The organism is Sellimonas sp., assembly GCF_047234585.1.
GTDB lineage: Bacteria > Bacillota > Clostridia > Lachnospirales > Lachnospiraceae > Sellimonas > Sellimonas caecigallum.
The window spans coordinates 1-112,710 of sequence record NZ_JBKSWG010000006.1; the positions used below are offsets into that span (position 1 = coordinate 1).

Genomic DNA, 112,710 nt, shown 5'->3' on the forward strand with positions numbered 1-112,710 from the left:
ATATTGAATTTTCAAGGTGCGAAGCCCATTTAAGGTATGGGAAGTCTTAGTTATTTATATGATGCCAGGGGCAAAATACATTTGCCTCTGGTATGCGCTCCAAGAGGATACGCAGGCAATACCAAAATGGTTGTGACCTTGGTATCATATTAAACACAATTGAATCAAAGGTCAAGTAACAGCAATCAAAACGTAGAAAAAGGGGACAAAAATGAAGAATGACGATATATTTTTAAAAGAACTCGTGACGAGGGAAATGGAAAAAGAAGCAGAAAAAATAAAAAATAAAATCGAAAAAGACGAGAGCCTCGACGATATAGAGGTACCGGACGATTTCGAAGACAGAATTATGGAGAAAGCACAGGAACTTCAGAAGGAAAAGGAAACTTTTGCAAATCTGTCCAAGGCGGATCAGGAAGCATTGATGCTGGGGAGAGAGCTGCAGCTGCGCCGGGAAGAAAAAGAGACAGAAGAATTTGCGGAAGAACTTGTACCGGATTTGGATCACGAGTTGCCCGCAGCCGTCGGGGCGGAAGAGTTTACAGAGACTGCGCTCAACACAGAAACCGGAAGTTCCGATTCAACAAAATCAAAGCGGAAAGTACGCAGATGGAGACGGAAGACGATGGTGGGGCTTGCCGCTGCACTTGTGGCAGCTCTGGGAGTCGGCGTGACCACATTTGGCGATAAAGGGTATGTGGCGGAAAGAGTGAATCGTCTGTTAGGTGGAAGACAAAGTACAAATATTACGAGCCAGAGTTCTGATGACAAGAAGGTAACAAAACAGGAAGAAATTGATGAAGAAAAAGTGTATCAGAAGATAAAAGACGAGTTCGGATTTGATGCGGTAAGGATGGATTACAAGCCGCCAAAAATGAAAATGGTTGATTCTACGATAGATAAATCTCTTTTGTCGGCAGATATTTATTATGAATACCAAGGGCAAGTCATATCCTACAGTATTATTCCACCGTTTCAAAATTTTTCCTACGGATATGATGTGGAAGATCCAATCGTGGAGGAATATGAAAAGGAGGTAAACGATATAAAAATTCAGGTTACGGAATATCGGATAGAAGAGTCAGGGCAGATGGAGTATTCCGCGAAATTTCAATATGAAGATGTCGAATACATCCTGATTGGGGTAATAGAAAAAGCGGAATTTGAAAAAATTTTGGAGAATTTACATTTTTTTTAAAAAAAGCGAAAGATTTTCGAAGGTCGTGCGTCTATATAATATAAGGAGATGAGAACATGAGAAAAAAAGTAGAAAAGATGGTATCCTTCTTACTTGCCATGACATTGATTTTGGGTCTTAGCCTCAGTGTATCGGGGCAGAAGGTAAAAGCGGCTGAAGAGCTCCAGGAGGAAGTTGGATACACCGATATTCAGACAAGAGGAATTTACCTCCAGAGTGGATCGTCTAAAATCAGCCAACCTGGCGCTGGAAAAATCACGGTAGGCGGAACTACAAGGGCACAAAAAGTTGTTGACACGGTCAGCATCAATGTAAATGTAGAAAGAAAAGTGAACGGAACATGGGAACAATATACATCCTGGACTGTCACAAAACACGATACTATCTCCGTGACGACCAGCAAGACGCTCTCCGTTCCAAAGGGCTATTACTACCGGGTAAAGAGCGTGCACTACGCGAATTCGGATGTCAGCAGTTCAGCAACAGGTGGCTTATACGTTTAATAACTATCCCCACTATCTTATTTAGACTTGAAGTTATGATCCTTATTGGATAGCGGGAGAGTTATTGCGGGCACTGTTCCACATACAAGCATACATAAAAAAGTCGGGAGTCTTTTTTGGTATCACATTATCCTTTAATCCTTAAGCAAGCAACCCGGAATTCTGTAATGTAGAAAGCAGAACTTCCTATGTGGAACAGTGGCTGCAATAGCTCTTCCGTTCATTTCTTACCCGGCATTCGTCGGTCGGTTTTCATGATATAGGGAACATTTTGTTTCCTATATCATAGAGTCTCTTTGGGAAAAGGGGAAGATAGAGGAAAGTAAGAATAGAGAAGAAAACGGCAGGTTTCAGTGGAAAAAGAAACCTGCCGTTTTTTTATTATTGCGCGGATGCAAGACTTGCCTGAATCGCTTTTGCAAGCTGATCCGGGCAGGATGTGTTTTTTATGCCGCATGTAATTCCGGATAGACGCTGGAGAGCTTCCTGAGCATTCATGCTTTCCACAAGACTTGAGATGCCTTTCAGATTTCCGTTGCATCCGCCGGTAAACTGGACATCGTGGATACAGTTGTTGTCATCAAGTGTAAATTCAATGAGCCTGGAGCATACTCCGGTTGGCCTGTACTGCATATTGATTCCTCCGTTTCTTGTTTCTTTGAGTAGTGTTTGAGTTGGAAGAACGGTATTTCATGAGATTCGCGGATCGTTCCGAAAGTCTCGTGTGTTGGCTTCCTTCCGCGAAAAGTATAGCAGACAGAAGACGGGAAATCCATATTTTTGCGCAGATTCCCATAGCTTTTTCTTATAACATTTATAGCATTTCTTATAGAGGGAAAGGCGGAAAATTTTCATTTTGTTCTGGCTTTGCGCGTGACAGCTTGATACAATAAACAGGAAAGAGAAAAGCAAAAAACAAACAGGGAAGAGAAAGGCAGGAGAGAAGCATGTTAGGAATCATTGGTGCAATGGAAGAAGAAGTTGCGGAGTTAAAAAGAAGAATGGAGATAGAAGAAGTAAGTGAAGCAGCGTCCATGTCCTTTTATCGTGGGAAGCTGGAGGGCAAAGATGTGGTCGTCGTCAGGAGCGGGATCGGCAAGGTTAACGCGGCAGTGTGCGCACAGATCCTGATTGACCGCTTTCATGTGGATACGTTGATCAATACAGGAATCGCAGGCTCTCTGGATGCGCAGATTGATATCGGAGATATGGTCATTTCTACTGATGCGGTAGAGCATGATATGGATGCGTCTGCTTTCGGAGATCCGGTGGGACAGATTCCTCAGATGGATACGTTTTCTTTCCCGGCGGATGAGAAGCTTGTAAAACTTGCAAAAGAGGTCAACGAGAGAATCAATCCGGACATTCATACATGGACCGGGCGTATCGTGAGCGGGGACCAGTTTGTGGCATCCAGCCAGGTAAAGGAGAGGTTGATTGCTCTTTTTGGGGCCAAGTGTACGGAAATGGAAGGTGCAGCGATTGCCCACACTGCTTATCTGAACAAAATTTCGTGCGTCATCATTCGGGCCATTTCGGACAAAGCTGACAACAGTGCGGAGATGGATTATCCGGCTTTCGAAGAGCTCGCAATCCGCCACAGTGTAAGGCTTGTCTGTGCATTGGCGGCTGAGATGTAGGGAGGACAGGCGTGGAAAATCGGCAAAATGTGGCTGATTCTGAGCTTGGGATAAAAAAGATGTAGAACGGTTAGGGAGCCTTTTTCCGTGAATTTCAGTTATACTGAACGTATCAATGAAAACGGAGGAGGCTCTTTTTATGGTAAACGCAGTGTGGGAGTATGGCATTTTATTTTATGTCATCGGAGTAATGTGTATTCTTGGAGTGTTCAGCAAACTGATCGTACAGTTTACACTCCGAAGACTTGTACGGGAAGCAGGCAGGATGGGAAAAAGTCTGCATCCGCTGATGAAACTTGTGAGAGCAAAGTTTGAACACACGTGTATGATAAGTGACAAGGTGCAGAATGTACGGGCTTTTGTGGATAAATATATGTTTGAGTACAAGGTGCTGGGGATAAAGCTCCACAGTTGGCGGCAGATCGAGAAAGCATCGGCATGGGCTAGCCTCATTATCGGCGGTATTGGAGCTGCCAGAGGATATTTTGAGAATGCTGGCCTTGAGACTATCGGCCAGTATGCCGTCGCAGGAGCTGCGGGGGCGGTGCTGCTGTTTGCCCTGAGAATGGTCACGGATGAAGGGTATCAGCTGGAAGCAGCGAAAAATTACATGGTTGATTTCCTGGAAAATACATATGCCCGCAGGTATGAAAGGATCAATCAGCGACAGGAGCAGGAGACAGCAGAGGAAAAGAGTGTGGGAGAAGAGCTGCAGGCAGTGAAAGAGGCAGTGGAAGAAGAGCTGCCGAAGGAAGAAATTTTTGCTGATCCGCAGCCTGAGATTGTGCTCGAAGAAACTGTGCAGGAACATCCGAAAATGAAGTACACAAAAAAGCAGCAGAAGGGACGTCAAAAAGAAGTACAAAAAGAAACACAGAAAGAAGAAGTCGAATCGGAACTGATCAGTCTTATGAAAGAGGAAGAAAAGAAGCAGGAAAAAACAAAGCAGTCGGAGGAAAAAAAGAGAGACGAACAGATGATCAGAGAGATCCTTGCGGAGTTTTTAGCTTGATTAATAGAGTGCCTTTTGCTAGAATGTAACCAGAGAAATCCAGCAGAAACTGGAAAAATAGAAAGGAATGATAACGATGGCAAAGGTAACGTTCGACTATTCAAAAGCAGCTCCGTTCATCAAAGATCATGAAATGGAGTCTATGAAAGACATTGTACTGGCGGCGAAGGACAAGCTGCTGGCACGAACAGGGGCAGGAAATGACTTCCTCGGATGGATCGATCTTCCGGTGGATTATGATAAAGAAGAATTTGCCCGCATTCAGAAAGCGGCAGAGAAGATCCAGGGAGACTCGGATGTCCTTCTCGTAATCGGGATCGGAGGATCTTACCTCGGAGCAAGAGCTGCGATCGAATTTTTAAGACACAGCTTTTACAACATGGTTTCCAAGGAAATCCGCAAAGCACCGGAAATCTATTATGTGGGAAACAGTATCAGCAGTACATACCTGAAAGATTTGATCGATGTGATCGGAGACAGAGATTTCTCTGTAAATATTATTTCCAAATCTGGTACGACGACAGAACCTGCGATCGCATTCCGCATTTTCAAAGAAATGCTGGAAAAGAAATATGGTAAAGAAGAGGCTGCAAAGAGAATCTACGCTACAACAGACAAAGCAAGAGGAGCACTGAAAAACCTGGCTACGGAAGAAGGGTATGAATCCTTCGTAGTTCCGGATGATGTGGGAGGCCGTTTCTCCGTACTGACAGCAGTCGGTCTTCTGCCGATCGCAGCCAGCGGTGCGGACATCACAAAGCTGATGGAAGGCGCTGCATCCGGAAGAAAGGCTGCCATGGAACTTGCATTCGAAGAAAACGATGCTCTCAAATATGCGGCAGTGAGAAATATTCTCCATACAAAAGGAAAAGCAGTGGAAGTGCTGGCAAACTACGAACCAAGTCTTCACTATGTTTCCGAATGGTGGAAACAGCTCTACGGGGAAAGCGAAGGAAAAGACCAGAAGGGTATCTTCCCGGCATCTGTAGATCTTACGACAGACCTTCATTCTATGGGACAGTTCATCCAGGACGGAAGCCGTATCATGTTTGAGACTGTCATGAACGTGGAGAAATCAAGAGAAGAAGTCATCATCGGAGAGGAACCGGTGGATCTGGACGGACTGAACTATCTTGCAGGACAGACAGTTGACTTTGTAAACAAGAGCGCCATGAACGGTACAGTGCTTGCGCATACAGACGGAAATGTGCCAAACCTGATGATAAACATTCCGGAGCAGAGCGAATTTTATCTCGGAGAACTGTTCTACTTCTTCGAATTTGCCTGTGGTGTAAGCGGATACATTTTGGGCGTCAATCCGTTCAACCAGCCAGGTGTGGAAGCATATAAGAAAAATATGTTTGCACTTCTTGGAAAACCGGGATATGAAAAAGAGCGCGAAGAACTGATGAAGAGATTATAAATCAAAGATATTGATCGAGCAGCAGGGCTGTGCAGAATGCACGGCCCTGTTTTTTCCTTAGGAAAATCCTCTGTACTCCCTGCGTAATAAAAAGCCATACGGGCGGGATGCACACGCGCAAAAACGGGATTTTAGGTAGGCTTACCACTTTATTCTGTATAGGAACTTATAAAAAAATATGTAGAAAACCTGACGGATTTTATAGTAAATATTCACAAAAAAATATGCTTTTTTATAGGAAGATTGTGAAAACGAATATTGACTTTTCAAGTACCGAGGAGTAAAGTAAGCTGGAAATGAAAATAAGAGAAAAGGAGGGAGCGAGACGGGTAATTTAGCAGAGAAGCTGACAGAAGAACTGAACTGTAAAGTCGTGTTCACGATACCGGTCGGAAAAGGACTTCCGATCTACGAATCCGTCGTCGTGACATGGATCGTTATGGCAGTTCTCGTATTGCTTTCCATGATTTTAGTGCGGAACCTGAAGGTAGAAAATCCGGGGAAAAAGCAGCTTGCACTTGAGTCCGGGTATTTATTTTTCCGCAATTTCTTTTACAACCTGTTAGGGGAACACGGAGCGCGCTATATTCCTTATATGATCACGGTTATCCTTTACATCGGACTTGCCAATATCATGGGAGTATTCGGTTTTGTCCCGCCAACGAAGGATATGGGCGTGACGATCGCGCTTTCGCTGATGAGTATTTTCCTCATAGAGTACGCAGGAATCAGGCACAAAGGGACGAAAGGGTGGATCAAAGCATTTGCCCAGCCGGTTGCCGTGATGCTGCCCATCAATATTCTGGAGATATTCATCCGGCCATTATCGCTGTGTATGCGGCTTTTTGGAAATGTGCTGGGTTCCTATGTGGTAATGAAGCTGATCGAGATCATTTGTCCGATTTTGCTTCCTATACCGTTCAATCTATATTTTGATTTTTTTGACGGATTCATTCAGGCATATGTGTTTGTATTTTTGACATCACTATTTATCAACGAAGCGGTTGAGTAAACATTATTCGAAACAAGAAGGAGGAAACAAACTATGACATCATTAATCGCAATCGGAGCAGCAATTGCTGTTTTCACAGGTATTGGAGCAGGTATTGGAATCGGACTTGCTACAGGAAAGGCTGCTGAGTCCATCGCAAGACAGCCGGAGGCAGAAGGAAAAATCAGAAGTACACTGCTTTTGGGATGTGCCCTTGCCGAGGCAACAGCGATCTACGGTTTTGTTATCGGTTTGCTGATCATTATCTTATTAGGCTAACAGAAAGGCAGGTAGAGGCAGATGCTGACATTAAGTCCGATTACGATCATCGGGACGATCATAAATCTGCTTGTTCTGTATTTTTTGCTGCAGCATTTCTTATTTAAGCCGATTCAGAAGATCATGGATAAACGCGAAGAGATCATAAAAGGGCAGCTTCAGGATGCCGAGGAGCAGAAAAAGTCCGCCTATCAGCTGAGGACGCAGTATGAACAGGCTCTGTCCCAGGCGAAAGAGGAGTCCGGCCAGATCGTTGAGAGGGCCAGGACAGAAGCGGCGCTCCAGGCAGATGCCATCGTGCAGAATGCAAATACAGAGGCAGTCCAGATCGTCGAGAAGGCAAGAAAGACAGTCGAGCTTGAGCGTGAACAGGCAATGCAGGAGATGAAAGCACAGGTTGCAGACATTGCCCTTGCAGCGGCTTCTAAAATTATGGGAGATAAGAACAGCAGCGAGAAAGATTTGGCACTTTATGACCGATTTTTAGAAGAAGCAGGTGATTCCGATGACACAAACAGCTAGAAATTATGCGAAAGCATTATATGAACTGAACGTGGATGCGGAATCCATAAAAACGACAGAGGATATCCTGGAAGAAGTAAAGGAGCTTCGCGAAAGTCTTGCGAACCCAATCGTTTCTTTCCGGGTAAAAGAAAAGATCATAGATCGCGTGTTCCCGAAGGGAACCGCTAATTTTTTGAAAGTAGTCTGCAGGAATCAGAAGGCCGACATTCTTCTGGATATTTTTGAGGCGTACCATGATGCCGAAAGAAAGGCGAGAGGAGTGCTGAGGGCAAATCTGATCTACGTGACAGCACCGACCAAGGAGCAGGAGGAAAAGATCAAAGCGTTCCTCTGTAAGACATACCACGTGAAAAGTGCAGAGCTTTCCATGAAAGAGGATAAAAGCCTCATCGGAGGATTTATCCTTCAGGCAGAAAACAGGGAATTCGACTGGAGTCTTCGCGGACGTTTCCAGTCTTTATCCCAGGCTTTAAAACATTAATGCGGAGGTGACGTAATTGAGTACGATCAATTCAGACGAAATAATCTCCATTTTGAAAGAAGAAATTCAAAATTATGACGAAATCAGCAAAGATAAAGAAGTCGGGACGGTCGTAAGCGTTGGGGACGGTATCGCAAATATCTATGGTATCGATCACGCAGCATACGGCGAGATCGTGACATTCGAAAATGGGCTCAAAGGGATGGTCCAGGATATCCGTCAGAACAGTATCGGATGTATCCTTTTTGGCGACGACCGGGAGATCAAGGAAGGGACGAAAGTATTCCGTACCGGAAAAAGCGCTGGCGTACCGGCAGGAGAAGGCTTTATCGGCCGTGTTGTGAATGCCCTGGGCGCGCCGATCGACGGCAAAGGGGAAATACCGTGCGATGAATACAGACCGGTGGAATATCCGGCGCCGTCCATTGTGGACAGAAAGTCTGTCAGTGTTCCTATGGAGACAGGAATCCTTTCAATCGACTCCATGTTCCCGATCGGGCGCGGACAGCGTGAGCTGATTATCGGGGACCGGCAGACAGGAAAGACTTCCATTGCCATCGATACGATTTTGAACCAGAAAGGAAAAGATGTCATCTGTATCTATGTAGCTATCGGACAGAAGGCGTCTACTGTGGCGAAACTGGTTTCCACTCTTGACAAATATGGAGCTTTAGAGTATACAACAGTATTTTCAGCGACAGCAAGCGACTGTGCGCCGCTTCAGTACATTGTGCCGTATGCGGGAACAGCCCTTGCCGAATATTTTATGTATAGAGGAAAAGATGTCCTGATCGTCTATGACGACCTGTCCAAGCATGCGGTAGCTTACCGTGCTCTTTCCCTTCTTCTGGAGAGACCGCCTGGACGTGAGGCATATCCGGGGGACGTATTCTATCTGCATTCCAGACTTCTGGAGCGTTCCAGCCGTCTGAGCGACGAGGCAGGAGGAGGTTCTATCACAGCGCTTCCGATCATTGAGACGCAGGCAGGGGATGTATCCGCTTATATTCCGACCAATGTCATTTCCATTACAGACGGACAGATTTTCCTGGAGAGCGATTTGTTCTTCTCCGGTATGCGCCCGGCTGTCAATGTAGGGCTTTCCGTATCCCGTGTCGGCGGTGCAGCACAGACTAAGGCAATGAAAAAAGCATCCGGAAGCATCCGTATCGATCTGGCACAGTACAGGGAAATGCAGGTGTTTACCCAGTTCTCATCAGACCTTGACGAGTCTACAAAGGCACAGCTTGAATACGGAAGCTGTCTGATGGAACTTCTCAAACAGCCGCTGTGCAGCCCGTTGTCCCTGCATGAGCAGGTTATTACCTTGTGTGTGGCGACCAACAAGAAGATGGTCGGCATCCCGCTCAAGGAAATAAAGAAATACCAGAAAGAGATTCTCGAGTATTTTGACAGTGTTTATCCGGAGATCGGACGAGAGATCGAAGAGAAGAAAGTCCTCACAGAGGAGCTTACAGAAAAGATTTTGAAAGCGGCAGAAGAATTCAGAGATAAGAGCAGGTGTTAGTATGGCAAGTGCAAAAGAAATACAGGCACGAATGAAAAGCATTCGGGATACAATGAAGATCACAAATGCGATGTATATGATTTCTTCCTCCAAGATGAAACGTGCGAAGAGAGTGCTTGCAGATACAGAGCCGTATTTCTACAATCTGCAGAGTACGATCTCACGTATCCTCCGCCATATGCCGGATGTGGAACATGTCTTTTTTGATACGAGGCCGCAGATCCCGGAAGAAGAGCGAAAGATCGGCTGTATCGTCGTGACGGCGGACAAAGGACTTGCAGGAGCCTACAATCACAATGTCATCAAGATGACGGAAGATGGCATCATCAACGCAAAGGGACATCCGAAGCTGTATGTGCTGGGAATCGTGGGACAGCAGTATTTCCGAAAAAAGAACGTCGATATGGATGAGCAGTTCCATTATACCGTCCAGAAACCGACGATGCACCGGGCAAGGGTCATTGCCAGGGAGATGGTAGAAGAGTTTGTGAACGGGCACCTTGACGAGGTGGATATCATTTTTACGGAAATGGTCAGCGCGATCTCTATGGAGACGAAGCGCGTGCAGATCCTTCCGTTGAAAAAGTCACAGTTTTCCAATATGAAAATACCGGTGGACGTGCAGCAGGAGGTTATCCGGATGGTGCCGTCCACGGAGGCTGTCCTGGATCAGATCGTGCCAAACTATGTAACAGGCTATATTTACGGATGTCTGGTAGAGTCTTATGCCAGTGAGAATAATGCGAGAATGACAGCGATGCAGTCTTCGACAGACAACGCGAAAGAAATGCTCCGTGAGTTGTCGATTCAGTACAACCGTGCAAGGCAGGCTGCCATCACACAGGAGATCACGGAAGTAATCAGCGGTGCGAAAGCACAAAAAAGGAAGTGATGACGATGAATAAAGGAAAGATTGTACAGGTCATGGGACCTGTTGTAGATGTAATATTTGAAAACGGGGAACTTCCAAAAATCAAAGATGCTTTAGTTGTGGAAAATAATGGGAAAAAGTGTGTGATGGAAGTATCACAGCATATAGGAAATGATACGGTCCGCTGTATCATGCTTTCCGCCAGCGAAGGCCTCTACCGTGATATGGAAGTTGTCGCTACCGGAGCAGGCATCAAAGTTCCGGTAGGAGATAAGACGCTTGGCCGTCTGTTCAACGTCCTCGGAGAGACAGTGGACAACGGCGAATCACTGGAAGGCGAGGAACACTGGGAGATTCACAGAGATCCGCCGACCTTCGAAGAGCAGAGCCCGGTAGTGGAGATACTGGAGACCGGAATCAAGGTCATCGACCTTCTGGCTCCGTACGCAAAGGGTGGAAAGATCGGTCTTTTTGGCGGCGCCGGTGTTGGAAAAACGGTGCTGATCCAGGAGTTGATCCAGAATATTGCCACAGAACACGGTGGATATTCCATCTTTACCGGTGTAGGAGAGCGTTCCCGTGAAGGAAATGACCTCTGGACAGAGATGAAAGAGTCTGGAGTATTGAATAAGACAGCCCTTGTGTTTGGGCAGATGAATGAGCCGCCTGGATCACGTATGCGTGTGGCTGAGACTGGACTTACGATGGCGGAATATTTCCGCGATAAAGAGCATCAGGACGTGCTTCTTTTTATCGACAATATTTTCCGTTTCGTGCAGGCAGGATCTGAGGTGTCCGCGCTTCTTGGACGTATGCCGTCCGCGGTTGGATATCAGCCGACACTGGCTACAGAGATGGGGGCACTTCAGGAGAGGATCGCTTCCACGAAGAATGGATCTGTCACATCCGTGCAGGCAGTCTACGTGCCGGCCGACGACCTGACCGACCCGGCTCCGGCCACAACATTCGCTCATCTGGATGCACAGACGGTCCTTTCCAGAAAGATTGTGGAACAGGGGATCTACCCGGCTGTGGATCCGTTGGAATCCAGCTCCCGTATCCTCGAGGCCGACGTGGTAGGCGAAGAGCACTATGAGGTGGCACGAAAAGTACAGGAAATCCTCCAGAAATATAAAGAACTGCAGGATATCATCGCGATCCTCGGTATGGAAGAGCTTTCCGAAGAAGATAAGAATATTGTGTACCGTGCAAGAAAGATCCAGAAATTCTTATCTCAGCCATTCCATGTGGCGGAGAATTTCACAGGGATTCCAGGAAAGTATGTTCCGCTGAAAGAGACGATCCGTGGATTTAAGATGATCGTGGACGGCGAGATGGACGAATACCCGGAAAATGCATTTTTCAATGTCGGAACGATCGAGGACGTCATTGAGAAAGCGAAAGCCGAAGCGGCAGAACAGTAAAGGGGTGCGTATATGGGCCAGAGTACATTTGGACTGGAAATCTACGCCAGCGACCGTCAGTTTTATACAGGAAGAGGGAAAAGCATCACGATCCCTGTGGACGACGGCGAGATGCAGATCCTTCCTCATCACGAAGATATGATCGCTGCGATCATACCAGGCGAGATGAGATTTACGGACGCGGAAGGTCTGGAGGTAGACGTGGCGGTAAGCGCCGGATTTGTGGAAGTGCTTAACAATCGTGTGAAAGTGTTCGCACTTACGGTAGAGCGACCGGAGGAGATCGATATCCGGCGAGCAGAGGAGGCAAGGGAGAGAGCGGAAGAACAGCTCCGTCAGAAAAAGAGCCTCCAGGAGTACAATGCCAACCAGATGGCGCTTGCAAGAGCGATGTCACGACTGAGAGTAACACACAGAAGAGATATATAATATTAAGATACAAAAGGTGCATCTTCAATTTGAGGATGCACTTTTATTGTGTGCAGCAAATGAGTGTGTTACACTGAGAGAAGAAAAAGGTGGCTGAGAAAAAGAGAAATGCGGCCGGAAATATATGGATCATAAGGTAACAATAAATAGGAAGAAAGGAAAACAGTATGAAGAAAGAAGAGCTGAAAAAACTGATCGACACGGCGGCGGGAAGGATCCCGGCGGATGTTGTCATAAAAAACTGTAAGATTGTAAATGTATTCTCAGGTACGATCACTGAGGGGGATATTGCCCTCTGCGGAGGACAGATCGCAGGGATCGGGGAGTATGAAGGCAAAGAAACGGTAGATGCCCAAGGCCGCTATGCGGTTCCTGGATTTATAGACAGCCATATCCACATTGAATCTTCCTATGTAAGTCCGGAAGAGATCGGCCGCCTTCTTGTGCCGCATGGGGCGACGACTATCATCGCAGATCCACATGAGATTGTCAACGTATGCGGAATCAAAGGGTTGGACTACATGATGGAAGCGGCAGAAGGAACGAAACTTGACATCAAATATGTCCTTCCGTCCTGTGTGCCGGCCACACCGTTCGAACATGCGGGGGCAGTCATCGGCGCGCCGGAAATGGAAGAGCCGATCCGCAGGGACGAAATACTGGGACTCGGGGAATTCATGAATTTTCCGGGGGTGATCCAGGCGGACGACGCCGTGCTTGAGAAGATTTTGACAGCAAAGCGGGTCGGAAAGATCATCGACGGACATGGACCTGGAATCACTGGGAAGGAGCTGAATGCCTATGCTTCCGCGCGAATCCTGGCAGATCATGAATGCTCCACAGTAGAAGAGATGAAAGAACGTCTGGAACGGGGGATGTATATTCTGCTGCGCCAAGGATCAGCCTGCCACAATCTTCGGACGCTGCTCAAAGGAGTCACGCGGGAGAACGAAAGAAGATGTCTTCTCTGTTCAGATGACCGCCAGCCAAAGACAATCCTTCAGGAAGGACACTTGGACAATCATCTGAAGATCTGTGTGGAAGAAGGGCTCGATCCGGTAAGTGCCATCCGGATGGCCACCCTCAATGCGGCTGAATGCTTCCGGCTTTACGACAGAGGTGCCATCGCTCCGGGATACCGTGCGGACATCGTCCTTTTGGATGACCTGAAAGAATTCCGCGTGGACAGAGTCTGGATCGATGGGGAACTCACGGCCCAGGAAGGGAAGTATTTGCCGGAAGTACACAGACACGATATCGCTTCGGTAAAAAGAAGTGTGGTTGTCAAAGATTTCAGCAGGGAAAAACTGAAGATGCATCTTTCTTCGGACCATGTACATGTCATCGAAATCCTTCCGGGCGGGGTTGTGACGAAAAAGACGACGGCAAAGATCACTCTCGACCAAGAGGGAGAATTCGTGTGGAATCCAGACGAAGACATCGTGAAGGTGGCCGTGGTAGAAAGACACCAGGGAACTGGAAACGTAGCCTGCGGATTCCTGAAAGGGTACGGGATAAAAGAAGGGGCAGTCGCTCTTTCCATCGCCCACGATTCCCACAATATCATTGCAGTTGGAGTCAATGATGAGGAGATGGAATATGCTGTCCGTAGTCTGATCGCTCAGGATGGAGGAATCGTGCTTGTGAAGGAAGGGAAAGTGATCGAGAGTATGCCGATGCCGATTGCAGGACTTATGAGTGACCGAAGCGGAGAGTGGGTAGATGAAAAGCTGACCGCGATTCATGAGAAAGCTTATACGGAGCTTGGAATCTGTGGGGAAGTGGAGCCGGTAATGACACTTTGCTTTATGTCACTCCCTGTGATACCGGAACTGAAACTGACGGATATGGGACTCTTTGATGTGAATGCATTTTCCTTTATACCGGTGGAAGCATAATGATAACATCTAAAATTAAATCGCCCCTTTTGCTTAGCAACTGGGGCGATTTTTTGCATCAATATGGCAGTTTCTATCTTTTTGTGATCCGTGCCACGAAGGCGGATATGATCCGTTCGGCATACTGGGACAGAGAATAACGGCGCTGCTTTAAAAGCCAGTCGTATGTAAGTCCTCTCTCAAGAATGGTATAGTATTCTGTCAGCTCGTTGGGCGAGAGCTCGCTCTGGAAACAGCCGGACTCCAGCCCCTCTTTGATGATCGACAGGACGATCTGATAATATTTTCGATCCGGGTTGATGATAGGACGTCCATATTCGGTCATGACTTCCAGGCCGTAAAGGCAAGGCAGGAGGGTCACAAAGCGGGACGTCTCCAGTCCTTTCATAACATATTGGCTGAAACGCAGAAGCTTTTGATCCGGGGAAATATCCGACGGTACATTATCCAGCCAGTCTTCGTATGTGCTGTCATAGTGGGACGCAAGCTGGAAGAGGAGTTCCTCTTTCCCGCGGAAATGATGGTAAAAAGCCCCTCGGGAAGTACCGGACTCTTCAATAATCTGATTGATAGTCGTGTTTGCATAGCCCTGATCCAGAAAAAGTTTCCAGGAAGCATCTAGTATTTTTGTGCGAGCACTTGTCTCTTTTTTCTTATAGTAAGCCATAACTTTCCCTCGATTTGTATATTATTACTAAATATTATAGCGGAAACAGGCAGAAATGTACAACTCTTTTTTGTTATAAAGTTGTCACTCTTCTTGACAGTAAAATTTCAGCGTGATAAACTTTAGAAAAATAGGAATGCAGTACGGATTTTAGTATCCGAATTTCAGCATTTCAAGAGGAGCAGATATGGAAAAATTGCAAATCAAAGAGAACATGGGAAAAGAGGAAATGAGATATGCCGTCGAAGCGGCCCGTTTGCTTGGATTCCAGACAGAAGCGGCTGTTTTTCCCGTCACATGTACTGAGGGAGGCATTTTGTCACCACAGAATGAAGACGAGCTGCAAGAGCTGTGGGCGCTGTCGGAAAAAGGCGCACCGGAGGGGTATTTGCAGGCGAAAGGCAATCCGGAGCCGATGTTTGATCTGGAGTTTCGGGAACAAACGGGGTTGGAGTACATATTCAGCAAAGGGCCGTTTTTGAAAGACGAGGACTTTGACTTTCTGCCGGACAAACTAGATGTGAAGCTTGTTCTGCCGGATAACGCGGATCATTTTCTTGTAGCTTCAGCGTGCAATATCGCTTTTCGGCTCGGCATGGAGACGACCGGATATGAGGGAGATATTGTGGCAGAAGAAGGATACAAGGGAAATGCCTTTGTGTTTGAGAACGCGGCAAAGACAGAGATGGTCTTGGAAGAGTCTGAGAAGGCAGTAAGAGTCATTGTACGTGGACAGGGACAGGAACTTCTGGATTTTACGGCCTATATCTGTGAACATTTCCCTTCAGTAGCGGGATTCCAAAATTGGCGGGATGTCCTGATGAATATGACGGATGATTTTATTTTGCGCGGAGCGGACGGACAGCTTGCAGCGTTGGATGCCTGCGGGGAAGAGGATGAGGAAAATACATTTACTGTATATGGATCGCCTGAGATCACAGAACAGCAGAAAAGCGGTTTCCCACGGGCAGTCTTTGAGAATTATAAAGCGGGCAGGCAGGTATACGAAAAGACATACACACTTCCTTGGGAAGTAGAAACATTCGAAAGAATCCTGGAGGAAGAACTTTATCCGAAACTTAGAAACGGGGATCGGATCCGGATTCAGGGAGCGGTAAGTGAAGACTTGGAAGTCCGGGAGAAACTGAAGGCAAAAATACAAGAAAAAGTAAAGGAAAAAGGAGCAGAGACGGAAAATCTTGACATCTTTTGTGCATATAAGCAGGGATTTTCCTGGCTGGATGAAAAGATCATCCCGTCTGTGCGCAGCTCGAAACCGGATAAGATTGAAATCTTCTTTAAGCCGTTTCTGCCAAAAGGACAGAAAGAGTGGCTGGACGAAAATGGAGCTACACCATCGTACCACAACCTAAAGGCAGACAATCCGGACAAATGGTACGATCTGCCGATCCGTTACTTGCAGGAGCTGTATCCTATCGAGGATGTGCTCGTGAGGGAGCTTGGCCTTTCGAGGGATGATGTTGTCTTCCTTCCGTACGAAGGGGAGGAGGATATTACCTACCGCTGCAAAGTGTACTGTGGAGATGAGATTTGCCTTGAAGAGACCTACCGGGCTTGGTATTCAGAGCGGCCATATATGGACGAGTATCCGCAGATGGGAAAGGTACATCCTTCCACAGGATATATTACTGTCTCCATCAATGGGGAGGAGAGCCTTTCCCGCAGAGTTCGGACAGACCTGGAGGAAATCTGGGATACGTATCAGGCGGAAGTCCTTCCAGACTGCAGAAAATATATAGAAGAAAAATATGACGGAAAGATAACCGAGGACCTGCAGCCGTTTTTCCAGGAACTTCTTCTGGATGTGACGGTAAGCGAACCGGACTACCGGGTTGGATGCAGGGAAGACTTGATTTCTTCTCTGGACGCACTGCATGAAGATATGTACTTTGCAGGCAGCGATTATTTTAAGAACTACGGGGTACAGAATATCAATGTTATGCTGGACGCACCGGGGCTTATCCTTCCGGCTATCCACAAAAAAGAAGGCCCGCCCGTATTTCGCGTTGTGCTTTCGGAAAAACTTACGGAGAAACCTTGTATTGTCCGCAATGATGAAATCCTCTGCGGTCAAAGAGAACGGGGCGAAGTTTCTGCATGGATCACGAGAATTGCATGGGAAGACAGCAGGCCGCTGGTAGAAATACAGACTGGCTGCGTGGCAGACGCACTGCTTGCTTCTTATGCCAACCTTCTCCAAAAGGGAATCTTGCATCTTTCTGAAGAGCTTACCTATACAGGAAAGATCGTCTTTGTTTCCGAAAACGGCAGCAAGTATGAGTCGAGCATCCGGGGAAAGAAGAAGTGTTCCAAGGAGAAGCGGATCGAGGATATCGATCTGCACGAAAAAGAGCTGATCGGTTACGACATGTACCGTTCCATCATCGAGGAACTGAAGGAAGTGCCGGGTATCGAAGTATTTCGGACGGCTCGTTCCTATACAGGAAGAGAACTTTATGCCATCTGGATCCGACCGGACAAAGAAGGATATATCTCAATGACGAAGCGGCTTACACTGCATCCGAGCGAGATAATCAATGCAAGACATCATGCCAATGAAGTGTCAAGCACGAACGCGTCTTTCATCCTTCTTAGGAAGCTGCTTACAAAAGAAGAATATAAAGAACTTCCGGAAAAGCTGAATCTCATCCTTGTGCCGATGGAAAATGTGGATGGGGCGGCTATCCATTACGAGCTGCAGAAAGAGCATCCGTTCTGGAAATTCCATGTAGCGCGGTTTAATTCCCTCGGGAAGGAATTTTTCTCCGATCACTTCCGGAAAGACACGATCCACAGCGAGGCCATGGGACTTAGCCGGCTGTATGAACGGTATGTGCCGGATATGATCGTGGATAACCACGGAGTGCCAAGCCATGAGTGGGAGCAGCAGTTTTCCGGCTATACGTCTCCGTCTTACAAGGGATTCTGGCTTCCGAGATCGCTTCTTTATGGATACTTCTGGTACGTAACAGACGAAGCGTACAAAGATAACTATCCGGTCAACAAAGAGATGGAAGACGTGATCGCCGATGAGATCGCAAAAGACGGGGAGATGACGGCGCTCAATAAAGAATGGAGCAAACAGTTTGAAAAATACGCCCATGCCTGGATGCCAAAACTTTTCCCGGCAGATTATTATAAAAATATGATCAACTACTGGATCCCATACAAAGCGGATCCGGGACACAAATATCCGTCTATCCGATTCCCTTGGATCACGACGGTGTCCTACACCAGTGAGGTGGCGGACGAGACGGCACAGGGAGATTACCTGAACCTTTGCGCCAGAGCACATGTGGCTCACGATGAGGCGACGCTTCGGATGCTGATGTGTGCAAAGACGCCGACAGAATGCAGTTTCGACTGTATGGGAGGAAGGACTTTAGCCAGATACAAAAGGAGACGCCCGATGATCATACGGTAGTATCAGGCTGAAAAATAAATTTATATTATCCAAAGGAGGAAAATCTATGGAACTTTTAAAATTAATCGGAGTTTTGATCGTTATCGTGGGATTTGCGCTCAAACTCGATTCGATTCTCATCATCTTTCTCGCGATAATTTCTACCGCGTTGGTAGGAGGCCTCGGTATCGATGGCCTTCTGGAAACACTGGGAACTACCTTCGTAGCGAATCGATCGATGGCGATCTTTATTATGATTCTTCTTGTAACAGGAGTATTGGAACGAAACGGCCTGAGAGAAGCGGCGGCCGCTCTTATGCGCAAAGTAAAAGGCGCCACAGCAGGAAAGCTGGTATGCGCTTACGGTATCCTGAGAGGATTCTTCGGTGCATTTAACGTAGGATTCGGAGGGGTCGCAGGATTTGTACGTCCGGTACTTCTTCCGATGGCAGAAGGTGCGATCAAAAACTCCGGAAATGAGCCGGATGAACAGCACATGGAAGATGTAAAAGGGATGTCTTCCGCTATGGAAAATATCACATGGTTCTTCTTCCAGGTACTGTTTGTAGGAGGATCAGGAGGAATCCTTGTACAGACGACACTGGCGTCACTTGGGTATGAAGTAGAGCTTGTGGAATTGGCTGCAGCAGAAATTCCGATTGCTCTTATCGCCCTTGTAGTGGCAAGTGTTTACTTTATCCTGAGAGACAGAAAACTTGTTAAGAAATATTATGGATCCGCCGGATCCAAGCCGGCAAAAGGCAACAAGAAATAGAGGGAGGACGACAGAATGGATTTGAAATTTATACAGATCAGTGCGACCCTTGGAAACAATCTGCTGGAAGCAGTATGGGTCATCATCGGATTGATCACAATATATGCAGGGATCAAAAATCTTCTCGATAAAGAGAATCCGGCAAGATACGGGACGGCTATTTTCTGGTGCTCTTTTGGTATCGTGTGTGCGTTTGGTACATGGCTTCCGGCGAAAGTATCCGGACTTCTTGTCATTATCATGTGTATCCCGCCGATCCTTAAGCGCGTAAAATCCGGAAAAGAAAGTGGACCGACGAAGGAATATACACAGAAACAATACAGCAAAATAGGGATGAAGATCTTTATCCCGGCGCTGACAGTTGCAATCTGCTCTTTGCTGTTTGCGTTGTTTACAAATATCAGTTCCATGGTGGGAGTCACAGTCGGCGTCATCATCTCCATGATCATCCTGAGAGCATACTCTTCAGACAATAAGCCGGCTGTATTTCTCAATGACTCCGAAAGATTTCTTTCCATGATGGGACCTCTTTGTATGCTGCCTCAGCTTCTGGGCGCCCTGGGCGGTGTTTTCACTGCGGCTGGAGTAGGAGAAGTGATTGCAGGTCTTGTGGAAAATGTCGTTCCGAAAGGAAATGTCAACGTAGGGATCATAGTCTTTGCTATCGGTATGGCATTGTTTACAATGGTTATGGGAAATGCATTCGCGGCTATCACGGTCATGACAGTCGGAATCGGAGGACCTTTCGTCCTGGCATACGGAGCAGATCCGATCGTTGTCGGAATGCTGGCGCTGACATGCGGTTACTGTGGTACACTGTGCACACCGATGGCAGCCAACTTCAACATCGTACCGGTGGCTATCCTGAATATGAAGGATCGCTGGGGTGTAATCAAAAATCAGGTTGTTGTTGCCGGTATCATGCTTGTAGTACAGATCTGCTATATGATCATCTTTAAGTAAAAGCGGGTACGTACAGAAGGACGGACAATATGGCACAGAAAATGGAACGGGGAGCAAAGATCATCATCCGGGAATGGGTCAGGATAAAACCGTGGGACAGGCTTCTCATTGTGACAAGCAAAGAGCATTTGAACGAGGCGAGAGAACTGAGGAAGCAGGCTTTCGGCCATGCGTATTCGGTAAATACTTTGATCGTGGAAAATAAGGGCAGACATGTAGGCGTCTTCTTTGATGAGAATGAGGATATTTTTGACCCTTATACTGCCATTATCGCGGCCACCGAGTATTCTCTTGTAACGACAAAGGCAGCCAAAAAGGCTATCCAGAAGAAGAAGAAATTTCTTTCGCTTCCCCTTTCCACAAATGACGGACGGTCCATGCTGGAATATGATTTCCTCATGATGGATACAAAGAAGAGCCGGCTGATGGCGAAAGTAATCATGAAATATCTGAAAAATTCCAGCAAAATCCGTGTGACGACAGCTGCGGGCACGGATCTGCAGATGGAAAAAAGAGGACGAAAACCGGGATTTTTCAATGGAGTCCTTAAAGATGGAAAAGGCTATTCATCCGCCAGTATCGAGGTCTACGTACCGATCGAGGAGACAAAGACAGAAGGGATCATGGTGCTGGATGGATCCCTTGGATATATCGGACGGGCCAAAGAACCGACCCGGATTGAATTCCGGAAAGGCAGGATCGTTGAGATAGAGAACACTCCTACCGGAATACGGCTCAAAGAGTATATGGAAGGATACCGGGACAGCCGGATCTATATCGGCGGAGAGCTGGGGATCGGATTGAATTCTTACTCCAAATGTCTCGGGAACTGCTATATCGAAGATGAGTCGGCTTATGGGACGTTCCATATCGGTGTCGGGCGCAATATCGCACTTGGAGGAGTGCAGAATGCAAAAGGGCATTTTGATCTTGTCTGTATGGATCCGGATATTTATACGGATAACCGGATGATCATGCAGGAAGGAAAGATTATTTTGCCGGAACCAAATGTATATTAAGAGAGGTGCAGAATATGAAAGTATTAATAACAGGATTTGATCCATTTGGAGGAGAAAAAGTGAATCCGGCTTTTGAAGCAGTGAAGCTTCTCCCGGATACGATCGCAGGGGCTGAGATCATCAAACTCGAGATCCCGACCGTATTTACAAGAAGTGCAGTTGTGGTAGAAGAGGCCATCAAAGAGCATCAGCCGGATATTGTTATCAATGTCGGACAGGCAGGCGGACGTTCCTGCATGACAGTGGAAAAAGTGGCCATCAACCTGGCAGAAGCAAGAATTCCGGACAACGACGGAGAGCAGCCGTTTGACCAGCCGCTCAGAGAAGACGGAGAAACAGCGTATTTCGCAACGATCCCGGTAAAAGCTATGGTAGAAAATATGAGAAACCATGGAATCCCGGCACACATCTCCTACACAGCCGGAACATACGTATGCAACAGCATCATGTACAACGTGCTGTATCTCATCGATAAAAAATACAATGGCATCCGTGCCGGATTTATCCACGTGCCGTTTGAGGGCGGACAGGTTGTGGAAAAACCGAACGGAACACCGTTTATGTCATTGGAAATGATCGCAAAAGGTCTTGAATACGGAATCGAGGCGGCAGTGACAAACGAGACTGATGTGGCAAAAGCAATGGGCGAGACACACTAGACGGACGGCGCGGCTTACAGACGAATCGTTGATAAAAAGGCAGAAGATTTATCCTTTGAAGGGTAAGGCTTCTGCCTTTATCTTGTGTAAAATATACAAATGGAACCATCGGCGCCCCGGCTGTTTAGAACTAGTACAATGGAGCTGGACAGATGACAGGAAAAAAGTATAAATTTCAGAAGAAAGTTCAAATGAATCAAAAAGAAAAAAGTACAAATCAAAAATAAGTGAAAACTCCCGCGAAAATTATCCTACTAAAAAAAGATGGAAAAATGTTAAAGTAGAACCATCAAGATAAGTGAGAAATCAAGGAGGAGAAACATGAAAAAGAAAAGAGTTCTGGCATTATTGCTGGCAAGTGTGATGACATTGGGACTTGCAGCCTGCGGAAGTTCAGATGATTCCAAAAAGGAAAGCAAGAAGGACGACAACAAACTGACGATCTGGGCTTGGGATGAAGCGTTCAATATCAAGGCTGCAAACGTGGCGGCTGATATGTACAAAGAAGATCACTCCGATGCAGAGATCGAAGTAGTGACAATGGCACAGGATGACATCGTAGCGAAGCTGAATACAAGTCTTTCTTCTCAGTCCTATGACGGTCTTCCGGACATCGTACTGATCGAAGATTACAGAATTCAGGGATACCTGAACGCGTATGAAGATGAATTCGCAGATCTTTCCGACATCGCAAAACCGGAAGATTTTGCAGCATACAAGACAGGGGTTAACCAGAAAGACGGAAAAATGTATGGAATTCCGTTTGACAGCGGTGTAGCGGCAGTCTTCTACAGAACGGATTATATAGAACAGGCCGGATACACAAAGGAAGACATGCAGAATCTGACATGGGACAAATACATTGAGATCGGAAAAGCAGTAAAAGAAAAGACAGGAAAAGCGATGCTCACATTGGATCCGAGCGATATCGGACAGATCCGTATGATGATGCAGAGCGCAGGAACATGGTATACAGATGAAGACGGCAAGGTAAATATCGCCGGCAACCAGGGATTAAAAGATGCTATCAATACATACAAAAAACTTGTGGATGCAGGAATCACAGAGACTGTTTCCGACTGGGATCAGTTTGTAGGAGCATTTAACAGCGGAGATGTTGCAACTGTTCCGACAGGATGCTGGATTTCCCCATCTGTTCTTGGCGCGGAAGACCAGAGCGGAAAATGGGCGATCGTTCCGTTCCCGAAAATGGCAGAAAATGCAGATTCCGTCAATGCATCATCCATCGGCGGCGGCGGATGGTATGTCCTTAAAAATGTAGGAAACGAAGATCTTGCAAAAGATTTCCTGAAAGAAACATTTGCATCCAATGTAGATCTGATGAATCAGCTTGCAACAGATATCAATCTTGTTAGTACACTGAAAGCAGCAAGCTCTGCTGAAAACTACAGCAAAGGCGTGGAATTCTACGGCGGACAGGAAATTTTCAAAGATTTTGCAGCATGGACAAACGAGGTTCCGACTGTCAACTACGGAGAGAACACATACGAAATCGAAGATCTGATGACAGAAGTTGTTCAGGCAATTTTGGGTGGCGCTGATATAGATAAGACATTGGAAGAATATCAGACACAGATTGAATCTGTAGTTGCCAATTAAGCAATACGGTCACAATAGCCATTTGCTTCGGGATAAAGAGGTAAATGGCTATTATTATGCAAAAAAGGAGGGAGACTTGTGGCAGATATGACAAAGAAAAAAGATATGAGTCCCAAATTGAACCGGACAGGATGGATTTTTGTCCTCCCAAGTATTATACTGATTGTAGCTTTTGTATTTTATCCAATGGTACAGGCGCTTATTACTTCTTTTCAGTCCGGAGCAGGAAATAATCTGTCGTTCAGCGGGCTCAGCAATTACAAGAGGCTTTTGACGGACACGACATTCAGAAAGGCATTGTCCAACACGGTATTATATCTGGTGGTGCAGGTGCCGATCATGATCTTGCTTGCTCTGGCAATCTCATCGATGCTCAATAACAAACGGCTGAAATTCAAAGGTCTTTTCAGGACAGCGATTTTTCTTCCGTGCGTGACATCACTTGTAGCTTACTCTATCGTATTCAAGAGTCTGTTTGCGACAGACGGGTTTGTAAACGCGATGCTTGTCAAGCTGAATATCATCGCGGAACCAATTTCCTGGATCACAGATCCGGTGTGGGCAAAAGTTTTGATCATCGTGGCGATCACATGGAGATGGACGGGATATAACATGGTCTTTTATCTTTCCGGACTTCAGGGAATAGATGATTCCATTTACGAAGCGGCAGAGATTGACGGGGCAGGGGCGTTCCAGAAATTTAAAAGCATTACGCTCCCGATGCTCAAACCGATCATCCTTTTTACAACGATCAATTCCACGATCGGTACGCTGCAGCTTTTCGACGAACCGATGAACATTACCCAGGGAGGACCTGCGAATGCAACGATCACGATCTCACAGTACATTTACAATATCCTCTTTAAGTATTCATCCGATTTTGGATATGCGGCGGCAGTATCCTATGTTGTAGTGATCATGATCGTCGTATTATCCTTTATCCAGTTGAAAGTAGGTGACAAGAATGAGTAGAAAAATAGGGAATGTGTTTCAATATATCTTTTTGACCATCGCATCTGTTGTGTCCGTCTTTCCGATTTTCTGGATGGTCATTGCATCTACGAATAAGTCGGTGGATATCACGAAAGGGACACTTTTGCCGGGAGGTTATTTTATGGAGAATCTGAAGACCCTTTTGAATTCAGATCTTCAGTATATGAATGCGTTTAAGAATTCTCTGCTTATCGCGGTAATTACGACAGCGCTTGCGATGATCGTTTCTTCGGCGGCAGGATATGCATTTGTCATCTACAAATCCAAAGGACGTGAGCGCGTGTTTACGATCGTACTGCTGTCCATGATGGTTCCGTTTGCGGCCCTGATGGTCCCGCTGTTCCGACTGTTCAGCAAATTTCAGCATATGGGACCTCTGAAAGTGATCGCTTTGAATACGCCGATGGCGGTTATCATCATTGCCATCGCTACGGCATTCTTGATTTTCTTCTTCCGCCAGAATACCCAGAGTTTTCCGAAAGAACTGGTAGAGGCGGCAAGGATCGACGGGCTTGGTGAATTTGGCATATTTTTCAAAGTATTCATGCCGACAAACAAATCGGTGTATGCGGCTGCAATCGTCGTGACATTTATGACAAGCTGGAACAATTACCTCTGGCCGTTGATCGCACTGCAGTCTCCGGAAAAGAGAACACTTCCGCTTGTTCTGGCAGCGATGGGATCGTCCTACACGCCGGATTATGGTATGATGATGGTAGCAGTCGTTATCGCGACGATTCCGATGGCAGTGTTATTCTTTATCATGCAGAAACAGTTTGTGGCAGGTATGACGGGATCAGTCAAAGGTTAAGGATTCATAGAAAGGAGCAGACAGCATAGATGGAAAAAGTAAGAGAATATACCCTTGCATGGTTGGAGGATCCGGAAGTTTTTGAAGTAAACAGAGAAGAGGCACACTCAGACCATTTGTTTTATGAAAAAGAGGAGGAGACTGCATTTGGCAGGGAAATGCCGCTTAGGCAAAGCCTGAACGGAATATGGAAGTTTGCCTATGCTGTCTGCCCGGATGAAAGACAGGAAAGATTTTACGAAGACGGATACCCGATTGATCGTTTTGGAGAGATAGAGGTTCCGGGACATATTCAGATGCAGGGATATGACAGATGCCAGTATATCAATACGATGTATCCGTGGGATGGGCAGGAAGAACTGCGCCCGCCGCACATATCCCGGGAATATAACCCTGTGGGCAGTTATGTCAAGGAATTCTATGTAAATCAAGGGCTTAGAGGGAAACGGACTTACGTGTCCTTTCAGGGAGTGGAGACAGCATTTTATGTATGGCTGAACGGGACATTTCTCGGGTATTCGGAAGACAGTTTTACACCGGCTGAATTTGAGGTAACAGAGCTTTTAAGAGACGGAGTAAACCGACTTTGTGTGGAAGTCTATAAGAGGAGCAGTGCAAGCTGGCTGGAAGATCAGGATTTCTGGAGGTTTTCGGGGATTTTCCGTGATGTGTATCTGTATGCTGTGCCGATGATCCATGTGAGAGATCTGTTTTTCAGAGGGACGCTGGATGAAAGTTACAGGGATGGCCGTTTCGCTCTCTGTGCAAAGATGACAGGTAAGCTTCATGGGACGGTGGAACTGCGCCTGGAAGATAGAGATGGACAGATTGTCTGTTCAGAACGAAAAGAAGTGCAGGATACCGTAGAGTGGAGCGGGGAGATTCCGCATGTCCACAGCTGGAGCGGAGAGGATCCGTATCTGTATGATTTGTACCTGTATGTTTACGGGGAAGATGGCACTTTGAGGGAAATTGTAAAAGAAGAAGTGGGATTCCGGACATTTGAGATGAAAGACGGAATCATGTGTCTGAATGGGAAACGCCTGATATTCAGAGGAGTAAACAGGCATGAATTCAGTATGACAAAAGGCCGTGCCGTAGGAGAAGAGGAGATGCTCTGGGATATCCGTTTTATGAAACGGCATAATATCAACGCAGTCCGGACGTCCCATTATCCGAATCAGACACTCTGGTACCGTCTGTGCGACAGGTACGGAATCTATCTAATCGATGAGACAAACCTGGAAAGTCATGGATCATGGCAGAAGATGGGAGCGGTAGAACCTTCCTGGAATGTGCCGGGATCTCTTCCGGAGTGGCAGGAGTGTGTCCTTGACAGAGCGAAATCCATGTTCGAAAGAGACAAAAATCATCCTTCCATCCTCATATGGTCATGCGGAAATGAATCCTATGCAGGGGAAGATATTTTGAACATGGCAGAGTTTTTCCGAAAGGCCGATCCGACGAGACTTGTACATTACGAAGGCGTATTCTGGAACAGGGAGTTTGATCAGACGAGCGATATGGAGAGCAGAATGTACGCGAAACCGGCTGATATAGAGGAGTATCTGAAAAATGATCCGGCAAAACCGTATATCAGTTGTGAATATATGCATGCCATGGGCAATTCCTGCGGCGGAATGCATCTGTACACAGAACTGGAAGACCGGTATGAGAAGTACCAGGGAGGATTTATCTGGGACTACATCGATCAGTCCGTCCTGCATATCAACGATCAGGGAGAAAAAGTGCTCACATATGGAGGAGATCATGATGACCGGGCGACAGATTATGAATTCTGCGGAAACGGGATTGTGTTTGCGGACAGAAAAGAAACGCCGAAGGCACAGGAAGTCAAGGCCCTCTATGCTCCGATCCGCCTTAAAGTTTCAAAAAAAGGCGTCCTCATCGAAAACAGGAATTGTTTTGTAGGAACGGAACAATACCATTTTATCTGCCGCGTTCTGAGAGACGGAGAAGAGACTTTCCGCACAGTCATTAAGGCTGACGTTCCGCCTCTTGGGGAGGGATTTGCTGCGATTTCTTTCCCGGAGCCGGACAGAGACGGAGAGTATGTATATGAAGTGTCTGCAAGGCTTTCTGAGAGGACGCTATGGGCAGAGGAAGGATTCGAGATTGCATTTGGGCAGGCCGCAGAGCGGAAGATAGAGAATGCGGAGACTCCAGAAAATACTGGCCGGACATCCGGCAGAGGAAAACTGGAAGTCGTGCACGGAGATGTAAATATCGGTGTCAAAGGAGAGCGTTTCCATGTGATGTTCTCTATGAGTGAAGGAGGGATTGCATCCCTTTGCTATGATGGGGTAGAATATATTACAAGAACTCCGAAGCTCACATTCTGGAGAGCGTCCACTGACAATGACCGAGGAGCCGGTTATGGATATGACAGAGCTGTGTGGATGACAGCAGGTATGTTTGCGAAGAAGGCAGAGTGTGAGACGGAAGAGACAGACGATGGCATTCGCGTGAAGTTTTTCTGGAAACTTCCGGAGCCATTGGGAGTAAAAGTATCCGTTACGTACACTGTATCAGAAGACGGAACGATACGGACCGAGCTCTTCTATCCGGGCGTGGAAGGAGCAGCAGAACTTCCGGCGTTTGGAATGGAATTCCGGCTGAAAGAGCGGTACAGCGGATTCCGCTATTACGGTCTTGGACCGGAGGAAAACTATATAGACCGGAAAGAAGGAGCAAGACTGGGGATTTTCCAGAGTACGGCAGCCGAAAATATGACGCCGTACCTGATGCCTCAGGAATGCGGAAACCGCACGGGAACGAGATGGCTGGAAGTATCCGACGGACAGGGAAGGGGACTTCGCTTCCAGGCGGAAGACAGACCGTTTGAAAGCAGTGTTCTCCCGTACAGCTCCTACGAAATTGAACAGGCAGTCCACCAGGAAGAACTTCCGAACATTCACTACACATGGGTAAGGATTCTGGCCTGCCAGATGGGTGTCGGAGGGGACGACAGCTGGGGTGCACCGGTACATAGTCAATACCTGCTTCCATCCGAACAGGAACAGCGGATCGCATTTACAATAAAGAACATGTCCAGGTAAAAGGGACAGATGAAGTAAGAAAACTGTCGGAAACATACAATGATATGGTCGATGAACTGGATTCTTATATCCACAGCCTCATCCAGGTAGAAAAGGACAAGAGGGCTGCGTAAATCCATACACTTCAGATGCAGATCAATCCGCATTATATTTACAATACCCTTGCAAGTATAAAATGGCTCATCTGGCAGGGAGATACACAAAAGACCACGGGCGTCATTGACGCTTTCATCGCGCTCTTAAGGAATACCATCAGCAATACGGATGAATTTGTAACTGTAGAACAGGAAATCCAGAATTTAAAGAACTATGTCCTGATCAACCAGGCAAGATACGGAGATTCTGTCAGTGCCGAGTTTTACGTGACGCCGCAGTGCAGCAGCTATAGAGTGCCGAAACTGATCTTGCAGCCTTTTGTGGAAAATGCATTTTTCCACGGTTTTGCAGATGGAAGGCGCGGGAAGATCCAGGTTTTTGTAAAAGAGGAAGGCGACTGCCTGCGGTTTGAGATTAGGGACGATGGGATAGGGATCAAGACAGAACGGCTCATGGAACTGAAAAATGGAAACGCCTCGAAAACGGAGCATTTTACCGGGATCGGTGTGGGAAATGTGGATCAGAGGATCAAACTGATCTACGGAGAAGATTACGGAATCCACATATCCAGCGAAGAAGGAAAGGGGACGACAGTGACATTGACGCTGAAAAAAAAGATATAGAAAAGGGGCTGTAAATAGCCCCTTTAAAACTGTGTATATACAAATTTCGGCGCTGTGGACAGGTTGGCGTGAATCAGATACAAGTACAGTATCATGATGAGAACAAAGAAGATCACTGTCCAGGCGATGAACTCAAAGTGTTTTGTCTGTTTTATTTTTCTGATAAAATCTGTAAATACTTTCATTGATCATTACCCATCCTTTCTTTCCGATATGGACACCGTCTTCAAAGAAATATTTTGTGTATTCCTGATCGGCGAAATCAGCAAGCTCGGCACCATATTTTTTTGCAACCTGGCGGATTTTTTCATAGTAGATCTGCCGCTCTTTTTTTGGGAATCCGGTGTAGTCGTACCAATATCCGTTGACCGGGAGGCTTACGAGCAGGGGCCGTATGCCGAGATCCTGGCAGACATGAAGGAAACATTCCAGGTCTGCATATTCCGGGGAAGTGCTGTAGCTTCCATTGACGCTCTGATTTTTCTTTGCCTTTAAAAAAGGACGAATGAACAGGCGGTAGGAGGAGTCATCCATGAAGAACGGATTTCCTGAGTTTTCTTTTTCGCCGTCTTTGCCGGCCTGGTCCATAAGTGCCTGAAAATCTGGTTCCCGTTCCGAAGAAGAAAGAGAAGCATTCTTTTTGATACCGTCCCTTGCCATACGGATGGCGACGGACTGAAGTTCTTTTTCTTTCAGAAAACTTGTATACAACCTGTAGTTGAGCCGTTCGGAAAAGGAAGCATTCCCTGAGAGAACTTTTTCATAGAGTTCAGTACGTTCAAGGGCAGGAGGATCTGCCTTCAGGAGGGTTTTCACACGTTCTATGATATAGGTTTTTGTAGTCTTGCTCAAATTCGGATTTTGCAGCATGCCGATATAGTGTGTCTCCGAAAAACGTGAGGAAAATGGCTCTGGAAGCACGCCATCTGACCGGAACCACTGAGGCGAGATGAAAAGTACAGCCTCTTTTGTCGGAAGGTCATTTCCGATGGAAGCAAGAGTCAGCGCATGGCTTAAGGACTGATAGTAGCCGGCGCCGATCAGCATCATATTGAATTTATTTCCCGCAAACATATTCCCTGGATGATAAGGAGTCTTGCGTCCATGCTGGAATTCTGATGATCCGAACACTGCCACGGTATCTGCGTTGATATTTTTGGTAAGCGCCTCCCGGGCCACAAATTTTTTCTCGATGGCCCAGAATGAAAAGGCATTGTTGTTTACTGTAATGCGGCTTTCAGCATAGAAATGCATCCCGGCAGCAGATACGAGAAAGAGTACAAGGGCTGTAAGAAAAGCCGTCAGTTTTTTCATAACGATGCCCTTTCTTCCAGGTAAGCGATCAGTTTATTTGGGGTGCTGATGACATGGCGGTCCACTTCAGAAGGGGCGATGATGACACCGAGTTCATCTTCGATGTCTGCCAGCAGCTCAGCAAAGCCCAGAGAGTCCATCAGATCTGTCTCAAAGAGATCGATGTCCGGGTTCGTCCTCACGATATTATCCTCACAGATTGTTTCCAGAATTTTGAATACAGTTTCTTTCATAGTATACATCTCCTTTTTTATTTTCTTTATAAATGTCTAAAAGCCGAGAAGCCACAGAAGCTTTCCGTCAAATATATAGAAGCCCAGCATCACGAGCTGAAGCGTGATGAACCAGGAAGCAAAGCGATACCAGCGCTTGCTTTTGTGTGTTTTGTAAAAGGCTGATTTTTTCTGCCAGCGTTCTGTCACGGCAAGAAGCGCCCCATGGTACAGCCCGTATAAGATGTAGGAAGGCGTCAATCCGTGCCACAGTCCCATAACAAACATGTTTACAAGAAATCCGGCCGAAGCGGCATTCAGCCTGTTCTGAAACCGTTTTTTACGGATCGACTGGATCATAAACCGGGAAAAAAGAAAGTCCCGGAACCAGTGGGAAAGGGTAATGTGCCACCTGTCCCAAAACTCCTTGATATCTATGCTGAGAAATGGGCGGCGGAAGTTCTCCGGTGTCCGGATACCAAGAATATAACTGGTTCCTATAGCCATCAGGCTGTAACCGGCAAAATCAAAAAACAGGTAAAAGCCATAACAGTACGCATATGCGATCACGTAGTACCAATCTTTTGCTCCGTTTACCATACCCATTCCCTGGTAGAAAAAGGAAGCGATCACAAGTTTATATATAAGGCCGAGCAGGATTTTATAAATCCCTGTCCCGGCAAGTTCCATATACTCTTCCCGCGTGTATACCGTATTCCAGTCGGAAAGAAATCGGCGGCTGCGATCAATAGGGCCGGAGCTAAGCGATGGGAAGAAAAGAAGAAAGGCCGTAAACTCCAGCACAGATATCGACTCTATAACACCATCGTAGGCTTCGATGATGATCTGGACGCACCTGAAAGTAAGATAAGAGATTCCAAGGAAGCCAAAGAGGTCCATATCAAGGAACAAAGCCAGCTTACTTACGATAAGAGGGAGGATGGAGAGCGCAAGTGCGAGCCGGTACATCCACACTATACGCCCTTTTATCCGCCGCAGATGCAGGTAACCCATGACGATGGCGACCTGGATCACATAGTATGCGGCCAGATAAAGAGCCTGAGTCGGTTTGTTAAAAAAGACAAGACCGATGAACAGGTATGTCGCAGCGGTGGAATACCATTTCAAAGGCTTCCCGGCCATACCGATCAGTATTGCGGGGAGAAGGATCACTGCCAGCGTGGAAAAAAACGGATATCCTTCATAGAATGTCATGACAGCATACCTCTCAGTTTCTTCCTGTCCGCTTTCCCGTTCGCCGTCATCGGGATACGGTCAAGGAAAAGGATTTTTTTCGGGATCATGTAGTCCGGCAGAAACTGTCTGAGCTGATTTTTTATATTCTGCACAGTATCCGCCTCGTTTTCCGGCCGGCTACGAAGTACTGCAAATGCGGCAATACTTTTGACTTTCCCGTTTCTTATACATGGCACAGCCACGGCGTTTTCAATATCCGGAAGATTTCTCAGGTTGCTCTCGATATCTTCCAGTTCGATCCGGTAGCCATTCAGTTTTACTTGCAGATCGATCCTCCCGCAGTAGTAGAGAAGACCATTTTTCAGATATCCTTCATCCCCTGTCCGGTATCCTCGAAAAGACTGTCCGTCCTTTTCTGTGCAGAAAAAAGCTTTTTCAGTCAGAGACGGCTGTTTGTAATATCCGGTGCTGACCGTGTCCCCGATGAGGATGATCTCCCCTTTTTCTCCTTCCGGCACTGGTTTTCCATTTTCATCATGAATCTCAATCCACGTCCCAGGTCTGGCATATCCGACAGGAAGCGGCGATTCGGACGCGTTTCGTTCAGGTGTGACAGGAATCTCTGTGACAGCTACCGTGGACTCAGTCGGACCGTAAGTGTTCATGATGACACTGTTTGGGAAACGGGCCTGAAGACGTGCGGCTGTCCGATTTGTCAGAGTCTCTCCGCAGAAGAGGAACACATCCAGATTCGGAAGAAGATCTGAAGAAAAGGACGGATCAGCCAGACAAACATCTGCAAAAGAAGGAGTAGAAACCCAGACGGAAGCCTGGGACTCTTTCAGAGCAGGAATGAGCCTTCCAAAATCCTCCTGCGTCTTCTTTGAAAGCGTGTACAGTGTACCTCCGCAGGCCAGACACGTATACAAGTCCATGACGGATAAATCAAAAGAAAAAGGTGCCTGGTTCAGGAATATCTGTCCCTGCTTTTTTTCAGCAGCATTTCCAAGAGTCACAGACCAATCGAGATAATTGTTCAGACAGTTGGACGAAATCTGTACCCCTTTCGGAGTTCCGGTACTTCCGGATGTGAAGATCATGTAAAAAGTCTCGTCTCCGGAAACTGGACGCAGGCTTTCGCTCAGTTTCGGTCCTTCCGCGGATGATATTGTTTTTTGTATCTCTTCTTTTGTGAAAATCCGAAGCGATGCGGACGACAAAGCTTCTGGAGGAAACGGCTCACACGAGAGAATCAACGGTGCATCAACCGCTTCCAATATGGATTTGACTCTTGCAGGCGGCACAGAGATATCGACAGGGCAATATCCGCGTCCTGATTTTACGCATGCCAGAAAGGCGATCAGCATCTCCGGGCTTTTATGTCCGTATACAGGCACGGGAGTTTTGTCCGCTCCGCAAAGATTCTGCAAGGTATATGCAAGACGGGTGGAAGCGGCATCAAGCTCTCCGTAGCTGATGGAGCCTTCCTCTGTATGCATGGCGGCGCGCTCCGGAAACAGGAGCGCTGTCATTTGTATTTGTTCTAAAATATTCATATACTTTTTCCTCCAGCTTGTATTAGCTTGTATTGTTGTTGCGTGGTTACTTGTATGATAAAAAAAGTCCGGAAAAAGTCAATACAGTTTTGAGAACAGTAAAAAAACATTCATGTAATCTTAATAATCTTCATTTACTTTTCGCCTTTTTTTGATATAATGATTGCATTGAATGGAGGTACAAAACATGTTGTCAAATCAGGTACTGCAAAGAGCTGTCTCGGAGATGGAGGCGATTGCCGGGGGAGCATGCTCAGTATGGTCCCTTGACGGATACCGGATCGTACTGTCCGGTTCCGAGAGTGAGGGAACAGCAGAAAGGGTAAAAAGATTTCTGAAAGATGTAAAAGAAGACTCGGAGCCGGGAATGGAAGAAATCCGGACAGGATACGCGCTTTTTGCCGTGTTCGACGAGGAGAAACCGGCTTATATTCTGAGCCTGGAAAATATGAGCGGAGAGAAAGCCGAGATTGTTGGACGTCTTGGAGTAAAAGAATTGGAGAGTCTTATCCGCGCTTACAAGGAAAAAGTGGATAAAAACCGTTTTCTTCAAAATCTGCTTCTGGATAACATGCTCTTGGTGGATGTATTTAACCAGGCAAAAAAACTGCATATTGAAAATGATCAGAAGAGGGTCATTTATCTGATCGAGGCGAACGCCAGTGATAATCAGTTCCTGCTGGAGGTGCTCAAAGGCATGTATGCATCAGGTATGAAGGATTTTGTGACTGCGGTGGATGAAGGAAGCGTCATCCTTATCAAGGCGCTTGAAGAGACAGAAGGATACAGAGAAGTGTATGAGAAAGCCAGGGCTCTCGTGGACACAGTATCCGCGGAGGCGATGGTAAACGTCCGCGTTGCATATGGCACGATCATCCATGAACTCAAAGACGTCTCCAAGTCTTACAAAGAAGCAGGAATGGCAATGGATGTAGGAAAAATTTTCTACGCAGAGAAGACGATCCTTGCGTACAACGAGCTTGGTATCGGAAGACTCATTCACCAGATTCCGGTTTCCCTGTGTGAAATGTTCTTAAAAGAAGTGTTCGGGGACAAAGACGTGGAGCAGTTTGAGGAAGAGACGCTGTCTACTGTTTTCAAATTTTTTGAGAACAGCCTGAACATATCTGAGACGGCTCGACAGCTTTACATCCACAGAAATACCCTTGTCTACCGCCTTGAGAAAATCCAGAAGATGACGGGGCTTGATGTCCGGGTGTTCGAGGATGCACTGACATTTAAGATTGCGATGATGGTATCGGAACATATGAAATATATGAAGCAGTAAGCATCGGAGACAGGCAGTTTTGCTTGTCTCTGTTAGTTTAATGTGTTAAAATATTGGCGATAGCGGCAGCTGAATAAAGAGAAGGAGGCCAGGTACATGATAAAATTATATGAAAACGGCGTTTATCTGCTGAATGGGACAGAGATCATAGAAGACGGACCAGATGTCAGGGAGAGACTGAAAGCCCTGACGGGAAGAGAAATCAAAAAGGAACAGGCGGCAGAGGAGACGATCGCATACCGCATACTGAAAAGCCATAATGTCTCCGACGATATGGAGAATCTGAATATAAAGTTTGATAAACTTACGAGTCATGACATCACGTTTGTCGGCATTATCCAGACTGCCAGAGCGTCCGGACTTGAGAAATTTCCGGTACCGTATGTCCTTACAAACTGTCACAACAGCCTCTGTGCGGTGGGCGGGACGATCAATGAGGATGACCATATGTTTGGCCTGACCTGTGCGAAGAAGTACGGCGGAGTCTATGTGCCGCCGCACCAGGCAGTGATCCACCAGTTTGCGAGGGAGATGCTGGCAGGGGCCGGAAAGATGATCCTCGGATCGGACAGCCATACCCGTTACGGTGCCCTTGGAACGATGGCCATGGGAGAAGGGGGACCGGAACTTGTAAAACAGCTTTTGAACAAAACATACGATATTCGTATGCCGGGTGTTATCGGAGTGTATCTGACCGGAGAGCCGGTAAAAGGCGTCGGCCCGCAGGATGTAGCTCTGGCGATCATCAAGGCTGTATTCAAAAACGGCTATGTGAACAATAAAGTGATGGAATTTGTAGGACCTGGGGTAGCAAGTTTAAGCGCAGACTTCCGTATCGGAATTGATGTGATGACGACAGAGACAACCTGCCTTTCCTCTATCTGGAAGACCGACGAGGTAATACGTGAATTTTATCAGATTCACGGAAGAGAAGAAGAATATAAAGAGTTGAATCCGGGCGAAGCAGCGTACTATGACGGTCTGGTATATGTGGATCTGAGTGCGGTACGCCCGATGATCGCGATGCCGTTTCATCCGAGCAATGCCTACACGATCGAGGAAGTCAACGCCAATCTGAAAGATATCCTTCACGATGTGGAAGAAAAAGCAAAGGTAAGTCTGGACGGCGCTGTGCCGTTCTCTCTACAGGATAAGATCCGAAACGGACGGCTGTATGTGGAGCAGGGGATCATTGCCGGATGCGCCGGCGGAGGATTTGAAAATATCTGTGCAGCCGCAGATATCATCCGGGGGAAAAATATCGGAGCGGATGAATTTACATTCAGCGTCTATCCAGCCAGCACACCAGTGTATATGGAGCTTGTGAAAAACGGGGCTGTGGCAGATCTGATGGCAGCAGGCACTATCGTGAAGACAGCGTTTTGCGGACCGTGCTTCGGAGCAGGAGACACACCGGCAAACAATGCATTCAGTATCCGCCATACGACGAGAAATTTCCCGAACAGAGAAGGATCAAAACTCCAGAGCGGCCAGATCGCATCGGTGGCGTTGATGGATGCGCGGTCCATCGCGGCCACGGCGGCAAACAAAGGCTACTTGACACCGGCCACGGAACTGGATGTAGAGTACACAAATCCGACCTATCATTTTGACCGCACCATTTATGCCAACCGTGTATTTGACAGCAAAGGGAAAGCAGATCCGGATGTGAAAATCCATTTTGGACCAAATATCAAAGACTGGCCGTCTATGTCAGCCCTTCCGGAAAATCTGCTCATAAAAGTGGTATCCGAGATTCATGATCCGGTCACAACGACGGATGAGCTGATCCCGTCCGGGGAGACGTCTTCCTACCGGTCCAATCCGCTTGGACTTGCAGAATTTGCACTCTCAAGAAAAGATCCGGCATATGTCGGACGCGCAAAAGAAGTACAGAAGGCGCAGAAGGCCATCGAAGAAGGCAAATGTCCGCTGGAAGTGGCAGATGAGCTCAAAGAAGTCATGGAAAAGATCCACACACGTTTCCCTCAGACTGGAGAAGGAAATCTTGGCATCGGAAGCACGATCTTTGCTGTGAAACCGGGGGATGGATCCGCCAGAGAACAGGCAGCCTCCTGCCAGAAAGTGCTGGGCGGCTGGGCAAACATTGCGAACGAGTACGCCACAAAGCGTTACCGTTCCAACCTGATCAACTGGGGAATGCTGCCGTTCCTCACAAAAGAAGATCACACGGCGCTGCCGTTTGAAAACGGAGATTACATGTTTGTGCCGGAGATCAGAAAAGCGGTGGAAGAAAAACAAAGTGAGATCAAAGCGTATGTTGTGCGAGATGAACTGAAAGAAATGAGTCTGTATCTTGGAGAACTGACAGATACAGAGAGAGAGATCATCCTCAAAGGATGTCTCATCAACTATTACAGAGGTTAAGAAAAACCGGGCGGCTCCGTGAAAGAGCTTGCCCGGTTTTTTGATAATTCTCTGTCTATTCCACTCCATTGAAGCAATACGTACAAAGCTTGCAGGAGTCGATTCCGATGGATTCGATCAGGTCGTCCAGACGGTGGTAACGAAGACTTGTGAAATTCTGGAGACGGCAGATCTCATCCAGCATCTTCTGATACCGGTCGCTGTTTGGATCTGCATACTCTGCAAGAACTTCCTCGGAAGCATCGCCCTCCCAATCTTTGATGATTCTTCTTGTGATCAGATCCAGTTCGGACTTTGATCTGGAGAAGTTCAGGTATTTGCATCCATACAGAAGCGGAGGGCAGGCCGGCCGCACATGGACCTCTTTGGCGCCGCTCTGATACAGGAACTCTGTTGTTTCGCGCAGCTGTGTTCCCCTGACGATGGAGTCGTCGATGAGAAGAAGCTTCCGATCTTCGATGAGAGCTTGTACAGGGATCAGTTTCATACGTGCGATCAGATTTCTCTGGCTCTGTGTCGTAGGCATGAAAGAACGAGGCCATGTCGGAGTGTATTTGATAAATGGGCGGGCGTATGGGATGCCGGATTCGTTGGCATATCCAATGGCATGGGCCACACCGGAGTCCGGAACACCAGCCACAATATCCGGATGTACCGTTCCGGCGTCTCTTTTGGCAAGAAGACTTCCGCATTTGTAACGCATCTCCTCCACATTGACTCCTTCATAGGCAGAAGTCGGGTACCCATAGTATACCCAGAGGAAAGAACAAATCTTCATCTTTTCATAAGGTGCGCCTACGGTCTCCACGCTCTCCGGAGTCATGTAGACGATCTCTCCAGGTCCCAGTTCTTTATAATCCACATACCCGAGATTGATATATGCAAAACTTTCAAAGGACACACAATAGGCGTCATCTTTGCGGCCGACAACTACCGGGGTACGCCCGTAACGATCACGTGCAGCATAGATTCCTTCTTTTGTCATAAGAAGAAGCGTCATAGAACCGTCCACGATGGACTGGACGTAACGGATACCCTCTACAAAAGAATCTTTTTTACAGATCAGCGATGCGATCAGTTCCGTGGCATTGATCTGTCCGCTGCTCATCTCCTGGAAATGAGAATGTCCATCCTTGTAGATCGTTTTAAGCAGTGCATCCTGATTATTGATTTTTCCGACTGTCGTGATGGCAAAACTTCCAAGATGAGACTGGATCAGAAGTGGCTGCGGTTCATAATCGGATATACAGCCGATTCCCAGATTTCCTTTTAATTCTTCCAGATCCTTGTCAAATTTGGTACGGAACGGGGAATTTTCGATATTGTGGATGGATCGGCTGAAACCGTTCTCCCCATGTGTCGCCATTCCGCCTCTTCTAGTACCAAGATGTGAGTGGTAGTCTACTCCATAAAATAAATCGATGATACATTCATTTTTAGAAGCAACGCCAAAAAATCCGCCCATAATGTGTAAATCTCCTTTCACAACTATACAGTATGTCAATATATAAATGATACTTATTAAGTTTAGCACGGATGTGCCTGTAAATGAAGATAGAAATTAAAAATAGAAAATTGAATAATTAAAAAGAATAATTCAGAAAAATAAAACAATTAAAAATAAAAATTTAAATAAAAATAAAAAATATCGAAGAATAGTATTGACAAATAGAAGGCGGAATGCTATAGTATAGCTATCCAAAAAGAAAAGAACTTGACGAGAAAGAGTTCTTTCAAAAACTTATAAGTTGTTTCGCTTATAAGCAAATTGGAAATATCAGGATGAGGAGGGCTTGAACCATTGGACACAGCAGAACTTAAAACTCAATATGTAAGTGGTATTACAGATGAAGGTTCCCATGATGAAAGCCTTTATCAATAAATCGGAATCCAGTAAATAGTTGAGTTTATAGAAAGAAAATATCGGAGATGTAGTTTAAACTGGAAATTAGATTTTACAAAATCTGTAAAGCATATTGAGGAAGATACCACAGCAGTCAGTAGTTCAAAGAATTTAGAAGATGTGTAAAGAAACATCGCCTAAGATCAAAATCTATATTGGCCGATTATAATATATTTAATTGAAAAAACAAGAAAGATTGAGTACGCGGATATCATTTAGGGGAGGAAGCGAAAGGCAGAACCCATAGAAACGAAAAAGAATATTTCTTTTAGTAAATAATATATCGGCAGAATATCCGGAAGTTAATTAGATTATCTATATATAAAAGGGAATATAAGAATTTTGATATCAAAGATTACATTATCGGAAAATGAATCGGAGACTTTGAGTTATAGTTCGTATATAAAAAGAAAAAGGCTTTTGGGAACCGGAAATCGAAAAGAAAGATTCCTCCGGTAAAGGGAAAAAATATGATATTAAAATTGAATAGGTAACAGCCATTATAATTTATAAAAATTGTAATGGCTGTTTTTTTATTGACAAATTTTATAAATTTTCCGAATTACAAAAATTATCAATTTGATGCACGGAAATTCCTATGGCATAATATTTTTGCAAATGACCAGTTTTCCTGTAATTAAGATGGAATGTGTGAAATAAGGAGTACATGTGATGGGAATTAACAAAGATTCAAACAAAAAGAAAAGTGCGGGCACCACAAACCTTGCGCAGTTGACACGACAGCAGCTTCGGGATCTAGAAACAAAAGAAAAGACAGTCGGACAAAAAGTGCTGGATGGGATCATCATGGTATTTCCAGTAGTCTGCGGTATAATTGCGATTCTTGAGTATCTAATAGTCCCAAATGGAAGCAGCAATGACAATCCCAATACTTACTTGGGAGCATTGATAGTATTTCTCTGTGCGTACATTTGCTATGGGCTTATTGCACTGATAAATAAGTTCAGAGGAAGTAAACTTGTTCTAGAAAAGTTCCGTTACAGAGCGCCGCTGTTTTCAGCATTGTTTCTGCTGTTGGCAGGGTACGATTATTTGACATTAAAGACAGGGATATTTACTCAACCTTTTGTTCCGTGTATGAACGCAATTCTTAATATTGCCTGGATCGACCGTGCATATCTGATAGAATCCACACTTCACACATTGCGACTTTTATTCCTGGGATATTTTATAGGGGTTTTTCTTGGTCTTATTACCGGGATAACATGCGGATATTCCAGGAAAGTGCGTTATTGGATAGATCCGATCATCAAATTTCTCGGTCCGATCCCAACGTCAACATGGATTCCGATTATTATGGTTATCGCGACATCTCTTTTTGGCGGTGCAGTGTTTATTATCGCTTTGGGCTCCTGGTTTGCAGTAACGGTAGCTTCTATGACTGGAATTTCTAATGTGGATAAAGATTTTTTTGAAGCGGCTAGGACGCTGGGGGCAAAGGAGAGGCAGCTCGTGTTTCGCGTTGCAATCCCGCATGCGATGCCTTCCATCCTGCAGGGATGTACACAGGCCATGAGTTCAGCTTGTACTGCGATCATGATCGCGGAAATGATGGGAGTAAAGGCTGGGCTCGGATGGTATATGACATGGGCAAAATCGTGGTCAAGCTATGATAAGATGTTTGCGGCTCTGTTTGTGATCTGTATCATTTTCACAGTTGTGACAAAGATTCTTGATTTAATCAAACGCCGTGTATTACGTTGGCAGAATGGAGTTGTAAAATAATGGCAAAAAAAAAGAAAGTTACATTAAAACTGGATCATGTGTCCAAAAGTTTTGCAAAAATAGAAAATGATGAAGTTACGCATGCGCTTAATGAAATCGATCTTACAATGGAAAGCGGAGAGTTTATCAGTCTTGTAGGGCCATCTGGCTGCGGAAAATCTACAATTTTGCGCCTTGTAGCGGGACTGATCGCACCGACTACCGGAAAGGTTACTGTGGATGGCAAGGAAATCGTGGAACCATCTCCGGAAAGAGGGATGGTTTTTCAAAAGCCAACGCTTTTTCCGTGGCTTACAGTAAAGGATAACATTGCTTTTAGCCTGAAAATGCAGGGGAAACTGAGGGGAAATGAGGAGAAAGTAGAGACAATGCTCAAAGTTATCGGACTTGAGAATTTCCGGGATGATTATCCGGGACAGTTATCAGGGGGAATGGCGCAGAGAGTGGCTCTTGTCCGCTCTTTGATTAATGAACCAGATATCCTCCTGCTGGATGAGCCTTTGGGAGCACTAGATGCCTTTACACGTATGAATATGCAGGATGAGATTCTGAAAATCTGGCAGGAAAAGGGGCAGCTTGCCATCATGGTCACACACGATGTGGACGAAGCTATCTATATGGGAACCCGTGTGATTGTCATGGATGCCAATCCGGGGCGTGTTGTAGCGAATATCAAAATATCGGAAAAGTATCCGAGAGATCGGTCATCGGAGACATTTGTTCGATATCGAAATGAAATATTGAACAGGCTGCACTTTGGAGGGAACAGAGCAGACTGATTTCATGACGTTTCTGGAAACCAGGAATGAAATATATTCCGGTTTTGGAATAAATATTTTAGGAAAATAAAGGAGAAAAGAAAATGAAACTGAAAAAAGTTGCGGCAGTTGCGATGGTTGCTGTGTTAGCATTTTCCATGGCTGCATGTGGACAGAATGACAGCAAAGACAAGGCTGCATCCGGGAAAACAACAGAGAGCAAAAATGTGGAGCGTCCGGAAGCAGTGCCGGAGGAAGATTGGGAAGCTATGAAAAAAGAACCAGCTTTCGGCACAGAGCTTCAATATCTGTTTAATGGGGGAGCATGTGTATCTGCAAAATATCTGGCAGAACAGCTTGGATATTATGAAGAGTACGGAATCAATGCGACTTATGTTCAAGGTGGATCTGTTGTGGAGACAGTAGGAACAGGAAAGTGTATGTGGGGAACTGATCATATTGCAACAATGCTCGTTCCTGTAACGAACGGGGTAAAAATGACATTCGTCTGCGGAGCACATATTGGATGTAAATCTATTTATGTCCCGGCAGACAGTGACATTAAGACAGTACAAGATCTGAAAGGAAAAAGGATCGCTATTCACGATGGTCCGGGAAATTCTGATCAGAACATCAGTTATCGGCTGCTGGATGAGTACGGTATTGATCCGACTACAGAGGTGGAATTTCCGAATATCGAGGACAATGCTGCGACAGTGGCAGCGATGGAAAATGGTGAAGTGGATGCATCTATCTTCTCAGATTATTTTGTGATGGCAAATTACAAAGATAAGATGAGAAGCATCTGTTCCATCACATATAGCCCAGAGTTTCAGGATGAAGCATGTTGCGTGACAGCCATGAACACTGAATTCCTCAAAAAGAACCCGGTTCATGCCAAATATATAGTAAAAGCGATCAAACGCGCTGGAGAATATGCGCGACTTCAGTCAGAAGAGGCGGTACAGCTCATGTATGATACAGATAAAATGACAGGCGAAAAAGAAGTACAGCAGGAATTCTGGGATTCTCTTCATTTCGGGTTGTCTGATGCCTTCACTGAACAGGCGCTCCATGAAATTGCAGAAGATTATCTGCGTCTTGGAATTATTGAGAAAAAAGATCTGACAGTAGAAGAAATTATGGATATGGCATGGACAGAGGTGTGTCCGGATGCAGAGATGGAAGGTCTTACAGTAGGTGATCCGGTAGAACCGGAAAATCCAGTTCTTCCGATCAAACAAAAAGGAGAATAGACAATCAAAAAACGATAAAAGGAGAAAGAATCTGTGTGCTGCTTGACGGGAGCTGGCATGCAGATTTTTTCTGTTTTCAAAACGACGCTGTAAATATAAAAATTTAATAAATTTGTAATATTTGAGAAAAAAACGAGGCCATTATTTTGACATTGAAAGTCTGGTATGGTACACTAAGAAAATAAAAAGTATGCCTTTTTGGCCAGAAGGAAATGTAAATAATTAATAGAGGTGAGTGACGTTGGATAAATACGAATACCGTGAAAAGACGGAACAGATGATGAAATACGTCGAAGCAAAGTCTTATAGGGAAGCGAAAGAGATCGCAGACACGATTGATTGGAGAAGAGTGAAGAATGCTCCCACTCTGTGTACGGTAAGTGAGATTTATGAGTGTAACGCAGACTTTGAAAAGAGCAGAGAGATCCTGTTTATTGCCTACGACAGAAGTCCGGGGAGCAGAAAAATCGTATATCGGCTCGGGACTCTCGCACTTCGTCTTGGGGAGACAGATGAAGCGATGGACTGTTATGAAGAGTTTGTGCGGATTGCACCGAAGGATCCGAATCAGTACATACTAAAATATAAAATTCAGAAAGAACAGGGGGCTCCGATAGAGGAGCAGATCAAGACCCTTGAAGAATTTAAGAAAGCTGAGTATATTGAAAAATGGGCGTATGAGCTGGCTGAGCTGTATGACCGCGCAGGTATGGCGGAAGAATGTATGGAAGAGTGCGATGACCTGATATTGTGGTTCAGCGAAGGCGTTTACGTTCAGAAAGCGATGGAGCTGAAGATGAAACACAAGCCGCTCACACCGCAGCAGCAGGGGAAATATGACAGGGCAGAAGAAAAGCGGGAAGAAAGCGTGCAGGAGCAGAAGGAAGACTGGACGGAAACCATTTTGAAAGCAGCAGATACGACAGAAACGCTGGAAGATGCTTTTTGGCTTGGTATGGCAGTTGCCAGCAAAAAGCCAATAGATGAAGTGAAGAAATTGGCGGGAAAAGGAGAAGAGGACGTGTACGAGACAGGTCGGCTGAAAATTGAAGAGATTCTTCAGCAATGGGAAGAAAAACAGCGCAGAAATGCAGAGATAATTGAAGAGAAAAGAAGAGAGGCAGAGCAGAAAGCTGCAGAAGAGAAGCAGAAAGTTTCTGGTAATACAGAAAAGATTCTTTCAGATGACATTCAGAAACTGCTCGCAGAAATGGAAAGCGAAGACGAGAAAAACGGTGTCACAGCAGAACCGGAGGATGAAGTTTCTCAGCTGTCTGAAGTGTTGAAAGAAGAGTCAGACGAAGATGAAATGGCTGAAGAACAAGCGAAGGTAGAGGAAACGGCTGAAGAATCAGGTGAAACTGCGGAGGAAGAGGAAGAGTCCGAAGAAGAGTATTCAGAAGAAGAGTACGACGAAGAAGAATATCCGGAAGAGGAATACGTTGAAGAAGAGTATCCGGAAGAGGAGTACGACGAAGAAGAATATCCAGAAGAGGAGTACGACGAAGAAGAGTATCCGGAAGAGGAGTACGACGAAGAAGAGTATCCGGAAGAGGAATACGACGAAGAAGAATATCCAGAAGAGGAGTACGACGAAGAAGAGTATTCGGAAGAGGAATACGACGAAGAAGAATATCCGGAAGAGGAGTACGACGAAGAGCAGAATGAAGAGGAAGATATCTTCGCGAAAGTGCCGGAGACAGAGGAAGTGCTTGAAATTGAAGAGCCAGATGAGGAAGATGCTACATCTTCATCTCCGGGCGGCGTGTCTTTCGATACCGGATTTGTCGTGCAGGGAAGATATGATCTGAGCGCCACAAGTGAGATCGGGCTCAAAGCAGGGCTTACAGAAGAACAGAAAAAATTGTTTTCCTACTTTGTACCGATCAGGGGAATGAGTGAGCAGATCGTGCATGTACTGGAACAGGATAAGACATGTAAAAAGAGATATGGGACATCACGTACCGGCAATATCCTTGTGATAGGACATAAAGGATCCGGAAAAACGGTGCTTGCAGTGGATCTTGTCAAAGCGATACAAAAGCAGAGAAAAATGAAACAGGGAAAGGTTGCGATCATTACAGGAGATGCGCTGAACCAGAAAAATCTGGAAGCCATCATCCAGAAACTTCAGGGCGGAGCTCTGATCATTGAGAAAGCATGTAAGATGAATAAGAAGACGCTGTCCCATCTGAGCAGTCTTATGGAAGAACAGACTGGAGAAATGCTTTTTATACTGGAAGAAGAGAGACGTCCTCTTGAAAAAATGCTTTCTGCAAATCCGGACTTTAAACGGAAATTTACATCCCGTGTAGAACTTCCTATTTTCATCAACGATGAACTTGTTACATTTGGACAGACCTACGCCAAAGAAAACGGTTATACTATCGACGAGATGGGAATTCTGGCATTGTACAGCAGGATTGACGTGATGCAGAAGGAGGATCATTTCGTTACAGTTGCGGAAGTTAAGGAAATCATGGATGAAGCCATTGCACATTCTCAGAAGGCAAATGTGAAACACCTGATGAAGAGAGTGTTCAGAAAGAGTACGGATGAATCAGATCGGATCATTCTGAAAGAAGATGATTTCAAATAAGATAATCGACAAAACTTGTGAAAAATGACGAAAAGAGTTTTAACAAAATGAAAAACTTTGTTAAAACTCTTTCTTTTTGATAAAGCCTCAAGTATAATAAACGTATGACTTTAGATATGAGAAGGTGAAATCATGGCGAGGACAAAAAAGAAAAAAGTATATGAAATAGGCGAATTGGATCAGTACTTGTTCGGTCAGGGAACGCATTATGATTTATATAAAAAAATGGGCTCTCATCTGGTTGTGGATGGAAAGAAAAAGGGAGTTTATTTTGCGGTGTGGGCCCCGAATGCAAAGGCAGTTTCTGTCGTGGGAGATTTTAATGGATGGGACAGAGACAAGCACCCGATGGAGCGGGAAGAACCTCTCGGTATCTATACATGTTTTATCAAAGACATGAAGGAAGGAGAGCTGTACAAGTACTGCATAGAGACGCAGAAGGGAGAGCTTCTCTACAAAGCAGATCCTTTTGCAAATTATGCGGAAGTGCGTCCGGGTACGGCGTCCAGAGTGCATGATATATCCGGGATCAAGTGGACGGACAGCGTGTGGATGGAAGCGCGCAAGAATTGGAATATAGACGAGTCTCCGATGTCTATATATGAGGCTCATATCGGTTCCTGGAAGCAGCATCCGGGCGAAGAGGAAGAACGTTTCTACAATTACCGGGAGTTTGCGAGGGAAGCGGTAAAATATATGAAAGAGATGGGATATACCCATATCGAGCTGATCGGGATCGCGGAACACCCGTTTGACGGATCCTGGGGCTATCAGGTAACCGGATATTTTGCTCCGACATCCAGATACGGTACACCGGAAGATTTTGCGTACATGATCAACTATTTCCACCGCAATAAGATCGGTGTTATTTTGGACTGGGTACCGGCGCATTTTCCAAGAGATGCACATGGGCTTGCAGATTTTGACGGTACAGCAGTATACGAATACGCGGATCCGAGGAAAGGAGAACACCCGGATTGGGGAACAAAGATTTTTGACTATGGTAAGGCGGAAGTAAAGAACTTCCTTATCAGCAATGCATTGTTCTGGACGGAAACCTTCCATGTGGACGGGCTTCGTGTGGATGCAGTGGCATCGATGCTGTACCTGGATTACGGCAAGCAGAATGGACAGTGGGTGCCGAATAAATACGGAGGAAATCAGAACCTGGAGGCCATCGAATTCTTTAAGCACCTCAATTCTGTAGTATTGGGCAGAAACCCTGGCGCCCTTATGATTGCAGAAGAGTCTACAGCCTGGCCGAAAGTAACCGGAAATCCGGAGGACGACGGGCTTGGATTCAGCTTGAAATGGAATATGGGCTGGATGCATGATTTCCTGGAATATATGAAACTGGATCCATATTTCCGGAAAGAGCACCACAATCAGATGACATTTGCCATGACTTATGCGTACAGTGAAAAATACATACTTGTTCTTTCTCACGATGAAGTGGTCCATTTGAAGTGTTCTATGCTCAACAAGATGCCAGGACTTGGATTTGATAAATATGCAAATCTGAAGGTTGGTTATGCATTTATGATGGGCCATCCGGGAAAGAAGCTTTTGTTTATGGGTCAGGATTTCGCTCAGCTTCGGGAGTGGAGCGAGGAAAGGGAGCTTGACTGGTATCTCCTTGCGGAACCGGAGCACCAGGCGGTTCAGGCTTTTATGCGGGATCTTTTGAAATTATACCGGAAAAATAAGGCGATGTATGAACAGGATACGAATGGATATGGATTTGAGTGGGTCAATGCAAACGACGGATACAGAAGTATTTTCAGTTTTATACGTCATTCCAAATATAATAAAAAGAATCTGCTTTTCGTCTGCAATTTTACACCGATGGAGTGGGCGGACTACCGGGTAGGAGTTCCGAGAAGGAAGCAGTATAAACTGATTCTGAACAGTGATGATAAGCAGTATGGAGGAAAAGGAGAAGAGAGACCTCTTGTCTATAAAGCGATCAAGCAGGAATGTGACGGAAGACCATATTCTTTCGCGTACAAACTGCCTCCGTACGGAGTAGCCGTATTTGAATTTTAAAAGTGCAGGGAGCGCACAGAAAAGTGTGCTCCTTCTTTTTATGATTTTGCAATAATAATGAAGGAGAAGACGATGAAGAACTACCAAATCACAGAGTGGTGCAGCCATTTTATCAGACAGCAGGTAAAAGAAGGGGATTTCTGTATCGACGCCACAGTCGGGAATGGAAACGACACGGTGCTGTTGTGCGAACTGGCAGGAAGTAAAGGGAAAGTAGCCGGTTTCGATATACAGGAAAAAGCTGTTGAGGAGACGAGGACAAGGTTAAAAGAGTGGGGTCTGGATTCAGGAGCCAAACTTTTCTGCTGCGGGCATGAACGGATGGAAGAATGCCTGAGATCAGATCCGGACTGCGCCAAGATGACGGAACGAGCAGAAGACGGATATGGGAAAGTATCGTGTATTGTTTTTAATTTCGGTTATCTGCCGGGAGGCGACCACAAGATTGCCACAAAGGCGGAGAGCAGCGTGGAAGCAATCCGCCAGGGGCTTACTCTTCTTGAGAAAAACGGCATGATGAGTCTTTGCATTTACAGCGGAGGAGACAGCGGATTTGAGGAGCGGGATCGGATTTTGGCCTATCTGAAAGGGCTTGACAGCAGGAAATATCTCGTTATAATGAGTTCATATTACAATCGTCCAAATAACCCGCCAATCCCGGCGATGATCATTCGGCTTTGAGATGGCGGAGAAGGGGATTAAGACAGGAGGATAATAGACATGGAGATTTTTGTGGGACTGCTGCTCCCTTTTCTCGGCACAGCACTTGGGGCGGGGTGTGTGTTCTTTTTGAAGGGACAGATCAAGCCTTTGGTACAGAAGACACTGCTTGGATTTGCATCCGGAGTTATGGTGGCAGCTTCGGTATGGTCCCTTCTCATTCCGGCTATGGATATGTCGGAGGGTATGGGGAAACTGGCCTTCATTCCTGCGGCTGTGGGACTGCTTTTAGGGGTTGCGTTTCTGCTTTTGCTTGACAGGGCCATTCCACATCTTCACATAGGCGCAGAGAAAGCGGAGGGGCCGAAGTGTGCTCTGAAGAAGACGACGATGCTGGTGCTCGCAGTCACGTTACATAACATTCCGGAAGGGATGGCAGTAGGGGTAGTGTTCGCAGGAATGCTGTCTGGTACGGAGACGATGACGGCGGCAGGAGCTTTTGCGCTGGCGCTTGGTATCGCGATACAAAACTTCCCGGAAGGAGCGATCATCTCCCTTCCGCTGAAAAGTGAAGGAACAGGGAAGGGGAAAGCCTTTTTCTACGGAATGCTCTCCGGGGCGGTGGAGCCGGTCGGTGCATTTGTTACGATCATGCTTGCGCGTTTTATTACACCGGTGCTGCCTTATCTGCTTGCGTTCGCGGCGGGGGCGATGATTTATGTCGTTGTGGAAGAACTGATCCCGGAGGCAAGCGAAGGAGAACACAGCAATATCGGAACGATCGGCTTTGCAGCCGGATTTGTCTTGATGATGATACTTGACGTGGCGCTGGGATAAAGCGGAAAAGAGATAAAGGAGAGAGAAATGAGACTTCGAAACATACCAAGAGCAGGGGAGACACTGGCCTCCCATGATTATGTGATAAAAGAAGAAAGAAAATGGAAAGGCTGTTGGAAAGAGGTGTTTGGAAATGACCATCCTGTGCGTATCGAAATCGGCATGGGGAAGGGGCAGTTTCTGATGACGCTGGCTTTACAGAATCCAGAGATCAACTATATCGGGATAGAGCGGTATTCCAGTGTTCTTCTTCGTGCAGTAGAACGCCTGGACGCTATGGAGGAGCAACCGGATAACATCCGATTCATCTGTATGGATGCGGCTGAGATCGAGGAGGTATTTGGGCCGGAAGAAGTGGACCGTATTTATCTCAATTTTTCTGACCCGTGGCCGAAGGCGCGGCACGCCAAGCGCAGACTGACCTCCACAGCCTACTGGCCAAGATATGACAAGATACTGAAAAAGGACGGCGTTGTGGAATTCAAAACGGACAATCAGGGATTGTTTTCCTTTTCATTGGAACAGGCAGAGGAGGCCGGATGGAAAATTTTATCCAGTACATTTGACCTGCACAACAATGAAGAGATGAATAAAGGCAACGTCATGACAGAGTACGAAGAGAAATTTTCGCAAAAAGGCAATCCAATCTGCAAACTGATCGCTTCCAGAGAGTAGTGACATGAAAGAGGGCTTCTGCATAGAATGTTAAAGAGACACTCTGAAAGAAGGGATGGCATGGGGAGAAGGGGCAGGAAAAAAATCTGTTGGAAATGTGGATGTTTCTGCTATGACAACCGATGGTGGAATCAGAAGATCAGGATTATTGTGGAATCCTGCGAAGAATTGCACCGGATTTTGAATCCCCACTGCAATTCCTGCAGAAAAGAAAAGGACTGCGGGAAATAGGAGACAGCCCTGTACCGAGAGAACGCGGTATGGGGCATCTGCCATGCCAAATGAAAAAAATAAAAAAAATATAAAAATTTGCTTGCATTTTTGAAAAATATGTAATATAATACTTCTTGCGTTAAGCAATAATTAAAACTTCACAGCGCACGCGCGATTAGCTCAGTTGGTAGAGCACCTGACTCTTAATCAGGGTGTCCAGGGTTCGAGCCCCTGATCGCGCATTTAGAAATCACTGTTTTTGGAGACTATAAAGCTCCGGGGGCGGTGGTTTTTTTGATGTCCGGAAAATTTTGGAGAGAAATGATCTCTGGATAATAGCCAATGTGTAGTATGGATATCTGTTTAAAAGGAAATAAAATAGATAAGGGAGAATAGAGGAAAAAGCGGGTTTTGTATTTTTTTCTATACAATCGGTAGGGATTTTGGCAAAGTGCAGTATTGTTCGTAAAATAGTACAGGAAACCGCATTGACACGGTTTTCACAAATCAGCTATAATAGCCCCAAGAAACGGTTATCGTTTTACGCTATAGGGTTTAATTTTGAAGGAGGATTATCGCATGAGAAAAGAATGGGAATCTTTTCGAGGAGGAATCTGGGAAAAAGAAATCAATGTAAGAGATTTCATCCAAAAAAACTATACGCCGTATGAAGGAGACGACAGTTTCCTCGTAGGGCCGACAGAAGATACAAAAGCTTTGTGGGCGCAGGTAATGGATTTATCTGAACAGGAACGCGCAAAAGGCGGAGTCCTGGATATGGACACAAAGATTATTTCCACTATCACTTCCCATGGACCGGGATATCTTGACAAAGCTAAGGAAAAAATCGTAGGGTTCCAGACGGACAAGCCGTTTAAGCGTTCCCTGCAGCCTTACGGAGGTATCCGTATGGCAATGAAAGCATGTGAAGAAAACGGATATCATGTGGATCCGGCAATCGTGGAATTCTTCACAAAACACAGAAAAACACATAACGACGGTGTGTTTGATGCTTATACTCCGGAAATGCGCGCATGCCGTTCCAGCCATATCATCACAGGGCTTCCGGATGCATACGGACGCGGACGTATCATCGGCGACTACAGAAGAGTTGCGCTGTATGGTGTAGACAGACTGATCGAAGACAAGCAGCATCAGAAAGATTCAACGAGAACGATCATGTATTCTGATGTTACAAGAGAAAGGGAAGAACTTTCTGAACAGATCAAAGCGTTAAAAGAATTAAAAGAACTTGGTCAGATTTACGGATTTGATATTTCCAGACCGGCCGAAAACGTACAGGAAGCGATCCAGTGGCTGTATTTCGGATATCTCGCTGCTATCAAAGAACAGAACGGTGCGGCAATGTCTCTTGGACGTACTTCCACATTTATCGATATCTATGCAGAACGTGACCTGAAGAATGGTACATTCACAGAAGAACAGATTCAGGAATTCGTTGACCATTTCATCATGAAGCTTCGTCTTGTGAAATTTGCAAGAACTCCGGAATACAATGCGCTGTTCTCCGGAGACCCGACATGGGTAACAGAATCCATCGGTGGTATGGGAATCGACGGGCGTCCGATGGTAACAAAGATGTCTTATCGTTACCTGCACACACTGCAGAACCTCGGCACAGCGCCGGAACCGAACCTGACAGTTCTCTGGTCCACAAGACTTCCGGAAAACTTCAAGCGTTTCTGTGCAAAGACATCTATCGAGTCTTCATCCATTCAGTATGAGAATGACGACCTGATGAGAGTGACACACGGAGATGACTATGCGATCGCATGCTGCGTATCCTCCATGCGTGTAGGTAAGGAGATGCAGTTCTTCGGAGCACGTGCAAACCTTGCAAAGTGTCTCCTTTATGCGATCAACGGCGGTGTGGATGAAATCTCCAAGAAACAGGTTGGACCGAAGTACCGTCCGATCACATCCGAATACCTTGATTACGATGAAGTTATGGACAAGTTCAAAGATATGATGAAGTGGCTTGCTCAGGTATATGTAAATGCTCTGAATATCATTCACTACATGCATGACAAGTACTGCTACGAAAGAATCCAGATGGCGCTTCATGATAAGAAGGTAACACGCTGGTTCGCGACAGGTATCGCAGGACTTTCCGTAGTGGCAGACTCCCTGTCCGCGATCAAGTACGCAAAGGTAAAGACGGTCCGCGATGAAAACGGAATTGTTGTGGATTATCAGGTAGAAGGAGATTTCCCGAAATACGGAAACGATGATGACCGTGCAGATGAGATCGCTTACGATATCGTTCATCAGTTCATGGCTTATGTAAAAGGAAACCACACATACCGTGGAGGTATCCCGACAACATCTATTCTTACAATCACATCAAACGTTGTGTATGGTAAGAATACAGGTTCTACACCGGATGGAAGAAAGGGTGGAGAACCGTTCGCACCGGGAGCAAACCCGATGCACCACAGAGACAGCCATGGTGCAGTAGCATCTTTAAGCTCTGTGTCCAAACTGCCATTCAAAGATGCACAGGATGGTATTTCCAATACATTCTCCATCATTCCGGGAGCACTTGGAAAAGATGATGCAATTCTTTTTGACGACATCGCATTTGAACTGGAACCGGACTGCGCATGCTGTGAACCGAATGCGTCTTTAGATAGTGAAGAATAGATCGATTAAAGGAGGACGACAATATGAAAATCAGTGAAGCTCAGATTGATAACCTTGTAGGATTGCTGGATGGATACGCTGAAAAGGGCGGACACCATTTAAATGTCAATGTGTTTACAAAAGAAACGCTTCTGGATGCTCAGGCTCATCCGGAAAAATATCCGCAGCTTACTGTACGTGTATCCGGATATGCAGTAAACTTCAATAAGCTGACAAAAGAGCAGCAGGACGAGGTTATTTCCAGAACATTCCATGATGAAATGTAATCCAGAAGAACAAAAGGGATATATCCATTCGACAGAGAGTTTCGGGACCGTGGACGGTCCCGGAATTCGTTTTGTCATATTTTTTCAGGGCTGTCCGCTGCGGTGCAAATACTGCCACAATCCGGATACCTGGCAGCCGAACCAGGGAAATAAGATGACAGTGGGCGAGCTTTTGGAATTGTATCAACACAACGAACGGTTCTATCAAAAAGGCGGGATTACCGCTACCGGTGGAGAACCGCTCATGCAGCTTGCGTTTCTCACTGCACTTTTTACAGAAGCAAAGAAGCGGGGGATCCATACATGTCTTGACACTTCCGGTATTGTATATACGAAATCAAAAAGGGAAGAGTTTGAAAAACTGTTCGCAGTGACAGATCTGGTGCTCTTGGATGTAAAGCACAGTGATCCAAAAGGTCATAAGGAGTTAACCGGGCAGGATCAGGAGCCGGTGCTTGCGTTTGCAAAAGCGCTGGAAGAGGCCAGGGTTCCGATGATCGTAAGGCATGTCATCGTTCCGGGAATCACGGACGGGAAAGAAGAGCTTGCGGCCCTTGGACATTTGATCGGAAAATTCCGTAATTTGAAAGGACTGGAAGTGCTTCCGTATCACACCATGGGAGAGAAGAAATACGAACAGCTCGGCATTCCGTATCCACTTCGCGGAGTGGAAGCCATGGACAAAAAAGAGGCGGGCAAAGCCAGAGAACTATTGCTGAAGATCATCATGGAAGAACGGAAAAACATGATGAACAAAAGATAGAAATAGAAGAGGAAGCAAAAGAAAAAGCAGGAGCAAATTTCCTGCTTTTTTCTATATGTTTCATATGGGAAAGTGGCCCGTTATTCGATATGGTTGGTCTCCTCTGCCAACAACTTGGACAAAATCTCAAATGTTTCCTCTTCTGAGTAGAACAGATCGTCGTCCAGATTTTCACAGAAATCGGAGAAGGCAAAGAGAAGGCTCGGTTCTGTGATATCCAGGCAGATAAGCTGACCGGATTCGGCGGAAGGGAACAGAAGGTAGCCGCAGCGCTGGTTGATGTACATGAACAGCTCGTTGTCGATGTTGCCGATATTTTTTCTCAGGAGTTTCAAATATTTTCCCGGACAGAGCCGCAGAAACCGTTTCACGAGAAGGATGCGGTCGGAAGGTTCGATGGCCCGGTAAATACTTTCCGGGTATTCCGGTATACGGCCTGTTTTCAGAAAGCGTCGTATCCCATCCAAAGAAAAGATGAAGTAAAGAGGCGATTCCTCCAACGTTTTTCGGATCCTGTGGATGTGGGAAGTGACTAAATCGATGGTCGCATCCCGATTCGGGAGCTCCTTCAGGATGTAACGCTCCAGAAAATGATCTGGAATACTGTATGTAAGGCACGGAATCATCTGCAGGCTGAAGGTATGGTCAGGTACCGGTGTGAGATTGCGGAAGTACTGTATCTGAGAGGTAACATCTTCCATCCGGACAGCCAGAGAGGAGACCTTTTTCAGATACCCTTCATAGAGTTCTCTGAAGAAAGAAAGCATTTCCGGCGTCTTCATTATGATACCTGACTGCATGTCTCTTGCCAGCAAGAAAACGTGTGTGGACGTAAGGATCAGGTAAGGGAATAAAAGCAGCTCCCCAGTACTGTCCAGCAATGTGCCGTAATAGTAGTAAACATTGTAAAGACAGGCGCAGGAGTAGAGAGGAAGAATCTGTTTTAGACAAAAAAGATTATAGTTCTGCTTGTCTGGACCGATTTTCTCACTATTGTTAAAGCAGATGATGTGATCCATCTTAAGCGTCGGATTTCTGTAAGCTATGGAAGCCAGAAGTTCCGTCAAAAACGGGGAATCCGGCTGAATCAGAAGACGGATATGTGCATCCTGCCGACGAGACTCCAGAAAAAGAATGTGAAAGAGCAGGTGGCGGATCTCATTCTTCCCGGTCACGGCTATCGTGTCTGTGGAGTCCGAAAGACAAGGGAGCGGCTGCGGTGGCAGCAGATGCTCTGGTTCGGAGTACTTTTCAAAATTTTCGAAAAGCTCCAGCACTGCTTTTCGCCGAAAATAATTGTCATATCCTTCGGTAGAAATTTTGTAGGCCTCTACAAAGTCCTCTTTTTCCTGTGGGGTCAGACGCAAGTATTCTGCCATGCCAAGAACAGGCTCCGCGGAAGCAGGGATACGGGAGCCTTTGATGATCTTGTACATAAAGGAACGTTCCAGACCGCAATATTGCGCCATATCGTTTGGTTTTACGGATTTTGCGGCAATATGCCGACTGAGTATATCTGAAAAAATGCTCATAAGATTCTCCTTTGTAAATGATATTCTCCATTATAATGAAAGGCTGACCAAAAAGCTATTGAATAATTATGAAAATTTTTTGTCCACTTTTATGTCCACATGAGAAAAGCTATAGATAAATAGGGGAAGAAATGATAAAATATATTTCGTCAAGGGAATGAGAGTGGGAGATAGTGATAATTGAAGAAATATCACATCAAACGACACAAGTTGAGAAATTTGTGGTATGATGAAAAACGAATCTGCAGGGGTTCGTTTTTTTCTTTTGTTGTAAAAAATTTAATATGATAGGAGATATGAGACATGGAAAATACAAAGATCACAATAAGAAATGCAAGACAAGAGGAAGGGGAGGAGCTTGCGCAGATCGAGACTGCATGTTTCCCGACAGGGGAAGCTGCAAAAGAAAAAGATATTCTGGAAAGACTCAGTGCTTTTCCGGAAAAGTTTTTTGTGGCGGAAGAAGACGGGAAACTGGTGGGATTTATCAACGGAGCAGTCACAGATGAGCCGTGCCTGCCGGATGAGATGTACCATGATATCAGCCTGCACAATCCGCAAGGAGCGTACCAGACGGTGTTTGGGCTGGATGTGCTGCCTGAGTACCGGTGCAGAGGAATTGCAGGAATGCTCCTGGAAAAGATGATTGCAGCTGCTAAGGAAGAAGGGAAAAAAGGGGTTGTGCTTACCTGCAAAGACCATTTAATCCATTATTACGAAAAGTTCGGATTTGTGCATTATGGAAAGGCAGATTCCACACACGGGGGAGCCGAGTGGAATGATATGAAGCTTTACTTTTAGACATTTTCTTTGACGCATTTTTTTCCTATGCTATAATGAAGATAAGCGACGCCGTCTAAACGGATAACTGGGAGGGAAATAATATGATCTATACGTGGGCTGCGGATACTGCTCCGCTTCTTGATGAGAACAGATACCGCGCATATTTTGAACAGGCGCCCTCCTGGAGACAGGAGAAGGCAAAGAAGATGCGCTTCCCGGAAGACCGGGCACTTAGTATCGGTGCGTGGATGCTGTATGAAAAAGCAAAAAAGGAGAGCGGACTTTCCGGGGAAAATATCTTCAATCTTTCCCATTCCGGGCATTTTGTCTTGTGCTCCATAGGGGAAGATGCATCCCGGAAAACAGGGTGTGATGTGGAGATGACCGGGGTGTTCCGCCCGAATGTGGCCAGGCGTTTTTTTTGCCCAAGTGAGTGGGAATATATCGATGGCCGGGAGAGCGAAGAGGAGAAGAGAGATGCTTTTTTTCGTTATTGGGTCTTAAAAGAAAGCTTTATGAAAGCCACAAGACTGGGAATGAGGCTTGCGATGAACGCGTTTGAGATCGCGGTCTGGCAGGGGGGAGAGCCAAGGCTTATAAGGCAGCCGGAAGAAATCGGGGGAATCTTTCATTTCCGGGAATACGATATGAGAGAACAGGGATTTCAGGCTGCGGTATGTTCGGAGGATCAGGATATTGCTGTGGAACTTGGTTGGATTACACTGTAAACCAGATGACAGAAGAGAAGGGGTAGAATGAAGAAAGAGACAAAGGATACGATCCGGATGATGCATTTGCTTATTCTCCGAAAAATAAGGAGAATGAAAAGTCCCATCAAGACAATAGCGGTCATGTGTGCGGTCGCTTTGCTGACAGGACTGTTTAGCGGTGCGGCACTTGGGCGTATGAACGAAAGAAAAAAGGCACAGGAGACAATACAAAAAGAAGTAAAGAGCAAAGAGAAGATACAAGAAGAGCTGGATGCAGCCAAAGGGCAGCTGGAAGCACACGATGAGGACACACGTCCGTGGTATCTCATGCTGGTAAATCAGTCCCACCCCATGGAGGAAGGATATGTGCCGGAGCTTGCGGATATCGATTCCAGCCATCAGGTAGATGCGCGGATTCTGGAACCGCTTCAGAAGATGCTTTCCGATGCGGAGAAGGCAGGTCATAAACTGTATGTATGCTCAGCTTACCGTTCTGTGGAACGGCAGAAGGAACTTTTCAATGAATCCATGGTGGACTACGTAAACCAGGGGATGTCATATTATGAGGCAGCCGTCGAGACAGCTAAATCCATTGCATGGCCCGGGGAGAGTGAGCATGCGACAGGGCTTGCGATGGACATTGTCTCTGCCAACTATGCAATGCTGGATGAGAAGCAGGGAGAAACAAAAGAGCAGCAGTGGCTGATGGAACACTGTTATGATTATGGATTCATTTTGCGTTATCCGAAAGATAAGATGGAAAATACGGGGATTATTTACGAACCATGGCATTACCGCTATGTCGGCGTAGAGGATGCAAAGAAGATACAGGAGATGGGAGTGACTCTGGAAGAATATCTGAATGAAGAATATTAAAACAAGTAGGGAAAATCCCGGCACGGCAGGGATTTTGCCGGGCGAGGGAAAGGGAGGCTGAGAATTTGGATCTGACGTTCGGGGAACAGGTAAAAATCATTTTGAGCCGTAAAAATATGACAATCAAGGAGCTGGCTGAGCTGTTTGAGGAAGAGACGGGAAAAAAGATGTCCAGACAGAATATGACGCAGCGTCTTGGACGAGATAATTTTCAGGAGAAGGATATGCGCATCATTGCAAAGATACTCGGATGCCGCTTCCGGCTGAACATCCTGGATGACAACCGTGCGAAAACGGCCGCAAAGGAGAGACGCCGGCCTGAGGAGGAAACCAGACAGGTACGCCGGGAGAGTCCGGCACGTACGCCAAAGGAGACAGTGCGCGTAAAAAGCGAAGAAGAGAAAGAACGGGATATCACGGTAGGCGAGATCATGGACATGATGGAAAAGATACCGCAGTCGGCACAAAGAAAATACGCGCCTGACAGAAGGCAAAAGGAAACAGTCCCGCAGATCGATTACAGCGAACCGGAAGATCTCGAAAGAGGGGAACTCAACCCAGCCACGGGACATGAGTATGAATCCAACATGGTGCGCAAACATCCGTCCCGCATCGGGTTTGTTCAGGTGTATGACCGGAGCGAACACGGCTGGACAGATATGACAGAATGGGCATTTCTCGGCTTCCAGGAGCGGAAGAAGGCGCTGCTTGGCAAGGAGTATGAGCCGCCGATCTATCTGGATTAGATAATGTCAGGGATGCAGGAGGTGTGCGAGTATGGAATGGAGTCAGTTGTTATCGCCAAAAAGGGTAAGAACAGATCAGGTACATAGGGAGAAGAAAAAGACAGATCTGCGGAGCAGTTTTGAAAAGGATTATCACAGGATCATCGGAAGTGCATCGTTTCGGAGACTTCAGGACAAGACGCAGGTATTTCCGCTGGATAAAAGTGATTTTGTCAGGACACGGCTTACCCATTCTTTGGAGGTATCATCCTTCGGGAAATCTCTGGGACAGAATATCGGAGAATATATTTTGACCTTTCACAAGGATCCGGCGTTTACCTTGCAGATGAAGGAAGATATCTGCAATATCCTCCTCTGTGCAGGATTGATCCACGACATCGGGAATCCGCCGTTTGGACATTTCGGGGAGACTGCCATCCGGGAATGGTTTGAGGAAAATCTTGGGAAGCTTACTTTTCATGGCGATCCTATCGAAAAGGTGCTCAATCGGCAGATGCTTGCTGATTTATGTCATTTTGAGGGAAATGCCCAGGCATTTCGACTTGTGACCAAACTTCATTATCTGGTAGATGAGAAAGGGATGAATCTGACATATGCCCTTTTAAATACTATTGTAAAGTACCCGGTAAACTCTTTGGCCATAGAACCAGAGGGAGCAGATATCCGGCGGAAAAAGATTGGGTTTTACTATGCCGATGAAAAGCTGTTCAGGGAGATCAGCCAGGAGACGGGAGCGGGAGAGTATCGCCATCCACTCACGTTTATTCTCGAAGCGGCGGATGATATTGCCTATCGGACTGCGGATATTGAAGATGCGTTCATCAAAGGATTTCTTCCATTCAGTGCCATTCTCGGGGAGATAAAAAAGATTGATACAGGGGAAGTGTTCCAGGCCTTTGAAAAGCTGGAAAGTCTGTATGAAAAGGCTGTAAGCAGAGGCGAGGAGGAGCCGGAGACGTACGCTTTAAAAAACTGGATCGTGCGTATTCAGTCATTTCTGATCGCATGTGCGACAGAAGGATTTACGGAAAACTATGAGTCTATTATGCAGGGCACTTACCAAAAGGATCTGTTTGCCGGAACAAATGCCCAGGAACTGATGGAAGTGCTTGGATATCTTGCAGAAAAATATGTTTTTACGACAGACACGATCTACAAGATGGAGGTGGCGGAATCCCGTATCCTGACATTTTTGATGGAGAAGTTTATCGCAGCGGCGATCAAGTATGATGATCCGAAACAGAAGATGGATTCCATTGACAGGCGGATGATCGCTTTTGTCTCGGAAAATTACAGAAAAGCATATCACAGACAGGCGGAAGGCAAGAGTGAGGCGGAGAAACTTTATCTCAGGCTTTTGCTTGTCACGGATTATATCTGCGGCATGACAGACAGCTATGCAAAACGGCTGTACCAGGAGCTGACAGCAAGAATATAAAAGAGGCGGAGCCTGTACCGGGAAATGGAATTTCCGTGTACAGGTTCTTTTTTTGTAGGGACGGGCATAGATTGAGGTAAAAAGAAACAGGCGGTAAGAGTTGAAACGTTTTATCTGTTATCTTTATGAATATCAGAATGGAAAACCGGTAAGAAATGTGGGGTTTTCAAAAGTGGAGGCAGAAGAAGAGACGTGTGCAGTAAGCATACACGGAAAAGGATGGGGAGCCGATACACCGAAAGAACTGGGGCTGTATCTCTTTTATGAAGAAGATGGACACTGCTACGGAATGTACCAGGGGATGCTGGGAAATATCAGCCCGGCGCTTAATTACCGGCTCATCTACCGGCCGGAAGATACCGGTGGAAAGGAGCGTTTTCAAAAAGTGGGGGGATTCATTCTCTGTCATGGGCGCACGCCGAGATACGCTGCCATATGGTCGGACACACCGGTGGACATCAGCCGTATGGAAGAACCGCCCAGGGGAGAGGATGAAAAGCAGGAGAGAAACCGGGATGGTCTTCACCAAGAGAATGTGACACTGGAGAAGGCGGAGGAAGAAACAGAGGAAATAGAAGAAAAGACGGGGAGAGAAGCAGAGAGTATAGAAGACAGCGCAGTAGAAGAAATGCAGAGCATAGAAAACAACGAGGAAGAGGAGGAAGAACCAAGGGGGAAAGAAGCAGAGCTCATAGAACTGAAGGGAGACCAGGTGGAGGCTGCCGGCAGAGAGGAGGATTTTATAGAGACGGGCCGATTTCAGTGTCAAAAAATCAAAAGGCAGGACATCTCCAAACTGGTGCGGAGGGAATGGCATTTGGCCAACAACAGCTTTCTCCTCCACGGATATTATAATTATCATCATCTTGCTTTTATCCAGGAGGATGTAGATCTGTATCTCGGCGTACCCGGCATGTACTGTGAAAAGGAAAGGAGGGCGGCGCAGGCATTCGGATTTCCGAGGTTTGTCAGATACGAAGACGATATGATGACACTTTCCGATGCCGAGAAAGAAGAATGCCCGGATTTCGGGTATTGGTGTCGACAGGTACATCAAATTAGGGTATAATCAGTCTGGAGAAAAGAGGCAGGTAAAGAAAAATGGGAAGAAAACTTTCAAAAGAAGAAAAAGAAGAATTACAAAGAAAACAGGAAGAAGCCCAGAGAAAACTGGATGAAAAATACATGAAAGAAGCCATCCGCCAGGCAAAGAAAGCCTATGCGATCCGAGAAGTTCCAATCGGATGCGTGATCGTGTACGACGGAAAGATCATCGGCCGGGGGTACAACAGGAGAACCATTGACAAAAATACGCTGGCCCACGCGGAGCTTCAGGCTATCCGGAAGGCCAGCAAAAAAATGGATGACTGGAGGCTTGAGGACTGCACGATGTATGTGACGCTGGAACCTTGCCAGATGTGTTCCGGCGCTCTTGTGCAGTCCCGCATAAAGAGAGTCGTAGTAGGATGCATGAATCCGAAAGCGGGGTGTGCAGGATCTGTCATGAATCTTCTTCAGGTGCCTGAGTTTAACCATCAGGTAGAGCTTACAACCGGCGTTTTGGAAGAACAATGCAGCTCCATGTTGAAACAATTTTTTAGAGAATTAAGGCAAAAAAAATAGAGCAGTCATCTGCTCTTTTTTGTGCGTTGTGCGTCGAACGCATCTCCCAAGCGTTACTTTGGCAGTAAACTCAACCCAGGCACCCTCACGGCACACGGGAGATTCCGCTTAGTGCTGCTTCGTTCCCGACCTGACACGGTTCACGGAGTCCAGTTGCGTGAGACCCAAATATCAACGCCACTTACCAAAGGCAGCCTCACAAGAATACGCCCTCGGCACAACATCACCCCTACTGTAGCGGATTGTAGGTACAGGGTACCGCTAACACCCCGGCTGCACGATTCATAAGTTTAGCGTGTTTTCGGGAAAATGTCAATGAATTTTGGGAAAATCGAGAAAGAAACGAAAAAGAAAAGGAGAAACACTTATGAAAACCATTCTTGCGGCCATTAATGCAAAATATATCCACTCCAACCTTGCTGTCTATTCTCTGAGAGCTTACGCAGAAGAATACTTAAGCCAGACGGAAATTGCAGAATATACAATCAACCAGGAGATTGGAGAAATCCTCATGGATCTGTATGAGAGAAAGCCGGATATTCTCTGTTTTTCCTGCTATATCTGGAATCTGGACTATGTGGAAAGAATTGTAAGGGAGATTCATAAGGTTCTTCCGGATACGATCTTATGGCTTGGGGGACCGGAAGTTTCGTATGATGCAGAGGAAGTTTTAATCCGTCTGCCGGAAGTAAGCGGTGTTATGAAAGGAGAAGGAGAGGAGACGTTCCGTGAACTTCTGGACTGCTATTATAAAGGGACAGCAGACGTGGAGGAAATCAATGGAGTGACTGTGCGGACAAAGAATGGGGATATCCGTGAAAATCCGTGGCGGGAAATCATGGATCTGAGCAAGGTTCCGTTCGTCTACGGAGATATGAGTCTCTTTGCGCACAAGATCATCTATTATGAGACAAGCAGGGGCTGCCCGTTTCGCTGCAGTTACTGTCTGTCTTCGATAGACAAGTGCCTTCGTTTTCGAGATTTGGACCTTGTAAAAAAAGAGCTTCAGTTTTTCCTGGACCAGAAAGTGGAACAGGTTAAATTTGTGGATCGGACGTTTAACTGCCGCCACGATCACGCGGTGGCTATCTGGCGCTATATATTGGAGCATGACAATCAGATTACAAATTTTCACTTTGAAATATCGGCAGACCTTTTAAACGATGAGGAGATCGAACTTATCGGAAAGATGCGTCCAGGTTTGATCCAGCTGGAAATCGGAGTTCAGTCGACAAACCCGAATACGATACGGGAGATAAAAAGGACAATGGATTTTGGCAAGCTGAAAGAGAAGGTAATGAAGATCGAGGCGGGGGGAAATGTCCACCAGCATCTGGATCTGATCGCCGGGCTTCCGTGCGAAGATTACGAGAGTTTCGGGAAATCATTCAATGATGTGTACAGCCTTTTCCCAGAACAGCTTCAGCTTGGATTTCTGAAAGTGCTGAAAGGTTCTTATATGTATGAGCATCGTCTGGAATACGGGCTTTTATACCAGAGCAGGCCGCCGTATGAAGTTCTGGCTACCAAGTGGCTTCCGTACGGGGATGTGATCCGGCTCAAGAAGATCGAGGAGATGGTGGAGGTTTATTATAACAGCGGGCAGTTTGCCCATACGATACGCTCTCTCGCAAGGGAGTGGGAGACGCCGTTTGCCTTTTTCGAAGACCTGGCCGGATTTTACGATGCAGAAGGGCTGTTCGGCCGAAACTATACAAGAATCGCCAGATATGAACTGCTTTTGGAGTTTATGCAAAAGCAAAGGATACAAAAAGAAACATATTTTCGTGAGCTTTTGATCTACGACTTGTACCTGAGAGAGAATGTAAAGAGCAGACCTGGATTTGCCGGGGAAGAAACGGTCTCGAAGGAAGAGAAAAAGGATTTTTATGACAGAGAGGAGAAAGAACCGAAGTATCTGACTGCCTACAGAGGGTACGACAGCCGAAAGATGAGGAAGCTGACTCATGTGGAGCGCTTTTCCTTCCATGTAGCGGAAGATGGCAAAGCGGGGGAGACAGTCCTCCTTTTTGATTACCAGAACAGAAATCCGCTGAATTATGAAGCATCTGTGTACGAGATCATCCTGTGAAATAAGGAAGGTTCTGCGAAGACGAGGAATGTTTCTTGCAAAATCCGGGTAAAGAGTATAAAATAAAAGGCAAAGTTTCGGTAAAGAGAGGTTAACAGATGAATCTGCATAGCAAAAAGTCAAAAAGAATCATAGCGATCGTTGTCCTTCTGGTCATCATCGCAATGGTGGTGACATCCGTAATCCCTTACCTGATATAGAAAAGTACGGGGAGGAATAGTATGGGTTTTACAGGCAAAAAGAAGAGAAAGACACAAAGGAGAATGACTGCAGCGCAGAAAAGGAAGCTCATGTTGTTGACAGGGCTTGTCTTTGTATGCGCTCTTTTTGTAGTCGGGATCTTCTATTCGTCTGTATACCGGTATGTACATAAGATGCGGCCGGGACAGATAGAGGAGAATGTCTATGTCCAGGGTGTGGACATGTCTGGTCTGACGAAGGCACAGGCAAAGAAGAAACTGAAGCAGAATTGGGAAGCGGTGCAGAACACTCATCTGATTCTGCATGACGGGGAAAAAGAGGCCTCTGTCACAGTAAAACAGATGGGGATCCGGCAGGGAGATGTCGATGAGGCCATCGAGAAAGCTGCCGAGTACGCAAAAAGAGGCGGGCTTTTCCACAGGTACCGAAAGATCCGGGCAGCAAAGAAAGAGAAAGTGGAGTACGATGTCAGCTATAAGATTGATGAAGAGCAGATAGAAGATCTTCTCGAAGAGAAGACAAAGGACTTTTATGAGGAGGCCGAGGATGCCGGGATCACAAGAGTGGGAGGCGTGTTCCAGATTACGGAAGAGAAAAGCGGAGAGACGATCGATATAGATGCAGTCATGAAAGAGCTTGAGGATAAACTTCCTTCGCTCCTTCTGGGAGAAGAGACAAGGATCAACGTATCGGCAAAAAAAGATGAGCCAAAAGTGACGAAGACAGATCTGGAGAGCATAGAGGACAGGATAGGAGAGTTTGCCACAGAGACACAGGAAGAGGACAGATCGATTCTTTCCAGGACAGCAGAGCTTTTGAACGGGCAAGTCATCCTTACAGAAAAAGAAATTTCTGTCCAGAAGATCTTAGCGCCCCTTTTGGAGGTGTATGAAGAGGAGAACCAGGAGGAGAAGGCAGAAACAGACATAGACTGTCCGGAAGCATTTTCACAGGCGGCGTCCACCCTTTATATGGCTGTACTGGATGCGGAGCTTGAAGTGACAAAGAGAGAACCCCTTGATCATGAGGCGGCGTACACAAAGCCTGCAATGGATGCGGCCCTTGATACTCAGAGAGATCTGCAGATCAAAAATACGCTGGACTCTCCGGTCTATATAGAAGTCTTTATCGATCAAAACGAGCAGTTTGTGTGTCGTATATACGGAACAAGGACAAGGGAAAAGACGACGGAGATTTCTTTCGAAAGCGAGATCCTGGAAGAGCACGATCCGGAGACGGAATATGTGGCGGACGAAGAAATAGATGCAGGAAAGATGAAAAAAGAGTCCGACGGCAGCAGGATGATCAGAGCCAAGCTGTGGAAGATCGTGGAAGAAGAAGGGGAAGAAGTTTCAAAAGATGAAATCAACGAGACGACGTACAAAGGAGAGAACCAAAAGATTCTTGTAGGTACAAAATCCGAAGATGAGGAGACAGTGGAAAAGCTTGAGAAAGCAGTAGAATCCCAGGATGAAAAAGAGATCGAAGAAACGATAAAGGAAATCAATGGAGAAGAATAGCGTATGAGAAAAGGAATTCTGACAGATACTGCTTATCAGCGGTTTATTTACAAAAAACTCAATCAGAAGAGTTCGCAGTTTCCGTATCATGTGTGGGAAAAGTGCGTCCGTTTTCCGGCGGAGGACAATACGGAACTGGTCTCTTCCGAAATCATGCTCACAGGAGTAAGAGAAGATATCTGCGTATATGCCGCGGCCAGGGCGCTGAATGCAGTCGCCGCAGAGGGCGGATGCCCGTTTGGGGTAAGGGTGTCCGTCCTCGTGCCGGAAACTGCCGATGAGCCGTATCTGGAACGAATGGTAAAGAGTCTGGATACTGTGGCCATGGAGCAGGGATTTGAGGTGTTGAACGTTTGTGTGAACGTACAGCCGGGATGTAGAGAGAATATTGTCCATGTGACCGCATATGGGAAGAGCTGCGGATACGGAAAAGGAAAGGAAGAAGGGAAGGCGGCAGACTACAGAGGGAAAGATATAGTCATAGTAAATCCGATCGCCCTGGAAGGGAGTTTAAGGATTCTGGAAGAGAGACGGGAGGAACTGGAAGAGCGGTTTATTCCGGTCTTTCTGGATCGTCTCCTGGAAGAAAAACACAGACTGTTTGCCTTAGATATCATAAAGCTGGCAGAAAGCTTTCAGCCGGCGTACATCAAACCGGTCACGGACGGAGGTGTGTTCGGTGCATTGTGGGAACTTTCAGAGACGTCCGGCACCGGTTATGAGGCAGATATGAAAAAATTTCCGATCCGACAAGAAACAGTGGAGATATGCGAACATTTCCGCCTGAATCCATATCAGATGGCATCGGGAGGTTGTATCCTTCTCGTGATGGATAACGGGGAGGGATTTGTCAGACTGTGCCAAGAGAAAGGCGCAGAGGCAGCTGTTGCTGGAAAAATGAAAGCGGGAAGGAACAAGATCATCGTAAATGGGGAGGAGAGCCGCTGCACAGACAGGCCGGCTGAAGATGAACTGTTCCGTATGTATAAAGGAGGAGTACACGATGAACATGAGAACTGAGATTTTGCGCTACATGGAAAAAAACAGCAGGGTAAATCTGGAGGAGCTTGCAGTCCTGCTGGGAACGGACGAAGTGACGATCGCAAACGAGATCGCGCAGATGGAGAAAGAAAAGATTATTTGCGGATATCACACACTGATCGATTGGGATAAGACGGGAGAAGAATCTGTCACTGCCCTGATCGAAGTACGTGTGACGCCTCAGAGAGATAAGGGATTTGACCGGATTGCGGAGCGCATTTACAATTTCCCGGAAGTAAATTCTGTTTATCTGATTTCCGGAGCGTACGATTTTTTGATCATCCTGGAAGGCAAGACATTGAAAGAGATTTCCAGATTTGTCTCCGAGAAGCTGGCTCCGATTGATTCTGTCATGACGACAGCCACCCACTTCATTCTGAAAAAATATAAGGACCACGGAACAATTCTCACGCCGAAAGCAAAGGCAGAAAGGGTGCTGGTGATGCCGTAATGAGAAATCCATTGTCAAAAAAAATCGTGGAGATACAGCCGTCCGGTATCCGCAAATTCTTTGATGTGGTAAACGAGATGAAGGACGCGATCTCTCTGGGGGTAGGGGAACCGGACTTTGACACGCCGTGGAGGATCCGGGAAGAAGGAATTTACTCTCTGGAGCGCGGACGCACATTCTATACGTCCAATGCAGGGCTTTTAGAGCTGAAAGAAGAAATTGCAAAGTATCTGGAAAGAAAAATCGGGGTATCCTATCATCCAAAGGAAAATATTATTGTAACTGTAGGAGGAAGCGAAGGGATTGATATCGCGCTCAGAGCGATGCTGGATCCGGGGGACGAGGTGCTGATCCCGCAGCCAAGTTATGTCTCCTACCTTCCGTGTACGGTGCTGGCGGATGGGATCCCGGTAGTTATTCCTCTGAAAGAAGAGAATAAATTCAAGCTCACAAAGGAAGAGCTGGAAGAGAAGATTACGGACAAGACAAAGATCCTTGTACTTCCGTTTCCGAATAACCCGACAGGATCTATCATGACGAAAGAAGATCTGGCTCCGATCGCGGAGCTTGTTGTCAAACATGATCTTTTTGTGATATCGGATGAGATCTACTCTGAGCTTACATATGGAACAGATCATGTTTCTATCGCCTCATTCCCGGGGATGAAAGAGCGGACGATCGTCATCAACGGGTTCTCGAAAGGCTTTGCCATGACGGGATGGAGACTGGGCTATGCGTGCGGCCCGAGTGTGATCATCGAACAAATGCTGAAGATCCATCAGTTTGCCATCATGTGTGCGCCGACCAACAGCCAGTATGCAGCTATCGAGGGGCTTCGCAATTGCGAGAACGAAGTACAGGAGATGCGCAGAGCGTACAATCAGCGCAGAAGATTTCTCATCAAAGAATTTGAGAGGATGGGACTTCAGTGCTTTGAGCCGGAAGGGGCTTTTTATATCTTCCCGTGCATCAAAGAATTTGGCATGACATCGGAAGAATTTGCGACTCGTTTTCTGGAACAATACAAGGTGGCTGTCGTGCCGGGAACTGCATTTGGAGATTGCGGGGAAGGCTTCCTGAGAATCTCCTATGCTTACTCACTGGAGGATTTGAAGACGGCGCTTGGAAGACTGGAACAGTTCATCGATGGGCTGAGAAAAGAAAAATAGATGTGAGATGCCCTCCCAAGCCGGGAGGGCATTGCTGACAAAAGAGAGGAGAAAGAAAATGCTGAACATTGTTTTGCATGAGCCGGAGATTCCGGCTAATACTGGAAATATAGGGAGGACATGCGTGGCTGCCGGGGCAAGGCTCCATCTCATTGAGCCACTAGGTTTCCGACTGACAGAAAAAAATCTGAAAAGAGCGGGAATGGATTACTGGGATCAGCTTGATGTGCGGATATATATTGATTTTGAAGACTTCCTGGAACAGAACCCGGGGGCGAAGATTTACATGGCCACTACAAAGGCGCACCGCATTTACACAGAAGTGGAATTCGAGCCGGACTGCTATATCATGTTCGGAAAAGAAAGCGCAGGTATCCCGGAGGAAATCCTTGTGGATTATGAAGAAACCTGTATCCGGATCCCGATGATCGGCGATATTCGTTCGCTGAATCTTGGAAATTCTGCGGCCATTATATTGTATGAAGCTCTGCGCCAGAATCAGTTCCGCGGAATGAATCTGGAAGGTCATCTCCACAGACTGGAATGGAAAGAATAAAAATTTGTCTTTTTTTTATCATTTTTCGCAAGATGCTCAGATAAAGTGAAAAAGTGAAGAAAATACGCTGTTTCAGCTGATAATATTAATAGGAAGAGACAGAAAGGAAAAGTTTCAAAAAGTTACAAAAGGTATATTTGTTGTGCAAAATATATTATAATAAGAAGTAATAGAAAGACAATATTATAGAAAGTGCCTATAAAGTGTTTGCAGTTTGTCAATCTTTATGCTAAGATGAACTTATCTTAGGCTGAGATAAAGAGTAAAAGGTGGTGAGGAAGTGATAGAAAAAACCATTCAGGCTGTAAAAGATGCTGAGGCGAAAGCGGATGATATCTTAAGACAGGCCGATGAAAAGGCGGCAGAGGTGCTCGCAGAAGCAAATCGGAAGGCTGATGAATTGAAACAGGATGCTGCCGATGAAGCGAAGCTAAAAGCACTTCAGCAACTCGAAGCTGCGAAAACAGAGGCAAAAGAGGGGGAGGACGCCTTTGATGCCGAGACAACGAGGCAGGTAGAGGCCTTGAAAGAAGCAGCAAAACAAAAAGAGACACAGGCGGTAGAGTTGATACTCAAAGAGCTGTTCTAGTGTTTCGGAAAAGAAAGGAGGAATTTCCATATGTCAGTATTGCAGATGCAGCGAATCAGTATCTGCGCGATGAAAAAAGACCGTAAAGCAATACTGGAGGAGCTTCAGCGACTTGGCGTGATGGAAATCGAGACTTCCAGAATGCCTTCCGAAGGGCTGGAGAAAATGGATACGCTAGAAGACCGGCAGAAATTTGAGAAGCAGGCTTCCATACTGGATCAGGCGCTGGATGTGCTTCAGGAATATGCTCCGGAAAAGACTTCGATGCTTTCTTCTCTGGAAGGAAAAAAGCTCGTAGAACGAAAAATCTACCAAGATGTGGTAAGCAATCGGGAAAGCATTTTGGATACGGCACAACACATACTTCTGATGAAAAAGAAGGAAGCGGAAGCAAAAGCGGAGATCGTCAAGCTTCTGGCTCAGAAAGAAACGCTGCTCCCGTGGCTGTCCTTGTCTGTCCCGATGGATTACGAGGGAACAAAGAAGACAAAGGTATTTATCGGAAGTATCGGCAGTGTGATGACGCAGGAAGAAGTAATGGCGAAGATTGCGGAAGCAGCACCAGATCTTACTGCCTGTGACGTGGAGATCGTATCAGCAGATAAAGATCAGACTTGTCTTACCGCAGTCTGTCTGCGAACAGAAGCAGATCTTCTGGAAGAAGCGCTCCGGTCAGCAGGATTTTCCAGACCGGCGCAGACGATCACAGAAATCCCTGCAAAGGAAGTGGAGAAGATCGAGAAGAGAATCTCCGAAGCCGATAAAGAAATTGCAGATTTTGGAAAAGAGATCCAAGATCAGGCCGGGCATCGTGAAAATCTGAAGACCCTTTCTGATTATTATCGCACGAGGGCGCAGAGATACGAGGTGCTAGGGCAGGTACCTCAGACGAGAAATACATTTGTGATCAGCGGTTACATTGCAAAGAAAAATGCCGCCAAGCTTGCTGAAAAGCTTGACAGAGAGTACAGTCTCTCTGTGGAGATCGAAGACCTTCCGGAGGAAGAGGAGGCGCCTGTTCTTCTTGAAAATGGAAAGGCGACACGTTCTGTGGAAGGCGTACTGGAGTCGTTCGGACTTCCGGCCAAAGGAGAAGTGGATCCGACAAAGATTATGTTTGTCTTCTATGTATTTTTGTTTGGCCTGATGCTTTCGGATGCAGCGTACGGGCTCATCATTTTTGTAGCCTGTGCAGTACTTTTAAAAAAATACCCAAGAATGTCAGATGGAATGGCGAAATCGCTCCGCATGTTTATGTACTGCGGAATTTCCACACTGGTATGGGGAATCCTGTTCGGAGGATATTTTGGAGACGTCGTAAATGTCGTTTCAAGAGTGTTCTTTGGACATGAAGTAGGGATTCCGGCACTTTGGTTTGTGCCTCTCAATGATCCGATGAAACTTCTCATTTTCTCCATGCTGTTTGGTCTGATCCATCTTTTTACAGGGCTTGCAATCAAAGGATATATGTGCCTCAGAGACAAAAGGTACATGGACTTTTTCTGTGATGTCGTGCTGTGGTTCGCATTTTTGATCGGTTTGATCTTGATGCTGTTGCCAAGCAGTCTGTTTTATTCCATTTCACAGATGCACATCGTATTTCCGGCAGCGCTTGAGACATTCTCAAAGGTGCTGGCCATCGTAGGCGCGGTGGGACTGCTCCTGATGTCAGGAAGAAGCAGCAAAAATCCGGCGCTGCGCATCGCGCTTGGAGCGTATGACCTGTACAATATTACCGGATGGCTAAGCGACGTACTTTCCTATTCACGTCTGCTTGCCCTTGGCCTTGCAACCGGTGTTATCGCTTCCGTTGTAAACCAGATGGGCAGTATGGCCGGAAAAGGGGTATTTGGAGCGATCGTATTTATTATCGTATTTATTATTGGGCATATATTCAATATTGCAATCAACTTGCTTGGGGCATATGTTCATACAAACCGTCTTCAGTACGTGGAATTCTTCGGAAAATTCTATGAAGGCGGGGGACGGGCATTCAATCCGTTCAAAGCAAACACAAAGTATGTAGATGTTAAGGAGGAAACAAAATAATGAGTGAATTAGGAATTGTTTATGCATTACTTGGTGCGGCAGCGGCGGTACTTCTTGCGGGAACCGGATCCGCTATCGGCGTAGGGATTGCCGGTCAGGCAGCTTCAGGAGTAGTAACAGAAGATCCGAGCAAATTTGCGAAAGTATTGATCATGCAGCTGCTTCCTGGTACACAGGGAATTTACGGTCTGCTTGTTGGATTTATCACATTGTCAAAAATCGGCCTGCTTGGCGGCGGTGCGGCAGACATCGATGTGAAAACAGGACTCATGATCCTTGCAGCATGTCTTCCGATCGGTATCGTAGGACTTCTTTCCGCGATTTCACAGGGAAAAACATCCGCAGCAGCTATCGGTATCGTTGCAAAAAAACCAGAACAGTTTGGTAAAGCAATGCTTTTCCCGGCAATGGTTGAAACATACGCGATCCTTGCACTTTTGATTTCTATTCTGGCTGTAACAGCAATTCAGGTTTAATGGGAATCTGGAAAAAGAACGAAAATCTAAAAAGTAAAGGAGAGCTTAAGAATGACTGGATTGGATAAAATGATCAGCCAGATTCTGGAAGAAGCGAACGCCGCAGCATCAAAGAAAGAGGCGGATGCAAAGGCAAACGCGGAAGCAATCCTTGCGGAAGCAAAGAAAGAGGCAGATGGACTGAAAGCCGCAATGGAAGAAAAGTCGGAGAAAGAAGTGACGGCATATAAAAGCCGGGCAAAATCTTCCGACGAACAAAAACGGCGCACAGCCCTCCTTCTGGCTAAACAGGAAATCATTTCGGGTATGATCGATACGGCGTATGAAAAATTCTGCTCTATGGAGCCGGATATCTATTTTGAAACGATCGTAAAAATGGTTGAGAAGTTCGCACTTCCGGAAGAAGGAGAGATACTGTTTTCTCCGAAAGATCTGGAACGGATGCCGGAGGATGTTCCGGCAAGGATTACCCGCGCTGCGAAAGACAGAGGCGGAAATCTTTCCATCTCCAAAGAGACGAGAGAGATGGACGGCGGATTTGTTCTTGTATACGGAGGAATCGAGGAGAACTGTACATTCAAGGCAATCTTTGATTCCAGAAAGGACGATCTGCAGGATCAGGTACACAGATTATTATTTTTATAAAACGGCGCAATTCCGCGAAAAGGAGGATTTAACCAATGGCAAAAAATCAATATACCTATGCGGTTGCGCGGATCAGAGCAATGGAGGTATCCCTGTTTTCCCAGGCAGTGATCGATCAGCTTCTCGCCTGCAAAGATGAGAAGCAGTGCATTTCTCTTCTGCAGGAAAAAGGATGGGGAAATGCGGATACTCCGGCTGATGCAGAAGCAATATTGACATGTGAACGGGAAAAGACGTGGAAGGAAGTCAAAGGACTTGTGGATGATATGTCGGTTTTTGATGTGGTGTCTTACCCGGACCTTTTCCACAATCTGAAGGCTGCGATCAAGGTGGCCGCCACGGGGGAAGAAAGTTCGGACATCTTTATAAGCGACACAAAGATCCCGGCGGAGGAAATGTTGGAGATCGTGAAGAATAAAGAGTTCTCAAGACTTCCGGACTATATGGCAAACGCGGCGGAAGAAGCATATGAAGCACTGCTCCACACACACGATGGACAACTTTGCGACATCATCATCGACAGGGCTGCGCTTCTCGCAATCTATGCGGCCGGCAGGAAGGCGAAAGATGCGATCATCCGCGACTACGCGGAGTCCACGGTGGCAGTCGCAGATATTAAAATCGCGGTACGTTCACAGAAGACCGCAAAGAGTTTGGAATTTATGAAAAGAGCGATGGCAGAGTGCGACAGCATCAGCGTAGATGCACTTTGCAAAGCGGCTTTGAACGGGATGGATGCCATCCAGGAGTACCTGGAAGGGACAGCTTACAAAGGCGGGGCAGAAGCGCTCAGAGAATCCACATCGGCATTTGAGTGTTGGTGTGACAACCGGATCATTGAAACCATCAAGCCGCAGCTTTACAATCCGTTTACGATCGGGCCGATTGTGGCCTATGTGCTCGCACGGGAAAATGAAATCAAGACGGTAAGAATCATTCTCACCGGAAAGCAGAATGCGTTTCCGGATGACTCTATCCGGGAAAGGGTAAGGGAGATGTATGTATAAGATAGCAGTTTTGGGCGATTATGACAGTATCTATGGTTTTGCCGCCCTGGGGCTTGATACGTATCCTGTAAAGAACCCGGAGGAGGCGAAAGAGACTTTTTTAAGGCTTGCGGAGGAAAAGGCAGGTATTATCTACATTACCGAGGCCTGCGCAGCCGTTCTGAAACATGAGATAGACAGATATAAAGAGCAACTTGTCCCGGCTGTAATTCAGATTCCTGGAGTGAATGGGAATACGGGTGCAGGTATCGATGGCGTAAAGAAGTCTGTGGAACAGGCAGTCGGCTCCGATATTCTGTTTGGTGATAATTAGGAAAGCAGGTGATTGTCGAAATGAGTAAGGGAATGATAAAGAAGGTGGCAGGGCCGCTGGTTATCGCTGAAGGAATGCGTGACGCCAACATGTTCGACGTGGTTCGTGTAAGCGATCAGCGACTTATCGGCGAGATCATCGAGATCCATGGCGATGAAGCCTCTGTTCAGGTATACGAGGAGACATCCGGACTGAAACCGGGCGAACCGGTCGAATCCATGGAAGTGCCGATGTCTGTAGAACTGGGGCCTGGCCTTATCGCAAGTATCTATGACGGTATCCAGAGACCACTGGACGATATTATGAAAGTGACGGGGGGAAACAGCCTGAAGAGAGGTGTAGAAGTACCGTCCTTAAAGAGAGATAAAAAGTGGAAGTTTGTTCCGACAGCAAAAGTTGGAGAAGAAGTAAGCGGAGGAGATGTGCTGGGAACAGTACAGGAGACCATCGTCGTACAGCAGAAGATCATGGTACCTCCGAATATGAAAGGTACGATCAAAGAGATCAGAGAAGGGGAATTTACGGTAGAGGAAGTTGTGGCAGTCTTGTCTACACCAGAGGGCGACAAAGAGCTTACAATGATGCAGAAATGGCCGGTTCGTAAAGGACGTCCGTATCTGAAAAAACTTCCTCCGAAAATGCCGCTTATTACAGGACAGCGTGTAATCGACACATTCTTCCCGATCGCAAGAGGCGGCGTGGCAGCCGTACCGGGACCATTTGGAAGCGGTAAGACCGTTATCCAGCACCAGCTGGCAAAATGGGCGGAAGCGGACATCGTAGTCTACATTGGATGCGGAGAACGTGGAAATGAGATGACAGACGTTCTGAACGAATTCCCGGAACTGAAAGACCCGAAGACTGGCGAGTCTCTGATGGAGCGTACCGTATTGATCGCGAATACGTCAGATATGCCGGTTGCTGCCCGTGAGGCGTCAATCTACACAGGTATTACCATCGCAGAGTATTTCCGCGATATGGGATATTCCGTAGCGCTCATGGCAGACTCAACATCCCGCTGGGCCGAAGCACTCCGTGAGATGTCCGGACGTCTGGAAGAAATGCCAGGAGAAGAAGGATATCCTGCATACCTTGGAAGCCGTCTTGCACAGTTCTACGAACGTGCCGGACAGGTTGTGTCACTTGGAAAAGATCAAAGACAGGGAGCTCTGTCTGTAATCGGTGCGGTATCCCCTCCGGGCGGAGATATTTCTGAACCGGTATCCCAGGCAACACTCCGTATCGTAAAAGTATTCTGGGGACTGGACTCCAACCTTGCATACAAGAGACACTTCCCGGCTATCAACTGGCTGACAAGTTATTCTCTGTATCTGCAGGATATGGAAAAATGGTTCAATGAAGAAGTGGCGGAAGACTGGATGGAAAACCGTCAGAAGATGATGGGACTTCTTCAGGATGAGGCAGAACTTGACGAGATCGTAAAGATGGTAGGTATGGACGCACTGTCCCCGTCAGACCGTCTGAAGATGGAAGCGGCACGTTCTATCCGTGAAGACTTCCTGCATCAGAACTCCTTCCATGAAGTAGATACGTACTCTTCTCTGAAGAAACAGTACCTCCTCATGAAATTGGTAATTGCCTTTTATGAAGATTCCGCAAAGGCACTGTCTGAGGGAGCATCTATGAACAAGCTTATCAATATGGCAGTTCGTGAAAAGATCGGACGTTTCAAATATACATTAGAAGAAAATCTGGATGAAGAATACAAGAAAGTAACCGAGGAACTTCGCGCAGAGATAGCGGACACATTTGGAAAGGAGGACTTCTAGAATGCCAAAAGAATATAGAACCATACAGGAAGTTGCCGGACCGTTGATGCTGGTCCGCGGCGTAGAAGATGTAGCGTATGACGAACTTGGAGAGATCGAACTTGCAAACGGCGAGACACGCCGATGCAAGGTATTGGAGATCAACGGGAAAGATGCCCTTGTTCAGCTGTTTGAAAGCGCGACTGGCATCAACCTTTCCAACAGTAAAGTAAGATTTCTTGGACGGAGTATGGAGCTTGGAGTGTCCGAAGATATGTTGGGCCGTGTATTTGATGGCCTGGGCCGCCCGATTGATGACGGACCGGAAATCCTTCCGGAGGAAAGGCTGGATGTAAACGGACTTCCGATGAATCCGGCGGCAAGAAGTTATCCGGAAGAATTCATTCAGACAGGTGTTTCCGCTATCGACGGACTGAATACACTGGTTCGTGGACAGAAACTTCCGATTTTCTCCGCGTCCGGTCTTCCTCATGCGCAGCTTGCAGCGCAGATTGCAAGGCAGGCAAAGGTAAGAGGTACAGATGAACCGTTCGCCGTTGTATTTGCGGCAATGGGTATCACATTCGAGGAATCCAACTATTTCATAGAGAGTTTCCGTGAAACAGGAGCCATCGACCGTACCGTACTTTTCATCAACCTGGCAAATGACCCGGCCATCGAACGTATTTCCACGCCGAAGATGGCTCTGACCGCAGCAGAGTATCTGGCATTTGAAAAGAATATGCACGTACTTGTCATTCTGACAGATATCACGAACTACGCGGATGCGCTCCGTGAAGTGTCAGCAGCACGTAAGGAAGTCCCTGGACGCCGCGGATATCCTGGATATATGTACACAGACCTTGCATCTATGTATGAAAGAGCAGGGCGACAGAACGGAAAGAGCGGAAGTATCACGATGATCCCAATCTTAACTATGCCGGAAGAAGACAAGACACATCCAATTCCGGACTTGACAGGATATATCACAGAAGGACAGATCATCTTAAGCCGTGATCTCTACAGAAAAGGAGTGCAGCCACCGATCGACGTACTGCCTTCCCTGTCCCGTCTGAAAGACAAAGGTATCGGAGAAGGAAAGACAAGGGCGGACCATTCCAATACGATGAACCAGCTTTTCGCAGCATATGCGCGAGGAAAAGAAGCGAAAGAACTCATGGTCATCCTGGGAGAAGCAGCACTCACAGAGATCGACCTGATCTACGCAAAATTTGCGGATGCATTTGAAAAAGAATATGTATCTCAGGGATATGAGACAGATCGCTCTATCGAGGAGACGCTGGAGATTGGATGGAAACTGCTCTCCATTCTTCCGAGAAGTGAGCTGAAACGTATCGATGATAAATATCTGGATATGTACTATGGCAAATAGAAATGGGGGTGAACTGGCTTGGCATCTAAACAGGTAACACCTACCCGTATGGAGCTCACAAGGCTGAAAAAGAAATTGGTCACTGCGACCAGAGGCCATAAGCTTTTGAAAGATAAGCGAGACGAACTGATGCGCCAGTTCCTTGATCTTGTAAGGGAGAATATGGCACTCAGAGAAAAGGTCGAAGCCGGCATTAAGGCGGCAAACAGAAACTTTGTCATCGCAAAAGCCGGCATGTCACAGGCTGCTTTAAGGACGGCTCTGATGGCGCCAAAGCAGGCTGTAGATCTTTCGATGACACAGAAGAATGTCATGAGTGTAGATATCCCTGTCTTTGATACGAAGACAAGGACGGCGGACGCGAACGATATTTATTCCTATGGATTTGCATTTACGTCCAGTGACCTGGACGGCGCAGTAAAGTCTCTGGCAGATATCCTGCCGGATATGCTGAAGCTTGCAGAGACAGAAAAAGCATGCCAGCTTATGGCAGCAGAGATCGAGAAGACCAGGCGCCGTGTAAATGCGCTGGAGCACGTCATTATTCCGGAGACACAGGAAAATATCAAGTACATCACGATGAAACTGGATGAGAATGAACGGAGTTCTCAGATTCGTCTGATGAAAGTAAAAGATATGATGTTGGAGGAAGCACATCATTACAAAGAACGAGAAGCTTACTAAAAATGAAATATGGTAAGATCAAATTCCCCGGGATTGGCAGGTCCCGGGGAATTTTGTACTCTCTCTTCTGCTTCACACAATCCGTGCTTTCGCATATGGTAAAGTAGATGATATATGACGGGAAGTGTATAGATGATGGAACATAAACTACCTTATTATATGGCGTATCCGACAGACCTGAGAGATTTCGATGAGGAGAGAAGAGAACAGCGGGATGTAGATTACATGAAAAGTATGTACCCTGTCACGGCAAAGAGGCTCCTCCCTTATGTGGAAGAGGAGTGCGACCGGATGGAATATGAAGGAAGTATGATCTACGATGAGTACCCGGATCGACTCCAGCTTTACATGATGTCCGGAAGGATCTATGACCGGATGAAGGCGGAGGAAAAGCAGGAGGTAAGAGAAGAGATAGAACAGGAGATGAGCCAGGAAGCGGAGGAAGAGGAGCAGATGACGGCTCAAATGAGAAGGAACAGGAGAGGAAGAAAGGAAGATCCTTTGAGAGATATGATCGACGTGCTTTTATATCATGAAATCCTGCGCAGAAGATGTACACACAGGAGGAACTGCCGCCGATATTATTAAGAAAAAGGATAGGATTGCCGGGATCTGCGCAAAGGTGTGTCTTTACGCACAAATAAAAGCGTGATAAAATATAAGATAGAGAGAAATAAACGGAAAAGAGGAAAATGCATGAAGAAAAATCTGATTTTTATCGGAATGCCGGCTGTTGGAAAAAGCACAGTTGGTGTCGTGACAGCGAAGCGACTCGGTTATCAGTTTATTGATACAGATCTTCTGATCCAGGAAACGGAAGGAAAACTTTTGAAAGAGATCATCGAGGAGAGAGGACCAGACGGTTTTTTGGAAGTGGAAGAGCGCGTGAACTTATCAGTCAACCCTCAGAAGGCGGTCATTGCGCCGGGAGGAAGTGTTGTATACTGCGAAAAAGCTATGGAGCATTTCAGGAAGATTGGAACTGTGATCTATCTGCATGTCTCGTATACAGAGATTGAACAACGAATCCAAAATGCCAGAAACAGGGGAGTAGTCCTGAGGGATGGGCAGACGCTCCGGGATCTCTATAACGAGAGGACGCAGCTGTTTGAAAAATATGCGGATATTCGTATCAGCGAAGATGGACTTACGATGGATGAGACGGTTCAAAAGGTGCTGGATATCATTGGAAATTAGGGGAGAAAGGGCACACAGACCGCAAAGAACAAGAAAAAAAGTTTTACAAACCGCGATTTTGTGTTATACTAATCCGGTAAGGTATAGCCTTTGACGAATGATTAACAAAAGAAGCGTTTTGTAAATATAGATATGTAATGATTCGATTACAGATACCATTGGAATTAGTTGAGGTGTATTATGGAGCAATATATTATTAAGGGAGGAACTCCGCTTGTGGGAGAAGTTGTGATTGGCGGAGCTAAAAATGCTGCATTGGCTATTCTCGCCGCAGCGATCATGACGGATGAGACTGTTCACATTGATAATCTTCCGGATGTCAATGATATCAATGTTTTACTGGAAGCGATGGAAGGAATCGGCGCACAGATCAACAGAGTGGACCGCCATACGGTCCACATCAACGGGGGATCTGTCCATGATTTTAATATAGACTACGATTATATCAAGAAGATCAGGGCGTCCTATTACCTGTTAGGCGCACTGCTTGGAAAATACAGACATGCAGAGGTGGCGCTTCCGGGCGGCTGCAATATCGGAAGCCGTCCGATCGACCAGCATTTGAAAGGATTCCGGGCCCTTGGGGCAGAGGTGGACATCGAGCACGGAAAGATCATCGCTGATGCTCAGCATCTGACAGGAAGCCATATTTATTTTGACGTAGTGAGCGTGGGAGCGACTATCAACGTCATGATGGCAGCAGCTATGGCGGAAGGGACGACGATCCTGGAGAACGTGGCAAAAGAGCCGCATGTAGTTGATGTTGCCAACTTCCTGAACAGCATGGGAGCGAATATCCGCGGTGCAGGGACAGATGTCATCAAAATAAAAGGTGTGACCAGGCTGCATGGCGCTGAGTATTCTATTATTCCGGACCAGATCGAAGCCGGGACATTCATGTTTGGGGCAGCGGTAACGAAAGGGGACGTGACGGTATTAAACGTCATCCCGAAGCATTTGGAAGCAACGATCGCCAAACTGGTGGAAATCGGATGTGAAGTGGAGGAGTTCGACGATGCCGTGCGCGTGGTATCCAAAGGGAAACTTCATCACACACAGGTTAAGACACTGCCGTATCCGGGATTCCCGACTGATATGCAGCCGCAGATGGGCGTGGCACTTGCACTGTGCGAGGGAACAAGTACGATCACGGAAAGCATTTTCGAAAATCGGTTCAAATATCTCGATGAGCTCGCAAGGATGGGAGCCGTATCCAAGATCGAAGGGAATTCTGCCACTATCGAAGGAGTAAAAGGATTTTCAGGCGCAAGAGTGAGCGCGCCGGATTTAAGAGCAGGAGCAGCGCTTGTTCTTGCAGGTCTTGCCGCGGACGGCATCACGATCGTGGATGATATCGTCTATATCCAGAGAGGATATGAGCGGTTTGAAGAAAAACTCCGTGAGCTTGGGGCAGAAATCGAGAAGGTATCAAGCGAAAAGGAAATTCAGAAATTTAAGCTGAAAGTCGGCTAGAAGGAATTGAAAAATATGGAAAGACTATCCGGAACACCTCTGATGCACTGGAGAACATGAAACAGTTCTTGTGCATCAGGAAATCCGGGTTTCTTTTTGTATAGAAATCACTTGACAGACATTCCTTCAAGTGTTATGATTCCGTAGTGTAACAAACAAATATTTTATATTTTCTCTTATTCAGAGTGGTGGAGATACATAGGATCTGAGAAGCCACGGCAACCCCGGAGACGGAAGGTGCCAGCCTGAGCGAGTAATCGAACAATAAGAGGATTGATATATGATGTAATATAACAGTCCGCTTATGGTGGGCTTCTTTTTTTGCTTCGGACAATTTTTTTGAATCAAAAAAAGACCGCCAGGGAAACATGGAATGGATTAAAAGAGAAAAAAGAAAGGCAGGAAAAGATGGAAAAATTATTGTTTACTTCTGAATCCGTAACGGAAGGACATCCGGACAAAGTGTGCGATGCTATTTCCGATGCGATCCTTGACGCACTGATGGAACAGGACCCGATGAGCCGTGTAGCCTGTGAGACATGTACGACGACCGGACTTGTGATGGTTATGGGAGAGATCACGACAAGCGCGTATGTTGATATTCAGAAAATTGTCCGTGATACGGTAAGAGAGATCGGATACACAAGAGGAAAATTTGGATTTGACGCTGACACATGCGGCGTTCTCGTGGCAATTGATGAGCAGTCTTCCGATATCGCTATGGGCGTGGATAAGGCTCTGGAAGCGAAAGAACATAAAATGTCAGACGAAGAGATCGAAGCTATCGGAGCCGGGGATCAGGGAATGATGTTTGGCTACGCTACAAATGAGACAGAAGAATATATGCCTTACACGATCGCGCTGGCACATAAGCTGACAAAACAGCTTGCGAAAGTCAGAAAAGATGGAACACTTCCGTATCTCAGACCGGACGGAAAATCTCAGGTAACGGTAGAGTACGATGAGAATGGAAAGCCGTCCAGACTGGAAGCGGTAGTACTCTCTACGCAGCATGACCCGGCTGTCACACAGGAGCAGATTCATGAAGATATTCGCAAATATGTATTCGGTCCGGTTCTGGATGAAAAGATGATCGATGCGGACACGAAATTCTTTATCAACCCGACAGGGCGGTTTGTCATTGGCGGACCACACGGGGACAGCGGCCTGACAGGAAGAAAGATCATCGTGGACAGTTACGGCGGAATGGCACGTCACGGCGGCGGAGCATTCTCAGGAAAAGACTGTACGAAAGTAGACCGCTCCGGCGCGTATGCCGCACGTTACGTTGCAAAAAATATTGTGGCGGCAGGGCTTGCAGACAAGTGTGAGATCCAGCTTTCTTACGCTATCGGCGTGGCACAGCCGACATCTGTATGGGTAGATACGTTCGGTACAGGAAAGCTTTCCGACGAAAAACTGGTGGAAGTCATCCGCGAAAACTTTGACCTGAGACCGGCCGGAATCATCAAGATGCTGGACCTCAGACGTCCGATCTACAAACAGACAGCAGCGTACGGACACTTCGGACGCAACGACCTGGATCTTCCTTGGGAAAGATTGGACAAGGTGGAAACACTGCGCAGTTATTTATAAAAAGTTTAGAAAAAATTGGGGGCGCTTGGGATGTAAGCGCTCCCTTTTCATGTTATACTGTATCTATGAATTGACGTTGGCAGAGAGGAAGTAAGAGTTTGAAGCTAAAGACAAGACTGATCATTTCATTTGTCGTCATCACGATCCTGCCTGCAGTGCTGGCAGGGCTTGTCGTATGGGGAGTGGCAAGATATCAGATCCATGTGATCGAGCAGACATACGGGCTTACCGGTGCTCAGTATCAGAAGTTTGAGCAATCCTTAAGTACGCTGAATCAGATTCCGGAAGTGCATGATTTCATTATCAGTATGTTTATCGGTGTGGTCCTTATCCTGGCACTTACGGCAATGCTTATGATTTTATGGATTTATGGAAGCCTGCTTCGGCCTATTGAGAAGATGGAGATTGCCGTTAAAAGCATTACGGAGGGAGAACTGGATTTTGAGCTTCATCCGGAAAAAGACGACGAGATCGGGCAGCTCTGCCAGGATATCGAGACGATGCGCAGACGGCTGAAGGAAAATGCCGAAGAAAAGCTGAAAAATGATAAGGAGAACAAAGAACTGATCAGCAATATTTCCCATGATCTTAAGACACCGATTACTGCTATCAAAGGATATGTGGAAGGAATCATGGACGGTGTGGCAGATACGCCGGAGAAGATGGAACGCTATATCAAAACCATCTACAATAAAGCAAATGAGATGAACACGCTGATCAATGAACTTACACTTTACACAAAGATCGATACAAACCGTATTCCGTACAATTTCAGTCCCTTGTCGGTAAACGATTATTTTAATGACTGCGCGGACAACCTGGCGTCTGAACTGGAAAGCCAGGGAGTGGAATTTGGTTACTTTAATTACGTGGAGGGCGACGTAAAGATTATCGGAGATGCAGAGCAGCTCATGAGGGTAGTCAACAATATTATCAGCAACTCTCTGAAATATATGGATAAAGTGCGGCCGCGCATCAATCTCAGGGTAAAAGATGTAGGCGACTTTATCCAGGTGGAACTTGAGGATAACGGAAAGGGGATCGACGCGAGAGATCTGCCGTATATTTTTGACCGCTTTTACCGGACGGATGCTTCACGGAATTCTTCAAAAGGAGGAAGCGGGATCGGACTTTCCATCGTGAAGAAGATCATAGAAGAACACGGAGGAAAAATATGGGCCACAAGCAAGCCGGGCACCGGAACGGTCATGTATTTTGTAATCCGCAAATATCAGGAGGTACCTATTTATGAGTAAGATTTTTATAGTAGAAGACGAAGAAGCGATCGCGGAACTGGAGCGGGATTACTTGGAGCTGAGCGGCTTCGAAGTGGAGGTATCAAACGACGGAAATGCGGGACTGAAAAAAGCGCTGGAGGAAGATTTTGACTTGCTTATCCTGGATCTGATGCTTCCAGGAGTCGACGGATTTGAGATTTGCCGGAAAGTGCGGGACGCAAAGAACATGCCGATCATCATGGTTTCCGCAAAAAAGGATGATATCGATAAAATCCGTGGACTTGGCCTTGGGGCGGACGACTATATGACAAAACCATTCAGCCCGAGCGAGCTGGTAGCCAGGGTAAAGGCCCATCTGGCAAGGTATGAACGCCTCATCGGAAGCCATGCAGAGGAGAATAAGACAATTGAGATCCGAGGGCTGAAGATCGATACGACAGCGAGACGAGTATGGATCAACGGGGAGGAGAAGGCATTTACCACAAAGGAATTTGACCTGCTGGCATTTCTGGCGAGTCATCCAAACCATGTGTACACAAAGGATGAGCTTTTCAGTGAGATATGGGATATGGAGTCCATCGGCGATATCGCTACCGTGACAGTGCATATCAAAAAAATCCGGGAAAAGATCGAGTACGACACATCGAAACCACAATATATCGAAACCATCTGGGGAGTCGGATACCGGTTTAAAATGTAGCAAATCAAGACACTGTGCAAGGAAAGAACTGCGCAGTGTCTTTTTTCGGACATGTTCTTGCGCAAAAGAAGAGTCGTGGGTATAATACTAATAGTCAAAAGTAAAAGGCAAGAAAAGTAAGGGGTTTTATGAAATGAAAAGAAGAAAGAAAAGCAGAAGCGCGAGGGCAAAATGGATTTTTGGCATCAGCTGTATGGCGATATCTGCGGCGGTCATGGGAGGCATCATCTTTTTCAGCAAAGCGGGGAGAGACGAGATGGTGCCAGGTAACAGTCAAGAAGAAGAAAGCCAGATATCCGAAAAGCAGGGAGAAGACGAAAGTAATAACAAAATCCAGGAAAAGCTGGAAGATATGACTCTGGAAGAAAAAGTGGCACAGATGTTTATGGTCGCGCCGGATGCTCTGACAGGAGTGACGGGGACGATACAGGTTGGAGATATTACAAAAGAGGCCTATGAGGACAGGCCAGTAGGCGGCCTTATCATGATGGGGAATAATCTTGAAACGCCGGAGCAGACAAAGGAATGGAATGCTTCCATGATGGAGCTTAGCCAGGAGAAGACAGGACTTCCGCTTTTTCTGTCCGTGGATGAAGAAGGAGGGACGGTGTCCCGGATCTCAGGGAACGATGCGTTTGGAGTAGAAGATGTAGGAGATATGTCCGAGATCGGTAGGAAGGAAGACAAACAGAAGGCATACGATGCAGGTAAAACCATTGGGAGCTATCTAAAAGAGCTGGGATTTAATATGGACTTTGCGCCTTTGGCCGATGTGTGGACGAACCCGGAAAATACCATTGTGAGGGAGCGTTCCTTTGGTTCAGACCCGGAGCTTGTGGCCAAAATGGCGGCGGAAGAAATCAAAGGGCTTCACAGCCAGGACATCTACACAGTAACAAAGCACTTTCCGGGACATGGAGGCACATCGGAAGATTCCCATGAAGGTGCTGCTTATTCTGAGAGTACAGAAGAAGAGCTGGAGAAATGCGAGTTCCTTCCGTTTAAAGCTGCTATTGAAGAAGGAACGGAATTTATTATGGCAGGACATATTTCCTTGCCAAACGTACTGGATGACGATACCCCTGCATCATTGTCGAAAGAGATCATCACGGAGATGCTGAGGGAAAAACTTGGCTATGACGGCATTGTCATCACGGACGCCATGGATATGGGGGCAATTACCAGGAGCTATACTTCCGCAGAAGCGGCAGTCAAGGCAGTGCAGGCCGGAGCGGATGTCATCCTCATGCCGGAAGATTTTGAAGAAGCATATCAGGGGATCCTGTCCGCGGTAAGCAACGGGACGCTTCCGGAAGATCGGATTGATGAGTCGGTGGAGAGGATACTGGAAGTGAAGATGGCCAAGTAGAGTTTTTATTGAGAAGACACAGGAGAATATTTTATGATAACAAGCACATCAAATCAGAAAGTAAAACGGATTTTGAAGCTCCAGAAAAAGGCAAAGGCCAGAGCCCAGGAAGGGGTTTTTCTCGTGGAGGGGCTGCGCATGGTACGCGAAGTGCCGAGAAAAAGAGTAATAGAAGTCTATGCCTCCGAGTCGTTTTTAGAGAGACATGGAGATATCCTGGAGGGGCTAAAGCGCATCACGGAGGTCGTAAGCGACAAAGTCTTTGAGCATATGTCTGATACGAAGACGCCGCAGGGGGTGTTGGCGGTTGTGAAAAGACAAGAGTACCTTCTTGAAGAAATGCTCAAAGAGAAGGAAGGGAAAAAGCCCTTTCTCATCGTCCTTGACAATCTGCAGGATCCGGGGAATCTTGGGACTATTGTGCGGACAGCAGAAGGGGCAGGAGTGACCGGCATTATCCTGAGCAGGGAGAGTGTGGATTTCTATCAGCCAAAGACGATCCGCTCTACGATGGGATCCGTCTACCGGATGCCGGTTCTCTACGTTGAGGATCTGGAGGAGACCATTAAAAAGATGAAAGGCTGCGGTATTCATGTGTATGCAGCACATCTTGATGACAGCAGATATTATGATGAAGAAGATTATACGGAAGGAACTGCATTTCTGATCGGAAATGAAGGGAACGGTTTGCGGGGAGAGATCAGCGCGGCGGCCGACAGAAAGATCAAGATTCCGATGTATGGACAGGTAGAGTCGCTGAATGCAGCCATGGCGGCAGGGATTTTGATGTATGAGGCGTGCAGACAGAGAAGAAAATAAAAGAAGCAGGCAGAGGGCAGTGATTGTTTTCGAACCCTTTGTCTGCTTCTTTGATGTCAGAAAAGAAAATGTTCTTTTGAAAAATTGCCTCCGTGCGGAAAAAAGGAGGAGTGGAATGCCTCTGCTGCTTCTTTAGTATCGAGAAAAGGCTCTTCCAGTTCTACCATGCGCAAAAGACAGTGTTTCTGCGCAGACGTGAGCGGCAGCACTTCGTGCCAGGGCTTTTTACGGTCCCCCTTGTATCCTGAACACAGAAGATACAAAAGCACATTCCCAACATATGGGAAGTCTAAAGAAGGGAGGAAACCACCTTCAGGATCTGTGTAGCGTGCCAGCCCGAAATCCAGCAGACTGATATGTTCGCCGTCATCCGTGATATTGGCGATGCTGATATCACGGTGCACGACGCTTCGGCTGTGAATATAGATCAGGATATCGAAAAGCTGGGAGCCGATCCGGAAGATTTCAGAGTCTGAAAACACCTTGTGGTCCCTGAAAAGCCAGTGTTTCAGTGTCTTTCCCTTTTTGTATTCCAGAACAAAGAAATATCCGCTGGGGCTGTTGATGATCCCGCACAAGGCAGGGACCGCAGGGTGGGAAAGCCCGGACAGGATCACGGCCTCATGCCGATGGTCATCAGGATACTTTTTATGCTGGCGGGGGCGGAACCGTTTCAGGACAAACTGCTGTCCCTCTGTGTTTTCTGCCAGATAACAGACGCCGTACCGCCCTCCTCCAAGCCGGGAAAGGATGTGGTATCCGGCCGGATCATGACGAAACCACATTACCGTCTTGGTGTACCGCACTCAGGGCAGAATTTTGCGTTAGGCGGAAGCGGTTTGCCGCAGTTTTGACAGAAGGCCGCAGTGTTGATCGGGGCTCCGCAGGACAGGCAAAATTTGGAGCCTGCCGGGACAGAAGCGCCGCACTTAGAACAGACGGCGGAAGATGCTGAATACGGCTGCTGCAGATTCTGAGGGTAGCCTTGCTGAGGAGGCACGTTCGGATAGCCTACCTGCGGTGGGATATTTGGATGGTATCCTCCCTGATACTGCCCCTTTCTGCGGCGACGGTCAGAACTGGAGGAGCCTCGGAACACACCGAACAGTCCTCCGTTTTGAAAGAAATCAACAGCTTGATTTGGATTTGGTTTGCGTCCGCTGCTGCTGGAATGCGAAAAGAAATTGAACATAAATAAGACCTCCTTTAGCCTGAATTGTTAATGGAAAGTTGCTCTTATTATATAATATTCGGAAAATAGAGGTCAAGAGGAAGCTGTTTTGGCAGGGGGAATTTTATGTGGTATACTAAGAAATAAGAAAAAAAGAAAATAAAAGGAAGGTAGTATGGGATTGATATATGAAATACCGGAGACATTCTGGACGTTGTTCCGGTCGCCAAATCGGGATATCTACATAGAAGCGCTTCTGAGGATCAATGACGAGTACCAGTATAATAATTATTTTCTCAGCCGGGAACTTTGCCTGGAGATATTAAATGATATGTATGAGGGAAAGAAGATTGATTTTGAAAAAGAGGAGGCGGACGAGGAGCCGGAAATTTTTGACACGACGGCATCCCGTGTGCTGACTTGGCTTTTGCGGGCGCAGTGGCTGAAGAAACTGGAAGATTTTGGGAGTATGGTTACGAATATTGTGATTCCCGATTATGCATCTGTTTTCATCGAGGCCTTTGAGCGTCTGAACAGTGACGAGGAGGAGACAGAAATCTATATCCAAAATGTGTATGCGGCATTGTTCTCATTTCAAAATGATAAAAGGAACAGCATTGCCATGCTGAGGACGGCTCTTGTGAATACGAAGAAGTTAAATAAAGCTCTTCAGGATATGCTGCACAACATGGATCGCTTTTTCGGGCGGCTTTTAAACCAGCAGTCGTACGCAGATCTTCTTAGGGAACATCTGGAAGGATATGTGGAAGAGATTGTAAAAAAGAAGTACCATATCCTGAAGACAAGCGACAATTTCTATCTGTATAAGAGCGATATCAAGGCCTTTCTCAGGAAGATGAGGGAGGAGGACGAGTGGGTCGAAACTCTCGGAACAGAGGGGATGGAGATCCTGGATCAGATAGAACGGGGATTTGATGACATTGAACACCGGATTTTCAATATGGATAAGGAACACATCAAATATGTGAGGGCTACTGTTATGCGGCTTACATACCTTCTCAGGGGAGAATCCGACACGAAAGGGCTTGTGGCAAAGCTTTTGAACCGGATTGGGCAGGAGGACGATACGGGACCGCTGCTTAAAAAGGCCGCCGCGAAGATGAACTTTTCAAAGTTTGACATTCTGTCTGAGAAGTCTCTGTACAAAAGGAGAAAAGGAAAGAAAGATTTTATAAGCCAGATGGCAAGAGAAGAGGAAGAAGAGAAGGAACTGTCCAGGGAGGATGTACTGCTTTTGAATCGAATTCAGACACGGTATACCAAACAGGAGATTGAGACGTTTATAGAGGATCATATGAAAGATGAAAAGATGGATCTTCGTGATGTCTCCATCCAAAGTGAAGGAGAGTTTGAAAAACTGATCCTGGCATATGACCTGTGTACGAGAAAGAATAGTAAATACCAAGTCATCACAGAGGACGCCGGCATCAAGGAAGACGGGAATTACCGTTATCCGGAGTTGGTAATCGTAAGGAGGGAACCATGATAGAATATTTTGACCTTCTGTCGGAAGAGGAACAGGCAGATTTGACTGAGATCATTCAGCTTTTTTACCGGCAGACGTTTCTTTTGGAACATAAGTATGATAAAAAAACCGAGCGGTATCAGTACAACAAAGAGTACCGGACAGCCCTCAAGCACAAAGAATTTCTGAAGGCATATTTTGGTATCGCAGGGATAGAGCTTTCAGAGAATGTCCACATGGGAATTCTCTACATTCAGGGAGAGACTCTTTGGGGAGAAAAACTTCCGAGACTTGCCACCATCTATATGCTTGTACTGAAGCTTCTGTACGACGAACAGATGGAGGAAGCGTCCAGCAGTATGCAGATTGTCACGACTCTCGGGGCGGTCAATGCCAGGGCGGGAAGCTTCCATGTTCTCCGGTCCATGCCGTCTCCGACGGAGATGCGCCGTGCTGTCGCATTTCTGAAAAAATATCAGGTCATCGAGCCGATGGACGTTCTGGAAGAATTGAACGAAGATACAAGAATGATCATCTATCCGTCAGTCAATGTGGTGCTGATGGGGGATGATATACGGGAACTACTGAAAACATTTGATGAGGAGGAAGAACGTGGAGAAGAAGCAGCCATTCAAAGCACTATCGAGGATTTGTCTGAATAACTGGCATTATATCGACAAAAAAATTCTGACTTTCAGTGAAGGAATCAATTTTTTTACAGGACATTCCGGAAGCGGGAAATCCACAGTCATCGACGCCATGCAGATCGTTCTCTATGCAAATACCGATGGGAGGGGCTTTTTCAATAAGGCGGCGTCCGATGATTCTGACCGAAGCCTGATCGAATATCTGCGGGGGATGGTCAATATCAGTGACAACAATGAGTCCCAGTATCTCCGAAACCAGAATTTTTCCAGTACCATCGTACTGGAACTTACGGAGACGGATACGAGAGAAAAACAGTGCGTCGGTGTCGTTTTCGATGTAGAGACTTCTACCAACACAATCGGGAGATTATTCTTCTGGCACCGAGGGGGACTTCTCGAGAATGGATACCGAGGAGACGCAAGATGTCTGACGACAGGGGAAGTCCGGGAATACCTGCACCGAAACTTCCGGCCGGATTCGTATTACTGCGGTCCAAGCAACGAGCGGTTCCGCAGACAGCTGTATGATATTTATCTGGGAGGGCTGGATATCGAAAAATTTCCAAGGCTTTTCCGGAGAGCGATCCCATTTCGGATGAATATTCGGCTGGAAGATTTTGTGAAAGAATATATCTGCACGGAGAAGAAGATCGAGATCGAGGATATGCAGGAAAGCGTGATGCAGTACGGAAGGATGCGTGACAAAATCGAGGAGACGATGGAAGAAATTCGGGAGCTTGAGAAGATCAAGAAACAGTATGGCACGTTCCAGGAAGCGTACAAGGAGGAGAAGCGGGCGCTCTACTGTGCTGGAAAATTGGAGATTGAGGAACTCCGGCAGAAGATACGGGAGTATCAGGATAAAAATGCATCCTGTGAAGAGGAGGCTGAGAAGCTGAGACAGCAGAAAAGCAGGATGGATCAGGAAATCGAAGAGATCGCCGGACAGGTGGAAGACGTTGTAAAACGGATTGCCGGCACAGGGTACGATGCGCTGAAAAAGGAAGAAGAAAGTCTGGACGAGATGCTGGGACGTCTCTATGCAGGAAAAGAACAGTGGGAGCGGACCATGCATGCGCTGAAAGAGTGGAAAGATTTTGAGAGGACTCCGGACGCTATTCGCAGAGGGATACTTTGTCTTGAAAAAGGGGAAGATAAGGAAGAACAGATCCTGGAACTGAAAGAACGGTTTGTCGTTTTCAAAGAGGAATTGGAAGGAGAAAGACAGGATCTTTCAGCAAGGATGCGGGAGTACAGACAAAACCTGGAGAAGGTCCACGAAGATCTTTTGCAGATCCGGCAGGGAAAGAAGATGTATCCGAGGGAGCTTGAGGAGGCACGGTATGAGATCAGGAATGAACTTATGAAGCGGACAGGGAAGATCATCCCGGTACGGATTCTGGCAGATCTTATTACCGTAAAAGATGAGCGATGGCACAATGCCATAGAAGGGTATCTTGGAAACACGAAACAGCTTATCGTCGTCCCGCCGGAATATGTAAAGGATGCCATGGAAATTTATGGAAACATGGATCAAAAGAGGTATTGCCGGGTATCTGTCCTGGATACGGGAAAGATTCTGGGAGAAGAACATCCGATAAGAAAAGGTTCCCTTGCGGAGGAGACAAAGACGGAAGAAAACTATGTGCAGCAGTATTTGAATTTTCTGCTGGGAAATGTCATGAAATGTGAGAGCATCGAGGAATTGAAGGCATGTCGGATCGGAATTACCCCAGACTGTATGGTTTACCAGAGATACTGCCTTGGACGGATCCATCCGGATCAGTACACAAAGAAGGCATATATTGGAGAGGGAAGCCTGAAAAAACGCAGGAAAGAACTGGAACAGATGCGGATGGAACTGGAGGAGCAGCAGATTCCTCTCTCACAAGAGCTGAAAACCATCAGCGAAACGATAAAAAATCCGGAACTGGAACGTCCGCTGGAAGAATATCTCTCTATGATCCGGGACATCCATGGGATCAACGAGAAAGAAGAACGAAAGAAAGCGCTTCAGGAACAGATGAGACAACTGAAAGAACAAAATCTCTCCGGTATGGAAGAAGAAAAGCGCAGACTTCAGGAGGAAGAGGCAAGAAAGAAGGAGCAGGAAAAAACTGTCGAGAAAGCCATCTGGGCAAAAGAAGAAAGTATACGAAAATATCAGGAAATGCTTCTGTCTCTCCACGCAGAACTTCTCGAAAAAGAGAATACCCTTTCCAAGAGCAAAGATGGGGAGGAAGCCTACGCCCAGTTTATGTCCGGAAGGACGAGCACCAACTATGAATATCTGAAAAGCCAGTGCTACCGTGAGATTTCCGGTATTCAGAGAAAAAAAGAGGAAGAATACACGGCACTCATTGACGTGCGAAGCGCTTATATCCGCCGTTACCCGAACCGCACATTTTCCACGGGGGATAGAGAAAATACAGATTACGATCAGCTGCTCGACAAACTCAGATGCGGAAATCTGGAAGAATATGAAACCCTTGCAAACGAGCAGGCCAGAATGGCCATCATGCATTTCAAAGAAGATTTTGTCTATAAAATCCGGAGCGCCATCAAGGAGGCTTACCAGAATCAGGAAGAGCTGAACCGTATTATCAGCAAACTGGATTTCGGAAAAGACAAGTATCGGTTTGTGATCACAAAAAATAAAGGGGCGGACGGCAGATTTTATGGTATGTTCATGTCAGATACACTGGACATCAATCCGATGAAGCTGTCAGATACGATGGAACATCAGATGGATCTTTTTACGATGGAACACGAGGAAGAGTATGGGGATCTCATGAACGAACTGATTTCCATTTTTATTCCACCGGAACACGCAACAAGGGAAGAACTTGAGGAAGCGAGAAGGAATATGGAAAAATATGCGGATTACCGCACGTATCTGTCTTTTGATATGCAGCAGATCGTCAAAGGGGAGAAGATCGGACTTGGGAAAATGATCCGGAAAAACTCCGGAGGAGAAGGACAAAACCCGCTCTACATTGCCCTTCTTGCAAGTTTTGCCCAGATTTACCGAGTTAATGTAAAGACGAAGGTAAGAAGGCCATCCACTTTGCGTCTTGTCGTTCTTGACGAAGCGTTTTCCAAAATGGATGCGGAAAAAGTTGCAAGCTGTATTGCGCTGATCCGGGGACTTGGATTCCAGGCTATCATAAGCGCCACAAACGATAAAATACAAAACTACCTGGAAAATGTGGACAAGACGTTTGTCTACGCAAACCCGGATAAAAAGCATATCTCCATACAGGGGTTTGAAAAAGTGGAGTTTGGACAATTAAAAACAGAAAACAGGATAGAATAAACAGTAGATTTTTCCAAAAAAATAATGTATAATTTAAAACAATAATGATAATTTTTATCAAAATTATAGGAGGTGCGTGTATGAAAGCGCTGGAACTAAGGAAGAATTTTTACTGGACTGGAATTGTCGACGCTGACCTGCGTGTGTTTGACATTATCATGTACACGGAATTTGGGACAACGTACAATTCCTACGTCATGAAAGCAGGGGACAAGACCATCTTGTTTGAGACGGCCAAAGAGAAGTGGTTTGATGAATATCTGGAAAAAGTAAAAGAAGTAACGGATGTTGAAAAGATTGATTATCTGATAGTAGAGCACACGGAGCCAGACCATGCGGGAAGCGTGGAGCGGCTTCTGGATCTGAATCCGGGGATGAAGATCATCGGAACAGGATGCGCCCTGGGATTTCTAAAAGAGATCGTCAACAGAGATTTTACGGGAATTCCGGCAAAAGACAACATGAGGATGCAGATCGGGGATAAGACACTCCGTTTCCTCTTTGTACCGAATCTTCACTGGCCGGATACGATGTATACGTATATCGAGGAAGAGCAGATCCTCGTGACATGCGATTCTTTCGGTTCCCACTACGGATTTGAAGATGTACTTTTAAGCAAGGTCACAGATCATGAAGGATATATGCGCGCCACAAAATACTACTTTGACAATATCATCGGTCCGTTTAAGCCGTTTATGCTGAAGGCTCTGGAGAAGATAAGACCTCTTGACATTACGATGATCTGCACGGGACATGGCCCGGTAATTGATGATAAAATTGATTTTATCATGAATACGTATGAGGAATGGTCCACGGTTGTGAATCCAAATCCGCGCAAGACGGTTATCATCCCGTATGTAAGCGCCTACGGATACACGAAAATGCTGTCTGAGAAGATCGCAGAAGGAATCCGTGCAAGCGGAGATATTGATGTGCGTTCCTATGATATGGTAGAGGCTGATCAGGCAAAGGTGCTGGAGGAGCTTGGATTTGCAGACGGCATTCTCTTCGGATCTCCGACCATCGTAGGCGAAGCACTAAAACCGATCTGGGATCTGACAACATCCATTTTTGCGGGGACTCACGGCGGAAAGCTGGCAAGCGCCTTCGGAAGCTACGGATGGAGCGGCGAGGCTGTGCCGCACCTGATCACACGGCTCAAACAGCTGCGCATGAAAGTGACAGAAGGATTCCGCGTACGATTTAAACCCAATGAAAATCAGCTTCAGGATGCCTTCGATTATGGATTTAATTTTGGCTGTCTTCTTCAGGAAAAGGAAAATCCGAAGAAAACAACAGGAAGCCGCAAGCTCGTGAAATGTCTTGTGTGCGGAGAAATCTTTGACTCTTCTATCGATATCTGCCCGGTATGCGGCGTCGGAAGAGAAAACTTTGTGGAAGTGGAGGCAGAAGAAACCAATTTCTCCAACGATACCAACCATTTCTATGTGATCTTAGGAAACGGGGCGGCCGGTCATAACGCGGCGCAGGCGATCCGGGAAAGGGACAAGACAGGAACGATTGTCATGATTTCCAATGAGCCGTACCGGACATACAACAGGCCGATGCTTACAAAATCAATTATGGCAGATCTGAACGAAGAACAGATTGCGGTAGAAAGTGCATCCTGGTATGAAGAAAACCGAGTATACCAGATTCTGGGGCATGAGGTAACCAAAATTGATACAGAAGCAAAAGAAGTTGTTCTGGATGATGGAACCAAGTACCATTATACAAAACTGATCTATGCACTTGGAGCAGAATGCTTCATCCCTCCAATTGAAGGAGCCGCACAAGAAGGCGTCATCGCAATCCGCAGACTGGAAGATACGAAAAAAGTATCCGAACGTCTCAAACATACGAAACACGCCGTCGTTATCGGAGGCGGAGTGCTGGGACTGGAAGCAGCGTGGGAACTCAAAAAAGCAAAATGTGAAGTGACCGTTCTCGAATTGGCCCCGGTACTGATGGGCAGACAGCTGGACAAAGAAGCAGGAGAAATGCTGAAAATGATCAGCGAGGCACAAGGAATTCAGATCCAGACCGGAGTACAGATCGAAGCCATCGAAGGAGATGGGACGGCTACGGCAGTAAGACTTGGAGACGGGACAGTAATCCCGGCAGAGCTGGTCATCATTTCCTGTGGAGTAAGGGCAAATACGGCACTTGCAAAAGCGGCAGGAATTGAGACTAACCGGGCTGTCATTGTCAATGAAAAAATGCAGACAAATATTACAGACATCTACGCATGCGGCGACTGCGCAGAATATCAGGAAATCAATTACGCTATCTGGCCACAGGCAGTAGAAGAAGGAAAAACTGCAGGAGCACAGGCTGCAGGAGAAAATATCACATATGAACACGTGCCGGCAGCACTCAGCTTCCACGGCATGAACACCGCACTCTTTGCGGCCGGAGATACAGGAAAAAATCCAAATCTCATATACAAAACAGCCGAATTCAAAGATTCCGGGAAAAAACAATACCAAAAATATTACTTCCTCAACAACAGACTGTGCGGAGTCATCCTCATCGGCGATACAAGCAGAATGGCAGAAATGACAGAAGCACTGGAAAAACACAAGCTGTATAAAGATGTAATCAAATAGCAGAACAGGTTAGTGGTACAAAAAATTGATTCGGGGACGTGTTCCGATGCATCGGAACACGTCCCCGAATCTTTTACGAATCTTTTATATGATTCTTTCACTGGTTTTCAAAAAATAGCAAGATTTCTAAAAATGAAAGCAATATGCAAATTGACTGTTTGTATATTTTTTTGTAAGCTTGGTATAGCAATTTTAGTGATGTTGAACATGTAAAGAGAGGAGAATGACCGTGAAAGAGTGTACGAGCGGAAGAGTTACAATACCTACAGATGTCGATGTTGTTCCTGAGACATTGGAATTGGTTAAGCGTTGGGGGGCGGATGCGATCCGTGACTGTGACGGTACTGATTATCCGGAAGAGTTGAGGGACGTAGATGCCAAGGTTTATTCTACATATTATACGACGAGGAAGGATAATGCCTGGGCGAAAGCGAATCCGGATGAGATCCAGCAGATGTATATCATGACTCCTTTCTACACTGCGGTGGAGAGCGAGCTGTCTATCCATCTGATGAACCATCTGTATCCGGATATGCTGAAGGTAAATGATCATGATGATATTAAAAGATGGTGGGAAGTGATCGATCGTACGACAGGGGAAGTTGTTCCTGTCGGTAAGTGGAGCTATAATGCTGAAACAGGCGATGTGACGATCCACAATGCGAAGGAATTTCACGATTATACGGTAAGTTTTCTTGCATATATCATGTGGGATCCGGTGCATATGTATAATGCAGTGACAAACGGATGGACAAATTTTGAAAAGCAGATCACTTTCGATGTGCGCCAGCCGAAGACGCACAAATATTCTATGGAGCGTCTGCGCAAATATATTGCAGACAATCCGCATATCGACGTGATCCGTTATACGACATTTTTCCACCAGTTCACACTGATTTTTGATGAGTTGGCGAGAGAAAAATATGTAGACTGGTACGGATACTCTGCATCTGTAAGTCCATATATCCTGGAGCAGTTTGAGGAAGAAGTGGGGTACAAGTTCCGTCCGGAATATATTATCGATCAGGGGTATATGAACAATACATACCGTATCCCATCTAAGGAATTCCAGGATTTCCAGGCTTTCCAGAGAAGAGAAGTGGCCAAGCTTGCAAAAGAGATGGTGGATATCACGCATGAGTGCGGTAAAGAAGCCATGATGTTCCTTGGCGATCACTGGATCGGAATGGAGCCATTCATGGATGAATTCAAGAGCATCGGACTTGACGCGGTAGTTGGAAGTGTGGGCAACGGCTGCACACTCAGGCTGATCAGCGACATTGAAGGCGTAAAATACACAGAGGGAAGATTCCTTCCGTATTTCTTCCCGGATACGTTCCACGAAGGCGGGGATCCGGTCAAGGAGGCAAAGGTCAACTGGGTAACGGCAAGACGTGCCATCTTAAGAAAACCGATCGACCGTATCGGATACGGCGGTTACCTGAAACTTGCAATGGAATTCCCGGAATTTATCGATTATGTGGAAAGTGTATGTAAAGAGTTCCGTACGTTATACGACAATATCAAAGGAACCACACCGTACTGCATCAAAAAAGTCGCAGTGCTCAACTGCTGGGGTAAAATGCGCGCGTGGGGAAATCATATGGTACACCATGCGATCTACTACAAACAGAACTACTCTTACGCAGGTGTCATCGAGGCACTCAGCGGTGCTCCGTTTGATGTGAAATTTATAAGCTTTGACGATATCCGCAAAAATCCGGCGATTCTGGATGACATCGATGTGATCCTGAATGTGGGGGATGCGGACACAGCATACACAGGCGGAGACAACTGGACAGACGAGAAGATTGTCACAGCCATCAAGAAGTTCGTGTACAATGGCGGCGGTTTTATCGGAGTAGGCGAACCGGCAGCTCATCAGTACGAAGGACATTTCTTCCAGCTTGCGACCATCATGGGTGTGGAAAAAGAGACTGGATTCACATTAAATGTGGACAAGTACAACTGGGATGAACACGATCACTTTATCAAAGAAGACTGTACAAAGGACATTGATTTTGGCGAAGGAAAGAAAAATATCTATGCCCTTGACGGAGCTCAGATCCTTGTTCAAAGAGATCAGGAAGTACAGCTGGCTGTCAACGAGTTCGGAAAAGGACGCTGTGTATATATCAGCGGTCTCCCGTACAGTTTTGAAAACAGCCGTATTCTGTACCGTTCCATCATTTGGTCTTCACACGATGAGGAAAACCTGCACAAATGGTTCAGCACAAACTTCAACGTGGAAGTTCACGCTTATGTGAAAAACGGAAAATACTGTGTTGTAAACAATACGTATGAACCGCAGAGCACAACGGTGTACAAAGGAGACGGCACAAGTTTTGATCTGGATCTGGATGCAAATGAAATTGTTTGGTATGAAATTTAAATAGCATAAAAGAGGGTCAAACCCCTGCGCTGTCATTCAAGGATGCAGAGCAGGGGTTTGGCTTATAAACGGAAAGGACAGAAAAAATGATGGAGCAGATTCAGATTTTGATAAAGCCGGCATCCTCTGCATGTGATCTCCGGTGCCGCTATTGCTTTTACAGAGATGAGGCATCACACCGGAAAGAAGGGAATCTCGGGAAAATGGAACCGCAAGTGATGGAAGCAATCATTGAAAAAGGGCTGTCATGTGCGCAAAACGTTGTGTTCGCATTTCAGGGAGGAGAACCGACGCTTGCCGGATTGGAATTTTTTCGTACCTTTGCAAAAACTGTGGAAGAAAAGAGAAAGAACGGGCAAAAAGTTTCTTATACGATTCAAACAAACGGATATGGGATCGATGATGAATGGATTTCTTTTTTTCGAAAAAATCGTTTTCTTGTAGGAGTATCTTTGGACGGCGTACGGAAAACACATGATGAGAACAGATTGTCCTCAGATGGCAGCGGTACGTTCGAAAAAGTCTTTGAGAACATAAAAAAGATGCAAAAGCAGCAGGTAGATATGAATGTTCTCTGTGTGCTCAACCGCCAGACGGCAGAAAAGATCGAGGCGATCTACCGGTTTTTTATGAGAAAAGGGCTATATTATCAGCAGTATATCCCTTGTCTGGATCCTTTGGATAGAGAACGGGGAAAAGAAAATTACTCTCTGCCCCCGAAGTTGTATGCAGATGCCCTGAAGAGATTGTTTGACCTTTGGTTTGAAGATAAAAGAGCAGGGAATCTGGTATATATCAGACAGTTTGACAATTATCTGCATGTGCTTCGCGGCGGGACACCGGAGGCGTGCACGATGTATGGAAAATGCAGTATGCAAAATGTAGTAGAAGCGGACGGAAGTGTGTATCCATGTGATTTTTATGCGCTGGATACATACAGAATGGGCAATATCAAAGAGACGGACTTTGCGGCGCTTCAGGAGCAGGCATCGCGCGAAGAGGAAGGGACATTCTTTGAAAATCCTGCCAGAAGAGACGACAGGTGTCCATCCTGTCGATGGTACCCCCTTTGCAGAGGTGGATGCAAGCGGGATTGTGAGGAGCAGGCGGGAACTGTCAGGAATTATTATTGTGAAGTGTACACAGAATTTTTTGAGTATGCCATCGGAAGGCTGGAATGGCTGGCGAAAAATAGATATGTGTGAAAACATAATTCAGATTCGCCACAAAAAGAGTACCGTAAAGCAGATGCTTTTCGGTACTTTTTAAGGTGTTCTGTCATTTCATTTTTTATCAGCGGGCGGTAGCCTGTGGAAGTGTCACAGGATATGGGCGCCCCGAAATCAGGCGGGAGCCGTCGCTCATGCCTTCCGTCCGATCCTTCAGGCAGTCGATCAGATGCCCTCGAAGTTCGTGGATCCGATTCTGTCTGTCCGGATCATCGATACGGTCGCAAAGTTCGTGTGGATCTTCTTTCAGGTCAAAATACTGCTCCTGACCGGTTGCTGAATGCCAGATATATTTGTCTGTCTCCGTCACGATCCAGTGGTTGGAAAATTCCCCGTAGGAATGTTCCCCGTGGAGCCAAGGGCGGACGGATGCGCTTGGATCGGCCGTGAGAGGCAGAAGGCAGGAACCGTCCACACTGTCCGGAATCTCGGCGCCGGCGATAGAAAGGAGTGTCGGCATGACATCCCTGAGTTCCACGACCGCGTGGCATGTGGAAGAGGATTTCAGATCCGGCAGTACATTTTTCCCGGCTGCGATAAGAAATGGGATATGGCAGCTTCCTTCATATGGGCGGGATTTCCGGAACATATGATGGTCGCACAGCTCTTCCCCGTGGTCGGAAGTAAAAAGGATCACGGAATCATCGTACACTTCCTGTTCGATGAGGGCCATGATCAGACGTCCGATCTGGTGGTCCAGGTGGGTAATGCAGGCGTAGTATCCGATCATTGCCTGGCGAGCCAGTTCTTTGTCGATCGGTCCGGTTTTGGAGTCAAAGATCCGGCCGTCTTTTCTCAGGTATTCTTCTGTCTCCCAACTGCCTACGAAAGGTTCGCGGAGCGGTTTATCCTTATAAAGGTCAAAGTAATACTGCGGGGCGTCAAATGGCGGGTGCGGGCGCAGGTAGGAGGCCATAAGGAAGAATGGCCGGTTTGGATCCCGACGCCGCAGGAAGTCGAGACTTCGGTCTGTGACCCAGTTGGTCGGATGATACTTCTCTTCGTGCATCCAAGGACGTGCAAGGTAGCTGTTGCAGTCGATACCGGTGTCAGTCACATCTGCTGTCACACCAAGCTCCTGCTTCAGCCAGTAAAAATAGTCGTCGGCAACAAACTGGGATTCCCGGTATGGGACACTCCCGTAGCGTGCGGCGTGGAGATACCCGTCGTGCAGATCCACATTGTGGAAACCGAGATAATTCCTGAGAGGATGGACATGCATCTTTCCTACACACTGGGTATAGTACCCGGCTTTGGAGAGTTCGCCGGCCATTGTGTTAGCGTAATTCCACGGTACATTGTCTTCGTATCCAAGCCGTCCGTGGTGGCTCTGCTCCATTCCGGTGTGGAGTGCCGCGCGGGCCGCGATGCAGCTTGGACAAGCGCTGTAAGCGCGGTCAAAACAGACTCCTTTGGATGCAAGTGTGTCCAGATATGGAGTCTTTACATCCGGGTGTCCGGCATAGCCAAGACAGTCGCCGCGAAGCTGATCAGTCATGATCAATATGATATTAGGCTGTTTCATTTTTCTGGTACTCCTTTTTCATTTTGGTCTGTCGTGTGTTCTGACTACACAATAATACACATCGGTTGGAAAAGCAAGGAAGGACAGGAAATAAAAAACAAACAGCAAGATTTATAAAAAAGTGGACAAGAAAAGAGGTAGAAGAAAACAGAAGAAAGAGGTATAGTAAAATTAACTGTGCCCAAAGAAGGAGGAGAAAAAAATGGTTATGGTATTTGCATTTTTTGCGGTCAGTATACTGTCATCCATCGTGGGATCGATCTGTGGGATCGGAGGGGGCGTGATCATCAAGCCGGTGCTGGATGCAGCGGGGATCATGAGCGTGAGCTGCATCAGTTTCCTGTCGGGATGTACAGTGCTGGCCATGTCTGTGGTCTCTGTGTACAAAAATATCAAGGCTAAGTCCACAAAGCTCAATGTGAAGATTGCCACAGCTCTGGCCATCGGGGCTGCTGTAGGAGGCGTCCTTGGGAAAAGTATGTTCCAGGCCTTGAAGAAGACGGTGGGAAATGAGAATCTTGTAGGGATGACTCAGGCCATTGTATTGATCCTCATTACACTTGGGACACTTGTATACACGATATATAAGAACAAAATCCGGACAAGACAATGCCGACAGATATGGGTGTGTGTCATCATAGGTATTATCCTCGGCATCATGTCCAGCTTCCTTGGAATCGGCGGAGGACCGATCAATCTTGTGGTGTTGGCATATTTCTTTTCCATGTCCACGAAGGAGGCTGCCCTTAGTTCCCTTTACATTATCATGTTTTCGCAGATTACAAGCCTGATACAGACGATCGTTACCGGGACCGTGCCGGATGTGAAGGCTGTTTACTTCATCGTTATGGTCGTTGGAGGGATCCTTGGCGGAACTATCGGCAGCAGGATCAACAAAAAGATCAGCGAAGAAAATGTCAATAAACTTTTCATTTTTCTGATGGCAGTCATCATCTGCATCAATATCTACAATGCTGTGAAGTTCGGCATGGCGTAGTGTCAATCTTTTTCTTTTTTCGGAAGGCTGTGTGTCTGTCGGTATTTGATGGGAGTCATACCATAAGCTTTCCGGAATGTCTGTGTAAAATAAGACTGGGACGAAAAGCCTGTCAGCGAAGAAATCTGTGCGATGGAATAGTTGAAGGATTCCAGGAGCCGGCAGGCTGTCTTAAGCCTCTGCTGATTCAGATACTGGATCGGGGAGAGCCCGGTATATTTCGTAAAAGAATGCACCATATAATATTTATTCATATGTGTCAGGGCGGTAAGCGTATCTAAGGTAATATGCTGCGCATAATTAGTGTCCAGATATTCCTTGATCTGCATACATTCTTTTGTCATTTTTATGGAACTGATCGGAACAGGAACGAGTTTCCACGTGCGTATGATCTTGAGGATCAGGATTTCCAGAAGATGCTGGCAGATTGCTTCAGACCCATATTGTAAAGTTCGGATCTCAAAGAGCATCTGGCGAAACAGCTCCAGGATACTTGGATCGTTCTTGAAGTTACAGAGAATCTGCCCGGTCGGGTTGGCAGAGTCCATAAATGAGATTCCGTCGATTCCAAGGACATAGTACTCAAGGGGCGTATCTTTGGAAGACTGCTCCGTGTGTTCCGTGTAAGGGGGAATGATGACCAGATCTCCCGGCTTGATGGGGTGGTTTTCCGTGCCGAAAAGGAAAGATCCTTTTCCGTCTACCACAAGAAGAAGCTCAGTAAAATGGTGGGTGTGAAGGATATTGGTCCAGTCGCCTTCGTCTTTTGCGTAAGAAATGGAAAGCAGTTTTGAGTTCAGTTTACGTATATCGGTTTCTTTTACAGGGTAATGTCTGTTGCTCATAGATACAATTTCTCCTTTATTTCTTTAAAGTTCCTGAATATACAGATAACTATATTGTTCAAAATGTTTGGGTAAGCGGCAATGATTTAATAATATAATACATAAAATGCACAAAAAAAGCAAGATTTATAAAAAAGAGAGCAATAGAAAGATAGAAACGTCCCGGCATTCGAGCTATAATTTAGACATATAAAACGAAAGGGTACGGCGAGTGATGCAGCCGTACGTGTCAATGAGTTGAGCTGGGGCATCGACAGCAGAGAGGAGATTAATTATGAAAATGAAAAAGGTAAAGAAACTGGTTGCTTTATCTCTTGTTTCTGCCATGACAGTGACAGCGCTGGCTGGATGTGGAAGCAAGTCTAATGATGAAGGCGGATCAGACAAGAGCGGAGACGAAAATGTCCTGAAAGTAGCTGCTTTCAATGGTGGTAACGGAGAACAGATCTGGAAAGATATCGCTGCAGCATTCGAAAAAGAAAACGAAGGAGTTAAAGTAGAACTGCAGATTTCTTCTGAACTTGATCAGGACCTCACAAAGAACATCAAGAATAAAGATTATCCGGACGTTGTATACTACAATCTCGGACAGAAGAGCGGATTTACGGAAAACATGCTGAAAGAAAATGCAGTGGCAGACATCTCAGATGTGTTTGACGATGAGTTAAGAGGCAGACTGATCGACGGTATCCTTGATGGTACAGACGCTCAGCCGTACGGAGACGGAAAGATCTACCTTGCTCCGATCTTCTACACACCGACAGGATTCTGGTACAATAAGAACCTTTTTGAAGGGGACAATGCAAAATATACACTTCCGACAAACTGGGATGAGTTCTTCGCACTTGGAGATCAGGCAAAGAAAGATGGTGTTTCCCTCTTCACATTCCCGCAGGCAGGATACCTGGATGCAACAATGTACACAATGCTCGAACAGGCAGGCGGAATGGACTTTTACAACAAGGCATTAAAATACGATGCAGATACATGGACATCCGAAGCAGGACAAAAAGTGCTTGATACACTTGGTAAACTTGTGACTCCGGAGTACACACAGGAAGATACTGTTGCTAACGCAAACGCAGACGGCGGATTCAAGATCAACCAGCAGAACGTGATCGATGGAAAAGCACTTTTCATGCCAAACGGAAACTGGGTTATCGGAGAAATGGCAGCTTCCACACCGAAGGAATTCTCCTGGGGTATGATGCCGGCGCCGAAGTGGTCTGGAGACACAACACAGGCTGTTTACATGTTCACAGAACAGATGTGGATCCCGAAGGACGCTCCGAACATGGACCTTGCAAAAGAATTCATCAAATTTATGTACTCTGATACAGTTGTTGATATTCTGTTAAACAATACGACGACAAACAAAGAGACAAAAGAGACAACACCTGCACCGATCGTTGCACCGGTCAAGGGAGCAGCTGACAAACTTCCGGAAGGAACAACAAAAGACGTATATGCAGCATCCGCAGCAGAAGACGTTGTATCTGTAACAGGTACATGGGCTACAACAAAACCGATCGAAGGACTTGATATGAAGAAGAATGTATACGGTGCAGTAGAGTCCATCAACACTGGAGATATGACAGTAGAAGACTGGCAGAAGCAGCTTGTCGACACATGGAAAAAATGTGCAGATAACATGGAATAAGCCGAACGGGATTTGATACTAGAGTAATAAACGGTGAGTTGCGACAACTCACCGTTTTTAAAAGAGAAGGAGGGAAAAAATGAACAGAGCGAAATCTCAGAGAAGATTTGTGCTGGCCTGCCTCGCTCCGGCAGTGATCCTCGTAGCGATCTTCATCTTCTATCCGACGATCAATGTATTCAAGATGTCCCTGTTCCGCATGGGCGCGATCACGAATACAAGCGAATTTGTGGGGCTTTCGAACTTTAAGACACTGATGGAAGATAAAAACTTCCTCGAAGCCATGCAGAACACGATTCTGATCATCGTACTCGTAATGATCTGTACGATCGTGCTGGCAATTTTATTTGCAGCGCTTTTGTCACGGGGAAAATTCAAGGGAAAAAATTTCTTCCGTGTTATTTTCTACATACCGAATATTTTGAGTATCGTTGTTATCGGCGGTATCTTCGGAGCGATCTATGATCCGAGCAACGGTCTTCTCAATACTTTCCTGGAAGCAATCCACCTGGATGGACTGACACACAAGTGGATGGGAGAGCCGGACATTGTAATCTATTCCGTCATCTTTGCCCTTGTATGGCAGGCGATCGGATACTACATGGTAATGTATATGTCCGGAATGTCCGCGATCCCGGAAGATCTGTATGAAGCGGCATCTCTGGACGGATCATCAGAGATCCATACATTTTTCTCAGTGACGCTTCCGCTGATCTGGACAAATATCAGGACAACTTTGACATTCTACATCATCAGTACGATCAACTTAAGCTTCCTGTTCGTACAGATCATGACGGACGGAGGTCCGAACGGGAAGACGGAAGTATTCCTGAACTATATGTACAAACAGGCGTATGGGAACGGAGCATATGGATACGGTATGGCAATCGGCGTGGTCGTATTCCTGTTCTCATTCATTTTAGCAGCTATTGTAAACAAGATCACAGACAGAGAAGTCTATGAAATGTAGGAAGGAGGGCACAGAGATATGAATAAACACAAAAAACCAGGTAATATCGTAAGTAAAGTTGTCATCTACATAGCCCTCATCGTTCTGGCGATTTCCATCATCGTACCTGTGGCCTGGGTATTCATGGCAAGCTTCAAGCAGAATTCTGAGTTCATAGGTGAAGGCACAAATCCGTGGGCACTTCCGAAGAAATGGTTTGTACAGAACTATCAGGTAGCGTTCCAGGATGCTCAGATGGGAGAGTTCCTCTTCAATACGATTGTGGTCACAGTGCTGTCTCTGATATTGATCCTTGTGATCGCCCTTCCGGCAGCATATGTACTGTCCAGATTTAAGTTCAGAGGAAACAAGATATTGAACATCATCTTCATGGCAGGACTCTTTATCAATGTGAACTACATCGTAGTTCCGATCTTCCTGATGTTGAGCGATTGGGATACGGCTCTTGGATTCCAGTTCTTCCTGGACAACCGATTTATACTATCGCTGATCTATGCATCCTGCCACCTGCCGTTTACGATTTATCTTCTGAGCAGTTATTTTAAGACACTTCCGAGGGGATTCGAAGAAGCGGCGTACATCGACGGATGCAGTTACTTTAAGACGATGGTAAAGATCATGATCCCGATGGCAAAACCAAGCATCATCACAGTGCTCCTTTTCAACTTCCTTACATTCTGGAACGAGTACATCATCGCATACACATTGATGGATGAACACGGAACACTGGCGATGGGACTTAAGAACCTGATGGCAGTAGAAAGAACAGCGACCAACTACGGTATCATGTACGCAGGTCTTGTTATCGTAATGCTTCCGGTACTGATCTTCTACATCTGTGTACAGAAACGTCTGACAGAAGGTATGACACTCGGCGGACTGAAAGGTTAGGAGGGGAATGGTAATGAATAAGAATATCGTAAGAAATGTAATTATGGTCATTGTCTTTATCGTATGCCTCGCCCTGATCATCATCGGACAAAAGAATATCAGTGCAACCGGCCTGATGATGGAACTGGTAGGTCTGATCGGACTTCTGACACTTTTGTTTATCTATAATCACAGGTATAAATAATACGGTAAATGAAAAGCGTCTCCGCGCGTAAAAGCGGGAGGCGCTTTTTGCTTTTTTTATTTGAGTTTTCTGTCTGCCATGGCTTTGATGGACAAGGTATACTCCGACGGCGTCATTCCGGTCATTTTCTTAAACTGTCTCGAAAAATAGTGGATGGATGTGTATCCCAGGTGTTCGGATATCTGGGTAAAATTCATCTTTCCGGTGCGCATCATCTGTTTCGCGGCGTCGATCTTCATGTGGGAAAAGTACTCGATGATCCCAAGGCCGCTCTTTTTCTGAAAGATCTTCTGCAGCTGTGATCTCCCGATGAGATTGTCCCGACAGATCTTTTCGATGGTAAGGCGGGAAGACAGATGTAGATTCAGATATTCGACGATCCGGTTGAATGTTTCTGTGTCCGTATTTTCTTTCATTGTCTTATCCGGTTTTCCGACATAAGATTCCGGTGGTTGTTTGACGGAGAACTCTTTGTACTTGCGGTAAAGATAGATTAAAAGCTCCTCGAGATAAATCTGGATGAGCTGTCCGGATGCGGCAGGTGCCTCCTGTTTTGCGACAAGGACTGTCTGGTATGGATCGTCCAGCCTGCCTTCCAGAAAAAGATTGGCCTCTGTGATCAGTTTGGCCAGAAGCCCCCGCGCCGCATCGTCCACATGGAGGATCTTCCCGCGGAAAAAATCCATAAGCGGGCTTTGGCAGGAGAAAGAAATGACGATCAGATTTGGGGCGATGCTCCCGTTTGCCCTGACCCAGTGAAATTCATTCGGTTCATGAAAAACGATCTCCCCGCGTTTTAACACATGGGTCTTATCCCCGGCTCCGATCAGCACTTCTCCCTTGTCTACGCACACGAACTCCCAAAAATCATGGGACTCCCCGGGAAAAGAAAAGTCACTCATATATTCAAAGTAGTGGAGGGAGAAAATTTCGTTGATCTGTAATTCTTTGCGGAAAACAATACCCTGGTATTCCATGATGACACCTCTCTCGTATAATAAGTTTATAGTTAATAGTTACTTAGTTCTTTGATAACTGAATAAATAAGGGACAGGATCAATCGGTTTGGTTATACCCATGATATAATTGATCTCTGTGTCAATCAGGCAATAGTTCTTCCACCTCCTGTTGAACCCCTGTGGTTACTTCATTGGAAAGTCTGTTCCCCTGACATGGATGTTAACTTCAAACCAGCTGGCTGTTTGTTGGAGTTCATGGGTGTCCCTTTTGCAGTGGGGTTCGCATCCGCCCATCTCCGACTGAATTCTGATATCGCGAGGGTGTTGATGCTCCATGATCGTGGGTATTGCCAAGCCGATTGACCACGAATACTCTTACGAAAGAAGGTGATCCTATGAGCCCGCTTTACGTCGGTATTGATGTGAGCAGCAAATCCAACGTGGCTTATCTGATGAAGCCCGATGGCTCCAAACACAGCAGCTTCTCAGTTCCCAATTCCCGGGACGGTTCCCGGCAGCTTGTGAAACGCATCCTTTCAGCTATCACTTCTCAATCCCTTACAGACGTTGTCATCGGTCTGGAGGCAACCTCCGTTTATGGCGACAATCTCGTCTGCTTCTTAAGGGAAGACGGCTCCCTTGCGCCGTACAACAAGAAGATCCATGTCCTCAACCCCAAGCAGGTCAATAAGTTCAAGCTTTCTTACAACGACCTGCCTAAGAATGACTATGTGGACTCCTTTGTCATTGCTGACTGCCTGCGCTTCGGTAGAATCAACAAAGAGGTCTATCTTGACGACTACCGTTATGCTGCCCTTAAGAACCTCACAAGGGCCAGGTTCTTCGCTGTCCAGAATCTCACCAAAGAAAAACAGCGTTTTATGAACCATCTGTTTAAGAAGTATTCTACGATGGCGCAGGAGAAGGTATTTTCCGATACCTTCAGTACTACTGCCTTAGCCGTCTATGAATCCTTTGAATCGGCTGAGGCGTTAGCAAACATGGACTTACATCAGCTCACGGAATTTATCATCGAGAAAGGAAAGAACCGTTTCCCTGACCCGGATTCCGTGGCGAAAGCCATCCAGAAAGCCGCCCGGAGTTCCTACCGCCTTCCCAAGACGGTAAATGACTCCGTCAACCAGGTGCTTTCCATATCCATAAGCTCTATGAGAGCTATGGAATCACAGATTAAAGCCTTTGATAAGGTGATTGCTGAACAGATGGCTCTGATTCCTAATACCTTGACATCTGTCAACGGGATTGGCCCTGTCTATTCAGCTGGTATCATTGCAGAAATCGGTGATATCAACCGTTTTCCTAATCAGGCCTCCCTGGCCAAATATGCTGGTCTTGCATGGTCACAGCATCAGTCCGGTGACTTTGAGGCGCAGAACACGCGCCTGATCCACTCCGGCAACCGATACTTAAAGTACTACCTGTGTGAAGCTGCCATGTCTCTTGTGAGATGCGATGCAGAGTACCGCAGCTTTTATTACCGCAAATATAATGAGGTGAACAAGTACCAGCACAAACGTGCCCTCGCATTAACTGCCCGTAAATTGGTGCGGCTGGTCTTTCGACTGCTGAAAGACAACTGCCTGTATAAGGCACCGGAATCCAAATAGGTTTGGATTCTCACGGTGAAGTCACGCCCGGCTAAAAAATCGAAAATAGCGGGGCTTGGAAAAGTGCGCCCATTTTCAGAGGAAACCGGCAAAAATCTATTGATTTTTATTCATTTTCCTCTTGACATATCACCGCTGGACTTTCTTCATTTCTGTATCATAAAATTTCCTACGTTTTTATCTTTTCATGGCTTTCCTTCCCCCTTTCCCGAATTTGCACTGATAACAGCACATGAATGCGGAGAAGTCCTGAAAGAGCTTCCCCGCATGGTATCTGCTGTTATCCGGCCTGCATACCGCAGGCTGATAACGATTATTGAGCGTTATACCTGTTCTCTTTCCAAACCCGTTCCTGCTCCGGTCACTTTTCCGCAGCGTTTTCTCCGGCAGGGTACGCAAACAGCACACTCGCATACCGGGTATCCATCTGGACAGGCAATGAAATTGTCAAGGTTCGATGAAAGGGAAAATATAAGAATGTGTCTTAGAACTCTGCCCTCTCACTAATGGCAGGTTTCAGAGGGGAAAATATAGGTTGGAATGAAAAAATATTTAGAAATTTTTCCGATGTGGTATAATCGAGCTAAGCATTTTTAATTTTCAATAATTTGTTAAGTTTAAAGGAGAGGATTTCCATGACCTGGAATAAAGAGGGCGTACCACATAGAGGATGGCGTTGTATCGACGTTGAAGACTTGGCTGATCTGGTCGATGGTACAGAAGAGATACCTTATGAGCAATGTGAAATGTGTGGAAATGAAAGAATTCGATTTGTACATCTCATGCAGCATCCGGACTATCCACATAAATTGCGTGTTGGATGTGTTTGTGCAGAAAAGATGTCTGATGATTATGTGAATCCACGAAAAGCTGAGGATACTTTAAGGAAACGAGCTTCACGCAGGAAGAATTTTAACAATAAAGAATGGCGATTTAATCCAGAAAAACAGACCTACAGCAAAAAATATAAAGGCGAATACATTACCATAAAAAAAGTCGTTATGGAAATTTTGGAATATATTTCGCCAATAAAAGTTTCTGGAATTATAATGGGAAAAAAATCTATTCTTTTGAAAGTGCTGAACGAGCAGCTTTTGAGATATTTGAAGAATTGCATACCACACAGGCAGAACGAGAGCACCAATACTGGCTTTCCCGGAAGAATTCTTATGGGAACTACTAATAAGATCTGCCCACACTGCGGCAGGAAGATGAAACAGCAGTTTATCGGCTTACAGCACTGCAAATGTGGTATAAGCTGGAAAAAAGACCTGGGATTTTTTGAGCGTACATCGGATATGGTATTCGGTCTTCGCAAAACCAAAGGCAAAAAATGTCATCAACCTATTATACGCTACCAAAATGAAAAATCCAGACCATAAAAATAGCCACTATGTATCCTCATGTCGGACATAGTGACTGTATTAGTTTCTTTGTATATCTAAATCTTTCATTTTCCATGGGTTTAAATTGCCTTGCGATCATTCTGGCAATTACAGGCCTGCTTAATTCGGTTGTCAGTGCTCTGATCCACCATGATGGCTCTGTCATTGTTATTATTAGCTCTGCATTTGTGTTCTGCCGGAAAACATAAATAAAGTTATTGTTTTAAAAATTGAGCCGGCAGATCTGTGTCCTGCCGGCTTATTATCATATATGTATGATCATGTCTCTGGCAATAAGCTGTTCATGCTTCTCAGACTTATTGCAATCGTAGATGTATTGTGCAGCAAAGCCGATGTTGTTGGCTGAATCAGGCCTGCCACGCCCAGAGCTATCAGCGCTCCATTGATGCTTACAATACCTTTGTAGTTTCCCTGAATCCGCCTCATCATGGTATCAGACAACCGTTTCAGCATTACGATTCCACGCAGGTCTTCTGCAGCAATGGTAATATCTGCGATCTCCCGGGCAAGCTCCGCTCCATCACTGATCGCAATTCCTGCATCTGCAGCTGAAAGTGCGGGCGAATCATTGATCCCATCTCCGATCATCACGACTTTTCTCCCCGCAGCTTTTTCTTTTTCAATAAATCCTGCTTTGTCTTCCGGAAGTACTTCGGCATAATACTCATCCACACCAACACGTCCTGCAATGGAAGCAGCGGTACGTTCACTGTCCCCGGTCATCATGACAATCTTAGAGATTCCTTCTGCCCGCAGCATCTGTACCATATCTTTTGCTTCATCCCTGAGCGGATCTTCAATACAGATCACCGCAGTCAGTTCTCCATCAATGGCAAGATACAGATGGGAATATTCCTCCGGAAGCGTATCAAACTTCTCCTGGTATATTTCCCGGATTTTACATTTTTCATCTTCAAAGACAAAATGACTGCTTCCAATCACAGCTTTCTTTCCGTCAATATAAGAGGAAATCCCATGTGCTACGATATATTCTACTTTGGAGTGCATTTCCTCATGATACAGTTTTCTTCTTCTGGCAGCATCTACCACAGCTTTTGCCATGGAATGAGGAAAATGTTCTTCCAGACAGGCAGCAATACGGAGAGCTTCCGGTTCCGGATAATCACCAAATACAACAATCTGCTTTACCGTTGGTTTTGCCTTTGTCAGTGTTCCGGTCTTATCAAATACAATCGTGTCTACTTCAGCCACTGCTTCCAGATATTTTCCGCCTTTCACAGTAATCCCCAGCTGTCCGGCCTGCCTAATCGCCGAAAGAACAGTAATCGGCATGGCCAGTTTCAATGCGCAGGAAAAATCCACCATAAGGACCGAGAGTGCTTTTGTCACATTACGAGTCAGTGCTCCTACAATGCCAGTACCAAGAAGTGTATAAGGGACCAGACGGTCTGCCAGATGTTCCGCTTTGCTTTCCAGTGCGGATTTCAGTTTTTCTGAATCTTCAATCATAGTCACGATCTTCTCATACCTTGTAGATCCTGACACAGCCCTGACTAAGATTTCCAATTCACCTTCTTCCATGACCGTTCCGGCAAACACAGACTGTCCTTTTGTTCTTCTTACCGGAAGGGATTCTCCTGTTAGGGAAGCCTGATTGACCATTCCCTCTCCTGCGGATACCTCTCCATCAAAAGGAATCACATTTCCCATATGTATCACAACGGTATCCCCCGGCATAATATCCGAAGACGGTACAAGGATTTCCTGCTCTCCTCTTTTCAGCCATACTTTCTGCACATTCAACGACATACTGCGGGCAAGATCCCCGACAGATTTCTTGTGTGTCCACTCCTCCAGAAGTTCTCCAATTCCCAGAAGAAACATGACCGAACCTGCAGTATTAAAATCCCCGCGTAGCACGGATACTCCGATTGCCGTGGCATCTAATACCGGAACTTCAATCTTCCTTCTGGCCAGGCACCGGATCCCCTTTCCAATATATTGGGCAGCCTTAAAAGTAAGCCATAGCTTTCTTATCGGATTTGGCAGAATCAGTTTTCCTCCGTAATGAAAGAGTACTTTTGCAATCAGTTTTTCTCTGTATGCAGAATTTAAAGCACGCCCTGAGCTTGACAGTACATTTTCCGGCACATCTTCTTTCTCAAAACGAAACTTTCTTAATCTGCCAATCAATTCTTCCCTGTCTCCTGTATAGTAGATCACAGCATCAGCGGTGCGCTCATATACTTTGACACTGGTAATATCTTTCTGTTTTTCAAGAGTCCAGCAAAGAATATCCGCCTCCGCACATGTCATCCTGTTTCGGATAACATGAATGCGGAGACGGCCTTTCACTTCATGTTTAATAATAAACTTCATTCTTATTCCTGTTCGTTCTCTTCCTGCTCTGCCGCACCATCTTCCTGAAGAGCATCCTCTTTTACGCTATCTGCTTCTTCTTCCGCACGCTTTTCATTGATCTGCTGCGCCTCAGCAAGGATATCTTCTGCATTCTCCTGTATAACAGTAACTGTCTTCATTACACAGTCTTTTGCCCGCAGCGCTGCTGCTGTACAATTCGTGTACAATTTCTTTGCATCTTTACTGGAAAGAACTTTTACACCTGCCGTCCCAAACAGAACTCCTCCTATAAAACATCCAATTTTCTTTAATGCAGAATCACTTAACATAATACATTCCTCCTATTATTTGTGTTTGTAGCCTGTATAGAATAACATTAAAAAGCAAAGGACAGATGCCCATGCCCAGAATTTGTGTTGTTTCACGATTGTATCCCTTCCTTCTATAAGACTTTTTATTAAAATAACAAGTTTAATTCCAGATAGTCAATTCTAACTACTCTTATTGAGAAATTTAGTCATTTTCTTCTACTTATACACAATTTGTCTGCTAAGTACCCCGATCTTCTCCAGTTCCTTTACCAGACGGTAAACCGTTGCCATCCCAATGCTATGATCCAGCTTTGATGCCTGAACATAGATTTCTTTGCAGCTGGAACACCTGTTTTCCAGGATAATATCTAAGATCATCTTCCGCTGTTTCGTTATCCTGCAGCCGTTTTCTTTTAGTTTTATTATTATTTTTTCTTTTTCGCCATTCATCCAAAACTTCTCCATGCATCCATATTCACTGGTTTTACAGATTTCTAACATATCTGGTTCTGAACAGAGTCCACGGAAAATCCTTCTTTTTCCACTGCAGCAATCCAAACATCGTCTTCTACTTCACGATCAAGAGAGACTTCTGCCCATCCTTTTGCAAGATCTACTTTGGCAGAGACCCCATCAATCTGATTCAGACTGTCTGTCACACTTTGCACGCAATGTTCACAGTGCATTCCTGAAATAACGATAGTTTTCTTCGCAATGATGGGCCCTGACAGTTTTTTTCTTTTCCTTTTCCGTCGGTCAGAACAGTTTCCTCCTGCCGGACACCCCACGCATTTCACTCCATTTCTTTTCGCTCTGATCAGATACGCTGCTGCT

Annotated in this window: 97 protein-coding genes, 1 tRNA gene, 1 other RNA gene and 1 riboswitch; of the genes, 81 read left to right on the plus strand and 18 right to left on the minus strand. The window is 46.1% G+C overall.

Translation table 11 applies throughout. The annotated features are described in order from the left end of the window. Positions 1-211 precede the first annotated feature (211 nt). Both ACLROL_RS03515 and ACLROL_RS03520 read left to right on the plus strand, forming a co-directional pair. Positions 212-1,198 (plus strand): DUF4367 domain-containing protein, encoded by a 987-nt coding sequence (locus tag ACLROL_RS03515; protein ID WP_413067345.1) that lies wholly within the window; start codon positions 212-214, stop codon positions 1,196-1,198. A 56-nt stretch (positions 1,199-1,254) separates the two neighbouring features. Beyond that, positions 1,255-1,701 carry a DUF6147 family protein gene (locus ACLROL_RS03520; protein WP_413067346.1) on the plus strand — a complete coding sequence of 149 codons (447 nt, stop codon included), beginning with the start codon at positions 1,255-1,257 and terminating at the stop codon, positions 1,699-1,701. Positions 1,702-2,082: 381 nt separating this feature from the next. Here the strand turns inward: ACLROL_RS03520 and ACLROL_RS03525 are convergent, their stop codons facing one another. After that, positions 2,083-2,334 carry a TIGR03905 family TSCPD domain-containing protein gene (locus ACLROL_RS03525; protein ID WP_413067347.1) on the minus strand — a complete coding sequence of 84 codons (252 nt, stop codon included), beginning with the start codon at positions 2,332-2,334 and terminating at the stop codon, positions 2,083-2,085. 314 nt (positions 2,335-2,648) lie between these two features. Here ACLROL_RS03525 and ACLROL_RS03530 point away from each other — a divergent pair, with 314 nt between their 5' ends. From ACLROL_RS03530 to ade, 12 genes are all read left to right on the plus strand, one after another. Next, positions 2,649-3,341, plus strand: a complete 693-nt coding sequence (locus ACLROL_RS03530; RefSeq protein ID WP_413067348.1) for a 5'-methylthioadenosine/adenosylhomocysteine nucleosidase — start codon at positions 2,649-2,651, stop codon at positions 3,339-3,341. A 139-nt stretch (positions 3,342-3,480) separates the two neighbouring features. Next, the gene (locus ACLROL_RS03535) at positions 3,481-4,353 is read left to right on the plus strand and encodes a hypothetical protein (RefSeq protein ID WP_413067349.1); all 873 of its coding nucleotides are present in this window, start codon (positions 3,481-3,483) and stop codon (positions 4,351-4,353) included. Positions 4,354-4,429: 76 nt separating this feature from the next. Then, on the plus strand, positions 4,430-5,776 hold the full coding sequence (locus ACLROL_RS03540) for a glucose-6-phosphate isomerase (protein WP_413067350.1): 1,347 nt from the start codon (positions 4,430-4,432) through the stop codon (positions 5,774-5,776). A gap of 346 nt (positions 5,777-6,122) precedes the next feature. Then, positions 6,123-6,788, plus strand: coding sequence for a F0F1 ATP synthase subunit A (locus tag ACLROL_RS03545; RefSeq protein ID WP_221919738.1), 666 nt, complete (start codon positions 6,123-6,125; stop codon positions 6,786-6,788). A 33-nt stretch (positions 6,789-6,821) separates the two neighbouring features. Then, entirely contained in the window at positions 6,822-7,046 is a 225-nt protein-coding gene (gene atpE, locus ACLROL_RS03550) for an ATP synthase F0 subunit C (protein WP_087203426.1), read from the plus strand. A gap of 21 nt (positions 7,047-7,067) precedes the next feature. Further along, positions 7,068-7,568, plus strand: coding sequence for a F0F1 ATP synthase subunit B (gene atpF / locus ACLROL_RS03555; RefSeq protein WP_221919733.1), 501 nt, complete (start codon positions 7,068-7,070; stop codon positions 7,566-7,568). Continuing rightward, positions 7,552-8,052 carry an ATP synthase F1 subunit delta gene (gene atpH, locus ACLROL_RS03560; protein ID WP_087210145.1) on the plus strand — a complete coding sequence of 167 codons (501 nt, stop codon included), beginning with the start codon at positions 7,552-7,554 and terminating at the stop codon, positions 8,050-8,052. The genes atpF and atpH overlap by 17 nt, the downstream gene beginning before the upstream one ends. A gap of 16 nt (positions 8,053-8,068) precedes the next feature. Further along, a complete protein-coding gene (gene atpA, locus ACLROL_RS03565; RefSeq protein ID WP_087203429.1) occupies positions 8,069-9,580 on the plus strand; it encodes a F0F1 ATP synthase subunit alpha in 1,512 nt (503 codons plus the stop codon). A gap of 1 nt (position 9,581) precedes the next feature. Then, on the plus strand, positions 9,582-10,472 hold the full coding sequence (gene atpG, locus ACLROL_RS03570; protein ID WP_087203430.1) for an ATP synthase F1 subunit gamma: 891 nt from the start codon (positions 9,582-9,584) through the stop codon (positions 10,470-10,472). A gap of 5 nt (positions 10,473-10,477) precedes the next feature. Further along, positions 10,478-11,875, plus strand: coding sequence for a F0F1 ATP synthase subunit beta (gene atpD, locus ACLROL_RS03575; RefSeq protein WP_413067351.1), 1,398 nt, complete (start codon positions 10,478-10,480; stop codon positions 11,873-11,875). A gap of 12 nt (positions 11,876-11,887) precedes the next feature. After that, positions 11,888-12,304 (plus strand): ATP synthase F1 subunit epsilon, encoded by a 417-nt coding sequence (gene atpC, locus ACLROL_RS03580; RefSeq protein WP_087203432.1) that lies wholly within the window; start codon positions 11,888-11,890, stop codon positions 12,302-12,304. 167 nt (positions 12,305-12,471) lie between these two features. After that, entirely contained in the window at positions 12,472-14,202 is a 1,731-nt protein-coding gene (ade, locus tag ACLROL_RS03585) for an adenine deaminase (protein WP_413067352.1), read from the plus strand. 73 nt (positions 14,203-14,275) lie between these two features. On the opposite strand, the gene ACLROL_RS03590 is transcribed toward ade, so the two are convergent. Next, positions 14,276-14,869 (minus strand): TetR/AcrR family transcriptional regulator, encoded by a 594-nt coding sequence (locus ACLROL_RS03590; protein ID WP_087203434.1) that lies wholly within the window; start codon positions 14,867-14,869, stop codon positions 14,276-14,278. Positions 14,870-15,056: 187 nt separating this feature from the next. Between ACLROL_RS03590 and ACLROL_RS03595 the strand changes: the two genes are divergently transcribed. From ACLROL_RS03595 to ACLROL_RS03640, 10 genes are all read left to right on the plus strand, one after another. After that, positions 15,057-18,314, plus strand: a complete 3,258-nt coding sequence (locus ACLROL_RS03595; RefSeq protein ID WP_413067353.1) for a M14 family metallopeptidase — start codon at positions 15,057-15,059, stop codon at positions 18,312-18,314. A 46-nt stretch (positions 18,315-18,360) separates the two neighbouring features. Then, on the plus strand, positions 18,361-19,068 hold the full coding sequence (locus ACLROL_RS03600; protein ID WP_087202974.1) for a DUF969 domain-containing protein: 708 nt from the start codon (positions 18,361-18,363) through the stop codon (positions 19,066-19,068). Positions 19,069-19,083: 15 nt separating this feature from the next. Continuing rightward, entirely contained in the window at positions 19,084-20,031 is a 948-nt protein-coding gene (locus ACLROL_RS03605) for a DUF979 domain-containing protein (RefSeq protein ID WP_087202973.1), read from the plus strand. Between the two features lie 29 nt (positions 20,032-20,060). Next, positions 20,061-21,050 (plus strand): peptidase, encoded by a 990-nt coding sequence (locus ACLROL_RS03610; protein WP_087210127.1) that lies wholly within the window; start codon positions 20,061-20,063, stop codon positions 21,048-21,050. Between the two features lie 14 nt (positions 21,051-21,064). Continuing rightward, entirely contained in the window at positions 21,065-21,709 is a 645-nt protein-coding gene (gene pcp / locus ACLROL_RS03615; RefSeq protein WP_087202971.1) for a pyroglutamyl-peptidase I, read from the plus strand. A 321-nt stretch (positions 21,710-22,030) separates the two neighbouring features. Beyond that, on the plus strand, positions 22,031-23,329 hold the full coding sequence (locus ACLROL_RS03620) for an ABC transporter substrate-binding protein (protein WP_413067354.1): 1,299 nt from the start codon (positions 22,031-22,033) through the stop codon (positions 23,327-23,329). A gap of 87 nt (positions 23,330-23,416) precedes the next feature. Beyond that, on the plus strand, positions 23,417-24,301 hold the full coding sequence (locus ACLROL_RS03625) for a carbohydrate ABC transporter permease (protein ID WP_087202977.1): 885 nt from the start codon (positions 23,417-23,419) through the stop codon (positions 24,299-24,301). Continuing rightward, a complete protein-coding gene (locus ACLROL_RS03630) occupies positions 24,294-25,133 on the plus strand; it encodes a carbohydrate ABC transporter permease (RefSeq protein WP_087202969.1) in 840 nt (279 codons plus the stop codon). The genes ACLROL_RS03625 and ACLROL_RS03630 overlap by 8 nt, the downstream gene beginning before the upstream one ends. Positions 25,134-25,162: 29 nt before the next feature. Beyond that, positions 25,163-28,213 (plus strand): glycoside hydrolase family 2 TIM barrel-domain containing protein, encoded by a 3,051-nt coding sequence (locus ACLROL_RS03635; protein WP_087202968.1) that lies wholly within the window; start codon positions 25,163-25,165, stop codon positions 28,211-28,213. A gap of 128 nt (positions 28,214-28,341) precedes the next feature. Further along, positions 28,342-28,932 (plus strand): sensor histidine kinase, encoded by a 591-nt coding sequence (locus tag ACLROL_RS03640; protein ID WP_413067355.1) that lies wholly within the window; start codon positions 28,342-28,344, stop codon positions 28,930-28,932. 132 nt (positions 28,933-29,064) lie between these two features. Here ACLROL_RS03640 and dltD read toward each other — a convergent pair whose 3' ends face one another. The 4 genes from dltD to dltA are packed head-to-tail and all read right to left on the minus strand — an operon-like array spanning position 29,065 to position 33,211. After that, positions 29,065-30,246 (minus strand): D-alanyl-lipoteichoic acid biosynthesis protein DltD, encoded by a 1,182-nt coding sequence (dltD, locus tag ACLROL_RS03645; protein WP_087210109.1) that lies wholly within the window; start codon positions 30,244-30,246, stop codon positions 29,065-29,067. Next, on the minus strand, positions 30,243-30,479 hold the full coding sequence (gene dltC, locus ACLROL_RS03650) for a D-alanine--poly(phosphoribitol) ligase subunit 2 (RefSeq protein WP_087202965.1): 237 nt from the start codon (positions 30,477-30,479) through the stop codon (positions 30,243-30,245). The genes dltD and dltC overlap by 4 nt, the downstream gene beginning before the upstream one ends. Positions 30,480-30,515: 36 nt before the next feature. Beyond that, on the minus strand, positions 30,516-31,673 hold the full coding sequence (gene dltB / locus ACLROL_RS03655) for a D-alanyl-lipoteichoic acid biosynthesis protein DltB (RefSeq protein WP_087202964.1): 1,158 nt from the start codon (positions 31,671-31,673) through the stop codon (positions 30,516-30,518). Then, on the minus strand, positions 31,670-33,211 hold the full coding sequence (gene dltA, locus ACLROL_RS03660; protein WP_413067356.1) for a D-alanine--poly(phosphoribitol) ligase subunit DltA: 1,542 nt from the start codon (positions 33,209-33,211) through the stop codon (positions 31,670-31,672). The genes dltB and dltA overlap by 4 nt, the downstream gene beginning before the upstream one ends. Positions 33,212-33,398: 187 nt before the next feature. On the opposite strand from dltA, the gene ACLROL_RS03665 reads away from it, so the two are divergent. Both ACLROL_RS03665 and ACLROL_RS03670 read left to right on the plus strand, forming a co-directional pair. Further along, positions 33,399-34,499, plus strand: coding sequence for a PucR family transcriptional regulator (locus ACLROL_RS03665; protein ID WP_087210103.1), 1,101 nt, complete (start codon positions 33,399-33,401; stop codon positions 34,497-34,499). A gap of 96 nt (positions 34,500-34,595) precedes the next feature. After that, positions 34,596-36,887 (plus strand): hydratase, encoded by a 2,292-nt coding sequence (locus tag ACLROL_RS03670; protein ID WP_413067357.1) that lies wholly within the window; start codon positions 34,596-34,598, stop codon positions 36,885-36,887. A gap of 55 nt (positions 36,888-36,942) precedes the next feature. On the opposite strand, the gene ACLROL_RS03675 is transcribed toward ACLROL_RS03670, so the two are convergent. Further along, a complete protein-coding gene (locus ACLROL_RS03675) occupies positions 36,943-38,352 on the minus strand; it encodes an amidophosphoribosyltransferase (RefSeq protein ID WP_087203281.1) in 1,410 nt (469 codons plus the stop codon). 1,110 nt (positions 38,353-39,462) lie between these two features. Here ACLROL_RS03675 and ACLROL_RS03680 point away from each other — a divergent pair. The 12 genes from ACLROL_RS03680 to pflA all read left to right on the plus strand — a co-directional run bounded on the left by ACLROL_RS03680 (position 39,463) and on the right by pflA (position 53,273). Further along, positions 39,463-40,536 carry an ABC transporter permease gene (locus tag ACLROL_RS03680; RefSeq protein WP_413067358.1) on the plus strand — a complete coding sequence of 358 codons (1,074 nt, stop codon included), beginning with the start codon at positions 39,463-39,465 and terminating at the stop codon, positions 40,534-40,536. Further along, on the plus strand, positions 40,536-41,315 hold the full coding sequence (locus tag ACLROL_RS03685; RefSeq protein ID WP_087203279.1) for an ABC transporter ATP-binding protein: 780 nt from the start codon (positions 40,536-40,538) through the stop codon (positions 41,313-41,315). Before ACLROL_RS03680 ends, ACLROL_RS03685 begins: the two co-directional genes overlap by 1 nt. Positions 41,316-41,398: 83 nt before the next feature. Beyond that, the gene (locus ACLROL_RS03690) at positions 41,399-42,550 is read left to right on the plus strand and encodes an ABC transporter substrate-binding protein (RefSeq protein WP_221919395.1); all 1,152 of its coding nucleotides are present in this window, start codon (positions 41,399-41,401) and stop codon (positions 42,548-42,550) included. A 241-nt stretch (positions 42,551-42,791) separates the two neighbouring features. Continuing rightward, positions 42,792-45,149, plus strand: coding sequence for an AAA family ATPase (locus tag ACLROL_RS03695; RefSeq protein ID WP_413067359.1), 2,358 nt, complete (start codon positions 42,792-42,794; stop codon positions 45,147-45,149). A 132-nt stretch (positions 45,150-45,281) separates the two neighbouring features. Beyond that, the gene (glgB, locus tag ACLROL_RS03700; protein ID WP_413067360.1) at positions 45,282-47,195 is read left to right on the plus strand and encodes a 1,4-alpha-glucan branching protein GlgB; all 1,914 of its coding nucleotides are present in this window, start codon (positions 45,282-45,284) and stop codon (positions 47,193-47,195) included. A 72-nt stretch (positions 47,196-47,267) separates the two neighbouring features. After that, a complete protein-coding gene (locus ACLROL_RS03705) occupies positions 47,268-47,876 on the plus strand; it encodes a class I SAM-dependent methyltransferase (RefSeq protein ID WP_087203275.1) in 609 nt (202 codons plus the stop codon). A gap of 39 nt (positions 47,877-47,915) precedes the next feature. Next, the gene (locus ACLROL_RS03710; RefSeq protein WP_087210097.1) at positions 47,916-48,692 is read left to right on the plus strand and encodes a ZIP family metal transporter; all 777 of its coding nucleotides are present in this window, start codon (positions 47,916-47,918) and stop codon (positions 48,690-48,692) included. 27 nt (positions 48,693-48,719) lie between these two features. Next, positions 48,720-49,367, plus strand: coding sequence for a tRNA (guanosine(46)-N7)-methyltransferase TrmB (gene trmB, locus ACLROL_RS03715; protein ID WP_087203273.1), 648 nt, complete (start codon positions 48,720-48,722; stop codon positions 49,365-49,367). Between the two features lie 382 nt (positions 49,368-49,749). After that, positions 49,750-49,822, plus strand: a tRNA-Lys gene (locus ACLROL_RS03720). A gap of 337 nt (positions 49,823-50,159) precedes the next feature. Continuing rightward, positions 50,160-52,244 (plus strand): formate C-acetyltransferase, encoded by a 2,085-nt coding sequence (gene pflB, locus ACLROL_RS03725; protein WP_087203272.1) that lies wholly within the window; start codon positions 50,160-50,162, stop codon positions 52,242-52,244. 23 nt (positions 52,245-52,267) lie between these two features. Then, positions 52,268-52,510 (plus strand): autonomous glycyl radical cofactor GrcA3, encoded by a 243-nt coding sequence (gene grcA3 / locus ACLROL_RS03730; RefSeq protein WP_087203271.1) that lies wholly within the window; start codon positions 52,268-52,270, stop codon positions 52,508-52,510. Next, positions 52,500-53,273, plus strand: a complete 774-nt coding sequence (gene pflA / locus ACLROL_RS03735; RefSeq protein ID WP_413067375.1) for a pyruvate formate-lyase-activating protein — start codon at positions 52,500-52,502, stop codon at positions 53,271-53,273. Before grcA3 ends, pflA begins: the two co-directional genes overlap by 11 nt. 80 nt (positions 53,274-53,353) lie before the next feature. Here the strand turns inward: pflA and ACLROL_RS03740 are convergent, their stop codons facing one another. After that, the gene (locus tag ACLROL_RS03740; protein WP_413067361.1) at positions 53,354-54,805 is read right to left on the minus strand and encodes a hypothetical protein; all 1,452 of its coding nucleotides are present in this window, start codon (positions 54,803-54,805) and stop codon (positions 53,354-53,356) included. Between the two features lie 303 nt (positions 54,806-55,108). Between ACLROL_RS03740 and ACLROL_RS03745 the strand changes: the two genes are divergently transcribed. The 7 genes from ACLROL_RS03745 to tadA all read left to right on the plus strand — a co-directional run bounded on the left by ACLROL_RS03745 (position 55,109) and on the right by tadA (position 60,981). Further along, positions 55,109-55,606, plus strand: a complete 498-nt coding sequence (locus ACLROL_RS03745; protein ID WP_413067362.1) for a GNAT family N-acetyltransferase — start codon at positions 55,109-55,111, stop codon at positions 55,604-55,606. An 83-nt stretch (positions 55,607-55,689) separates the two neighbouring features. Beyond that, positions 55,690-56,316, plus strand: a complete 627-nt coding sequence (locus ACLROL_RS03750; protein WP_221919388.1) for a 4'-phosphopantetheinyl transferase family protein — start codon at positions 55,690-55,692, stop codon at positions 56,314-56,316. A 27-nt stretch (positions 56,317-56,343) separates the two neighbouring features. After that, the gene (locus ACLROL_RS03755) at positions 56,344-57,174 is read left to right on the plus strand and encodes a M15 family metallopeptidase (protein ID WP_246599085.1); all 831 of its coding nucleotides are present in this window, start codon (positions 56,344-56,346) and stop codon (positions 57,172-57,174) included. Between the two features lie 116 nt (positions 57,175-57,290). Continuing rightward, the gene (locus tag ACLROL_RS03760) at positions 57,291-57,920 is read left to right on the plus strand and encodes a hypothetical protein (protein ID WP_087203290.1); all 630 of its coding nucleotides are present in this window, start codon (positions 57,291-57,293) and stop codon (positions 57,918-57,920) included. A gap of 31 nt (positions 57,921-57,951) precedes the next feature. Continuing rightward, entirely contained in the window at positions 57,952-59,358 is a 1,407-nt protein-coding gene (locus ACLROL_RS03765; protein ID WP_087210080.1) for a deoxyguanosinetriphosphate triphosphohydrolase, read from the plus strand. Positions 59,359-59,458: 100 nt separating this feature from the next. After that, on the plus strand, positions 59,459-60,427 hold the full coding sequence (locus ACLROL_RS03770) for a hypothetical protein (protein ID WP_413067363.1): 969 nt from the start codon (positions 59,459-59,461) through the stop codon (positions 60,425-60,427). Positions 60,428-60,459: 32 nt separating this feature from the next. Beyond that, on the plus strand, positions 60,460-60,981 hold the full coding sequence (gene tadA / locus ACLROL_RS03775) for a tRNA adenosine(34) deaminase TadA (protein ID WP_087200034.1): 522 nt from the start codon (positions 60,460-60,462) through the stop codon (positions 60,979-60,981). Between the two features lie 19 nt (positions 60,982-61,000). On the opposite strand, the gene ffs is transcribed toward tadA, so the two are convergent. After that, positions 61,001-61,262, minus strand: an RNA gene (gene ffs, locus ACLROL_RS03780) — signal recognition particle sRNA large type. An 86-nt stretch (positions 61,263-61,348) separates the two neighbouring features. Between ffs and ACLROL_RS03785 the strand changes: the two genes are divergently transcribed. The 23 genes from ACLROL_RS03785 to rlmB all read left to right on the plus strand — a co-directional run bounded on the left by ACLROL_RS03785 (position 61,349) and on the right by rlmB (position 85,328). Continuing rightward, complete coding sequence (locus ACLROL_RS03785) at positions 61,349-63,073, plus strand: B12-binding domain-containing radical SAM protein (RefSeq protein ID WP_087200032.1); 1,725 nt, start codon at positions 61,349-61,351, stop codon at positions 63,071-63,073. A gap of 221 nt (positions 63,074-63,294) precedes the next feature. Further along, complete coding sequence (locus ACLROL_RS03790; protein ID WP_413067364.1) at positions 63,295-64,794, plus strand: peptidoglycan binding domain-containing protein; 1,500 nt, start codon at positions 63,295-63,297, stop codon at positions 64,792-64,794. Between the two features lie 3 nt (positions 64,795-64,797). Then, positions 64,798-65,814: an AIR synthase-related protein gene (locus ACLROL_RS03795; RefSeq protein WP_087210068.1), complete on the plus strand. Its 1,017-nt coding sequence runs from the start codon at positions 64,798-64,800 to the stop codon at positions 65,812-65,814. Further along, positions 65,804-66,286 carry an Lrp/AsnC family transcriptional regulator gene (locus ACLROL_RS03800; protein WP_087210191.1) on the plus strand — a complete coding sequence of 161 codons (483 nt, stop codon included), beginning with the start codon at positions 65,804-65,806 and terminating at the stop codon, positions 66,284-66,286. The genes ACLROL_RS03795 and ACLROL_RS03800 overlap by 11 nt, the downstream gene beginning before the upstream one ends. Beyond that, the gene (locus tag ACLROL_RS03805) at positions 66,286-67,455 is read left to right on the plus strand and encodes a pyridoxal phosphate-dependent aminotransferase (RefSeq protein WP_087200026.1); all 1,170 of its coding nucleotides are present in this window, start codon (positions 66,286-66,288) and stop codon (positions 67,453-67,455) included. Before ACLROL_RS03800 ends, ACLROL_RS03805 begins: the two co-directional genes overlap by 1 nt. Positions 67,456-67,513: 58 nt before the next feature. After that, complete coding sequence (locus ACLROL_RS03810; protein WP_087210065.1) at positions 67,514-68,011, plus strand: tRNA (cytidine(34)-2'-O)-methyltransferase; 498 nt, start codon at positions 67,514-67,516, stop codon at positions 68,009-68,011. Between the two features lie 280 nt (positions 68,012-68,291). Beyond that, complete coding sequence (locus ACLROL_RS03815; RefSeq protein ID WP_087200022.1) at positions 68,292-68,600, plus strand: hypothetical protein; 309 nt, start codon at positions 68,292-68,294, stop codon at positions 68,598-68,600. A 30-nt stretch (positions 68,601-68,630) separates the two neighbouring features. Continuing rightward, positions 68,631-70,649 (plus strand): V-type ATP synthase subunit I, encoded by a 2,019-nt coding sequence (locus ACLROL_RS03820; protein WP_413067365.1) that lies wholly within the window; start codon positions 68,631-68,633, stop codon positions 70,647-70,649. Further along, positions 70,649-71,125 (plus strand): V-type ATP synthase subunit K, encoded by a 477-nt coding sequence (locus ACLROL_RS03825; protein WP_087200018.1) that lies wholly within the window; start codon positions 70,649-70,651, stop codon positions 71,123-71,125. Before ACLROL_RS03820 ends, ACLROL_RS03825 begins: the two co-directional genes overlap by 1 nt. A gap of 51 nt (positions 71,126-71,176) precedes the next feature. Next, positions 71,177-71,770, plus strand: a complete 594-nt coding sequence (locus ACLROL_RS03830; protein ID WP_087200016.1) for a V-type ATP synthase subunit E — start codon at positions 71,177-71,179, stop codon at positions 71,768-71,770. 35 nt (positions 71,771-71,805) lie between these two features. Next, the gene (locus tag ACLROL_RS03835) at positions 71,806-72,777 is read left to right on the plus strand and encodes a V0D/AC39 family V-type ATPase subunit (protein ID WP_221919384.1); all 972 of its coding nucleotides are present in this window, start codon (positions 71,806-71,808) and stop codon (positions 72,775-72,777) included. Next, a complete protein-coding gene (locus ACLROL_RS03840; RefSeq protein WP_221919383.1) occupies positions 72,770-73,090 on the plus strand; it encodes a V-type ATP synthase subunit F in 321 nt (106 codons plus the stop codon). The genes ACLROL_RS03835 and ACLROL_RS03840 overlap by 8 nt, the downstream gene beginning before the upstream one ends. Positions 73,091-73,110: 20 nt before the next feature. Then, positions 73,111-74,880 (plus strand): V-type ATP synthase subunit A, encoded by a 1,770-nt coding sequence (locus tag ACLROL_RS03845; protein WP_221919382.1) that lies wholly within the window; start codon positions 73,111-73,113, stop codon positions 74,878-74,880. Between the two features lies 1 nt (position 74,881). Continuing rightward, positions 74,882-76,252: a V-type ATP synthase subunit B gene (locus ACLROL_RS03850; protein ID WP_087200007.1), complete on the plus strand. Its 1,371-nt coding sequence runs from the start codon at positions 74,882-74,884 to the stop codon at positions 76,250-76,252. A gap of 18 nt (positions 76,253-76,270) precedes the next feature. Next, positions 76,271-76,936, plus strand: coding sequence for a V-type ATP synthase subunit D (locus tag ACLROL_RS03855; RefSeq protein ID WP_087200005.1), 666 nt, complete (start codon positions 76,271-76,273; stop codon positions 76,934-76,936). Between the two features lie 135 nt (positions 76,937-77,071). Next, complete coding sequence (locus ACLROL_RS03860) at positions 77,072-77,524, plus strand: hypothetical protein (protein WP_221919407.1); 453 nt, start codon at positions 77,072-77,074, stop codon at positions 77,522-77,524. A 108-nt stretch (positions 77,525-77,632) separates the two neighbouring features. Continuing rightward, positions 77,633-78,133, plus strand: a complete 501-nt coding sequence (locus ACLROL_RS03865) for a shikimate kinase (RefSeq protein WP_087200003.1) — start codon at positions 77,633-77,635, stop codon at positions 78,131-78,133. Positions 78,134-78,313: 180 nt separating this feature from the next. After that, positions 78,314-79,606 carry a UDP-N-acetylglucosamine 1-carboxyvinyltransferase gene (locus ACLROL_RS03870; protein WP_087200001.1) on the plus strand — a complete coding sequence of 431 codons (1,293 nt, stop codon included), beginning with the start codon at positions 78,314-78,316 and terminating at the stop codon, positions 79,604-79,606. Positions 79,607-79,779: 173 nt separating this feature from the next. Beyond that, a riboswitch (SAM riboswitch) is annotated at positions 79,780-79,877 on the plus strand. 137 nt (positions 79,878-80,014) lie between these two features. Beyond that, positions 80,015-81,202, plus strand: a complete 1,188-nt coding sequence (gene metK / locus ACLROL_RS03875) for a methionine adenosyltransferase (RefSeq protein ID WP_087200053.1) — start codon at positions 80,015-80,017, stop codon at positions 81,200-81,202. 98 nt (positions 81,203-81,300) lie between these two features. Continuing rightward, positions 81,301-82,458: a sensor histidine kinase gene (locus ACLROL_RS03880; RefSeq protein ID WP_087199999.1), complete on the plus strand. Its 1,158-nt coding sequence runs from the start codon at positions 81,301-81,303 to the stop codon at positions 82,456-82,458. Next, positions 82,451-83,140, plus strand: coding sequence for a response regulator transcription factor (locus tag ACLROL_RS03885; protein ID WP_087199997.1), 690 nt, complete (start codon positions 82,451-82,453; stop codon positions 83,138-83,140). Before ACLROL_RS03880 ends, ACLROL_RS03885 begins: the two co-directional genes overlap by 8 nt. Before the next feature lie 133 nt (positions 83,141-83,273). Next, positions 83,274-84,509: a glycoside hydrolase family 3 protein gene (locus tag ACLROL_RS03890; protein ID WP_413067366.1), complete on the plus strand. Its 1,236-nt coding sequence runs from the start codon at positions 83,274-83,276 to the stop codon at positions 84,507-84,509. 33 nt (positions 84,510-84,542) lie between these two features. Further along, on the plus strand, positions 84,543-85,328 hold the full coding sequence (gene rlmB / locus ACLROL_RS03895; RefSeq protein WP_413067367.1) for a 23S rRNA (guanosine(2251)-2'-O)-methyltransferase RlmB: 786 nt from the start codon (positions 84,543-84,545) through the stop codon (positions 85,326-85,328). 56 nt (positions 85,329-85,384) lie between these two features. Here rlmB and ACLROL_RS03900 read toward each other — a convergent pair whose 3' ends face one another. Together ACLROL_RS03900 and ACLROL_RS03905 are read right to left on the minus strand one after the other, a co-directional pair. Further along, positions 85,385-86,113, minus strand: coding sequence for a serine/threonine protein kinase (locus tag ACLROL_RS03900; RefSeq protein ID WP_287449165.1), 729 nt, complete (start codon positions 86,111-86,113; stop codon positions 85,385-85,387). Next, on the minus strand, positions 86,113-86,520 hold the full coding sequence (locus ACLROL_RS03905) for a zinc ribbon domain-containing protein (RefSeq protein ID WP_287449163.1): 408 nt from the start codon (positions 86,518-86,520) through the stop codon (positions 86,113-86,115). Before ACLROL_RS03905 ends, ACLROL_RS03900 begins: the two co-directional genes overlap by 1 nt. Positions 86,521-86,674: 154 nt before the next feature. Between ACLROL_RS03905 and ACLROL_RS03910 the strand changes: the two genes are divergently transcribed. The 6 genes from ACLROL_RS03910 to ACLROL_RS03935 all read left to right on the plus strand — a co-directional run bounded on the left by ACLROL_RS03910 (position 86,675) and on the right by ACLROL_RS03935 (position 98,154). Continuing rightward, on the plus strand, positions 86,675-88,006 hold the full coding sequence (locus ACLROL_RS03910) for a Wadjet anti-phage system protein JetA family protein (protein ID WP_288723760.1): 1,332 nt from the start codon (positions 86,675-86,677) through the stop codon (positions 88,004-88,006). Then, positions 88,003-88,647 (plus strand): DUF4194 domain-containing protein, encoded by a 645-nt coding sequence (locus ACLROL_RS03915; RefSeq protein WP_287449159.1) that lies wholly within the window; start codon positions 88,003-88,005, stop codon positions 88,645-88,647. Before ACLROL_RS03910 ends, ACLROL_RS03915 begins: the two co-directional genes overlap by 4 nt. Further along, the gene (locus ACLROL_RS03920; protein ID WP_413067368.1) at positions 88,598-91,948 is read left to right on the plus strand and encodes an ATP-binding protein; all 3,351 of its coding nucleotides are present in this window, start codon (positions 88,598-88,600) and stop codon (positions 91,946-91,948) included. Before ACLROL_RS03915 ends, ACLROL_RS03920 begins: the two co-directional genes overlap by 50 nt. A gap of 80 nt (positions 91,949-92,028) precedes the next feature. Further along, positions 92,029-94,557 (plus strand): FAD-dependent oxidoreductase, encoded by a 2,529-nt coding sequence (locus ACLROL_RS03925; RefSeq protein ID WP_221919376.1) that lies wholly within the window; start codon positions 92,029-92,031, stop codon positions 94,555-94,557. 223 nt (positions 94,558-94,780) lie between these two features. After that, positions 94,781-96,949 carry a 1,3-beta-galactosyl-N-acetylhexosamine phosphorylase gene (gene gnpA / locus ACLROL_RS03930; protein WP_413067369.1) on the plus strand — a complete coding sequence of 723 codons (2,169 nt, stop codon included), beginning with the start codon at positions 94,781-94,783 and terminating at the stop codon, positions 96,947-96,949. Positions 96,950-97,035: 86 nt separating this feature from the next. After that, a complete protein-coding gene (locus ACLROL_RS03935) occupies positions 97,036-98,154 on the plus strand; it encodes an anaerobic sulfatase maturase (RefSeq protein WP_413067370.1) in 1,119 nt (372 codons plus the stop codon). An 88-nt stretch (positions 98,155-98,242) separates the two neighbouring features. Here ACLROL_RS03935 and ACLROL_RS03940 read toward each other — a convergent pair whose 3' ends face one another. Beyond that, positions 98,243-99,703 carry an arylsulfatase gene (locus ACLROL_RS03940; protein ID WP_413067371.1) on the minus strand — a complete coding sequence of 487 codons (1,461 nt, stop codon included), beginning with the start codon at positions 99,701-99,703 and terminating at the stop codon, positions 98,243-98,245. Positions 99,704-99,911: 208 nt separating this feature from the next. On the opposite strand from ACLROL_RS03940, the gene ACLROL_RS03945 reads away from it, so the two are divergent. Then, positions 99,912-100,700: a sulfite exporter TauE/SafE family protein gene (locus ACLROL_RS03945; protein ID WP_221919405.1), complete on the plus strand. Its 789-nt coding sequence runs from the start codon at positions 99,912-99,914 to the stop codon at positions 100,698-100,700. A 2-nt stretch (positions 100,701-100,702) separates the two neighbouring features. Here the strand turns inward: ACLROL_RS03945 and ACLROL_RS03950 are convergent, their stop codons facing one another. After that, positions 100,703-101,545 (minus strand): AraC family transcriptional regulator, encoded by an 843-nt coding sequence (locus tag ACLROL_RS03950; RefSeq protein WP_087199972.1) that lies wholly within the window; start codon positions 101,543-101,545, stop codon positions 100,703-100,705. A gap of 274 nt (positions 101,546-101,819) precedes the next feature. On the opposite strand from ACLROL_RS03950, the gene ACLROL_RS03955 reads away from it, so the two are divergent. The 4 genes from ACLROL_RS03955 (at position 101,820) to ACLROL_RS03970 (ending at position 105,250) form a co-directional block, all read left to right on the plus strand. After that, entirely contained in the window at positions 101,820-103,205 is a 1,386-nt protein-coding gene (locus ACLROL_RS03955) for a carbohydrate ABC transporter substrate-binding protein (protein ID WP_413067372.1), read from the plus strand. Positions 103,206-103,284: 79 nt separating this feature from the next. After that, positions 103,285-104,175 carry a carbohydrate ABC transporter permease gene (locus ACLROL_RS03960; protein ID WP_221919372.1) on the plus strand — a complete coding sequence of 297 codons (891 nt, stop codon included), beginning with the start codon at positions 103,285-103,287 and terminating at the stop codon, positions 104,173-104,175. Between the two features lie 18 nt (positions 104,176-104,193). Then, positions 104,194-105,066: a carbohydrate ABC transporter permease gene (locus tag ACLROL_RS03965; RefSeq protein ID WP_288723159.1), complete on the plus strand. Its 873-nt coding sequence runs from the start codon at positions 104,194-104,196 to the stop codon at positions 105,064-105,066. Positions 105,067-105,079: 13 nt separating this feature from the next. Next, positions 105,080-105,250 carry a DUF6903 family protein gene (locus ACLROL_RS03970; protein WP_204244035.1) on the plus strand — a complete coding sequence of 57 codons (171 nt, stop codon included), beginning with the start codon at positions 105,080-105,082 and terminating at the stop codon, positions 105,248-105,250. Positions 105,251-105,306: 56 nt separating this feature from the next. Here the strand turns inward: ACLROL_RS03970 and ACLROL_RS03975 are convergent, their stop codons facing one another. Then, positions 105,307-106,227, minus strand: coding sequence for an AraC family transcriptional regulator (locus ACLROL_RS03975; RefSeq protein ID WP_221919370.1), 921 nt, complete (start codon positions 106,225-106,227; stop codon positions 105,307-105,309). 377 nt (positions 106,228-106,604) lie between these two features. On the opposite strand from ACLROL_RS03975, the gene ACLROL_RS03980 reads away from it, so the two are divergent. Both ACLROL_RS03980 and ACLROL_RS03985 read left to right on the plus strand, forming a co-directional pair. Then, positions 106,605-107,837: an IS110 family transposase gene (locus tag ACLROL_RS03980; RefSeq protein WP_087203457.1), complete on the plus strand. Its 1,233-nt coding sequence runs from the start codon at positions 106,605-106,607 to the stop codon at positions 107,835-107,837. Positions 107,838-108,472: 635 nt separating this feature from the next. Next, positions 108,473-109,219 carry a hypothetical protein gene (locus tag ACLROL_RS03985; protein ID WP_287448941.1) on the plus strand — a complete coding sequence of 249 codons (747 nt, stop codon included), beginning with the start codon at positions 108,473-108,475 and terminating at the stop codon, positions 109,217-109,219. A 282-nt stretch (positions 109,220-109,501) separates the two neighbouring features. On the opposite strand, the gene ACLROL_RS03990 is transcribed toward ACLROL_RS03985, so the two are convergent. The 4 genes from ACLROL_RS03990 to ACLROL_RS04005 all read right to left on the minus strand — a co-directional run. Beyond that, complete coding sequence (locus ACLROL_RS03990) at positions 109,502-111,583, minus strand: heavy metal translocating P-type ATPase (RefSeq protein ID WP_287448942.1); 2,082 nt, start codon at positions 111,581-111,583, stop codon at positions 109,502-109,504. Between the two features lie 2 nt (positions 111,584-111,585). After that, positions 111,586-111,894 (minus strand): DUF6110 family protein, encoded by a 309-nt coding sequence (locus ACLROL_RS03995; protein WP_413067373.1) that lies wholly within the window; start codon positions 111,892-111,894, stop codon positions 111,586-111,588. Between the two features lie 198 nt (positions 111,895-112,092). After that, positions 112,093-112,326, minus strand: a complete 234-nt coding sequence (locus ACLROL_RS04000) for a transcriptional repressor (protein WP_039909619.1) — start codon at positions 112,324-112,326, stop codon at positions 112,093-112,095. Positions 112,327-112,370: 44 nt separating this feature from the next. After that, positions 112,371-112,710: heavy-metal-associated domain-containing protein (locus ACLROL_RS04005; protein WP_413067374.1), on the minus strand; the 340-nt coding region annotated here is incomplete at its 5' end.

Bases quoted from the DNA above. Each gene is read 5' to 3' on its own strand.
- ACLROL_RS03515 (WP_413067345.1), top strand. From the start codon at position 212: ATGAAGAATGACGATATATTTTTAAAAGAACTCGTGACGAGGGAAATG.
- ACLROL_RS03520 (WP_413067346.1), top strand. From the start codon at position 1,255: ATGAGAAAAAAAGTAGAAAAGATGGTATCCTTCTTACTTGCCATGACA.
- ACLROL_RS03525 (WP_413067347.1), bottom strand. From the start codon at position 2,334: ATGCAGTACAGGCCAACCGGAGTATGCTCCAGGCTCATTGAATTTACA.
- ACLROL_RS03530 (WP_413067348.1), top strand. From the start codon at position 2,649: ATGTTAGGAATCATTGGTGCAATGGAAGAAGAAGTTGCGGAGTTAAAA.
- ACLROL_RS03535 (WP_413067349.1), top strand. From the start codon at position 3,481: ATGGTAAACGCAGTGTGGGAGTATGGCATTTTATTTTATGTCATCGGA.
- ACLROL_RS03540 (WP_413067350.1), top strand. From the start codon at position 4,430: ATGGCAAAGGTAACGTTCGACTATTCAAAAGCAGCTCCGTTCATCAAA.
- atpE (WP_087203426.1), top strand. From the start codon at position 6,822: ATGACATCATTAATCGCAATCGGAGCAGCAATTGCTGTTTTCACAGGT.
- atpF (WP_221919733.1), top strand. From the start codon at position 7,068: ATGCTGACATTAAGTCCGATTACGATCATCGGGACGATCATAAATCTG.
- atpH (WP_087210145.1), top strand. From the start codon at position 7,552: ATGACACAAACAGCTAGAAATTATGCGAAAGCATTATATGAACTGAAC.
- atpG (WP_087203430.1), top strand. From the start codon at position 9,582: ATGGCAAGTGCAAAAGAAATACAGGCACGAATGAAAAGCATTCGGGAT.
- atpD (WP_413067351.1), top strand. From the start codon at position 10,478: ATGAATAAAGGAAAGATTGTACAGGTCATGGGACCTGTTGTAGATGTA.
- atpC (WP_087203432.1), top strand. From the start codon at position 11,888: ATGGGCCAGAGTACATTTGGACTGGAAATCTACGCCAGCGACCGTCAG.
- ade (WP_413067352.1), top strand. From the start codon at position 12,472: ATGAAGAAAGAAGAGCTGAAAAAACTGATCGACACGGCGGCGGGAAGG.
- ACLROL_RS03590 (WP_087203434.1), bottom strand. From the start codon at position 14,869: ATGGCTTACTATAAGAAAAAAGAGACAAGTGCTCGCACAAAAATACTA.
- ACLROL_RS03595 (WP_413067353.1), top strand. From the start codon at position 15,057: ATGGAAAAATTGCAAATCAAAGAGAACATGGGAAAAGAGGAAATGAGA.
- ACLROL_RS03600 (WP_087202974.1), top strand. From the start codon at position 18,361: ATGGAACTTTTAAAATTAATCGGAGTTTTGATCGTTATCGTGGGATTT.
- ACLROL_RS03605 (WP_087202973.1), top strand. From the start codon at position 19,084: ATGGATTTGAAATTTATACAGATCAGTGCGACCCTTGGAAACAATCTG.
- ACLROL_RS03610 (WP_087210127.1), top strand. From the start codon at position 20,061: ATGGCACAGAAAATGGAACGGGGAGCAAAGATCATCATCCGGGAATGG.
- pcp (WP_087202971.1), top strand. From the start codon at position 21,065: ATGAAAGTATTAATAACAGGATTTGATCCATTTGGAGGAGAAAAAGTG.
- ACLROL_RS03620 (WP_413067354.1), top strand. From the start codon at position 22,031: ATGAAAAAGAAAAGAGTTCTGGCATTATTGCTGGCAAGTGTGATGACA.
- ACLROL_RS03625 (WP_087202977.1), top strand. From the start codon at position 23,417: ATGACAAAGAAAAAAGATATGAGTCCCAAATTGAACCGGACAGGATGG.
- ACLROL_RS03630 (WP_087202969.1), top strand. From the start codon at position 24,294: ATGAGTAGAAAAATAGGGAATGTGTTTCAATATATCTTTTTGACCATC.
- ACLROL_RS03635 (WP_087202968.1), top strand. From the start codon at position 25,163: ATGGAAAAAGTAAGAGAATATACCCTTGCATGGTTGGAGGATCCGGAA.
- ACLROL_RS03640 (WP_413067355.1), top strand. From the start codon at position 28,342: ATGCAGATCAATCCGCATTATATTTACAATACCCTTGCAAGTATAAAA.
- dltD (WP_087210109.1), bottom strand. From the start codon at position 30,246: ATGAAAAAACTGACGGCTTTTCTTACAGCCCTTGTACTCTTTCTCGTA.
- dltC (WP_087202965.1), bottom strand. From the start codon at position 30,479: ATGAAAGAAACTGTATTCAAAATTCTGGAAACAATCTGTGAGGATAAT.
- dltB (WP_087202964.1), bottom strand. From the start codon at position 31,673: ATGACATTCTATGAAGGATATCCGTTTTTTTCCACGCTGGCAGTGATC.
- dltA (WP_413067356.1), bottom strand. From the start codon at position 33,211: ATGAATATTTTAGAACAAATACAAATGACAGCGCTCCTGTTTCCGGAG.
- ACLROL_RS03665 (WP_087210103.1), top strand. From the start codon at position 33,399: ATGTTGTCAAATCAGGTACTGCAAAGAGCTGTCTCGGAGATGGAGGCG.
- ACLROL_RS03670 (WP_413067357.1), top strand. From the start codon at position 34,596: ATGATAAAATTATATGAAAACGGCGTTTATCTGCTGAATGGGACAGAG.
- ACLROL_RS03675 (WP_087203281.1), bottom strand. From the start codon at position 38,352: ATGGGCGGATTTTTTGGCGTTGCTTCTAAAAATGAATGTATCATCGAT.
- ACLROL_RS03680 (WP_413067358.1), top strand. From the start codon at position 39,463: ATGGGAATTAACAAAGATTCAAACAAAAAGAAAAGTGCGGGCACCACA.
- ACLROL_RS03685 (WP_087203279.1), top strand. From the start codon at position 40,536: ATGGCAAAAAAAAAGAAAGTTACATTAAAACTGGATCATGTGTCCAAA.
- ACLROL_RS03690 (WP_221919395.1), top strand. From the start codon at position 41,399: ATGAAACTGAAAAAAGTTGCGGCAGTTGCGATGGTTGCTGTGTTAGCA.
- glgB (WP_413067360.1), top strand. From the start codon at position 45,282: ATGGCGAGGACAAAAAAGAAAAAAGTATATGAAATAGGCGAATTGGAT.
- ACLROL_RS03705 (WP_087203275.1), top strand. From the start codon at position 47,268: ATGAAGAACTACCAAATCACAGAGTGGTGCAGCCATTTTATCAGACAG.
- ACLROL_RS03710 (WP_087210097.1), top strand. From the start codon at position 47,916: ATGGAGATTTTTGTGGGACTGCTGCTCCCTTTTCTCGGCACAGCACTT.
- trmB (WP_087203273.1), top strand. From the start codon at position 48,720: ATGAGACTTCGAAACATACCAAGAGCAGGGGAGACACTGGCCTCCCAT.
- pflB (WP_087203272.1), top strand. From the start codon at position 50,160: ATGAGAAAAGAATGGGAATCTTTTCGAGGAGGAATCTGGGAAAAAGAA.
- grcA3 (WP_087203271.1), top strand. From the start codon at position 52,268: ATGAAAATCAGTGAAGCTCAGATTGATAACCTTGTAGGATTGCTGGAT.
- pflA (WP_413067375.1), top strand. From the start codon at position 52,500: ATGAAATGTAATCCAGAAGAACAAAAGGGATATATCCATTCGACAGAG.
- ACLROL_RS03740 (WP_413067361.1), bottom strand. From the start codon at position 54,805: ATGAGCATTTTTTCAGATATACTCAGTCGGCATATTGCCGCAAAATCC.
- ACLROL_RS03745 (WP_413067362.1), top strand. From the start codon at position 55,109: ATGGAAAATACAAAGATCACAATAAGAAATGCAAGACAAGAGGAAGGG.
- ACLROL_RS03750 (WP_221919388.1), top strand. From the start codon at position 55,690: ATGATCTATACGTGGGCTGCGGATACTGCTCCGCTTCTTGATGAGAAC.
- ACLROL_RS03755 (WP_246599085.1), top strand. From the start codon at position 56,344: ATGAAGAAAGAGACAAAGGATACGATCCGGATGATGCATTTGCTTATT.
- ACLROL_RS03760 (WP_087203290.1), top strand. From the start codon at position 57,291: ATGACAATCAAGGAGCTGGCTGAGCTGTTTGAGGAAGAGACGGGAAAA.
- ACLROL_RS03765 (WP_087210080.1), top strand. From the start codon at position 57,952: ATGGAATGGAGTCAGTTGTTATCGCCAAAAAGGGTAAGAACAGATCAG.
- tadA (WP_087200034.1), top strand. From the start codon at position 60,460: ATGGGAAGAAAACTTTCAAAAGAAGAAAAAGAAGAATTACAAAGAAAA.
- ACLROL_RS03785 (WP_087200032.1), top strand. From the start codon at position 61,349: ATGAAAACCATTCTTGCGGCCATTAATGCAAAATATATCCACTCCAAC.
- ACLROL_RS03790 (WP_413067364.1), top strand. From the start codon at position 63,295: ATGGGTTTTACAGGCAAAAAGAAGAGAAAGACACAAAGGAGAATGACT.
- ACLROL_RS03795 (WP_087210068.1), top strand. From the start codon at position 64,798: ATGAGAAAAGGAATTCTGACAGATACTGCTTATCAGCGGTTTATTTAC.
- ACLROL_RS03800 (WP_087210191.1), top strand. From the start codon at position 65,804: ATGAGAACTGAGATTTTGCGCTACATGGAAAAAAACAGCAGGGTAAAT.
- ACLROL_RS03805 (WP_087200026.1), top strand. From the start codon at position 66,286: ATGAGAAATCCATTGTCAAAAAAAATCGTGGAGATACAGCCGTCCGGT.
- ACLROL_RS03810 (WP_087210065.1), top strand. From the start codon at position 67,514: ATGCTGAACATTGTTTTGCATGAGCCGGAGATTCCGGCTAATACTGGA.
- ACLROL_RS03820 (WP_413067365.1), top strand. From the start codon at position 68,631: ATGTCAGTATTGCAGATGCAGCGAATCAGTATCTGCGCGATGAAAAAA.
- ACLROL_RS03825 (WP_087200018.1), top strand. From the start codon at position 70,649: ATGAGTGAATTAGGAATTGTTTATGCATTACTTGGTGCGGCAGCGGCG.
- ACLROL_RS03830 (WP_087200016.1), top strand. From the start codon at position 71,177: ATGACTGGATTGGATAAAATGATCAGCCAGATTCTGGAAGAAGCGAAC.
- ACLROL_RS03835 (WP_221919384.1), top strand. From the start codon at position 71,806: ATGGCAAAAAATCAATATACCTATGCGGTTGCGCGGATCAGAGCAATG.
- ACLROL_RS03840 (WP_221919383.1), top strand. From the start codon at position 72,770: ATGTATAAGATAGCAGTTTTGGGCGATTATGACAGTATCTATGGTTTT.
- ACLROL_RS03845 (WP_221919382.1), top strand. From the start codon at position 73,111: ATGAGTAAGGGAATGATAAAGAAGGTGGCAGGGCCGCTGGTTATCGCT.
- ACLROL_RS03850 (WP_087200007.1), top strand. From the start codon at position 74,882: ATGCCAAAAGAATATAGAACCATACAGGAAGTTGCCGGACCGTTGATG.
- ACLROL_RS03860 (WP_221919407.1), top strand. From the start codon at position 77,072: ATGGAACATAAACTACCTTATTATATGGCGTATCCGACAGACCTGAGA.
- ACLROL_RS03865 (WP_087200003.1), top strand. From the start codon at position 77,633: ATGAAGAAAAATCTGATTTTTATCGGAATGCCGGCTGTTGGAAAAAGC.
- ACLROL_RS03870 (WP_087200001.1), top strand. From the start codon at position 78,314: ATGGAGCAATATATTATTAAGGGAGGAACTCCGCTTGTGGGAGAAGTT.
- metK (WP_087200053.1), top strand. From the start codon at position 80,015: ATGGAAAAATTATTGTTTACTTCTGAATCCGTAACGGAAGGACATCCG.
- ACLROL_RS03885 (WP_087199997.1), top strand. From the start codon at position 82,451: ATGAGTAAGATTTTTATAGTAGAAGACGAAGAAGCGATCGCGGAACTG.
- ACLROL_RS03890 (WP_413067366.1), top strand. From the start codon at position 83,274: ATGAAAAGAAGAAAGAAAAGCAGAAGCGCGAGGGCAAAATGGATTTTT.
- rlmB (WP_413067367.1), top strand. From the start codon at position 84,543: ATGATAACAAGCACATCAAATCAGAAAGTAAAACGGATTTTGAAGCTC.
- ACLROL_RS03900 (WP_287449165.1), bottom strand. From the start codon at position 86,113: ATGTGGTTTCGTCATGATCCGGCCGGATACCACATCCTTTCCCGGCTT.
- ACLROL_RS03905 (WP_287449163.1), bottom strand. From the start codon at position 86,520: ATGTTCAATTTCTTTTCGCATTCCAGCAGCAGCGGACGCAAACCAAAT.
- ACLROL_RS03910 (WP_288723760.1), top strand. From the start codon at position 86,675: ATGGGATTGATATATGAAATACCGGAGACATTCTGGACGTTGTTCCGG.
- ACLROL_RS03915 (WP_287449159.1), top strand. From the start codon at position 88,003: ATGATAGAATATTTTGACCTTCTGTCGGAAGAGGAACAGGCAGATTTG.
- ACLROL_RS03925 (WP_221919376.1), top strand. From the start codon at position 92,029: ATGAAAGCGCTGGAACTAAGGAAGAATTTTTACTGGACTGGAATTGTC.
- gnpA (WP_413067369.1), top strand. From the start codon at position 94,781: ATGACCGTGAAAGAGTGTACGAGCGGAAGAGTTACAATACCTACAGAT.
- ACLROL_RS03935 (WP_413067370.1), top strand. From the start codon at position 97,036: ATGATGGAGCAGATTCAGATTTTGATAAAGCCGGCATCCTCTGCATGT.
- ACLROL_RS03940 (WP_413067371.1), bottom strand. From the start codon at position 99,703: ATGAAACAGCCTAATATCATATTGATCATGACTGATCAGCTTCGCGGC.
- ACLROL_RS03945 (WP_221919405.1), top strand. From the start codon at position 99,912: ATGGTATTTGCATTTTTTGCGGTCAGTATACTGTCATCCATCGTGGGA.
- ACLROL_RS03950 (WP_087199972.1), bottom strand. From the start codon at position 101,545: ATGAGCAACAGACATTACCCTGTAAAAGAAACCGATATACGTAAACTG.
- ACLROL_RS03955 (WP_413067372.1), top strand. From the start codon at position 101,820: ATGAAAATGAAAAAGGTAAAGAAACTGGTTGCTTTATCTCTTGTTTCT.
- ACLROL_RS03960 (WP_221919372.1), top strand. From the start codon at position 103,285: ATGAACAGAGCGAAATCTCAGAGAAGATTTGTGCTGGCCTGCCTCGCT.
- ACLROL_RS03965 (WP_288723159.1), top strand. From the start codon at position 104,194: ATGAATAAACACAAAAAACCAGGTAATATCGTAAGTAAAGTTGTCATC.
- ACLROL_RS03970 (WP_204244035.1), top strand. From the start codon at position 105,080: ATGAATAAGAATATCGTAAGAAATGTAATTATGGTCATTGTCTTTATC.
- ACLROL_RS03975 (WP_221919370.1), bottom strand. From the start codon at position 106,227: ATGGAATACCAGGGTATTGTTTTCCGCAAAGAATTACAGATCAACGAA.
- ACLROL_RS03980 (WP_087203457.1), top strand. From the start codon at position 106,605: ATGAGCCCGCTTTACGTCGGTATTGATGTGAGCAGCAAATCCAACGTG.
- ACLROL_RS03985 (WP_287448941.1), top strand. From the start codon at position 108,473: ATGACCTGGAATAAAGAGGGCGTACCACATAGAGGATGGCGTTGTATC.
- ACLROL_RS03990 (WP_287448942.1), bottom strand. From the start codon at position 111,583: ATGAAGTTTATTATTAAACATGAAGTGAAAGGCCGTCTCCGCATTCAT.
- ACLROL_RS03995 (WP_413067373.1), bottom strand. From the start codon at position 111,894: ATGTTAAGTGATTCTGCATTAAAGAAAATTGGATGTTTTATAGGAGGA.
- ACLROL_RS04000 (WP_039909619.1), bottom strand. From the start codon at position 112,326: ATGAATGGCGAAAAAGAAAAAATAATAATAAAACTAAAAGAAAACGGC.